Genomic DNA, 115,343 nt, shown 5'->3' with positions numbered 1-115,343 from the left:
TGGCAAAGGGCAGTTTACTATCATCTAAAATTTGGGTAGGTTGTTGATGCCAATAGATTCGCTTGGCTTGCTCGCCCCAGAAGGCTTGTTTGTCGTTGATGGATTGATTGTATAAGTCGGAGAAATTCATTGGCTGTCCTTAGCTAGAATCTTGATGGATGGTGAAAGTCGCTTGCAGGTTTGGTTTTCAGAGGTTGGCAAAACATTTCATTGCTTGAATTCATTCCTTGAATCCATTTTATAAACTCAAATGATACGTTTTGTATCGTTTTTAAATATAACAAATAGACTCACTACCGTCAAGCCTCGCCAAATTAATTTTAACGCTGTTTATATTTCGAATTTTTAACGATGAGTATTTCTTATGGTGATAATAGTTTGTGCTAACATAATTGTCCTGTTACACTTTTTAGACTAAAGCAAATAAGGGAATAGTTATGAGCCAGACCAACGCCAGCCCAGCTGAAAATGAAAAAAGCCTTTCACCACCTCACGTTTTAGGCCTAGACGCGTTAAACTCGCATCCGTCAAATACGGCACTCGTTGAGCTTATCGACAATGATAAAGACTCTCCTTTGCTAGCGGACACCCAGTTACTTAGCCGCGTGCTGATAACGGTCGTTGAGCAGCAAACCTCAGAACCGGTCAAACAAACCATTAATAAACTGTTAAATGGCGAAGACCCCCAAGAGACTATTCAAGCCATTTTGCCAACGCTCAACCATCAACAGCGCAAGAATCTCATTCGGGCTTGTGGCTTATTTGCGCAAGTGTTTAACATCGCCGAAGACATGCACCATGAGCGCCGCCGCCTTGCCCACGAACAAGATGAATCTGCCTCAAAAAGTAGTTTTGCCCATGTGATTGATGAATTAAAAGCCCAAGGGATTGACAGCGATGAGTTGCAAGCACAGCTTGATGATACCTTTATCAGTGCGGTATTGACCGCGCATCCGACCGAAGTGCAGCGTCAAACTATTTTATCACTGCGCCGTCAAATCCGTGCCTTACTTGAGCAATACCACACCGCGATTGGCTACCAACGTCATCGTATCGAGCAGCAACTAGAAGCCACGTTATTGTCGCAGTGGCAAACCAATGAAACCCGCCATTTTAAAATTACGGTCAAAGATGAAATCGACAATGGCATTGCCTATTTTGATTTAAGTTTTTTTGAAGCCCTGCCAAGTTTGTATCGCAAATTAGATTATCAGCTAAAAGAGCGTTTCCCCGACACTGACATGCCAAACTTACTTAATATCGGTGGTTGGATTGGTGGCGACCGTGACGGTAATCCGTTTGTGTCAGCCGATACCCTTCGCTATGCCTTCAAACGCCAAGCGGCGACGGTGTTTTACTTTTATCGTGACCAACTGGGCGAGCTGTACCAAGAGTTGCCGCTATCTATCCGCCATGTCAACGTGAGTGATGCGGTACTGGCACTCTCCGAGCAATCCAAAGAAGATAATATCTCTAGAGAAGAAGAGCCTTATCGCCGCGCCATCGGGTTTATCTCATCACGTTTAGTCGCTACCTCGCATACATTTGATTTGTCTTACGGTTGTCGCTTTGGACTTAGTGAGCCCTACGCTGATTGTGACGAGTTTTTAGATGATTTGTACGTCGTTTATCAGTCATTGGTGGATAATGGCAGTGAGTTACTGGCTAACGAACGACTCACCGATATCATCCGCGCCGTGGAAGTATTTGGTTTTTATTTGATGCCATTAGACTTGCGCCAGTTTTCAGGGATTCATGCCGAAACGGTTCATGATTTGTTCAAACATGCCGATTTAGAAGATTATCTTTCTTTGTCTGAATCCGCACGTCAACGTGTGCTGCTGCGTGAATTGGCAACTGCGCGTCCTTTATACAACCCCTATATCACTTATGAGCCACAAACCCAGCGTGAGTTAGAAATTTTTCAAGCCGCAGCCGATATCAAAAATCGCTTTGGTGACAAAGCGATTACCCAAAGCATTATCTCCAATGCCGAACAAGTGAGTGATTTGTTGGCATTGGCGTTGTTATTGAAAGAATCAGGGCTATTATTGGTCAAAGATGGCGTACCCGTGAGCCGTATCAATATCGTACCTTTGTTTGAAACCATTGAGGCGCTGCAAAACAGTACCCGCATCATGAGTGAGCTACTGGATAAACCTTGGTACAAATCAGTGCTAGCCAGTCGTGACAATCTGCAAGAAATTATGCTCGGTTATTCAGACAGTAATAAAGATGGTGGTTATGTCACCAGTCAATGGTCGCTATACCAAGCTGAAATTCAGTTAGTGGAAATGGCAGAAAAATATGCCATTCAACTGCGTTTATTCCACGGTCGTGGCGGTAGCGTGGGTCGTGGTGGTGGTCCGTCATTTGAGGCGATTTTGGCACAACCAGAAGGCTCAGTGGATGGTCAAATCCGCATTACCGAGCAGGGGGAAGTTATTACCGCAAAATATGCCGATGCGGGCAACGCAGAACGCAACCTTGAGACGCTGATTGCCGCAACGCTCAAAGCGAGCCTATTGCCAAGCCATAGCGAAAGCCCTGATAGCGACCTAATGAATCAATTATCGCATGAAGCCTTTAATTGCTATCGCGCGCTTATCACTCAGCCGTATTTTATTGATTATTTCTTGCAGACAAGTTTGGTCAAAGAAATTGCCAGTTTAAACATTGGCTCACGTCCTGCTAGCCGCAAGTCTTTGGCGCGTATTCAAGATTTGCGCGCGATTCCTTGGGTATTTTCTTGGATGCAAAATCGCTTGATGCTACCAGCGTGGTATGGCTTTGGCACCGCAGTCGAAAAACTGATTGCAGATAACCCAGACAACTTAGCAAAACTGCAACACAACGCCCAACATAGCGCCTTTATGCAAGCCATGTTATCAAATATGGCACAGGTCATGGCAAAAACCGATATCGAAATCGCCCAAGCCTATGTTGAGCTCGCCAACGATACCACTGAAGCCAACGCTATTTTTGCACTCATTACTGCAGAATATCACCGCAGCCTTAAAGCCCTGCTAACCCTGACCAATAAAGAAACGCTACTGGATGATAACCGTACATTGGCACGCTCACTTGCGCTACGCTTGCCGTATTTAAATGCCTTGAACTGGTTGCAAGTGGCATTATTAAAACAACTTCGCGAAGCGACTGCTGATGAAGCGTCTACTAATGAAAGGTCTACCACTGAAACCACCAATGAAGCGACTAGCGATAATGAAGCGTCTTATACCGCAGCGCTTAACTTGGTTCATTTAACTATCAATGGTATTGCCCAAGGCTTAAGAAATACCGGTTAGTAAGCGTTCAACATAGCCTTAAACTACCTATTAAAAAAAATCGCTGGTTATGTACTGGCGATTGTTTTATTGACGGTTTTTTATTGACGATTGTTTTATTGATGATAATTAACCCAAATAAAGCTTATCAAAATCCAAATGGTGTACCCATTCTCGTAATAGCAATACCTTTGCATAAAACGCTAGGTCATTGGGCATAGCTGGCAAATCTCGCAGTGAGCGATAGCCCGCCAGCACCGCAAAAGCTTTTTCTAGTATCTCAGCGGGAATATAGTCGCCATTGGCATCTTGCTCAAACGCTAGTAAGCTTAAATCCTCTGCCCCTATCACCTTTAATAATTCATCTTTGGGCAATCTAGGTTTTAGCGGTGAAATAGCATCTTCTATGCGCATAATTGCCGTTTCCCAAGCCAATTCGGTGGGTGGCAATGCTTGCAATGTCTGTGCAATTACGTTTAGCGTAAGCCCAATGTCCCATAGGTTATCTTGCAACGTTATACTGATGTGGTCAGCATTTACTGTTAACACTAACATAGCACGCCCTTTTGTCATTTTGATTGATTATAACTGGATTGTGATTAAATGTGCTCGTTTAACTAACGGATTTGATTTTATAAAAAAAACCCTTATCTAATAACCATATAAATAAGGGGATAGCCATGTCAGAAATTCAATTTAATGCCAATTTAAAAAAAGCCGAAAGCGCTGAGCCACTGACTGAGCAGCAATTAGAGGCGCTGGCAAAAAAACGCGCCTATTTGCAAGAGCAGGCTGAAGACATCATTGCGATTGCACAATTACAAGATAATTCTGCGCTTAACTGTTTACACAAAATCAATGTCCTAGGTGGTACCTCAGAAAAAGCTTACAGAGCGGTAAATACCCGTATCGTAACCGACCAAGACCCACATGGCGCTTATCATGCGGTGGCAATGGCACAATCAACTTCGGATTTGCCCTTTGATGTGCCTACCCTCGTAGATATTGTCATTGAGCAAGGTGAGCCATCATTACAACTGCGGTTGTTAAAGCTATTTGATAGTCAGCCGATTGCTGCCGAGCCGATTCCAAAAATTCGTGACAGTATCAATCAATTAGGGGATAAAGCGGTGATTGCACAGCTTAATCAGCATTTGTTAAATCGCCAGTGACACAAAGACAATAAAGGTTAGGAGCTCTCCTAACCTTTTTTATGTCTATCCTGCTGTTACCGCTGTCCTTTTTACATTTGTGCTTTTTGCTTGTACTTCTTTGCTTGTATAAAGGGCTTAGGTATAAATTACGGGCATTTAAACATCATGGTATATTCGTAATCATCATCGCGGGCAAGGGTTTTTTTGCTGCCAAACACGCTGCCAATCATACCTATGGCTTGGTCAGCCGCGCGTCCCATGTTTTCATCCAACACGCCGTTATACTGGTAGCTATCGGTCAACACGATGGGCGACTTTCCGCGGCACTGCTCGGTTGCGATATGTAACGCGTTCAATTTGGCGATATTTTTGCTTTTGCCTAACCCAGTGGTTTCTAGGGTGTTGTTCGCGCGCTGTAGCACGGGTAAATTAGTGGGTGTGCTTTGACAAGCAGATAAGCTCATTGCTACTAATAGCGCGATAGTTGTGATTTTTAATAAAGACGGTTTGAGAGATGATTTCATGATCTGCAGGCTGTCCCTTTTCAATAGCGGTGTTAGGTTTCTCATCATGTTAAAGTTCTCATCAATTATCAACAATACAGGCAAACTTACCATTTCAACAATAGAATTTGGTTGATGGCTTGTATTAGTGTGTGGTAAAAAATGAGCCGCCGCAAGTGGTCTTACAAATCATAAAATCCGCGCAACAATTGGCTGCTTTGTTGATTTTCAAACTAGCTATTTTGGGTGAAATTGGTTAGCATGATGGGTGGTTTTTTTAAAGTTTTTTGCTGAGATTAGGACGATTATGCGCTCACCTGCCCATTCACCATTAACCCATTCGCAATTAATTGATGCCCCTTGCGGCAAGCTTGAAGTTGACGCGCTTTGGCAAGCTGACTCAACGGGCGTTGCCAACCCAAACGCCGCGTCGGTTGAGCGTGTTGCCATTCTTTGTCACCCAAACCCATTGCAAGAAGGCACGATGATGAATAAAGTGGTGACCACCATGTATCGTTTTGCCCGCGACCAAAACATGCATGTGGTACGCTTTAATTTTCGCGGTGTGGGACAATCAACGGGCGAGTATGGCAATGTGACAGGTGAAATCGAAGACGCTTTAACCGTGCTGCAATGGATTCATAGCCAAACCGAGGCACGCAAGCTATGGATTGGCGGATTTTCGTTTGGCGGATTTGTCGCCGCCAAGCTTGCCCAGCTTGTCAATGAACAAGGCGCATTTTTGGGAGTCGATGATTTTGACATCACTGATTTGGCATTGATTGCCCCTTCTATTGAAAAAAACGACACCTCAGATTTGCTCCTGCCCACCGCACAAACCTTTATGATTTATGGCGCGAATGATGAAGTGATTGCGCCAAGCTCGCTACAACAATTTGGGGAAAACTTTGGTATTCAAACGCACATCATTGACGATACAGGGCACTTTTTTCATGGTAAATTAGGGCAATTAAAACAGCTGCTTGAAGCGTTAAGTAGCAAATAACGCAGTTTTTATTTTATCCTCGTTCCTGATTGGTGTTTTTGACGGATGTTTTCGATTCGGGTTTTTAGTGTATTTGACATCGTGAGCTATTTGGCACTTTAATGCCGTCTATTTAATCGCATCTATTTATTTAATACCCCTACGTCAAAGCACGTTGAAATGGAATTTTGACAACCTTTTAATTTACGCTGAGAGACAACATGCCCAACTCAAATTTACGACCCTTACAACGCTATGAGCTTGCGCTAAAATCTGGTGAGTTTAGCGAAGACGCACAGCAGCGCGCTGCGATGACTTATTTGGACAATGTCTATGAACAAATCATGGAAAACCGCGCCAAACAACGTGGGCTGTTTAGCTTTTTAAGACGTACTGAGCCGCCCAAAGGGCTATATATGTGGGGCGGCGTGGGTCGTGGTAAGACTTGGATGATGGATATGTTTTTTGAGTCGGTACCCGCCGACAACAAAATGCGCCAACACTTTCACCATTTTATGAAACGAGTGCACGCCGAGCTCAACAAGCTACAAGGTCAACAAGACCCACTACAAAAAGTCGCCGATATCATCCATAATGAAGCGGATGTGATTTGTTTTGATGAATTTTTTGTCTCCAATGTCTCCGATGCGATGATTTTGGGTGATTTGTTTACCATGCTATTTAAAAAAGGCATCACCTTGGTTGCCACATCAAATATCGCACCAAATGGCTTGTATAAAAATGGTATTCACCGTGACCGTTTTTTACCTGCCATTGCCGAAGTTGAAAAAAACTGTACGGTAATGAACATTGACAGTGGTATCGACTACCGTCTGCGCGTGTTGCAGCAAGCCGAACTTTATGTATCTCCGTTGACCAAAGAAAACATCCACTGGCTTGCCAACCGCTTTACCGCGCTAAGTAACAACCAACACATTATCCAAGACCCCATTCATATTAATGGTCGTGATATCGCCATCAAAGGGCGCACCGAAAACACCTTGTACATTGATTTTCGGGCATTATGTATGCAGCCGCGCTCAGCGAGCGATTTTATTGAAATCGCCAATGAGTTTAGCACGGTACTGGTGGATGATGTGCCCATACTCAACGATATTATCGCTGACCCGACAAGGCGCTTTATTTACCTTGTCGATGAGTTTTATGATCGCCGCGTCAAGCTTTTGATACGTGCAGAACAGCCAATTTTACAACTGTATGATGGGCAAAAATTGGCGTTTGAAATTGAGCGCACGCGCTCACGGCTGTTAGAGATGCAATCTGAAGAATATCTCAAAGCGGAACATCGTTTGGATGAGATAAAAAAAGAAGATATGACCATTTAAATAATCCAAAGCCTTAATTGTTATGCAGGCGAGTGGCTTTAACGATGTATATTCCCAAAGACTTTTCCCAAACCGATTTTGAAGCCGTTAAAGATTTTATTGCTGGGTCGCCATTAGCAAATATAGTGGCATCAAACGGCAATTCGGTTGAAATCTGCCCTGCTCCGCTACTTTGGCAAGTAGATGAACAAAATCCGCTTGGCTATTTGATGGGTCATGTGGCAAAAGTAAATCCGATTGTAAAGACTGACGCTAAAAACTGGAAAGTTGTTTTCACCAACCAAGGTCATTATATCAGCCCAAACTGGTATCCTACTAAGGCGATGATCCATAAAGAAGTGCCGACGTGGAATTATCAATCGGTGATTTTTTCGGTGACACCGCAGCTAATTAGAGACGCAAGTCAAATCAAGCAGATTGTCGCGACGATGACGGATTTTTTTGAACATCAACTTAAACAAACTAACCCCAGTCATGAGCCTTGGTCTTTAAGTGATGCGCCAAGTGACTATATCAATGCCATGTGCCGCGCGATTGTGGGGGTTAAGTTGACCATTGATAATTTTGAAGCCAAATTTAAACTTAGCCAAAATAAAACCTTGGATAATCAGCAAGGCGTGATTGACGGTTTAACACAACTGCAATCAGCTTCAGCGGATAATATGGCAACGCTAATCAATAACCTATTTAAGGAATAACAATGACAAATTCAGAAATTTTAGACTTTATCAAATCGCGCCGTTCAATTGGCAACCTTGTCGCCCCTGCCCCCAACCGCGAGCAAGTCGAACAAGCGATTGAAGTGGCGCTATCCGCCCCCGATCACAAGGATTTAAACCCGTACCGTTTTATCGTACTTGAAAACCAAGCGCTCAACACCTTAGGCACGGCGTTAAAAAATGCGGCGATAGCACAAGGTGAAACTGACGAAAAAACCCTCGCCAAAGCGGAAAACATGCCACTGCGTGCGCCAATGATTATCGCGTGTGTGACCGATTTTAAACCCCATGATAAAGTCCCCCATTGGGAACAAATAGCGGCAAGTAGTTGCGCGGTGCAAAATCTCCTCCTTGCCTTAATGGCACAAGGGTTTGCCACCGTATGGCGCACCGGTCCACTTGCCAATGCGCCTGCAATCAAACAACTGTTTAATGTAACCGCTGATAACCAAGTCATTGCCTTTGTGTATGTTGGCACAGCCGTGTCGACCATCCCGCCGCGTTCTAAGATAGACGTCACACCATTTATTGTTTATGATAATGGCACAAACTAAGGGCTAAAGTAGCCGTTTTTATATTTTGCTCATGTAAAGGGTGCCCTGTTGTCAGTATTTGCAGGACAAGTGGATTCAAGGATTTTCAATGAAAAAACCCCAGATAGCAACCAATCTAAGTGAAAATTTAGAAAAGCTGAATGTCAATCGTGAAAAAGCCAGCAAGCTGTTTGCCGACGTCATTGAAAAAGCGGTCAAAAAATCTAAGCCGGACACCACAGCGGTATTAGAGACAGACTTAGACAATCAGCTCGCCAACCAACCTGCGCCCCTTAAAATTGCCGTGCTGGGCGGTGGTAGTTTTGGTACGGCAATGGCAAATTTATCGTCCAAAAATGGCTGCGAAGTCACGCTTTGGGTGCGCGATAAGCGCAGCGTCAAATCGATGCAAAAAACCCATATCAATAAAAAATACTTGCCCGACCATAAGCTTGATGAGCGCCTGCAATTTACCCATGATTTGCAAGCAGCCGTCAAAGGCAAAGATTTGATTTTTGTGGCAGTGCCTAGCACTGCTTTTCGCGAAACCTTACAAAAAATTGCGCCTTTTATCAGCGCTCAAGCCATCGTGTCTTTAACCAAAGGTATGGAAAAAGATACCTTTGCGCTAATGAGTGATGTGATCGCGGATGAATTGCCCAATGTGGCTTTTGGCGTGATGAGCGGCCCCAATCTCGCCAAAGAAATCATGAATAATATGCCGTCTGCCACCGTGATTGCCAGCCAATCTGCAGCGCTACGGCTTGCGGTACAAACAGCTCTACACAGTGCGTTTTTTCGCGTGTTTGCCAGTGATGATTTAATTGGCGTCGAGCTTGGCGGTGCGCTCAAAAATATTTATGCCATCGCCATGGGCATGGCCGCTGCCTATGACATCGGGGAAAACACCAAAGCCATGATATTAACCCGCGCATTGGCGGAGATGAGCCGATTTGGTGTACAAGCGGGGGCTAATCCCCTGACCTTTTTGGGGTTGTCGGGTGTGGGTGATTTGTATGCAACTTGTTCATCGACCTTAAGCCGTAACTACCAGATTGGTAATATGCTCGGGCGTGGCATGAGCCTTGACCAAGCCATCAAAAAACTGGGGCAGACCGCTGAAGGGATTAATACTATCCAGCAGGTGAATGAAAAAGCCATGAAAGAGGGTATTTATATGCCGATTACCCATGCCTTGCACGATATTATCTATGAAGACAAAGCGCCGCTTGGGGTTGCGTTAAACTTGATGGAAGCAGGATTTAGAAGTGATGTGGAATTTGTCATGCCGCATCAAGTGCAGCCAACGCATAACTGACAAACATAACTTTAAATATTTTTAGGTAAATACATGCAATTAATTTTAGTTCGTCATGGCGATGCAGGCGCTTATACCCTGCCAGACCATGAAAGAAATTTATCAGCACTGGGTCAAGCCCAAGCTTCACAGACCGCAGCGTGGCTTGCCGAAAACTTTGAGCCCGATCATTTTATCGTCAGTCCTTACAACCGCGCCCAGCAAACCCTTGCCCAAATCCAGCAATTTTTTCCCCATGTCCCTGTGACCACGTATGAGGGCATCACCCCTGATAATGATGCAGACATAGCCGTGGATGCGCTAGGCGAATTGGTTGGCGACTGCATGGTGGTGGTTTGTCATATGAATATCATTGCCAAAATCGCCCATATTCTCACGGATGATCCCTTAGAGGGTTTTGCGCTGGCTGAAGCGCGCGTATATGATATGGGTATATTGGCACCCAGTCTTGCCGCTGAGATCAAACGCTTTGTTCCCACCTGTTAGGTGATTTAATTTGTCAATTTTGTGTAGGACACTTCTGTGATTCATATTTGGTTGCCAACTCAGCATGCTGCCTTACGTTTATGGCAACAAACCACCCAGACTTGGCAAACGGCTGACGATTGGCAAACGCTTGCGACCCTTGCTAATCTGCAAACCACCCAATCAGCCAAGCTGCAAGCCTGTCTTTATTTTCCTAGTGTCAGTTTATTAACAATCCAACCTACGCTTACAGCAAGCCAGCTTAATGCGTTGGGCGACACCGGCAGGCGCTATTTATTTGAAGATATCAGCATTGGGTCGGTAGAAGATTTACAAGTCAAAATTCAGCCGACCGCCACCAACAGCGAGTTACCCGCGTTATTTGGGCTTCATGCTGCCGATATTCATTCATGGATCAATGCTGCCTCGTTGGCGGGTATTGAGATAGTCGCTTTACTGCCAGATTTTTTATTGCTGCCGACCATAGATGTTAGAATTGATACTAGGGCTATACCTACGACAAGCGCGGTCTACTACCAAGATGCAGATACCCAGTTATTAAAACTCCATACTTATCACGGCATGGCGGTTAGTTTTTTACCGCTGGTACTCACCAAATTACCCATGTTAGAAACGCTATATTTAACGGGTTTTCACGATGAAACCGTTGCCCAGCAATTAGCCAGTATGCCTAATTTATCCATAGAATCGTCTGAGTTGTTGCCTACCCCAATCAAAGACCCTGTCAGACATTTTTTTAACTTTGCGACCGTAAAAGGTAAAACGACGCTTGCGCCTTATGCCAAAGTCATCGCCCTAGTCACTGTTTGTGCGCTGCTGACAGCCTTTGTGGTCGATGCGCTTCGTTGGTATTATTACAACCAAGCACAAAAACAAGCCGCAACTTTACTAGCGCAGCAATACGCCCAGTGGTTTCCCAATGAGCCGCTTAGTAGCAAACTTACCCTGCAGCGACAGTTATCTGGCAAATTAACCACCCAGCAATCAGCCACGCCAAGCGTACTTCAGACATTGTCGTCCATACAGCCGGTATTGCAGCAATACCAACTGACTGCCAAGCAGCTTAATTTTCAAAATAATCACTTACAACTGCAGCTGTTATCATCAAGCGCCGATTCATTAAACAAAGCCGTCAATGACATGGTAAACAAAGGGATAAAAGCCAAGCTAGGGTCTGTCGATGCTGCGATACCCGCTGCGATGTCTTCCAATACTGCCAGTGCGGTTTCCAGTGCCGTGGCGCCAACTTCTGCTGGCAGTGCCCTTGCCATGATAGATATTGAATTGGCAGACTAAATCTACAACTGAGATGAATTTATGAAACCGCACGCCTCACTGAGCCAATCCCTGCAAAAACTAACCACGCCTCTGGGTCATGCCTTTCAAAATTTATCACGTCGTGATCAGATTGCGCTGCTGATATTGGCAATGTTCTTGCTTTTTTTTGTGGTCGGTATCGGTGGTTGGACGCTGCATAGCAAAGCCAACCAAGCACAAAAAAAATACGATGACACCATGGCAGATGTGTTTTGGCTACGCAGTCAAGCAGGCAACATCAATCCCAACCAAACCCAACAAGTCAATCAAGCCGATGCTATCAAACAAATACTTAGCCAATCAGGTATTGTCAATGCGCAAGTAGTCGAGAATGGCAATACTATCCAAGTTGCTTTTAGTCACGCGCAAGCCAGCGTAATCACCAATATATTTAATCAGTTTCAACAACAAGGTATTCGCATCCAGCAACTACAAATCAACCAGCCAGCCGTCGATAAGCTTGAAGTACAGTCTGTCTTATCTATTAACTAATGGTAAAAGTAAATAATGGTAAAAGACCATAAAAAACGATGCACTTGGCATCGTTGTTTTGGCGCATGGGGGCGCATGGGGTGATTATTTTTGCACCCACTGGCGAATTTTATCACGCTCTGCTGGCGTTGCTCTCAACCATAACTGCATAAATTGATCGAGACTATCCGATGAACTGACCGTGGTCGCAACAGGTTGGTTGATAGCGGGAATCGCGCCCCCTGATTGTCCTAAGGCATTGATGGTTTGTTGATTGGCTTCAACCGCTTTTGAGCTACCACCAAACACGCCGCCTAACGCATTACCCAAGCCGCTAAAAATGCTTGAACTACTGCTTGACGTAGCTTGCTGACTTGCAATGATTTGCTTGCCTTGTAGCACCGCTAGTGTGGGTTGTTTGACATATTCTTTAGCGGCATTATAGTCTTCTGGTTGACCTAGCATATCCAACACATACGTTTGATTGTCGGCAAGCTCTACCGGAACGCTAATATTGCTTGAACGTAACACATCGTGATTGTCACCGCGCAGCTCGTACAACCGATTGTACTTGGCAGTAATCACATGTTTGCCGGGCTCAAGTTTGTAGGTTTTTTGCGGCTTTGAAAGCAAGCCGTTTTTGACTTCTTGACCATTAATAGCAGTCACGATGGTATTGTCAGCAACATTCAAGGTGACTTGGGCAAATGTTTGTGTGGTTGCTAACACGCCCGCAGTCAACGCGGCAGCCGTCCATAAGTACTGTTTATTCATAGGATATCCTGTTGTTTTACATCAAACTGTTGATGGATTCTAACCCATTTATCACGCAATTCCTATGACAAACCCGATCAAAAATCTAAAAAATTTTCATTTTCTGCAATTTCATCAAAGTCCGCCAATTCAAAATTCAGCGTTAAATTATCAATGATATTCATCGCATCTTGAATTTTGGCTTTGGTCACTTTGTTTAATGGGGTGCGTTCCATATTGGAAAATAATGGCTGCAATTCGTTTAACACTGCCAACATCGCGCCGATGCGGTGTGGACCTTCGTTGAGCAAATAGTCAATAATGCGCGGGTCAAAGTGCCAATGACGACGGCGTAATACCGATTCCAAAATCAGCTGTCTATCAAGCCTATCACTGCCCGTTGGCAACTGAAAAGTTGCGGCTCGAGCAAGCCTTGATAGCAAATCTCGCAGCTCAAAATTTAACGCCTTTACTGGCAAACGACTGGCAAAAATAATGGTATTGCCGTATTCTTGCGACAAATTAATCAGATGAAAAACCGCTTCTTGCCACTCAGGATGACCTTGAATTTCATCCATATCATCAAGCGCAATCACTGTGGTATTTTCTAGCGATGACAACACCATGGCATCCATATTGGCGTTTATCAGTTCACGCAGCGATAGATAAATAACAGATTGGTTGATATCACGGAAGGATTCGCAGATAGCGTTGAGTAGATGGGTTTTACCTGTATCGCGCTCGCCGTATAGATATAGCTGCGTCAACAGTCCTACATGCATTTGGCGTACCACATCGATGATTGATACCCAGCCTGGACCACTAAAGTCACTGATACTCGCGGACTGCTTGATATTTAAGTTTAGACTTAATTGTTCCGACATTCATGCACTCGCAATCGGTAAGATATCGCTTTTTGAAAATAAATCATAAACCACTGTACATATAACACACTGTATATATAACACATAGTGCTGCCCAGTTAGCCGCCCAATGCTTAAAAGTTTGAAAGTTTAAAAGCAAAAAATTCAAGCGTCTAACTAAATTTTGACTATTATAACCTAAATTTATGAAATAGCTACTCACGCGCCTTTTGCCCCGTGTCGGGTTATTTCAAATTTATTTGCCTTTGTTATTTACCTTTGAAGCCCGTCAAGAAAAAAACAGTCAATACTGTTTTAGCGCTGAATGCGATAATATAACCAAAGATTGTACATATCTTATCATTTTAGTAGTATATTTGATTATCTTTGTAATGGAGACCCCTATGTCTTTTGTGAATCAATGGCGTGATGCGAATTTTTTTAGACCATTACATATCACTATGAGCACCTTGAGCGCTATGGGGCTAGGTTTGGCACTTACCGCCTGCCAGCCCACCGCTGAGACAACTAACCGAGCCAGCGACGCCCCTTCACCGTCTAATGTACCTGAAGTCATCATTGCCCAAACCCCAGCCAGTATCCCACCTGCCACAGTCGGGTTAAAACGCATGGATTTTCCGGTGTACTTGGCAGGTGTGCCAAACCTACTACATCCGATTATTCCGTCAGTGCCTATCAATCGCAAATATGATAGCGACGGCAGCGATGCTAAAAAATCACCCGTCAGCTACTTTCAAGAAGTTGCTGCGTATGAATTTCAAAGCAGTGTTTACAATATTGTGTTTGAAGGGCTAAGAACCGGACAAGTACACCGGCTGTTTCCACACGATAATTTTGTGATAAGAGCGGTGCACACGCCATTGGTAGATTTAACCCAAGATGACAAAACAGCGCAGAAAAAAGCTGCTATCACGCAAACTGCACCAACCCAACCGCAAGCCGCTAAAGAAGCAACCAGCCCATTGGCAGTCAAAGTCGGCAATACCTTACTGCTGGGCTATTTTATCTATGAAGTCAAAGAGATAGCTGATGATGATGACAATAAAACCAATCTTGATCAGCAGCTTACCTTGTATTTAAGTGATTTAAATGGCAAAAATTTATTGAAACTCACGCCCAATAATCAATATTTTAAACATTATAAATGGCTGCCTGAGACCAAGCGTTTTTACTTTTCAACCCAAGCCGATACCAACGGCGATCGGGTGATTGATGAGAATGATAAATACTTCTACTATTTCATCGATTTTGCCAAAAACGCGCAAATAGTCACAGCGTATGATTTTAGTAAGCCAAAAGCATAAACCTTTGGTCAAATAATCCATTAAGCGCGTTTGAGACGTAACGCATTGAGCACTACAAACAGTGAGCTTAATGACATACCAATCGCAGCCAACCAAGGTGGTACATAGCCTAACGCAGCGGGTATCAGTACAATAAAATTATACCCGAGCGCCCATTTGAAGTTTTGGGCAATAATGCGATCGGTCTTGAATGCCACCTCACGCGCTTTTGCCACGGCTTGGATTTGACCATTGAGTACCAAAGAGTCACTGGAGACTTGCGCCAAATCTGCCGCCCCTGCCATGGCGGTTGAGACATTGGCAGCGGCAAGTACCGGCGCATCATTGACCCCATCACCGACCATTTGCACGATATGTCCTTGCTGCTGCAGCGCTTTTAAATGTTGTACTTTATCATTTGGGGTAAGACCTTTATAAACCGTGTCAATACCAAGCTCGCGCGCTACCTCAAACGCCTGAGCACTAGGGTCACCGGTGAGCATCAGCACCTGCGCGCCTTGGTCTTTGAGATGTTTAATGGTAGCTAAGGCGCCTTCACGGACTTTATCATGAAAATAAAAATGCGCCAGTGGTTGCCATCTTTTGCTTAGGCTATCTTGTCTTGACAAGGTTACACTAGTACTAGCTTGGTGTTTGCTCAAATTTGGCAGTAACCCATCGTCTAATCCTGATTGCACTGCAAAACCGTGATGACCTAGACGGTAACTTAGCCCATCAATCGTGGCTTGAAGACCGCCCCCCGGAATGTGTACCAAATCGCTGGTAGTAGGCAAATGCATTTGCCGAGTCATGGTCAATAACGCATGGGCAATGGGGTGACGACTACCCACTTCAAGGCTCGCTGCGATACTTAAAAAATGGTTTTTTATCTGGTCTTCGTTTTTGGTGTCATCTTCGGTAAAATCCACTGACGGATTTTGTTTAACACCATACGGCATATCCAGCGTTTCAATCGCCATCAAATTGGGTTGACCGTACGTCAATGTGCCGGTTTTATCAAACGCCACATGGGTGACTTCAGCGAGTGTGGTAATGGTATGCCCGCGCGTCGCCAAAAACCCCAGGCTCGCTAATCGATTGGTAGAAACGGTTAATGCGATGGGTGTGGCCAATGACAAGGCACAGGGACAAGTAGCGACCAATACGGCAACCGTTGCCCAAATGGCATGACTGGGCTCGATAAAATACCATGCCAAAAACACCATACTGGCAATCACCAGTACCCGCGCGACAAACCAGCGTGCCAGTTTGTCTGCTTTTAAGGCGATTTGCGGCTTTTCACTGAGCGAGCGATTCACTAGCCTATCAATCACGCCCATTTGGCTGTCATTGGGTAATGTGGTGATTTGCATCACAAACGGCTGACTGTCATTTTGGCTACCGCCCACAATGCTATCGCCCAAGCGTTTGATGATTAAATCACTCTCCCCGGTCAATAAACTTTCGGACACCGTGGCACTATCCGACAGCAAAATACCATCACTGATGATACTGCTACCAGCATCAATTCGGACAATATCACCAACTTTTAGCGACTGCGCCGAAACCATTTGCTCGTTATCACCCCTATTGGCAGGGTCTACACTCAGTGACTGATAAAAAAGGTCTTTATATTGACTGGCATAGAGCCTCACTTGTGAGACATCCACATTCTCTAGCGCTAACGGCGATTCATGACCCAGCTTTGCGACCAACACAGGCTCGACGACCACCAAATCATTGGCTAAATTGGCAGCTTTTAGTCTGGCATTGTGCTCTACAAATTTGCCCGCCAATAAGAAAAATATCAGCATACTAACCGAGTCATAATAAGTCTCGCCCGTGTTGGTCAATGTCGCATATAAACTTGCCAAGAAGGTAATGACAATGGCGATACTAATCGGCACATCCATATTGACTTGGCGGGCTTTAATCGCTGACCACGCCGATTGAAAAAATGGCAACCCTGCAATCAAAAACACAGGAATACTAACAAACAGCGATACCCAGCGTAAAAATTGCCGATCGTTGACGCCGATTCCTGAATATTCCCCGAAGTACAGCGCCACTGCGAACATCATCGCTTGCATGGCACCCAATGCCGCAATGCCTAATTGAAACAACATACGGCGATTATCTCGCTTGAGCATCGCTTCATGGGTATCTTGCCGATAGGGTTTGGCATCATACCCAATGGCTTGCACATTTGCCAAAATTTGGCTAATCGGTAGTTTTTTCTCATCCCACACCACGCGCATCCGTTGATTGGTGAGATTGACTTGGCAAGTATCCATGCCATCAAGGCGATACAATTGGGTTTCAATCAGCCAACTACAGGCAGCACAGCGCAAATTGCTGATTGACAGCTCAGCAACGCTGTGCCCTTGCTGATGGTAAATAAATTGCGATTTGATATCATCGTGGTCATACGCTTGCAGCTGATATAACGAATCCGGGAGACTGGCGGTACGATTGATTTCACTGCGGTCAAGATAGTATTGCTCAAGCCCCGCCTCGATGATACTTTGCGAAGCAAGCTGACAGCCCATACAGCACATCGCCCGATCTTCACCCAATATATGGGTAAAAAATGGCGGGCTTGGTAGCGGGTCGGCACAATGAAAACAATGCCCTTCCTCTGGCAACACCAGCTCCACATCTTGATATGTGGTAGTAAATTTGCTATCCGCCTCATTATGCGTACGGCTAGGCGCATCGGTCACAACCGACTGCCCAATATCCGATTGTTTTGCCCCAAATTGGCTATTGTTTGGCATCATCAAATCCCCTAGGGCAAAAACCCTAACTCACCCAAAAATGACTGTTATTGTACTCCAAAACCGTCTATTAAAGTTCAAAAATCCTGTATAAACGTGGCAAAATAGCACGATGTTGACATTGTGTTTTGGCGTGTTTTGGGTCATGATAAAGCACTTTTTTATACCCTTGATCGTGACGCATTTTTGTATGAATTCAACCGTTATCTCTGCCGCTAAAAATCGCCAAAACTCTCCTAAATTCCAGCATAACTCAAACGAACAAGGGATGTTTATCCTAAGCTTCATCTTTGTGGTGGCAGTATTGGGCGGCTTGGTGTTGCTTGGGTTATATTTGATGCGCCAAGATAATATCATCACCCAAAAATTTGAGGGCAAACGCTGGAATATCCCTGCAAAAGTGTACTCGCAACCGTTAACGTTGACGGTGGGTAACCCACTTCGCTCGGATGAATTGGAAAATTGGTTAAACTTACTCACCTATGCCCCTGACCAAAAATATGACAATGCCGGGACTTATACCAAAAAAAATGGCGAGTACTATATTCATACCCGCGAATTTAAATTTGCCGCCAACGATACTGAACCATCGCAAATTATTAAGGTCACACTCAAAGATAACCAAATTGAAAAATTACAAAGCACCCGTCCTAATCCATCGGGCGTGGCACGGGTTGAGCCAATTTTTATCGGCGGTATCTATCCAGACAACAATGAAGATCGCATCGTTTTAACCATCAATGACTATCCACAGCCATTAATTGACGCGCTGGTGGCAACCGAAGACCGCAGTTTTTATCAGCATCATGGCGTGTCTATCCGCGGGATAGGACGTGCGATTTATAGCAATTTTATGGGCGGTTCACGCCAAGGCGGCTCCACCATCACCCAGCAACTGGTTAAAAACTTCTATCTGAACTCAGACCGCACTATCAAACGTAAAGCCAATGAAGCGGTGATGGCGATTTTGCTGGAAATGCATTACACCAAAAGTGAGATTTTGCAAGCCTATATGAATGAGATTAACTTAGGTCAAAATGGCAATCACTCCATTAACGGGTTTGGGCTTGCCTCACAGTTTTACTTTAACCGTCCGCTAAAAGAGCTTCGACTCGACCAAATGGCGATGCTCGTAGGGCTTGCCAAAGGACCTACCCAGTACAATCCACTACGCTACCCCGATGCTGCCCTAAAACGCCGTAACGTGGTACTGAGTAATATGCTGATAACCGGTAAAATCAGCCAGCAGCAATATGATGAAGCGGTGCAACAGCCACTGAGCATTTCTTACAATCCTGTGATTGGTAAAACGCGGTTTCCTGATTATCTAGACGTGGTCAAACGAGAACTCACCCGTACCTATGATGCCAACGATCTCAAAAACGAAGGGTTAAGAATATTTACCAGTTTTGACCCAAATGTTCAAAAAACCGCTACCAATGCGGTCATTCAAAGCGTCAATCAGTTAAAAAAAAGTAATCCCAAACAGCTCACTAATTTGCAAGTCGCCCTAGTCAGCGCCAATCCCAACAACGGTGAACTGCTCGCTGTGGTGGGAAGTAGTCGTGATTTTACCGGTTTTAATCGCGCCGTGGATGCCAAGCGCCAAGTTGGCTCTTTACTCAAACCGATTATTTACTTAACCGCATTTGAGCAGGGTCGTTACAATTTATCAAGTAGTGTCGATGACAGCCCGATTGTGCTAAAAATGACCGATGGTAAGACATGGACACCCAGCAATTACGGTGGCGGCAGTCATGGTATTATTCCCCTCACCAGCGCTTTAGCCAATTCCTATAACCAAGCCGCGGTACGTGTAGGCATGGAAGTCGGTATTCCCAATTTTTTAAATCAATTGTACCGTATGGGTATCAGTAGCCCATTGCCCAATTATCCATCTACCTTGCTTGGCGCGGTGAATCTATCACCCATGGATATGTTGGGGATTTATCAAGTACTGGCAACAGGTGGCTTGCGTCATGAAATTCATACCATTCGCACGATTATTGATGACCAAGGACGAGTGGTTCAGGGCATAGAACAAAAAAATCAGCAAGTCATCAACCCCACAGCTGCCTATCTCACCAATTATGCGATGCAGCAGGTCATCAAGCAAGGTACCGCCAAAGCGGCACTATCGCTCGGTGACAACCTCAATCTTGCCGGTAAAACAGGGACTACCAATGATTATCGTGATGCGTGGTTTGCAGGCTATAGCGGCAATGTGGTCAGCGTTGTTTGGGTTGGTTTAGATGACAATAAACCCACCGGTCTAAGTGGCGGTAATGGCGCTTTGCCGATGTGGATGAATTTTATGAAGCAGCAAAAGCTTACCCCGGTTAATCTCATCGCGCCAGGCAATATCGAATGGCTATGGATGGAAAACGGCAAATCACAATTATCCAATGAAAAATGTCCAAATGCCATCTATGTACCTGTTGATACCGACAATCTACCGCAAGATAGTAGTGAATGTGCGGTACAACTATACCAAAGTGAGCAAGAAGCAAGATTTGCGGCACAGCAACAACAGGCAATGAGTGAGTTTGGACAAAGCCAACAACAGCGGTATGACAATATTGAGCGCAGACAAACCGATGAAGATACCATTGGCAATAACCCACCTGCAGCCAATCCATATCAAAGTGAGGGTGCCAATACGGGGAATACCCAGGCCAACCCCAATAACCCTAACAATAGCGGCGACCCGACCCATACCAACCAACCACTCAATGCGGCGCCGCGCTCGCAGTCTTGGTTAGAAAAATCGGTCAAAGAAATGTTTTAAAGGCAATAACAGGCAAACCTTCTTATTTGTCCTTACCCTTACCGCTAGGTGTTTTGGCTTGGGTGCGCCAAGCAATAACACGGGCGTTTTCATTTTTGAGTCACATCGCATTTTTGGCTGAATGCGTTTATACTACCAAGTCAGTGCGCTCGCCTTTTATTGTTTCATTATTTTATTTTTTCATTATTTTATTTGTTATTTTTAAGGACTGTTTATGCCTTGGCAGCAATTACATATTCGATGCGAAAAATCGCAAGCCGAACTGGCGGAAACCTTGATGCTAGAAGCCGATGCGCTCAGTATCAGTTTAGATGATGCAGGTGACCAACCGCTATTTGAACCATTGCCAGGTGAATCGCCACTGTGGGATGATGTGATTGTGACCGGGCTATTTGATGGCGATTGTAATCTGGAAACTTTGAGTCAAGATATCGCCAATGATGTGGTGGCGACGCGAGTTTGGACTAGTCGAGTGGATGACAAAGATTGGGAACGTGAGTGGATGAAGAACTACCATCCCATTGAATGTGCCAATGGACTTTGGATTGTGCCCAAATGGATGTCACCCCCTAACCCCAATGCGATTAACATCATCATGGATCCAGGCTTGGCATTTGGCACAGGTTACCATGCAACCACCCGTCTTTGTATTGATTGGCTGACAGAACAGCCCCTGCAAGATAAAGTGGTGATTGACTATGGGTGCGGTTCAGGTATTTTGGGCATTGCGGCGCTTCTGTTAGGGGCAAAGCAGGTGTATGCGGTCGATATTGACCCCCAAGCAGTCTTAGCCACCCATCAAAATGCCGAGCGCAACAAGGTAGCAGATCAGCTTCAGGCATTTTTACCTGAGCAATTTAGTGACTATTGTAAAGAACAGGCTATTTTGCCCGTGGACTTGATAACCGCCAATATTTTAGCCAAACCGCTAATGAGCCTTGCCCCTTATTTTGCGACATTATTGAAATCTCAAGGTAGCATTGTGTTAGCCGGTCTGATTGAAAACCAAGTGGAAGACGTAAAAGCTGCCTATCAGCCTTATTTTGAGATGGATGGCGAATTTACCTTTAGCGCGCAGGAAGATAGACATTGGCATCGCCTCTCGGGTTTTCGCCGCGATTAGGACAAGTCGCGATTCATATAAAAAGCCTTACAAGGAAGTAAGGCCGTCTTTTGCCCGTCAAAGTCTAGTAACAGCCTAACAACATCACTAGCAGCCTAGTGAACATAAATTCTAGAAAATTTGTTGACTTTATTTTTTATTCGTCATTAAATGATTTAACACACGACATTATTAAAAATCAAAGACGCAAACTAAAAATGCTAAAAGGGAAGTGATGTTGCGATGAATTTGTACAATGCCAAATGCCCAAACTGCCAACATGCATTTAAAATCAATGATGAACAGTTAGCCATTAGACATGGGTATGTTCGTTGTTCCCATTGCAAAACCATTTTCTCAGCCGCTGAACAGCTAGAACAAAAAAAATTTGCTAACAACAATCCACTATCAAGTCCAAACAATCAGACGCTCTCGGCGCTCATTGATGATAAATCTGAGGGTATTTTATTTGATGATGAGTCAGGTCTTGATGAAGCCGGTAATCCCATTGTCAATGAACCCGTTAAACCCACCTCACCGTACGCCTTGTCAAAATCTTCGACCACATCCACCAAAGCTAAATCAACCAGCAAATTAGATGATTTAGAGATTATAGACAATTTTGAGCAATTGCCAAAAGCCAAAGCTAGCAAGCCTAAAAAGCCAATCATTGACGATAAGGATGCCGCTGAAGCGATAGAACTCGCCCAAGATAAAGATGCTTCAGGCGATGAAAATGCTTGGCTGCAAAGTTTAATGGCGCAAGCGGATGACAACGAGGCAATGGACGACTCATTCGCCACCCACACCAAACCCAAGCGAGGCATGAATGGGGTGTTTAACACAGATATTTTTGACCAAATTGCGATTGATACGGGTAGTGAGCAACAAGCAGATTTATTAGCGTATCAAAAAAAAATTGATGAGCGCTTGTCGCAACAAGTTTCCTCGCAGCAATCGCTGAATGCAAAATTTTTTAATATGGGCATCGTTTGGGGATTAGGCAGTTTAGTATTAATCTTTGTGTTAGCCGCGCAATATATTATTTTTAACATTAACACCTTAATCACTTCAAAAACAAACGCAGCCCTTCTATCAACTATTTGCCATAAAATACCCGCCTGTCAATTGCCTTTGGCTAATACCGAGCTTATTGATGTGCAGATGCTAAAGCTTGCTCATTCATCCAAACAAGCGGGGCAGACTGACGTGGTATTTACCCTGACCAATACCACAGACAATAATATTGTCTACCCGAGTGTTAAGGTTTCGCTGCGCAGTGGCAATACTATACTTGCGCAAACCCTACTCACCCCTAGCCATTATTTGGAAGCCGGTAACAATTATTTGATGCCACATCAAATAAAACCCATCAAATTACGGATTGATTTTCCAAAAACCAAAGTCCAAGCCGCTAATATTGAGCTAGTTTATTAAATTGTTTTAGCTTAATTTCAATTGAGCTTCTTTTTAGCTTCATTCCAATAGTGATAAAACAAGCCTATAGTACCCGCTATTTATCGCACAATTTTACATATTGTAAACAACTTAAGCTTGCTATCAGTCTCATAATTGTTTTAGTATAAGTATCAATAACTTTATTATTCGTCTTTATATTTAAGTTTTATTTAATCTATCACCTAACGAATTATTCAATAAATTTGTCAGCAAATTTAGTTTGAGAATCTGTTATGCCCAATTCTGTTGCTTTACAAAATCGCGCCAAGTATGCCAATATGTCAGATAGCCCATCTAATCCATACACTACCCATACCCCATCGCAAACTTCTCCTAGCGCAAGCCTAGCTCATCACATTGAGCTTGTGGTGCGAGAGTACTTCGATAATTTAAAAGAACAACAACCGACCCAGCTTTATGAGCTTATGTTGTCACAATTTGAAAAACCGCTAATCAGTGTCGTCCTTGAACATACACGCGGCAATCAAACCAAAACCGCCGAGATTTTGGGACTTAATCGCGGTACATTGCGTAAAAAACTCAAAACCCACCAATTATTATAATTGATAAAAATACCCGCTTTTTTATGATAAGATATCCCTATATTTTGGGATTTATAGAGTTGGGTTATGAAAGTCAATCAGTCAGTTCGTCATAACTGACTTTTTGTTTTTTCTGCACCCAGTGTTTTTTTGTCAACGAGTCGAGTCAATTATGAATCAATCTTATGCATTGCTCTCTGTTTCTGATAAATCGGGTATTGTGGATTTTGCCAAAGGTCTAATCACCCATGGTTTTCGTCTACTATCAACAGGCGGCACCTACAAACTACTCAAACAACATGACTTAGCAGTGACTGAAGTCGCAGAATACACAGGTTTTGCAGAGATGATGGATGGTCGGGTAAAAACCCTACATCCAAAAATTCATGGCGGTATTTTAGGTCGCCGCGGCACGGATGATGCCATTATGCAAGAACATGGTATCGACCGCATTGACATGGTCGTTGTCAATTTATATCCATTTGCCCAAACCGTTGCCAACCCCAATGTCACCAAAGAAGACGCCATCGAAAACATTGATATTGGTGGACCTACCATGGTGCGTGCCGCGGCAAAAAATCATGACCATGTCAGCATCGTGACAAGCCCCAACGATTATGCAGCAATCTTGGGTGAGCTAACAGCAAACGGTCGCATCAGTGATACCACCCGTTTTGATTTAGCGGTAAAAGCATTTGAGCATACCGCACATTATGATGGTATGATTGCCAACTTTTTAGGCAACCGCCTGCAAAGCTTTGAATCGGCTGACCAATTCCCGCGTACCTTTAATGTGCAAATGGACAAAGCGCAAGACTTACGCTATGGTGAAAACCCACATCAACAAGCCGCTTTTTATGTCGAAAAAGCGCAGGTAAATGGTGAAAAAGAAGCCAGTATTGCCACCGCCAAGCAATTACAAGGCAAAGAACTATCTTACAATAACATCGCAGATACCGATGCGGCGTTAGAATGCGTGAAATCGTTTGATATGCCTGCGTGTGTCATTGTTAAACACGCCAATCCTTGTGGCGTGGCAGTGGATGCCGACTTAACCAATGCTTATCAAAAAGCCTTTGCCACTGACCCAGAATCTGCGTTTGGCGGTATCATTGCCTTTAACCGTGAATTAGATATCAAAACAGCAAAAGCCATTGTGGATCAGCAATTTGTTGAAGTCATCATCGCCCCAAGCATTGCCGACGGTGTACTCGATGTCACATCTGCCAAGAAAAATGTGCGCGTGTTAGTCTGCGGTGAATTACCAAACCCAAGTGAGCGCCAAGCCCAATTTGACTTTAAACGTGTGACCGGCGGTTTATTGGTGCAAGAACAAGATTTGGGGTTAATTACTTTAGATGATTTAAAAGTGGTGACAAAAGTACAGCCGACTCAGCAACAATTCGATGATTTGCTGTTTACTTGGCAAGTCGCTAAATATGTGAAATCCAACGCCATTGTGTATGCCAAAGATGGGCGTACCATTGGGGTAGGCGCAGGGCAAATGAGCCGTGTCAACTCAGCCCGTATTGCCGCGATTAAAGCTGAGCATGCTGGTCTATCGCCTGTGGGCGCGGTGATGGCATCAGATGCCTTCTTCCCGTTCCGTGATGGTATTGACAATGCCGCAGCGGTGGGGATTAAGGCGATTATCCAGCCCGGTGGCTCCATGCGCGATGACGAAACCATCGCCGCAGCCGATGAACATGGCATTGCTATGGTGTTCACCGGTATGCGTCATTTTAGACATTAATTTTTGTTAGGCATAAAAAAGGCGAAACTGATTAGGTTTCGCCTTTTTTAATTGATAATTTTTTTCTTTTTATAGCTCTGCTAAGGTTTATAGTTTGGCTAAGGTTTGGCAAATATCGAGCATGCGATTGGCGTAGCCCCATTCATTATCATACCAAGCAAACACTTTAAACTGCCGCCCCACGCTCATGGTTTGTAAGCTATCAATTACCAATGAATGCGCATCATGGATAAAGTCACTGGACACCAATGGCTCATCGCTGTAATCCATGATACCCAATAAATCTTGTTCACTGGCATGTTTTAACAGCTGATTGATAGCGGTAACATCCGTGGCTTTATCAAAGGTAAATGTCACATCAATTGCCGCGACATCCATGGTCGGTACGCGAATAGAATACCCATTCACCTTGCCTGCCATATGCGGCATCACCCGATTGACCGCAGCGATACTACTTGATGTGGTTGGGATAATGTTATGCCCAGAAGCCCGTGCACGGCGCAAATCACGGTGCACTTGGTCAAGCACGGTTTGGTCAGCGGTTACCGCATGAATTTCGGTCATCATTGCTGATTCGATGCCATAGGCATGGTGCAATATATACAGTAAAGGCACGAGCGCTTGGGTGGTACACGACACGCTGGATAAAATCTTTTTATCACGGCTAAGCTCATCGTCATTAACGCCCACTACGATACTGGCATCCACATAATCAAACGGAGCAGCCCCAATCATCACCTGCTTAGCGCCTGCGATAATATGCTGTGACGCCTGTTCATAGCTGCGAAAATGACCCGTGCTCTCAAGCACCATATCAATGCCCAGTTTTTCCCAGGGTAATTTGGTGGCAATGGGCTGCTGTATCAATGCAATTTTTTGCCGAAACTCCCCTTGGCTTAATAGTAAGAAATGCTGTTGTTTTTCACCCAAATCCACTGTTTTTAATTCAACATGGATATCACTGACCGCCGATAATCGACCGTGGGTACTGTCATATTTGAGTAGATGTAGCAGGGTTGCTGGCTCAGCAATATCATTGATGGCGACGATATTTAACGGCTGTAATTGTAAAGGATTTTGACAAAATCGTTCGATATAAGCACGTAGCACGTTGCGCCCAATACGACCAAAGCCATTAATAGCGATGTTAAAAGGTTTGATGGTGGAAGCATTCAATCAGGGATATTCCTTACTAGACAAGTGCTCAATTGCCATGTGGTTTTAAAAACAACAAGGCAAGTTTGACATCATTATAAGAATAGGCGTTTCTTAATTCTTCGACAATCGCGCGAATTTTGATCTTGCCATCGTTATCTTTATCGCGTTTGTCATCACGTTTGGCTATTTTTTGATACGCCTTCTCAATCGGCTGTAGCCATTCGTCCTCAGGTCGTAGATGCGCTATGTTGGCGCGGGGGAAATGCTCAGCAATTTTCTCGATATGCCCCATTACGGTTGATTGGGCAAGATTACGGGCTTGCGCAATTTCTGCGATGGTCAAACTTTCCTCCAGCAGGGCTTTGGTTTCCAGCACCGTGGGGGTAATAACGCCTGCCGCATCATCCGCCAAAGATTGCAGCTGCTGTACAGCATGGCGGCGTTTTTCCATCAGTTTTTGCTGTTGTTTGGCGCGATTTTCATACGCGGCTATTTTTTCTTTATCCAGCGTACCCCGGCATTGAATGATAAACTCACGATGAAGGTCATTGAGCTGTTTTTTACTGCGCGTCAAAAATTCACATTCTTGCTCTGCACTGATGGCCTGAAATCGCTGATCGGCGCCGCGCGCTAAGGGATCAAGCTGTAAGCTTAATTCATTGACGCCCAGTAATTGTAGTCCAGATAGCTGCTTTAACCGTGATAAAGCCACATAGCCCTGCCCTTTTTCAAAGGTTTTCGACAAATCTACTTCTGCCGCATCCAGCGTCATGCCTTGGCTTTTGTGAATGGTAATCGCCCACGCCAGCGTCAAGGGGATGTGATAATAGGCAGCCAGTATTTCGCCCTCTTCATCATCAATACGCCATGAATCATATTCGGCGATGACTTTGCGGCCGTCATTGAGCTCAACCAAGGGGTACAGTAACTCCGATAATTTGTCATGATCCGTGTGTGTCGCGGTGGTATCATCCTCATGGTGAGTTTGTTGTGATTGACCGCCATTGACTTCATCCAGCATCTCTGCCATATCGGCTTGTTGTTCTTGTTCAATGGCATCGAGCAAGGCACTTGCATCTGCTGCCAGCGCTTGTTCATCGAGCGGCTCAGATGGGTGATTGTCTGATGGGCTATTGTCTGATGGGCTGTTTTTTGATGGACTATCGTCTGTTTGTTTATTTAGTTGTTTATTTAGGGTGGTGGCAACAAAATCAACTACCTTGCCCATGGTGCCATTTGACACATTAAGCTCGGCGTTGTTTTTGATAAACATCACTTTTGCGCCAAGTTTGAGCACGAGCTCTGGGGTATTGCGTACAGATTTTTTTAGCGTTTCTACGAGCTTTTCATCGCCTTCGCCCCAAGCGCGAAAAGTATGCGCCGCTGTGGTAAGTTTGCCAAGTTCCTGCTCATTGATGGCTTGCACGTTGACATTGTGGGTAAACAGTCGGGTACGGTTGTCGGCTAGCACATGGTCAGCCGTCGCGGTCAAAGCAGGCATGATATGGGGGGTAAACTGCTGGCTACGAATTTGATTTAAAATCGCATTTAAATCCAAGCCATAATAGGTGTTGCCTGCCACCGCTGTTTTGTCAGTTTTTTGACGATGCTGCTCAGATAAATAGCAAATTTGAAAATCTGCATCCAACCAAGCTTGCGCCATAAAGGCAAATTTATCGCGGTTGCTCTCATGGGGCTCACCAATCGGTGGCAACTGAAAAAAATCCCCGGCGACCAATAGCTGTATCCCACCAAACGGCAGTGTGTTTTCTTTGATGGCTTGTAGCACTTGGTTAATGAGCTCAAATTGCTGTCGATGCAGCATCGAAATTTCATCAATCACCAATACTTTGGTGCGCTCAATGCGCTCCACAACCACCGTGCGTTTTTTGATTCGAGCGATGTCTTTGGCAGTTAACTCATTACTGATGCCGATGCCCGCCCAGCTGTGAATGGTCATGCCGTTCATGTGGGTAGCAGCAATACCTGTGCTTGCCGTCACCGCGACCGTCACATCCCTTGCGCGCAGATAATGCAAATACTGATTGATGGTATAGGTCTTGCCCGCCCCTGCTGAGCCTGTTAAAAATACATTTTTACCAGTTTTAAGGATATCAAGGGCGGTGGCTTGTTTCATTGGTTATACAAAGCTTTTGTAGATAAAAAGAAAGGGTTAAAAAAAGCGAGTTAAAAATGAGCCTACTATAAAGGCAAAGCCGAGTAAAGGCAATGATTGACAGCGCCAAAATACGCTATCAAATGCTTCATGGGTTAGTCAATCATGGTTTTGATTTGCTTGAGACTTAAATAACCAATATGCAGCGCATCGTCAGGTAGCTGATTTTTTTCAGGCTCGGTTAATGGCTGAATAGTTAATGCCACGTCATTTGGCAGTAAATCAGCCACACAGTGAATATCATCCAAGTCTAGTTGATGTTTATCATCAACATGACTGGTTGCCACGCCGCTTTTGGCGCTATCAACATTATTAAATGTATAGTCTTGATAAAATGCCGTTTTTTTAACTTGCGCCGTTGCTTTACCTAGCGTCTCGGCTACCACAAGTGTTTTATAATGAAACTCTTCAAATTGACCCGGTAGATAACCGCCTAAATTGACAAAATAAAGTTGTTTTCCCTGACTATCTAATTTGTTATCTACCCTATCATCTGCGAATATATTATCTGTAAGCGCGTTATCTTTTGCCAATCCATCTTTTGACAAGCTATTTTTCGAAAACAAAATTTGATAATCACCTACCCGCTTCACTTCTCGCCATGCGTCTAAGTGCCAGTTGTTTTTGACTGCCGGCCAGTGCTGATTAATACTCTCAATTGTTTCACTTAGGCTATTTGCAATCACAAACATCACATCATGCTGTTCAATCAGTCGTCCTTGGGGACGCGCCCCGATTTTTAACATAAATAATTTCATATTGATAAGCCCAAATGTATCACCATTAAAAAGTTAAAAACCTGCCAAGCCTTATAGGTTTTTGTCACAGGTTTTTATTATTTTACCTTACGGTTATTTTTTGACCATCGGCATTTTAGCGCTTTCTAACTTTGCCAAGGCATCTGGTAGTTTATCAATCGCTGTCGCTACCACCGCTTGTGCCGCTTGCGAGATGCCTAGCTTTTGCGCGATGGTCGGTTTTTGGCGAGATTGAATGGCATACAATTCGTTATCTGTCATCTTCTCTAAGATATAACTGTCCGATGTTTGCAGAGCATCGACCAAATTGCGCGTTATCGCATCTTCACCGTACCAATGCTCACCGGTTGCCACTTGTTCAACATCCAAACTTGGACGGTATTTTTGCACAAAGTCTTTAAATAGTTTGTGCGTTTCTTCCAACTCTTGTTGGAATTTTTGTTTGTCTTCTTCGGTGTTTTCACCAAAAACGGTTACCGTGCGTTTGTATTTACCTGCGGTAAATACTTCGACATCGATGTCATGTTTTTCTAATAAATCATGAAAATTAGGCACTTGTGCCACCACACCAATCGAGCCAACCACCGCAAATGGCGCCGCCAAAATTTTATCAGCCACACACGCCATCATATAGCCACCACTGGCGGCGACTTTATCAATACAGACCGTTAAATTTAGTCCTGCTTCTTTTATACGTGCCAACTGGGCAGCAGCGAGACCATACGCGTGTACCATGCCACCTGAGGATTCAAGGCGCACAATGACTTCATCTTCAGCTTTAGCGACCGTTAATATCGTGCTGATTTCTTCACGCAGTTGCTGTACTTCAGTGGCTTTTATATCGCCATGAAAATCCAGCACAAAACAATTTTTGTTGGCGGGTTTATTTTTAAACAGACCAAATTTTGGGGTTTTTTTGGTATTTTCTTTTTTCGTCAAGTCTGTAAATGCGCGGCTGATGAGTGATGTTAACCCTTTATCATTCACCATTTGCAATTGTAATTGTTGTTTGCGCTGGGCTTTGACTTTATTTAAATGGGTGACTTTCATTTCAAGCGGATGTTTGGCATTTTGAAATAGCATAATAATTCTCTAATTAAGGAAAAATAAATTAAGGAAAAAATTCACACAATGGGTTTTATATAGCGTTTATTTTGCTGTTTTCAATCGCTTATCCACACAATATTCGCGAAATGTCTGTGACAGACATGGCTAGTAGAGATGCATGATAAACCGTGTTTCATATTGTGAAATTTGAGTAAACAAGGCATAATATTCGTTTATAAAAATTTTTGCTACTTCTTACATTACGAAAAATATTGGGATTGCTTCATTATGATGCGTACACACTATTGCGGGCTTGTCACCGAAAACTTAAACGACCAAACCATCACTATTTGCGGTTGGGTGCATCGTCGCCGTGACCACGGTGGGGTTATTTTCTTGGATATGCGTGACCGTGAAGGCCTACTGCAAGTGGTCATCGACCCAGATACGCCAGAAGCATTCGCTACAGCAGATAGCGCGCGTTCTGAATATGTGCTCAAAATTACCGGTCGTGTGCGTCAGCGTTATGCCGGTACTGAAAACAAAAACATGACCAGCGGTCAAGTGGAGTTATTGGCCAAAGACATCGAAACAATCGCCACTTCTGAGACACCACCATTCCCCCTCAATGATGAGTTCACCAACGTTTCTGAAGAACTGCGCCTAAAATATCGCTTTTTAGACATGCGCCGTCCAGAGATGCAAGAGCGTATGAAGTTTCGCGCCAAAGCCACTTCGACCATTCGCCGTTACCTAGATGACCAAGGTTTCTTGGATGTAGAAACCCCCATCTTGACCCGTGCCACCCCAGAAGGCGCGCGTGATTATTTGGTGCCTAGCCGCGTGTCAAACGGTGAGTTTTATGCCCTGCCACAGTCGCCTCAGCTATTTAAACAGCTGCTGATGGTGGCGGGTTTTGACCGCTATTATCAAATTGCTAAGTGTTTTCGTGATGAAGACTTACGTGCTGACCGCCAGCCAGAATTTACCCAAATTGATATCGAAACTTCATTCTTAAGTGATGAAGATATCATGAACATTGCCGAAGGATTAACAAAAGACTTGTTCAAAACCATGATGAACATTGAATTTGATACCTTCCCACGTATGACATACGCTGAAGCCATGCGTGACTATGCGTCTGACAAACCAGACTTGCGTATCCCTATGAAGTTAATTGACGTGGCTGATATCATGCAGTCTGTGGAATTTAAAGTATTCTCAGCCCCTGCCCAAGACCCAAAAGGTCGTGTGGTGGCGCTTCGGGTACCACAGGGTAGCGACCTCACCCGTAAACAAATTGACGAATATACTAAATTTGTCGGCATTTATGGCGCAAAAGGTTTGGCTTATATCAAAGTCAACGATGTGAGCAACATCAACAACGGTGTCGATAAAGAATCAGGTCTACAATCACCGATTATCAAAAACATGACCGATGAGGTATTGGTCGAGCTGATTAAACGTACTGAGGCGCAAACCGGTGATATCATCTTCTTTGGCGCGGATAAAGCCAAAGTCGTCAATGATGCCATGGGTGCGCTGCGTGTCAAATTGGGTCTAGACCTAAATATGCTAACCCAAGAATGGGCGCCGCTTTGGGTGGTGGATTTCCCGATGTTTGAAGAAACCGATGACGGTAAATGGACGTCGGTGCATCACCCCTTCACCAAGCCAAAAGGCACGGTTGAAGCGATGAAAAACAACCCAGAAACCGCGCTGTCTATCGCTTATGACATGGTATTAAACGGTACTGAAATCGGTGGTGGTTCACTGCGTATCAATACTTTGGATATGCAAAAAGCGGTATTTGAAGCATTGGGTATTTCTGAAGCCGAAGCCGAAGAAAAATTCTCATTCTTACTTAATGCGCTAAAATACGGTGCGCCACCGCACGGTGGTTTGGCATTCGGTCTTGACCGGTTAATTATGCTAATGACAGGCTCACAATCGATTCGAGACGTCATCGCCTTCCCAAAAACCAAAACGGCTGAATGTCCGCTTACTGAAGCGCCTGCACCTGTGGATGGCAAACAACTGCGTGAATTGGGTATCCGTATACGCGAAAAAGACAGTAAAGCGCCACAATCTTAATCAAGGTCACACCCTTAATTAGATGAATGCCTTTACTCTTCTTAAATATGTGCCAATGTGGATGCTATATCTATTGGCACATATCGCAAGCTTTATCATTTCACTTCGTCGTGACAAAAGTATCATGAAAACGGTAGATACTAACTTACGACTTGTCTATCCTGAAATTACCGAAACTCAGCGTGACCAGCTTGCCAGAGCCTGTATTGCCAATCAAAGCAAAAATATGGTGGAATCGGCTAAAAGCTGGGCGATGCCACCTGCGTGGTCGGTCAAACAAATCCATACCATACATCATCAACAAGTTTTGATGCAAGGCTTACAAAATCCCAATGGCATGCTTGCAATTGTGCCGCATTTGGGAACATGGGAAATCATGAATGCGTGGCTCAACCAGTTTGGTGCACCGACCATCATGTATAAACCCGTCAAAGGTGAACAAGCCAATCAGTTTGTACTGCAAGGGCGTCAGCGGTTGAACGCAACTTTGGTACCAACCGATGCCACTGGGGTAAAAGCAATTTTTAAAACCCTAAAAGCAGGCGGTTTTAGTATCATATTGCCTGACCATGTCCCTGACCCATCTGGCGGTGAAGTGGTGCCGTTTTTTGGTATTCCGACATTGACCAGTACCCTTGCTAGCAAATTAGCCAGTAAAACAAAGTGTAGCTTGGTAGGTTTGACCTGTGTACGCCGTGACGATGGACAAGGCTTTGATATTTATTGTGATGAGTTAACTGACCCCGCCTTGTATGACAAAAACATGGTGACAGCGACAACCGCGATGAACCACGCCATCGAGCGGATGATTGACCGTTTCCCCAGTCAATACATGTGGGGCTATAAGCGCTTTAAACGTGTGCCAGGATTTCCGGTTATTTATAATGCCGAGCCATCCATCGCATTAGCGGTTCGCCAGCGTTATCCAAAACTTAGCAATCATGATATTATCAATTCACTTACTTAATATGATAATCATTGACTTATGACTTTACCAAATTACACTTCAGCGCCTGCTCTGCCTGATGAAAATCGTTACATTATTTGTATGAAATGGGGCACCAAATATGGTGCTGAGTACGTTAATCGCCTGTACAATATGGTTAACAGACATTTGACGTTGCCCTTTCAAATGGTATGTTTGACCGATGATAGCACAGGCATAGATGCCAACGTCAAATGCTACCCAATTCCTGAGCTTAATTTACCCAGTAATATTCCTGAACGTGGCTGGAAAAAACTGACCACCTTTAGCCCTAAATTATATGATTTAAAAGGCACGGCGTTATTTTTGGACATTGATATTGTGATTGTCGATAATATTGATTGCTTTTTTACGTATGAGGCGCAGCACGATGACAGTGTGGTGATTATCCGTGATTGGAAAAAACCGTGGCGTATGGTGGGTAATTCATCGGTATATCGCTTTAAAGTCGGACAACATACTTATCCGAATTTGTTATCAAATTTTGAGCAAAATTTTGACACGATTCGTAGCCAAGTACGCCATGAGCAAGCTTACCTATCCAATTATTTGCGTGAGCATCACCACCTTGAATATTGGAATGCGTCTTGGTGCGTGAGCTTTAAATACCAATGTGTGCAGCCATTTCCCTTAAGTTTTGTCAAACCGCCTATTCTGCCTAAAGGGGCAAAAATGGTTATTTTTCATGGTGAAGTAAATCCACCTGATGCCATCATGGGTAAAAGCGGTAAATGGTATCGTAAGGTATTACCAACTAACTGGATTAGGGATTATTGGCAATAACGCAACCTTAGATAGTTAATGGGTAGTTAAGCATCGGATAATTAAACTTAAAAGAAATTTCACATAAGCTTGCGGTTTTAGGAATAATAAAAAATGGCAAACTGGTATCGTAAGTTTATTTTATTATTTAAAAGTGAAAAACGCCTTGGCGCGAATCAAATTATTGACCACTATGCCGGGCAAAATATTGAGGCGATGAAAAACCGTGTGATTGATAGTGATACTTGTTCTATCATTGACACCATTATTCAAGCCCACCCTCATTTATTAGATGATACCAAAGTGGATGAACCGATAGACCCGGTTAAGGACTATGAGCCACGGCGTATTCGCAATTTATACACCCATTTAACCACGTTGCAACACGAGTTTATAGGACAATCTGAACTTAGTTTTTATCATGCGATACTGATTGTACTATTACGCCGTCGGTTTCAACCTGAAAAAACTTTTCAAACCTTTACCCATCTTTGGCAAACGCAGACTGACTATTTGATGGATAATTTAAGTTTACGGTGGATTGTCTCTGCCTGTGATACCTTTATTGATTTTGATCCAAAGCCGACTAGAAAGGCAATATTACTCAATATTATTACTTTGATTAATACGGTAAAAGTCTACGAAACCCAGCAGTATCTGTGTCGTTCATCTGCCAGCCTAGATGAGGAAAAATCCGCTATTTTGTACGCGCATCATAAACCGCTGTATGCTGGTTTGACCTATTTTAGGCTAGGTAAGGACGATACACTAAAACATATGCGTGAGCGGTATCAGCATTTTTACGCTGAAGACCCTTTTTCTACCACACTCTTACTCAAGGTATTTGCTAGATTGCATGACCAACCTAGCGCATTCACCACATTAAAACAACTACATAAGGATGAAAAATCAGCATGGTGGTAGCCAATCATTCTTTGATATTTACCCAATCTACTCAGACAATCGCCCTACGTATCGTCAATCCTGCATTTGTGCTACCAAAAGCCTCTGATACGACGGTACATATTTTGGCGTCAGGACCGAGCATCCAGACCAATGCCATTGACCTGCTTGGTTGTGAGTCGGTTATATTTGTAAATGGCAGTATTAGCCTGACCGAACACTATAAATTTGACAAGATTGTGGCTTATGTTATCACCGACCCACGCTTTATTAAGCATAACTGTAGTATTCCGCTGCAGTATTATCGAGGTGGCTATCCACTGTATATCAGTGCGTTAGTAGCAGAACAACTATGGCAAGATGCGCCCGATTTTTTAGTTCAATATGCTGACCATATCTATATCATCTATCCAGTCGATAGGCCGATTGATGATAGTTTGATTGCCCTTCAGCAAACTAGCCTTTTAGGCAAAATAGCTGTCACACTCAATAAACGTACCCGACTAAAACACCTAAAACATAGCCCTTATCATAGCATCAACAAAAAAATTGGGGTGTCTTGGGATATTCGTTACGGCTTTGTTGAAGGGGGAACGGTAGCGTTGGTGGCGCTACAGCTTGCTTATTCTTTAGGATTTCAAATGATACATCTGTATGGCATTGATTTAATCAATAGCCAGCAGCCACGGTTTTATGAAAACCAAGACAATGCTGCCCCGACCAAACTTGATAAAGCTATCACCCACCGTATCGTCCCGTCGTTTGATTGGGTAGCCCACAACTATCAGCAAAAAGGCGTGCAAATTTATAACCACTCGCCCATCTCCAAGGATTTGTTTACATTTATTCCGTATCGGGCAGATTAGAGGTCTCGAATCGCTCAATGTATTGGTTAGCGATATTTTTGGGTAAAAATCGCTCATCAAACGGCACGGCAAACGCCGATGGATTTGCCATTGCTTGTTCTAATAATTGGGCTAAGGCGTCAATATCATCGACAGGGACCAGATTTTGCTTTGGTAACAACTCACTAGGACCATACGGACAGTCGGTGCTTATCACAGGCGTATCCACGGCTAATGCTTCGGCAATCACTCGCCCAAAGCCCTCAAATCGAGAACTTAACACTAAGCATTTAGCGTGTTTGATATACGGATAAGGGTTAGATTTAAAGCCAGTAAATACCACCTTGTCGCTAATGCCTAAATCAACCGCAAGCTGTTTGGTTTCTGCCATCAGCTTGCCTTGACCCACCAAATACAGCGGATAACGTTGCGAGGTTTTGGCATAGGCTTGGAGCAAGGTATCATGCGCTTTTTGGTATTTAAAGCTGCCCACATGCACAATAAACTCCGCAGTCTCTAGCGGATATGCCTCTGCCATCGCCTCAATAAGCTTGTTATCAATCGGGTTATAAATCGTGGTAATATTCGTCAGCCCTAAGGTCGCCTTAAAATCCACCGCCACTCCTTCACTAATCGCCACACAAGGCTGCGCATGATAGGTCGTCTTTAGCTGCGCTATATCCATAGGCTTGTTGCGAGCTTGGGCTAATTTTAGTTCTTGAGAAAGTGTATTACGAATCACATGAATGACATTGGGTAATTGGCTATAGCTTAACACCTTGTCTGCCCGTTCCAAATTTGCAATCGTCAAACATGGCTGACCAATATGCGTTAAAATATAGTTATCTAAATGTTTGGCAAATTGTTGGTAACGCACCCTATCACTGGGGATTAATTTAAACCACTTAAAGTTGACAATATGAAAATTAATATGTGGACTAAGCTCATATTCTGTCGTGGCTTTAAATCGGATGATATGGACTTTATAGCCCAGTTGATAAAAGCCTTCCGCGAGCGTCAATACTGACTTTTCTGCCCCGCCCCCCTGCAAGCAGTTGATAACCAACACAATGATATTTGAGGGGTTGCAGCTCACAAGTGGCTCCTTAGGTTTATTCAAAGGTAAGGTTGGTCATATATAGCGGGCGTGTCGCACGCAGGACTTCACGTTTGATTTTTTGTAGCCCTGTTAAAGGTCGTTTAATTTCTCGGCTTCTGGTTGCCTGTAGACTGCTTGCCAAAGCAACTTGCGGTAATAGATGATGCTCTTGAATCACAATCGCAGGCACAAGCTGATATACAGGCAGGGCTTTGGGGTATTTCCCCACATCAAATAGCATCACATCGACTGCCTCAAGCTGGGGTAAGTTTCTGATATATTGTAATAGATACTGACAAGCGCGATGGGATAGCAGATAACCTGCCCCGCCTAAATGGCGAGACTTTAATTCATAAATCGTCCGTTTACTCTGAGGTAAGACTATCGGATGAGCCAAATGCACCCTTGGGCTTACCTTTTCTAATTTTAAAATATCGATAGCTTGGCTTTGAAAAACATCAATTTGACGAATCAACTGCTCAAACTGCTGACCTAAAAAAATATCATCCTCGTAAATCCCGATATAATCAAGATTTTCATCCACACAGCGTTGCCACAGGCTAGCATGACTTAAAAAACAGGCAATTTCGGTGTCACTAGATACCGACTTTGTGATATCAATCGCCAGTTTCTGAGCGACTTGGGTATTTTCATCCGGGGTGACCGCCGAAAAAAAAGTAAAAGGTATGTGCTGCTTAGCAAACTCTTGTTGGATATGGCTTTGCCGATTGCTATGATGAGCGAGATTAATCACATAATTTTTTAGCATCACTTTTCTCGCTTGGACTTATTCACAATCAACCCCCATAAATGCCAAATACTGACGGGCAACATTTTGCGGCAAAAAAGCTTCGTTAAATGGTACATTAAACTGGCTAGGATGGCTCATTAATTGGTTGATTTTTTCAGTTAACGCAGGGATATCTGCCACTGCCACCAAATTCTGCGGTGGCAAAATTTCACTAGGTCCTGACGGACAATCGGTGCTAATCGCAGGTACGCCCAATGCCAATGACTCCGCCAATACCAATGCAAAGCCCTCAAAATGCGAGGACAACACAAACCCTGTGGCGTGCTTTAGCAATGGGTAAGGATTCTTTTGAAACCCAGTTAAAATCACTTTATCTTGCAAGTTTAACGCGATAATTTTTTGTTCAATTTGCGCTTGCAGACTACCCTTACCCACCAATACCAAGGGCAATGTCTGTGCTGAATTGGCATAAGCTTGCAATAAAATTTCATGCCCTTTTTGGGCTTTAAAACTGCCCACATGGATAAGATAACCCTGTCGGGTAATGGCGGGTAAATCTGGGCTAGCTGCCTCAGCTAATACACGGATTTTATCACGGTCGATGGGGTTATAAATCGTGGTGGTTTTGGTCGGTTCGCCAAATTGATGGACAAAATCTTGCTCTACCCCGCCGCTCACACAAACAGCAGGGTATTTGGTATAAATTCGTTGAAAGTGACAGAGCTGCTTGGGCGGCAAGGTGGCAAGTTTTAATTTTTCACTCAGTTGATTATGGATGACATACGCCACCTTTTTTTGCTTTGAATAATAAAATACCTCATGTTCGCGATACAAGTTCACGAATATTGCCACAGGCTGACCAATATGTTTACTGATATAGCCATCAACCGCCCTAGCAAAAAAGAAATACCGAATTTTACCTTTCGGAAAGCGTCGATAATTGCGAAAAGGAATAAGATGATAGATTAAATTTTCGCTTAATGTGTGTTCGACAATCGGGTCAAATCGGACAATATGCACCTCAAAGCCCATCTGGTAAAGAGCTTCCCCCAAGGTCAAAACAAATTTTTCTGCCCCACCGCCTTGTAGTGAATTAATCACTAATACGATTTTTTGTGACTGAACCAATGCCATTTAATTCTCTATTGACTATTTAAACCAACGACTAAATAAAGAAGGTTTTTTCGCAGGACGAGTGACCGCATTACCCTTGTAACCTTTTTTATAAGTTCTTTTTGGAAACTCGCCAAACGGCGTAGTGCGATAGGTTTCAATACTATAGCCCGCTTGTATCGCCTCTTGATAGTAGGTATCGAAAAGCTCAACCAAATCTTGACGAGGGTGCGGCAAAATCTGCCCATCAAACCAATGCGTTTTGCCCTCGGCTTGTAAGCGCGGTAAGGAATATTTATGGCTAAACTGCGTTCCCATGTCCGAATAATGCAAAATCCGAATATCTTCAATCGCTAAATCTTCGCCATCCACACAATTAAAGCTGTCTTGGTAGAGTTGTATGAGTTGCGGATTGGCTTTAAATTTTGCCATCATTTTGCTATGGCTCTCAGGATCGGCTTGTAGCTGGACTATAGGCTCAAGATAATCCTTGGCTTTTTGGCAATCCCATACGCAGGTGCACAGTCGCATCAAATCGCCATCGCCTTTAGCCGCAAGAATCGCCTCCTCAGATATCGGATGCTGCCACAATTTAGCGATATCGTCCAACACCACCATATCGGCATCCATATAAATCGCCCGTCCGCTAAAGCCACAATATTCAGGGATTGCCCAACGAAAGCCCGAAAACGGGGTCGCCCATTTTTCGGTATGCCAGCCCTCGCCTGTTTGCGGATTGGAATACCATACACTGCTTGGGTCACGGCTTAACTGCATCCAAATAATCTCAACAGGCTCGCTTGTATGTTTGTGCAAACTATAATCTAGCACCATCATCTGCTCAAGGTCACTGTTATTAGGGTCACAGCCGATAAAAAGTTTGATAGGTTGGTCTAAGTTCGCCATAGTTTATCCTCTATTCTCGCCAATGCGTTGCCACCCAATCAGTCGGCAAAATAAAATGGCGTAAATGCGAAATCGGTTTTTTGATTTTGTCAGCGGTGAATAATTGCCCTAAATGTTCTTTAGCATTATCGGCAGAGTTTTTGTTGTATTGTCCTGCAATCGCATTTTGCGGATACAAATCCCCAGGGAAAATAATAATGCGTGCATCATGAGGCAGTTTTGGCGGGATAAAATAATTTAGCGGAAATGGCTGACGGCATTTGCGGCGAAAATGCACCACCCACTCTTTGGGAAAAAGCTTAACCCCACCTGGGGCATTGCGAGTGACAAAACGCTGCTCAAAGCGATATTTATCCGCCACCCCTTGTGGATCGGCACGGAATTTTTCTAGCAAACTAACCAAACTACCGACTTTAAAGCGAAAACACGAGGTTTGACCTAGCTTCTCTAAAGGGTTACTTGGGTTATAAGATAAAACCGTCTGATCGTCATCGCCAAAACTAAAAAAGTCGTCAAGGCTACCCACCACAACCACATCAAGATCTAAAAACAATACCGTTCCTGTGACATTGCCAAGCTGTGCATTCCAAAGCCGTGACTTAGGCCATTTACCAAGGGTATTGGTAGGCATCACAATATCGCTGGGCGGCAAATCCTGACATTCTACTTCAGGACGGATGCCATCGGTATTGTCGGTAAAGCAAACAAAGCGAAACGGCGGGGTGATATTACGGCTTACCATTCCATAGAGTTTATTAACGTAATCTGCGCCATATTTGGTGCCCCATTTGATACAAATAATTTGTTTAAGCGGGGTGGTTGCACTCGATGTTGTCATGTCACTTCCAAAATACCGATAATTCTTCAAAAAATAAGGATAGTCATTTTAACATAACTATCCTTTTATTTTCACTTATCTACTTATTTTCACTTATCTACAATTTTACCGATTATTCATCCACGTAGCTGAGCCAATGCGCGTATTTATCATTTTTGCCTTGCACCACGTCAAAAAATAGACTTTGCAGTTTTTCGGTGATTTCACCACGCGCGCCGCAGCCAATAACGTGATCATCATATTCACGAATTGGGGTAATCTCGGCGGCAGTACCTGTCATAAAGATTTCATCCGCGATATAAAACTCATCACGGGTGATTCTACGCTCATGCACTTTGATGCCCAAGTCCTGTGCAAACTGTATCACCGTACGACGGGTAATGCCGTCCAATGCGCCACCTGACAAATCTGGGGTATGAAGCTCACCGTCTTTGACCAAAAATAAATTTTCCCCTGAGCCTTGACAAACATAGCCTTGAGTATCCATCAATACCGCTTCATCATAGCCATGACGGGTGACTTCTTGGTTTGACATGATAGATACTGGATAGTTGCTGACGGCTTTGGCTTTACACATGGTGACGTTTGGATGGTGATGGGTAAAACTTGAGGTTTTTACACGGATACCTTTTGCCATGCCTTCTTCACCTAGATAAGCACCCCAAACCCAAGCGGCAACGATGGTGTGAATGCTATTATCTTTGGCAGCGATACCCAATTTTTCAGAACCGACCCAAATCAATGGGCGAAGGTATGCCGATTCAAGGTTATTTTCACGTACCACGGCTTTTTGTGCTTGTAATACTTCCTCATACGAATAGGGTACAGCAAGCTGGAAAATTTTAGCTGAATTTAGCAGGCGCTGGGTATGGTCTTCTAGACGAAAAATCGCCGTGCGTCCATCATGGGTTTTGTAGGCTCGAACCCCCTCAAATACGCCCATGCCATAGTGCAGTGTGTGGGTTAATACGTGGATTTTGGCATCACGCCAGTCTACCATGTTGCCATCCATCCAAATAAAACCATCACGGTCTGCCATGCTGGGAATTGTTGCCATTGATTACTCCTAGTGTTTTGTTTGAAATAAAAAGTGTTTTGTTTAAATAAAAAGTTTTAAGTTTGAAATAAAAAGTGATGTTACATCTATTCTGGACGCTGCCCGATTAAACGATGCCATTGCGCATCAACAAAATTCCGTAATTCATGCCACTGGGCTTCATCTACCAGTATCGGCTGCTCTGCCAAAGCCAACCGATGCGTCATACTGCGGATACGAAGATAAGCGTGCGTTAGCTGTTGGCATATTTCGGTTTCGATAATACCTGTTTTGGCAAGCGCTTCAAAGATACGCACATTATCACTCCAAACTGCCAACGCAGGATAACTATTGGCATACGCCAAGACAGCAAACTGGGCAATAAACTCAATATCAACCAATCCGCCTGCATCTTGTTTCAGATGAAATAATCCTTGCTGCTTGGTATGCGGTTTGCTGCCCAAATGGTCTTGCATCTTATGCCGCATGGTGGATACTTCGATACGAACACTGTCTTTATCACGCGGCAGACACAATACTTCTTTTCGAATTTGGTCAAATCGCGTCATCACCCGGCTATCGCCGCAAATGGCACGAGCGCGAACCAACGCTTGGTGTTCCCACGCCCAAGCTTTGTGCATTTGGTAAAGTTCAAACGCATGAGTAGATACCACCATCATACCCGCTTGACCTGAGGGACGCAGGCGCATATCAATCTCATAGACACGGCCATCGCGCGTTTGGGTGGTCAAATAATTCATCAGTTTTTGGGCAAGGCGGGCGGCAAACTTCATACCGCTGATGGGTTTTTCACCGAGCGTCATCGCTTCTTCATCAATGTCATGAATAAACACAAGATCAAGATCTGAGCTATAACTCATCTCAAGCCCGCCAAGCTTACCATAACCGATAATCGCAAAGCCATTATGCGCTTCACTCACAGGCTCGCCTTGGGCATTGACAGGATAGCCATGTTTTTTTACCAATTCACCAAATACCCGTTGCAACGCTTTTTCAAGCACCACTTCAGCGATAAAGGTGAGTGAATCAGAGACTTTCATCAACGGTCTATCGGCCAACACATCACTCGCCGCCACTGCCAAGACTTGGGTTTTTTTGAAAAAACGAAAGGCGTTGAGTAGCCCTTCTTCATCATTAGGCTCTACCCGTAACAACTGCTGACGCAGGATGTCGCTAAGTTCTGCCTTATCAGGTAAATGACGGTATTTTTCACGGATAAATGAATCTAGCAAAACAGGATAACTTACCAACTCGCTCGCAATCCAAGGGCTCGCTGCCAACATGGGAATCAATTTGGCGGCTGCCGTTGGGTTTTCGGCAAACATGACCAAATAAATTGACCGACGACTTACCGCCTCTAGCAGTGTCAACATTCTAGGTAACGCCACATTGATTGCATCATCGCTTAAATCAGAATGTAACAACCCATTGATTAAAATCGGATAGGCGGCATTTAGGCGAGTTTTGGCTTCTTCACTGAGCCCTGTGATGAGTTTACTTTGCCAAAACTGGCTTAATTTATCTTTATTGTCAGCGCTTAATTTTTGCTCAAGCTCAGATAAATTGTGCTGATGATCCACTTGTAGCTGTTCATCAGACTGTTGGCGATCACTGACCAGCTCGTCAAAAGGTATTTTGACCGTTTGGCGGTATTCATTAAGTTTGGCTAACAATGCCGCCCAATCGGCAAACCCCAACACTTGGGCAAGCTGATGTCGCTGCATGGCATCTTGTGGTAGTCGCTGGGTTTGTTCATCATTGATGGCTTGGATACCATGCTCCAATCTGCGTAAAAAACGATAGGCTTGTGCCAATTGCTCATGGGTCACCGCATCGATAAAGCCATGTTTTTCTAATTGGCTCATCGCTTGTAGGCAGTTTTTTACTTTGATATCACTGACACGCCCGCCATAAATCAACTGAAACGACTGCACGATAAACTCTATATCACGGATACCGCCTGCCCCAAGTTTGACGTTGTCAGTATCTTGACGTTGCTCGACTTGGTTTTGAATCAGCGATTTCATCTCACGCAGGGCGGCAAAGGCACTATAATCGACATAATAACGAAATACAAACGGCTTGATAAGGGCTTTTAAGCTATCGCTAAAGGTGACAGGGTTGACGATTCTGGCTTTTAGCCAAGCAAATCGCTCCCACGCTCGTCCATGTTGGGCAAAATATTTTTCCAGTGCCGATAAATGAATTGCCAAATCACTGCCATCGCCCCAAGGACGCAGGCGCATATCAATGCGAAATACAAAACCATCTTGGGTGTTTTTATCAAGCAGATTGATGATACCTTGACCCCATTTGGTAAAAAATTTCTTGTTATCGATGGATTTGGCAGCTTTTGACCCTGGTTGTTTTAACGGGTCAACCACTGTCTCACCTTGCCCCTGATGGACAAAAATCAAATCGATATCGCTTGATAAGTTGAGCTCTTCTGCCCCCATTTTACCCATGGCGATGATAGCTAAATCATCCTTTTGCGGTTTATTTTTTTCATCAAAAAAATACGGCTCGCCATAGCGATTGATTAAATCTTGATACACATAGTCTTTGGCAAAGATGAGACAATAATCAGCAAATTTTGATAGCTCCCATGTCAGCTGTTCTAGACTAATCAGATTTAAGGCATCTTGCCAAATCCAGCGCACCATCAACAAATTGCGTAGATGACGCAGCCCCCGCATCACGCTTGCTTCATCTGCCAATTGGTAATCTTCATCGAGCGTATAATCGCGTATTAAATCTTTGATATGTTGGACATCGAGCGTTTGGGTAAGCGGATAGCTTTTTAAAAAGCTTTGTGCAACGTTTGTTTTAGTCTGCCAATACTGATAGCCAAAATTACTAGCTTGCTGTAATACAGCGATTTGTTCTATCGTCGGTAATAGTTGCGGCATTCTAATTCCCGTGTGGCAAATAAATAAACAGACTAAATAAACAGACCCACCTCATCGTGGTATATAAAAGTACTAAGCATTCACGTTTGCATATCGATACAATCAATCTTTTCCAATCAAGCCAAGTTTGTAACATCAAGCAAGAAATTTAGCAATTAGCCTTGATTAAGCGCGGTTGATACAGGGTATTTTGCTCAACCTTACATTGCTTAAAGTTATCCTTATAGCCTAGCACAAACCGCTATTGTTGCAAATTTTTTTAGCACACAAACCTATAAATACTCGTTTGCGCGTAGCAAAATGTTTGTCATAGAAATAAAAACGTAAAAAATATTGGTAGTTATCAAATTTTCATATATGATGAAAAAAACAAGGAAGTAAAAGTCAATAACTTTATGTGAATATTCGGTCTATAGTTTTTTTTGACCCTGATATCAATCGCGTGTGACTGATTTTTTAGCCGCATGTTCAATTGTAAAAAAACACATTTATCTTATAAACTATCCTAATCATTGAATTTTTTAGTACAACCAACAATCACAACAAACAAGGAGCGTACTGTGATGACAACGGCCAACCCAACTGCAAACAAAAAAATTGCCCTCGTAACAGGTGCGCTAGGTGGTATTGGCACTGCTATTTGTCATGCGCTAATCCAAGCTGGCTATCACATTATTGCAACCTACACCCACAAAGCGGACAGCACTGTCAACCGCGGCGAAGCTTGGTTAAAAGAAGAAGGCATGAATGCCAGCGATTTCACCTTTGTTGAAACCAATCTCACCGACCATGAAGCAGCCACCAAAGCTATTGTTGATGCAATTGAAAAAGCAGGTCACATTGATGTGTTGGTAAATAACGCAGGTATCACCCGTGATACGACTTTCAAAAAAATGACTTATGAGCAATGGTCAGAGGTCATTGATACCAACTTAAAATCCCTATTCACGGTCACCCAACCTGTTTTTAACAAAATGCTTGAGCAAAAATCTGGGCGTATTGTGAGTATTAGCTCAATTAATGGCTTAAAAGGTCAGTTTGGTCAGACCAACTACTCAGCCACCAAGGCGGGTATCATCGGCTTTAGTAAAGCGTTGGCACAAGAAGGCGCTAAATCTGGGGTGACCGTTAACGTGGTTGCACCAGGTTATACAGGTACTAAGATGGTGATGGCGGTGCCGGAAAAAGTAATGGAAAGCATCAAAGCCGGCATCCCAATGGGTCGGATCGCCCAACCGGAAGAGATTGCTGCTGCCGTGATGTATTTGGTCAGCGATGGCGCTGCTTATATCACAGGTGAGACCATCAACGTAAACGGCGGTCAATACATGCACTAGTTAGCCTGTCATTAGCGGTTATAAATTAACTCGGTTATGAACTAAAAAAGACCAGCCATTGTGACTTGGTCTTTTTTGTTGTGTGACAACATTACGAACAAGCGTTAACTTACTAGTTACTTACTTGGCTGTCAATTTTTTCACGCCATCTGCCGTTGCCATCAGCAAGATATCAGCGCGCTGTGCGGTAAATAATCCATTACACACCACTCCAACGATATTGTTTAACTTTGCTTCAAACGCTGCTACCTTTTCAATGTCCAAGCCGATATCTAAGCCATAGACATCCAAAATCAAATTGCCATAATCGGTGACAAATCCTTCACGGTAGACCGGCTCACCGCCAAGCTGCACCAACTCACGCGCCACATACGAGCGCGCTTGCGGCAACACTTCAATCGGTAGTGGAAAGCCAACGCCTAATTGCTGTACCCATTTGCTTTCATCCACCATGCAAATAAACTGCTTAGATGCGGCGGCAACAATTTTTTCACGGGTTAAAGCGCCACCACCGCCTTTGACTAGCTGTAAGTGCTCGTTTACTTCATCGGCCCCATCAATATATAAGTCTAACTCGCCCGTGAAATTTAAATCCATCACCTCAATACCGAGCGCTTTGAGCTTATCTTCGGTGACCTTTGAGCTTGCCACAGCGCCCTTTAGGTTAACTTTTGGCAATAATTCAATGAGGCAGTTGACGGTACTGCCCGTCCCCACGCCCAAAATCATGCCTGATTCGATATATTTTAACGCGTCTGCTGCCACGGCTTGTTTTTGTTGTTGTTGCGTGCTTGCATTCATCGTACTCATAGACCCAGCCTTGTTAGGAATTTATCAAAAAAATAGATAGAAAACTTAATGCTATCAATTACCCAACTTATTTTACCGTAAAAGCACTTGCAAGCTAAACCCTAAAGTCCTAATCTAATCACTTATTTTTTACTTCTCTAACGATTTGCTTTGTTTTGGTTATGAAAGCACATAGAGGGTAAAAATAAATCTTCAAACGTATTTTTCAAACTTAGGTCATTATTATGTTATCAGATTGGGTACGCCTTATCCTTCAAGCGACCGTGTATGATGCTGCTATTCAAACGCCGCTTGAACCCGCCAAAAAACTCAGTGAACGGTTTAACAACGATATTCGTTTTAAACGTGAAGATTTTCAGCCAGTGTTTTCTTTCAAGCTGCGGGGCGCCTACAATCGAATTAGCCAGTTGAGCGAAGTAGACAAAGCCAAAGGCGTGATTTGTGCCTCTGCCGGCAACCACGCGCAAGGCGTCGCCTTCTCGGCTAGCCGCTTGGGACTCAATAACATTATCGTGATGCCGACCACCACCCCCGATATCAAAGTCAGTGCGGTCAAGTCCTTGGGCGGCAATGTGGTGCTATATGGCGATAGTTTTGATGAATCTAACCGCTATGCCATTGAACGCGCCCAGACCGATGGCTTGACCTTTATCCCGCCGTATGACGATGAACTGGTCATTGCAGGTCAAGGCACCATTGCCATGGAGCTGGTACAACAATGGCGTAAAATGGAATATGTGTTTGTTGCCGTTGGTGGCGGTGGCTTAATCTCAGGTGTGGCGGCGTTTTTGGGGGAAGTCGCACCGCATGTCAAAGTCGTGGCGGTCGAGCCAGAAGAAGCAGCCTGTCTCAAAATCGCGCTTGATACCGGTGAACGCAAACGTCTACCCCAAGTAGGGTTGTTCGTCGATGGGGTGGCAGTGGCGCAGCTAGGTGAAATACCGTTTGACGTCTGCCGTATGCCAAAAAGTGATAACTCAGGTCCCGTGGTCGAGCCTGATGTGGTCACTTGTAGCAATGATGAAGTATGTGCGGCGATTAAAGACGTGTATGATGAAACCCGCACCATCGTCGAGCCTGCAGGCGCGTTGGCGGTCGCGGGTATGAAAAAATACATCGAAGATCATAATCTACAGGGCAAAAACTGTGTGGCGATTTTATGTGGTGCCAACATGAATTTTGACCGGTTACGCTATATCGCTGAACGTACCGAAATTGGTGAGAAAAAAGAAGCGATTTTTGGGGTGACCATTCCTGAGCGCACAGGCGCCTTCTTGGATTTTTGCCGCTCACTCAAAGGCCGCAACATCACCGAATTTAACTACCGCATTAACACCAACCCCAACTATGCCCATCACGCTGCCAATATTTTTGTCGGTATCGCCCTCAAAGAAGGGGAAAAAGAGCGCAAAGCAATCCACCAGCTACTTAATGAAGCCGATGATGCCGCGATTGACTTGACCGATGATGAAGTCGCCAAGACCCATATTCGCTATTTAATCGGCGGACATGCGGGATTAAAAGACGAGCAACTATTTCGCATCGAATTTCCCGAGCGTCCTGGCGCGCTGCTTAACTTCCTTGAAAAATTGGGCTCACAGTTTAACATTTCTTTATTCCATTATCGCAATCATGGGGCGGCTGAAGGGCGTATCTTAGCGGGCATTCAAATGGGTGAGCAAACCGCTGAGCAATTACTTGCCAAGCTGCAAGACATTGGCTATGAGTGCGAAAATCTCACCGATAACTTGGGCTATCGCTTATTTTTACAATAATTTTTTAATGGTTTGGATAAAAAAGGTGTCATCGTGGCGCCTTTTTTTGTGCCAAGTTTTTTATGCCAAGCTATACACAAAATTCGCTAAATTTCAGCACGGTACATAGCAAAAATAGCCATTTTCTGCTAATCTCAATACTTAAAACTTGATAATTTACCTGATAGTTTCACTGATAAATTAATTAAAAAATTCTGCTATAAGACAACCACTATGTCATCAAAAAAACGTTTTTTAAAACTTGCGGGTATGACTGCCAGTATCGCAGGGAAAGCAGCTAAAAATTCTATTAAGTCTTTTGCAGGCTCTGAAGAAGATAAACTCACAGCCCGTAGCGAAATGCTGCAAACCGTAGGGCTGCAAATCGCCGACACCTTAGGCGAAATGAAAGGCGCGGTGATGAAAGTGGGTCAAATCGCCTCGCAGTATAAAGATGTGTTCCCCCCTGAAGTCTCAAAAGCGCTGGAGAAATTACAAAAAGACGCGCCGCCCATGCCGTTTGCCGTTATCAAACAGCAGCTTGAAAAAGAATTGGGGCAACCGATTGAGGCGTTGTTTGCCCAGTTTGAGCAATCACCGTTTGCGGCAGCCTCTATCGGTCAAGTCCATAAAGCGGTGTTGCCAACCGGTGAAGCGGTCGTGGTCAAAGTACAATACCCCGACGTTGATACCAGTATCGATAGTGACTTAAAACATGTTCGCTTGGCGCTTAAGATAACGGGCGTGCTCAATATGGATAAAACCTTGCAAGATAAAATCTTTGCAGAAATCCGTGATAGCCTGTATGACGAGCTTGATTACACCAAAGAAGCCCATAATTTGGCAATTTTTGGCAGTTTTCACAGTGAGGATGATGGGCTGATTATTCCCAAAGTTTTTCATAGCCATTCGACCAAACGGATTTTAACCCTATCACAAGAACTGGGTGAAAAGCTCGAAGTGGCTGCCACTTGGGACAATGAAACCAAACAAAAAATCGCCACTCGCTTATTTGAGTTTAGTGCCGGTCAATTGTTCAAACTGTATCGTCTGCATTGCGACCCCCATCCAGGTAACTTTGCGTTTCGCCCTGATGGCTCGGTCATTGCCTACGACTTTGGTGGTATCAAATCTTACAGCCATGACGAAGTTGCGTTATTTAAACGCTTTGCCATCCATTGCCTGAGCGGTGATGTGACAGCGCTTGAGCAAGATTTGGTCAGCATTGGCATCAAAAAAGACAATGATGCGCCATTGCCCACAGACTTTTATAACGATTGGTTGCAGATTGGTTTGACCCCGTATGGTTTTACCCAGTTGTTTGATTTATCCAAACATGCGCCTTATGACTTTGCCACCAGCCAGACCCATTTTCAAGCAATTGCCAAAGCAAAAGAGTCGCTTAAATACTGGCAAAGCTTTCAACCTGCCCCACTTACCATGATGCTTGATCGAACCATTTCTGGACAGTATTGGAACTTGGTCAATTTAAAGGTAAAAATTGATTTAAGTGAGTTGATACACCGCTATATTGATTTGCCGACATTACCACGACCTGATGATTCGCCTCGCCTTTAGGTTTGATTTTAACTTTCAATAACATTTCCTGCGATGACATAGGCGCACCCCCTATCAAAAATCGGGGTTGCTCGTTTATAATAGCGCACGCAAAATTTTGAAAATCAGATTGTTACGTTAGATAGTTAGATAAAGGATACACTCATGGCCGGACATTCCAAGTGGGCAAACATCAAACACCGTAAAGCCAAACAAGATGCGGCAAAAGGTAAAGTCTTTACCAAAATCATTCGCGAGCTGGTCTCCGCTGCCAAACAAGGCGACCCAGACCCAGCAAGTAACCCACGTTTGCGTGCGGCGGTGGAAAAAGCCAACTCAGTTAATATGACCAAAGACACTGTAAAACGGGCGATTGAACGTGGTGCAGGCGGTGGTGATAATGACAACATGCAAGAAATCACTTATGAAGGCTATGGCTTGGGCGGTGTTGCAGTGATTGTCGAGACCATGACGGATAACCTCAACCGTACCGTTGGCGAAGTGCGTCACGCTTTTAGCAAAAATGGTGGCAATTTGGGTACATCAGGCTCAGTGGCTTATATGTTTAGCAAACGCGGTGAAATTACCTTTGATGATGTGTCGCTAGAAGACACCATCATGGAAGTGGCACTTGAAGCTGGGGCAACCGATATTGAAAATAACGGTGATAGTATCACAGTGGTCACTGAGCCAGAGAATTTCGGTGACGTGATGGATGCCTTAGAAAAAGCCGGTTTAAAATCCGACAACGCAGAAGTGACCATGTCCCCTTCAACCATGGCGGATGTCACTGATGTCGAAGACGCTAAAAAAATCATGAAAATGATTGATATGCTAGAAGATTTGGACGATGTACAAGAAGTCTATACCAACGTCAACTTTACTGATGATGTCATGGAACAACTCGATGATTAAATGAAATTTTTCAGCATAAAAAAGGCTAAATGTAGATTTAGCCTTTTTTATTGAGCAATTTGTAGCAGTGTCGTGGTGGGATATAAGGTTAAAAACACGCGATTAAACTCACTACCGTGATGCAATACTTCACTTGTGTCAAAACTTAATACGCCCTTTTCTTGCTGTTCATTAGTATGAATCAATAACCATACTTCATCCAACGCCCTTTTTTTTTGGTACGCTTGGACTTTATGTGCTTTTTTGCTCATCACCGCATCAATATCACTTTGATTGATGTAGGAATCAATCGGTAAATCTTCGTTTTCATCTGCCATATCGGTAAAAAATGCACTGGGTAACCAACGCATGGTCTTGGCAATACCGTTTTGTAATTTACTACTGAGCGTAGGATGTGGCAAATCATGGGGTGGCTCGATAAATTGCTGGGATAAATTCAGAATTTTACGGTTATCAATCTTTTGCCAATCGCCCTTGACACCTAATATCTCACCGTGACAATTAAACTGTGTTGGTGTCAATTTGGTGGACAGTTGTAATAGCGACTGCCAGTACCAACGTTTTAACATTAAATTGTCATTACCGAGTGTATCGCGTAGTCTTGGCAACGTGGTTAATTCGATACCAATTTTATATTCACCTTTGTCACAATAAAAAATACAGGTAAAATCAGGCTCATTACCATCATCCCTACCTGAGATGGTTTTGGCAGGATGTAAATGCAGCATGGCTAAAAAATGCGCCAAATACACCCACTCGCGCTGGCGTTTGAGCTGATTCTGCGACATCCGCATGATGCTTGGCGAATTTTTTTTGCTACTTGCCATTCAGCTACCTGCCATTCATTAATTGCCTGATTAGCTTGTTCAATTGACTCAGTCTAATGTTGCATTGATTAAAATATAGCAAAAAAATTTTACTTACTTCAACAGTTTAGCTTATCAGCTCAATACGTCAAATGCATGACAATAATTTGCACGGTTTTGGGGTCTGTGTGTGTTTTTAGTAATTTACCTAATTATTATGACGTTTAACCTTGTATTTTAAGCTATTAACCTTATATAATTCACAGTTCATTTGGGGATGTTCTGGCTTCGACGCTGGTAATGAAACTCAATGATGCATGTCGAGTGAGTATGTCCACTCGTAAATAAAATATACATTTTAAACTAGTCGCAAACGACGAAACTTACGCTCTAGCAGCCTAAGGGCTGCTTGGGACGGCACAGATTGCCATTGGTCTGGTTGCTCTCCTTGAAGCGAACGCACGATGGATAGCTTAAATTGTTGTCTCGCCAATTTGAGCAAAACTTAAGAGGCTCGTGGTTGGCATCCTGACTGTCGGTTCGCCAACCATTAAAGCCATAGACAGAATCTAAACATGTAGAGTCATGGGCGTAGTGCTGGCGGACGCGGGTTCAACTCCCGCCATCTCCACCATATATAAAAAAGAGAATGCAATAACTTGCATTCTCTTTTTTTTGCGTTTTTTATGTCCAATAAGGTAATCAAGATAGCATTTTTACATAAAATCAACAGGTTAGAAAAACTAGCCGATATAGTTACACAACTTACATGTTTAGCAAAATATACCCGATATTAAAGATTTTGTTTACAATAAATTGTTTGAAATAACATAACTTTGTAATTAGAATACACATCCCTTAAGTGATATTAAACAATATTACTTTGTTTTTAATATGTAAATCACGGGAAATGCCCCTTGATACCTTTAAGTAGTCAGATTATTGACCGCTTTAATTGATAAAAGGAACATCCGATGAAATATATCATTGCCAGTTTGTTTGTTACTACTTTAGTCACCCAGCAAGCCAATGCTGCTGTTGTTTCATGGTATGGTGGCAAGCATCATGGTCGTACCACGGCATCTGGCGAGAAATTCAATCAACATGCACTGACTGCAGCCAGCAACGTGCACAAATTAGGTAGCCTACTTAAAGTCACCAACAAAGCCACTGGTAAAAGTGTGGTAGTACGAGTGACTGACACAGGCGGGTTCGGCAAATACGGCCGTACGCTAGATTTGTCAAAAGGTGCTTTTAGCAGAATTGCTAATCTTTCAAACGGTCTTGCTAAAGTCGATATCGTTAGATTATAGCGTTATTTTTATTAATGTATTTTGCCGTAAAAAAGGGCGCTATTAATTAATAGCGCCCTTCATGTTTTATTAATTAAGAAGTTTAATTCTCTAAAAAATGGGTATCATCCGACCATTGCTGCATTTTGATACTTTCATCCAAATATTGCTCGATAGCCGGCAAGTTAAACCCATCGTTTTCACTGATAAAGCTAATACTCATGCCTTTATTGCCTGCCCTACCCGTACGACCGATACGATGAACGTAATCATCAGGACTGTCTGGCAAGGTATAATTGACCACACAAGCCACATCATCCACATGAATACCTCGCCCTGCGACATCAGTCGCCACTAAAATATTGGCATCGCCTTGACGAAATTGTGCCAAATATTTTTCGCGTTTGGCTTGGATGACATCCCCTGACAATATCACTACTTTATATTGACGATTAAGTTTGTCATACAGGCGTTTGACTTGGTCTTTACGATTGGCAAAGACAATGATTTTATTGGGAGAAATTTTTTCAATAATTTGCTGTAACGCCGCCAGTTTGTCCGATTCCATCAAGGTAAAAAATAACTGCTCAATGTTCTGACTGGTTTTTTGCTCGGGCGCAATCTCTACAAAAATCGGCTGATATAACCAGCGATAAGCTAAATTCATCACATCTTGGTTAAAAGTAGCGGAGAAAAGCAGGGTTTGCCGATGCGTATTGGCAGGCATCATACGAATCAACCGTTTGATATCAGGTATAAACCCCATATCCAGCATTCTATCCGCTTCATCTAATACCAAAATTTCAAGACGATCGAGATACACATGGTGCTGAAAGCAAAAATCAATCAAACGACCTGGGGTGGCGATGATGATATCGACAAACTTTTGATGCAGCTGCTTTGACTGCGTGTCATAGTCTGTGCCACCGAGCAAACAAACAGTATGAAGTTTGGTAAACTTGGTGAGCTCAAGGCAATCTTGATAAATTTGTTGAGCCAGTTCTCGAGTCGGCGCGAGCACCAGCGCACGGGTTTCACCCAAAAAACGGTCGCCATCAACCTCAGGGTTTAGAGGATTATTTAGCAATTCATTGATGATGGTGAGTAAAAACGTTGCTGTTTTACCTGTACCTGTTTGTGCCTGCCCAATGGCGTCTTGCCCAGCGAGTGTATTGGGCAATATCTGCGCTTGGATAGGGGTTAGCGTTTGATAGCCTAGTTGGTCAATCGCTTGTTTAAGCGCTGGATGAAGGGGTAATTGTGAGAAAGTTTGAAACACAGAGATTTAACCTATTTTGACCAATCAATCATTGGCTATGAGAAACAACAAAAACCAAGTTAATGACATCAACTTGGTTTGCAAAAAGGTCAAAAATAACACTTCAACCCCTTTTTGGCTTAACTTATTCGACTTTGGTAACTTCTTCAGCTTGAAGACCTTTTTGACCCTCAACCACGATGAATTCAACTTTTTGACCATCTTGAAGTGAACGGTAGCCGTCACCTTGAATCGCGCGGAAATGAACGAAAATATCTTCACCGCTGTTACGCTGAATAAATCCAAAACCTTTTGAATCATTAAACCATTTTACAATGCCTTGTTCACGAACTGACATATTATAACTTCCTTTAACACTATTAATGGTAGGTTTTTAAAGTAGTTTTTTAACCAAGTACAGTTACGCCTAGTTAAGATGAGCTACCCACTACCTACGCCTGCTAATTAATGTACTAGTTAAGCGTTTGTAATAGTTTGTTAAAACATTTCTCTACAATGTCGCTTACATAGTAAATTGTTCTTATAGCAATCATAGCATGGGTTTTTTACAAAAAAAAGTAATTTCGTAAGAATTGGTTATTTTTTTAAACAGCGATTTTTTAGCCTTATTTAAGACTTTACAATAATAAAACTACACAGTTTGCTACTAAAATTGCCAATTATTTTAGCGTTGGTTTGCACACATTGTATGGGCTTATCTTTAGCATTTATCTCATTGACGCCAATGAGTTGATTGATAACTTCCTCGCCCAATTCATCTAGCACATCATGTTTTAATTCTTTTATTAATTGCTTATTGGCATTTTGATGGGTTTTGATGGTACATTCTTTAAGTCGCCATAGCAGGTTTCGTAAAACTACTTGATTGACTGCAGGCTTTTGATTCAACCATTGATATTCATGGGGTGAAAAAAAGCGTGAAGCAACCTGATGACTAATTGCACTGTCTTCGACATCAATACCGATATTTGTATAGGGCGAAATCAATACTGCGGCATGTTGGCGGCTATGGCTAAAACTGACATACCAAGTGTAACCATCAGCCGTGATAAAATGATAAGGAAAGTTTGCCTCCATTAACTCGCCTGTCAAATTAAGCGCTTGCTGTAGCTTTTTTAGCAGTTGACGACAAGACATCGACCCTGATTTATGGGTTAATCGGGTAGCCTGTTCACCCAAATTATGGTGAATATCAATAGCCACCCAGCTATGGTCTTTGATTGGATAAAGCTGCATCGGTTATGGTAGTGCCTTATGGTATAAGCAAATTTAACGATAGCTTAAAGTATTAAAGTATTTTTTTATACCAAGGTTGATTGGCTTTCTTCTTTTGTGCCTGCGCAATCGCTTTACGTTTTTTTTGGTACAGTACATTATTACTGATGAGAGTGATAGCGCGAGTGTCTTGCGCGATGACTTCCCCTAAGACGTTTTCAACGCTTACAGTAATGGTATACGGGTTAGGATCGAGCGTGGTAGTTGCGATAGTATAGCTAGTGTCTTTTATGGTTGCTAAAGTTTGGTTATTGAGTTGATAGACGACTCTATCCCCTGTTTTTAAACTCGGTGTCAACGCAACGTTAATCTCAATGGGTTGACTACCCCGTCGCAGCGTTTGCCCGGCTTCAGGCGATACAATTTTTATGACATAATCGCCCTGCTGGCTCGCTGAGATGGATTGTGTCGATAAGCGACCAGTTAATCTATCACCTAAACTATCAGGCAAGCGATTGTCAGTAGCCGTACTCGCTGCGTTATCAACTTCATTGTTCAAGTTATTAGATGTCGTTGCCGGTTGAGTCGTCGTCGAAGATACCTGTGATTGGGTGGGTAATTTATCTAATACGCTGATATTTTTGCTGTTTTTATTGTATTGATAAGCGGTATTGATATTATCGGTATATACCACTTGACCCTCTGAGGTGGTCGTCTTATACACTTCAGCATGGCCTAACTGTGACAGCAATAATACTACAGCCGTGAGTGCAAAGTTATAACTATAGCGCAAACCGCTATTATTATCGGTACTATATTTATTATCGGTACTATATTTTTTCAAAATCATATAAGCCTTCCCCTAAAAACCTATTATTGTGCGTATTTTAGCAAGCTTGATAATCAATTCCCTAAATAATTTTGCCTATTAGCCTAAAATTTCACATAAAAAAACCCAACTTAATGTGAAGTTGGGTTTTTTGAAAAGCGAACTTATTAGCAGCTGTAGTACATATCAAATTCGATTGGATGAACTGATACGTTGTAACGCTCTACTTCTTCTTTTTTCAAGGCAATGTAAGCGTCAAGCATTTCTTTGGTAAATACCCCACCTTTGGTTAAGAATTCATGGTCGTCTTCTAACGCTTTAAGCGCAACTTCCAAGTTTTCTGCCACCGTTGGGATCAATGCTTCTTCTTCTGGTGGAAGGTCGTATAAGTTTTTGTCTGCGGCTTCACCTGGATGGATTTTGTTTTGGATACCATCAAGCGCTGCCATCAACAATGCGGCAAAGCAAAGGTAAGGGTTAGCTGCTGGGTCTGGGAAGCGTGCTTCGATACGCTTGCCTTTTGGGCTTGCCACGTATGGAATACGAATTGACGCTGAGCGGTTACGCGCTGAATAAGCCAGTTTAATAGGCGCTTCGTAATGCGGTACTAGGCGTTTGTAGCTGTTGGTTGATGGGTTAGTGATGGCATTTAATGCACGAGCATGTTTGATGATACCACCGATTGCGTATAAAGCAGTTTCTGATAACCCTGCGTATTCATCACCGGCAAAGGTATTTTTGCCATCTTTTTGGATTGACAAGTGAACGTGCATACCTGAACCATTATCACCAACCATCGGTTTTGGCATAAAGGTCGCAGTCTTACCATATTCGTGTGCAACGTTGTGTACTGCATATTTAAACTGTTGTACTTCGTCCGCTTTACGAACTAGGGTATTAAATGATACACCGATTTCTAGCTGGCAAGAGGCAACTTCATGGTGATGGACTTCAACACGACCTTCACCCATAATCGCTTCTACCGCGGCACACATATCAGCGCGCATATCTTGTGAGCTATCAACGGGTGGTACTGGGAAGTAACCGCCTTTGACGCGTGGACGGTGCGCATAGTTACCGCCTTCCATTTCTTTATCAGTTGACCAAGCGGCTTCATCAGCTGAGATGGTGTGACGGGCACCTGACATGTCGATTGACCATTTTACATCATCAAATACGAAGAATTCTGGCTCTGGACCAAAGAATGCAGTATCACCGATACCGGTTGATTTTAGGTATTCTTCAGCACGTCGCGCGATTGAGCGTGGGTCACGGTCATAACCTTGCATGGTTGATGGCTCGATAACGTCACAGGTCACAACAACTGTCGTTTCACGAAAGAAAGGATCGACAAAGGCGGTATCAGAATCTGGCATCAAAATCATATCTGACGCTTCAATGCCTTTCCAACCAGCGATTGATGAACCATCAAACATTTTACCTTCTTCAAAAATGTCTTCGTCCATGCTGTCAGCTGGATAGCTTACATGTTGCTCTTTACCTTTAGTATCGGTAAAACGAAAATCTACCCACTTTGCTTCGCTAGATTTGATTAAATCTAAAAATTTATTCGACATTGCTCGTTTCCTTTTACGCAAAAAATGATTAAAAAAACGTTACGCCACTTTATACTCTTTTTGGTGCTGTGACAAGAGATAAACAAAGTGGTGCTTGTTGAAATTAAACTTTCAAGTTATGTGCCAACTTTTTGCATATCATGATAGAGATTAAATTTTTATATCAAATTCAATGAGTTATTTGAAGGTGGATTTACTGATGAAGTTGGCTGATATGGCTATCTGCCTAGATAACCTTCAAATCGCTATCCGACTGTAGCATTTGCACCATTTTAATTAATATTTTATCAATATTCACTTTTATAGTGCATAAAATATGTGTTTAACTATTTTAGTGAGAATCATTAACATTGCCCCTGCGACTCTGTTTCACTTATTCGGTTTCATTCACTTGCTGTCAGTGACTTGTATAATGGTTATGATAAAATAATTAACTAAAATAACGGTGAAGTTTTTCCATCGGCTAACCATTGTCCAACAATTACAGCATAGGGTTTCTGGATTGCTACTTTTTATTGATAACTACGATAGTTTTACCTACAATTTGGTGCAGTATTTTGAGCAATTGGGACAAGCCGTTAAAGTCTGGCGCAATGATGCTTGCAGCAGTGAAGACATTATTCGTTTACATCCCGATTATTTGGTCATTGGTCCTGGACCTTGCACGCCAAGCGATGCGGGCAATACGTTGAATTTTATCAAAGACTGTGCCGGCATTATTCCTATATTAGGCGTTTGCTTGGGTCATCAAGCGATTGGGCAAGCATTTGGCGCCAATATCATCCGTTGCCCAACGATTATGCATGGGCGGGTGTCGCAAGTTTTTCATCACCACCAAGGGATATTTGCCGGCCTTCCCTCACCTTTTAAAGCCACTCGCTATCATTCTTTAGCGATTGCGGTAGACAGTTTGCCTGCTTGTCTAGAAGTTACCGCATGGTGTGATGATATTCACCCAAATAATTTGCTCACATCCCCCACTGTGATGGGCATTAGGCATCAAACATTGCCGATTGAAGGGGTGCAGTTTCATCCAGAATCTATTTTAAGTGAACATGGGTATGCGATTTTGAAAAATTTTTTAGCTAACTATGAAAACTATCAAAACTATCAAAACTATCAAAACGCTAACCCTTAGACTGGGGTAATTGAGTGTTACGGGTTAAAGTTTGGCTTTAAAACTTGGCTTTAAAATCTGGCTTTGTTATAGTATACTAGTACAATGATATATCAAGTGTAAGCCATAAACACTCATACGAGACTGACATGACCCATACTGTAACGCCCTATCTTGGTGACATTACCACGGCTATAGAGAACAACCAACCGTTAACACCAGAGCAAACCCAACTACTGCTTACCACGGCACTGGATCGCGCCATCAATACCATTGACCTGACCTATGCAGAAATGCGCGGCGTCATGCTAGCCATCATGCAAGGTCAATGCCCCGATGCCATGATGGGCGCGCTGCTCACCGCGCTGCGTATGAAAGGTGAAAGTATCGAAGAAATCACCGCCGCTGCCCAAGTGATGCGGGAGCTTGCGATTAAAGTGGATTTATCGGATGTGCCCAACGTCGTCGATATTGTGGGTACGGGGGGTGATGGCGCAAATTTGTTTAATGTATCTACCGCCGCTACCATGGTCGCAGCGGTTGCCGGCTGCCATGTCGCCAAGCATGGTAATGGCGGCGTTTCCGGCAAATCGGGCAGTTCCGATTTGCTGCAGCAAGCGGGTATTAATTTGGCGTTAAATACCGAGCAGATTACCCAGTCGATTAAGACCCATGGTATCGGTTTTTTGTTTGCGCCCAATCACCATGTGGCAATGAAACACGCGATGCCCATTCGCCGTACCCTAAAAACGCGCACGGTGTTTAATATTTTGGGACCTTTAACCAACCCTGCGGGCGTCAAAAATGCCATGATTGGGGTATTTAATCCTTCGCTGTGCGAACCGCTTGCCAATGTGTTCAAAAACCTTGGCGCGGAGCATGTGCTAGTCGTCGGCTCAGTGGATAACCTTGATGAAATCTCACTGGCGACTTATACCCATGTGGCTGAACTTAAAGACGGCAAAGTCAGCGTGTATGATATCGAACCTGAAGATGTTGGTATCGAATCGCAAACGCTTAAAGGCTTAATCATTGACAGTCCAGCACAAAGCCTAGCGCTCATCCGCGAAGCACTCGCTAACAATCCCAATAAAACCCCCATCGCCAAAAAAGCCGCGGATATGGTCGCCTTAAACGCCGGTGCGACCATCTATGTAGCAGGTAAAGCAGATACCATAAAACAAGGCGTAGCCATGGCACAAGATATCATCAGCAGTGGCAAAGCCTTGCAAAAAATGGCAGCGTTAGCAAGCTTTACTCAGCAATTCACCTCTCATTAAATTTTTGGAAAAACCATGCCTCATCAAGCAGTCCCCTCGGTATTACAAAAAATTGTCGACACCAAACGTCAAGAACTAGTCAAAGCCAAACAACAACAATCTTGGCACGACCTTGAGCAAATTGCCGCAGCGAACCGCGATGACATCCGTGATTTTGCCGGCAGTTTGCGCAAAGCGGGTATCCGTGTCATTGCGGAAGTCAAAAAAGCCTCACCATCCAAAGGCATCATTGCCCCTAATTTCGATGCTGTCGCCACCGCAGTCGGCTATGAACAAGCGGGTGCCGCTTGTCTATCAGTATTGACGGATACGGATTATTTCCAAGGCTCGGATGCGTATTTATTGCAAGTGCGCCAAGCGGTAAGCTTGCCTGTGCTACGCAAAGATTTTATGATTGAGCCGTATCACATTTTGCAATCACGTGCGCTTGGGGCAGATTGTATTTTGCTGATTATGGCGTGTTTATCGGATGCGCAAGTCGCTGAACTGCATGAATTGGCGTTAAAGCTTGGCATGAGTGTACTCATTGAGTGCCATGACGAGACAGAAGTGGAACGTGCGTTACGCTTGCCCGCCCATCGTCAAAACGTGTATGGCGTTAATAATCGCAATCTACATAACTTTGATGTGAGTTTAGACACTACCCTACGCCTAAAAACACTGTTTCCACAAGATAGCTTATTGGTGACAGAAAGCGGGATTCATTCGGCAGAGGATGTAAAATTGATGCTGGGCAATGACATCCATGCGTTTTTGATTGGTGAGCAATTTATGAAAACAGGCGATGCAGGCGCGGCATTAGCAAAGTTATTGGCACAATCGCAACAAAATGCGTAAAATAGCCAAGTTAAATAATTGATGTTAGGGCATTTCATCGATAAACGCCCTATTTTTTATACCGATTTATAGAGTTATTGTATGGCAAATTTATTTTCTAAAGAAATGCAAGACCAGTTAAAGCAGCTTAAAACCGAACTGGGTAAAGGGCGCAGCCAAACCAAAGAGACCGATGAAAACGGCAAACCGACTGAAACCGTGGGTTTATTGAGCAAGCAACAAGTCGCCAAACAAGTTAAAAAATATAATAGCGAACATCTTGATGATGATAAATTGCTATTTATGCAAGCCATGTCAGGCGTGCAGCCAATCAAAGATAAAAACTTGGCGGATAAAAACAACGCTGGCAATAAGCTTGATGCGACGACGCTAGCCAAACGCGCGGCGGCAGTCGGTGGTGACGATGATAGCGGACATGTATTGTCTGATATGCAAGCGCTGCTCAACCCTGTCTCTGGCGATGCTTATTTAAGTTATAAAACCGCAACGCTACAGAACAAAGTGTTTAATGACCTCAAACAAGGCAAGATTCGCTGGTATGATGCTGTAGATTTACATGGTGCCACTATTGAAGAGTCGCGTGAAGCCATGAGTCAGTTGATTTTGCAGGCTCAAAAAAACAATGAAAATTGCGTGAAAATCATTCATGGCAAAGGCATTGATAGTATCTTAAAAACCTGCGTGAATGGCTGGTTGCGTCAGATTCCTGAAGTGCTTGCTTTTTGCTCAGCCCCTGCGGCGCAAGGTGGCAATGGTGCCGTGTTGGTGTTACTCAAAAAACGTGAAAAAGCCAATCGCGATCAATAACTATTGTACGGCTATTTTGACTAGAGGTTAAATTTTACAAAATCATGCATAGAACAATCCATGCATGATTTTTTTAACGAGATTTTTTAATTGTTCATAGTTTATTCTTAGTTTTTGTTTATAATAGGCTCTTTTTTTTCATGGATTAAATGCTCTGCATTAATCTACTCTCAACTGGCTAAAAACAGCGCCCATTTGTCTTTTGATAGCTGACTGTTTTTAACACCACTGGGTATAGGAGAAAGGTAGCTTTGAACAATACCCCCACTGCGACTAATTCGCCCGCTAAATTGCAACGTCATTTAGCCCTTTGGCACATTATCATTATTGGTTTGGCGTATATTCAGCCCATGACCGTATTTGATACCTTCGGCTTGGTTTCTGAAGCCAGTCATCAGCACGTTCCAACATCTTATATTATTGCATTGATTGCTATTTTGCTTACCTCGCTAAGTTACGGTAGCATGATTCGTCGTTATCCTTCGGCGGGTTCGGCATATACCTATGCGCAAAAATCAATTCATCCCAATGTCGGGTTTATGGTGGGTTGGTCTTCTTGGTTGGATTATTTATTGTCACCTTTGGTGAATATTATCCTAGCGGTGATTTATCTTGAAGCGCTGTTCCCTGATGTCAACAAATGGATTTGGGTATTTATTCTGACGGGATTTATGACCTGGATTAATGTGCATGGCTCCAAAGTCGTGGCTTATTTTAATAGTTGGATTGTGTTTATTCAGCTATTGATTATCGGTGTATTTACGTGGTTGGTGTATAGCAAATTGATGGCGGGCACCAATGCGGACGGCACTATCAATGCCGCAGCTTACCAATTATGGAGCTTAAAGCCGTTTTGGAGTGATATTGCCAACATGACGGCACTTATCAGTGGTGCAACGATTTTATGTTTCTCTTTCACAGGCTTTGACTCACTAAGCTCATTGGCAGAAGAAACCAAAGATGTGCAAAAAACCTTACCAAAAGCAATTTTCTTGACCGCATTGATTGCCGGTATTGTGTTTATCATTAGCACTTACTTTATGCAGATTTATTTCCCACAAACCCCTGACAAATATTTCCCAGATGTCGCTGCTACCCAGCCAGATATTTTGATGTTGGTGGGTGGTTCTGCGTTTCAAGCCGCTGTATTGGGCTTTGCAATTGTTACGGTGATGGCGTCAGGTATTTCTGCGCATGCCGGTGTCTCTCGTTTGATGTATGTGATGGGGCGTGATGGGGTCATTAATAAACGTATTTTTGGTCATATTCATCCAAAATACTTGACCCCAACCTACAACATCTATATCGCGGGTGTGATTGCACTAACCGCGGGTTTTATTGAGTTTGATGTCATCGCGCATTTGATTAGTTTTGGGGCATTGACGGCGTTTAGTTTTGTGAATTTATCCGTGATTGCGACCTACATCATCCGTGAAAAACGCTACCACAGTGCCTATGATTTATTTATGTATTTGATTGTGCCGCTGCTTGGCTTTATCAGTGTTGCACTGATGTGGAAAGAAAGTGAGCCTATCGCCATCAAAATGGGCTTAGGCTGGGCAGTAATCGGTATCATCTACTTGGCATTTAAAACGGGTGGTTTTAAGCGTCATCCACCGATGCACAACGAACATGAATAATGGTTAAGGTGGTGAAAAGGTCAGATAAGATTCTGACCTTTTTTATGTCTGTGGCTTTTGGGGAAACACTATGTTAGAAATTTTATATCAAGATGAACACTGTGTGGCCGTCAATAAGCCTGCGGGTATGCTTGTGCATCGAAGCTGGCTTGACCGTCATGAAACCGAGTTTGTGATGCAGACCCTACGCGATCAATTGGGTCAATATGTTTATCCGATTCATCGCTTAGACCGACCGACATCAGGGGTGTTACTGTTTGCTTTATCGAGCGAATCAGCTCGGCAACTGTGTGAGCAATTTGAAAACAGGCAAGTGCAAAAATCTTACTTAGCCATCGTGCGCGGGTATTTGACAGTCAACGAGCAGACATCTGGGCTGATTGATTACCCGCTCACACAAATTTTGGATAAAATTGGCGATAAACCAAGTTTGCAGGCGCTGCAACAAAGAAAGGTTAGTTCGACAGACATGTTTGATGAAGCCCTTAGCAGTCCTGCTGAATTAACCTTACTGCAACCTGCGCAAACGCATTGGCAATGCTTGGCAACAACTGAGCAGCCGTTTCAAGCGCGCGCACGCTATCCCACTTCACGCTTTAGCCTGGCTAGATTGACGCCCATTACCGGACGAAAACACCAACTACGTCGCCACATGAAGCATGTGTTTCATCCGATTATTGGCGATACCAGTTATGGCGATCATCACCAAAATCGCGCCATCCGTCAACATATCGGCGTGCATCGCTTGATGTTACATGCGCATACCTTGGCTTTTAATAGACTGACTGACAACCACCGTCTTGATATCACTGCACCTGTGGATACAGATTGGTTAACGATGTGTGCGCAGTTTGGCTTTCATTTGCCTTGATAGTTAGCGATATCATTATTTGGCGACATCCTTTACGCAACCAAGTAATCACTCACTTTGTTACCGAGGGTCGCAAATGTTGCGCCAATGCCTGCCCCCACCAATACATCGGTGGGATAATGTAACCCTAGCACCAAGCGCGATAATGCCACCAGCATCGTAAATGGCAGCAATACCCATAACATCATCGGCACTTGATGACCTATCATGGTGGTAAACAATACCGCTTGCAGCGTATGCCCTGATGGAAAACTAAATACATCCAAAGGCCGTTCGCCTAAAGTAATGGTCTGGTGTACTTGGTAAGGGCGTGGACGCACTGTGTGTACTTTTAAATACTTATACAGCAAATAACCGCAAAAACTGCTGAGTAACACCGCACACACTTTAACAGCAACGATACTAGCGACCAGTCCTTGCGATAGTAACGCTACTAACATCACTACCGTCGATACCGCCCAAAACCAACCATCGCCTAAGCGGCTGATGGTTTTGAAAAACTGCGCAAAAAACTTCAATTGCGACAGTAAATTTACCCGTAAACATAAGCAAGTATCCCATTGCAGCACCCGCTTTTGCAAATGATATAGTCTAGGTTTACTGTGCAAAAACTGATAATAATTGCGCATTAAATTAGGTAAGTTTTCGACAGAGCTAACAGAGGTACAGGTGAATTCTGAATTGGCAAGTGACAGTTTGGATTTTTTTATGGGTTGATTCATGGATTGATTCATGGCGCCATCCTTTTTTTGCCTATTTGAAACTCACGTTTTGGAGAAAAACGCGGCAGATTCAGCGGGTCTTTAGATTGGGTGACTATTTTGGGTTGAGTGACTATTTTGCGGAGAATGACTATATCGTGGGTGGTTTTTTGTCGCTACAGCTACAGTCGGAGTCGGGTGAACTGACTCAGGTGTGAGGGCGATTGTCAAATCCGCTAGCGGATGTTGAGCGAGTGCTTGAGAAGGCAAAATGGTTGGCGTCACTGTGCTGGCTGTTACGGTATTGGTCTGAATTGATAGTACTTCATAAAACATGGTCAACATTTCTTGGGCAGGTTTTTGCCAAGAAAAAGCGGCCACCTTGTGCCTTGCAGCTAGTCGCATCTGATCAAGCTGTTGTTGTTTGGGTAATTCACTGATCATCTCTACAAAGTTTTGTTCTTGCCCAAGCGGTACGGTTTTACCACAACTATCATCCACCAACAGCGCCGCAGCCGCATCATGATAGGCAAAAATTGGCAAACCCGATGCCATCGCTTCGGTGACGACATTACCGAAAGTTTCCACTTGACTAGCAAAGACAAAAGCATCGGCACTGGCATAATAACTTGCCAGCGCCTCGCCTGTTATAAAGCCTGCAAAAATAATGCTTGTATCATTGGCATACCTTTTAACGAGCGCTTCTTTGTATGGTCCATCACCAACAATCACTAATTTGACATGACGATGCAGCTGCTGTAATTGTAGCGCTTTGAAGCTTTTAATGACGGTATCCATACCTTTTTCAGGGGAAACACGGCTCACACACATTAACACTGTGGTGCCCTCGCCCACGCCCCAACTTTGCCGTAATGCTTGGCTACGTTTGCTCGGTGCATAGCGCGCTGTATCAACGCCACGACCGACTTGGTACAAATGCTTGAAACCAAATTCAGCCAGCTGATGTTGGGTGGTCTGACTTGGAGTACACGTGGCATTGCACTGGTTATGAAAACGCTTCATATACGCAAGCAAAGGCACTGAGACAACTTTCCAACCAAAGTATCGGCTAAAATCATGGAACGCGGTGTGATAACCTGAAGAGACTTTAATGCTTTGCTGTTTGCCAGCAATCAACGCCGCAAGCCCCAAAGGACCTTCCGTCACGATATGCACGATATCAGGACGAAGCTTACGCAGCTGCATAGTTAAAAATCGGTAACAAGGTAGCCCCATGCGCAGATGCGGGTAATAGGGAATGGGCAAACTGGGCACTTGCAAATCAGTGGTAACAGCCGCAGTGTTAAGCCCTGTCGTTAGGGTGTGTTGTTCGACTTCATCGCTTTGTTTGGGGCGAATCAAAGTGATGCGATGCCCCATCAATTTGAGTTCGCGCATGATTTGATAAACGCTTGAGGCTACCCCATTGATATCTGGCAGCCACGTTTCAGTCACCAAAGCGATATGCAATGATGGCCTATTGTCATGAAAAGGCGTGCCTGCAACTTGAGTAGAGGGGCTCTGTTGATTGCCTGACGTCGTCTGAGTGTCAGACGAAGCCTGGTACAAATTAGTGTTTACAGTATTGTCACTCATAGTATGTTATCAACCATTACAACCGACTGCTTTATTTGACTACAAAAGCCGTTTCGGTAAATTAAATCAATCCTTTGTCTGGGTTAAGCTTATAAGCCGCCATTGACAACCTCATGTCAATTTGATAACAGTTTGATGACAATTGCATCGCACCTATTACAACTGTCACACCTACCGCCGCTATTACAAGTATCGCAACTATCGCAAATAGGGGTCGATTTTGCTAAAATGGCGAGCAGATTGCACTTTATAGATTAATGCCTTATAGATGGTTAAATGACTGATTTGATAACTACATCGAATAATACCGCTATGCCAAATACTTCGACGTTGGATACACCGATTGTCATGCTGATGACACATGCGCCTAGTCATCCGCTCACCAAACAAGCGCTTGAATGCGCCCAATCGCTATGTGCAAACGATAGTAAAACAACCGATGATCAGAACCCGTTAACTACTATCGATTTTAAAATTTTCTTATATAGTGATGCGGTGATGTTGGCCAACCGATTAATTTGGCTGCCAGATGATATCGAAAATATGGCAAAAAATTGGCAACACTTTGCTATGAGTCATGATTTAACCATTCAAGTGTGTGTGAGTGCCGCTTTGGCTCGCGGGGTGACAGATGCTGACAATGCGACTAGACATCAGCTACAAGGTGACAATTTGGCAGATGGCTTTGAATTGGTTGGTTTGGGTGAATTAGCCATGCATCTGCACAGTGCAAAAACGGTTTATCAGTTTTAATTGGGATGGGTTTAGCGATAGCGGTTTACTATGAAAATTATAATTAATATTCACGCTGACACGTTTTTGCTTTGTCATGAAGCCTTGTCAATGGCGTTTGCGCTGGCGGCGTTTGACCACCAAATTCAGCTGACTATCGGTGATGGCATGCTAAACTTACTACTTGATGAGCCTACGGGCAAGCTTGCCCATATGCTAGCATCCCTTGACATGTATGATATGGCGCCCGCTTGGCTAGCGCTAGCGGATTTTGATAGATTAAAAGCGTGGCAAGCCAACCAACCAACAACCTTTGATTGGTGTACTCAAGTATCGCTAAAGCCCACCACAGCGCCTAATTTTGATACCACTTTTGACTTATAAATACTATGACCCAACTTCCCGAACTTGACCAAGCCGCCCTTGACCAAGACGGTCATTTGATAGCTCATCAAACCTGGACACCCGATATCGCGCAACAATTGGCGAACACGCTGGATGTCACGTTAACCCCTGAGCACTATCAAATCATAGACGCGGTGCGTCAATATTATGACTTGTATAGCCATCCACCGACGACCCGTCCTTTAATCAAGTTTTTATCCAAGCAATTGCCCTCATTGGCGATTGATAACACCAAACTGCAAGCCATGTTTAACACGGGTCTTGTCGCGCGTCATGTCAACCGCATTGCAGGGTTGCCAAAACCTGCAAATTGCTTATAAATTTTGAGATTATTTTGGGTCATAAGGGACGAGATTGTCATAACCGATACTGTGACCAGTATCACCGCCAAACCCCTGCTGACGCCAAACTTCAAATAAGGTAATTGCCACGCTGTTAGATAAATTCAAACTGCGAGAGGTCGGTAACATAGGCAAACGCAACCAGTTGTCTTGCCCAATTGCCGCGCGAATTGGCTCGGGTAATCCGGCTGTCTCTGACCCAAATACCAAAGCGATATTTGCCACTTGCGCAAAATCTTCATCATATAAAGGCTTGCTAAGCTTGGTGGTCAAGGCAACGATTCTTTGTACCCCGCTCTGGCTTAGACTGTCCTGCGCATCCTGCCAATTGGCATGTACTTTGACATTTGCCCATTCATGATAATCGAGCCCTGCTCGGCGTAATTTTTTATCTTCTAACTCAAACCCTAATGGCTCAACCAAATGTAGCGTTGCACCCGTATTGGCGCATAACCGAATAATATTGCCTGTGTTGCTTGGCATTTTGGGTTCAACTAATACCACATGAATCATGTCGACATCCTTAACCAGATTAAAATAAAACAGATTGAAATAAAAAAGCGCTAAATGCGAAGATTAATTTACAAAAAACCTATACTTATTGCGTAAATTTAAGTTTTTTTTACAACTTGATAGTTTTGGTTACATTAACGCTATAGCGACGTTAGACTAACCTGCATTACCATGACTCTACCAAGCATGTTTTACTTTATTTTAACTTCTATGAATCAATAAAGTCGCATGATTTAACCTGGTAGCTAAAAACTGTTAAAAAATAATGGATATATCTGAGGAAATTTAAAATGAAAAAATTAATCGCTGCATCAATCGCTGTTATGTTTGCTGTTACAGGTTGTAATACAATCAAAGGTTTTGGTAAAGACGTATCAAAAACAGGTGACGCGGTAACCACTACCGCACAAAAAACTGAAAACAAAATCTAATCGTAGATTTTCTGTTTAAGTAAAAAAACCCATCTCGCTGATGGGTTTTTTATTGGCTATCGGTTATAACCCTAGTAGGTTATAAAACTAGCCGTTTTTTGGCAAATTTTCAGGTAGATAACAACGCAGATAAGCAATCACCGCTGTAATCGCTTCTTGGCGATAGGTATCGGTGATTTCTTTTTCTGAGCGATAAGCTAAAATAAAAATACCATTGATAATACCATATGCGACTAACAATTGCTGATGAATGGTTTCTAAAGCCGGCATTTTATAATGCTCAGACAACTTATCATACACCATTTGGGCGAGGCTTTTTTCGATTTCACTGCCAAAGGCATTGCCCTCAAAATCTGGGGTATTGGTCTCATAAATCAAACGAGCAACCGTTAAATCAGATTGAATAATATCAACGCCTGTCTCAATGACTGTGGTGATATAAGCCTGCCAGCGACTAAATTGTTTGGCATCGACTTTTTCAAGCTTGTTAAAGATTTCTATCGCATTTAAAAAACGTAAAGCCAAAAAAATCGCTTCAACGTTTGGGAAGAAGTGATAGGCTGAGGCTCTGGGAATGTCCGCTCGTTCACACACATCAGCCAAACTAATCTCACTGACAGGTCGGGTCGCGCTCAATTCTTTGGCAGCGGCTAATAATTTTTGGCGACGCAAACGACCTTGCTGGCTAGTGAACTTGAATTTGTTAGGGACTAAGCGGCGAGCGAGCTCAGAGTCCACCAACACATCCTCAATTTTTTCATCATAAGCGCTTGACATATTTCCTCTCTATCGACTGATTATGAATAAAGTTTAATTTGTGCCCGCACCAATCCATGATCGGTTGGGCGTTGTTCTACAATAAATTTGAGATGATCGTTAAAATAATCAACTTGTAATACTTCACCGATGTTAAATTTACTATCAGCTAAAAACTGTTCAGATACCAAAATTTGGTCAAGCACTTCTGGCATACCTTGGTGGATATGGGTGTACGCCACATCTTTCAGCCAGTGCATGCGGCTTTGTACCGTAGAGGCATCATACAGCACGATATCCCGCATCGACTTATCATAAAATACTTCGCCCGATTCGCTTAAAAGCTGACAAGTGACACTTTGCATCACATCATTCATATCCCCTAACAAAATCAGCGGATGGTTGTTGTGTGACAGTTTTTCGATGACCACTTGGCGAATGCCTGCCGCTTCCGCTGCCCGCATACAAAGACTGCGCAGCTTGGCGCGGACTCGAATTAGCGGATCATTGCGATCTTCTAACGGCTCGCCTTGCGCGTTTTCTAAAAACTCAGGGCGTTTACTTTTTAGATGCGCCACAATCACAGTGACCACCATGCCATTTGGCAATCTGATGTCGGCAATCAGCGGCGGCCGATTAAATTGCTGATAAAGCCCAACATCAGGAACGTCCAACAACGCAATCGCAGGCATCTGCGTGAGCAATTGCGTGTTAATAATCTCAAAACGCGATACCAAACCTACGCTCGGGGTGCCAACTGCGCCTCGTCCTTGGGTTAATGGACTGTCTGGCTGATTACTGGCTAATGGTACAGTGACATGATAGTCATTGAGACCGGCTGCATGACATAAGTCAATCAGTGCTTGCTCATCCCAAATTTCTTGGCAACCAATGATATCAGCTTGCAATTGCCGAAAAATGGGGGCAAGTGCATTAATCTTTTGTTGATATTGCTGCGGCGTATACGCGTCTTGGTTTCGATAAAAAACCCGATTGGGCAATGCAAAGTTGAGTAAATTTGCCGTAGCGATAACAAATTGATTGTCCACTGTAATATCCTTAATGTTGAGTTACCAGTTATCCCTGCTTGCTTATACCAACATTGTCCAAAAAAATTTCCTGACTTTCATCTTCTTCGTAGCTTTTATCATAGTAACTTTTATCATAGTAACTTTCATCACTATCAACACAGTGTCGAATTTTGAAGCATTATACATTTTTTCATTCAATTTCTACACAAAAAATCACTATTTTTAGCCAAAATTTGCTGATATTTTTAAGCAGGGTTTAAAAATTGGGTACATAGAGTGCTTTTTTTTACTTAATCACCTTATTTGCTAACGAAAATCACTCTCGTGTCGAGTCTTTAAAAAAATTTTTCATATAGTTAAATATTTGTTTTTACATTATTTTTAGTTGTTTAGTGCTATGTTAATGATTTTCTTGCTTTAATTTTGTTCGTTTAATAGTTGATTGATATAAAACTGCCAACGCTCCACGATGGCTTGGCGCTCAGACAATGCCATCTTAGGCTCAAAGATACGGTCTAACTGCCAACTTTCACCAATGCTAGTGTCATCATATAGCCCCACCGCTTGCCCTGCCAATAATGCCACCCCTTTTGCGGTACTCTCAGTGGTCGTTGGTCGCAGCACAGGGACATTGAGTATATCGGCTTGAAATTGCATTAGGATATTGTTATTGGCAGCGCCCCCATCCACGCGCAGTTCGTGCAATGGCACAGGGCTATCTTTTTGCATGGCGATTAACACATCATAAGCTTGCAGCGCAATCGCTTCTAAGGCGGCTCTAGCGATATGCGCTTTGGTAGTACCGCGTGTCAGTCCGATAAGCCTTGCGGTGGCATCTGCTCGCCAGTAAGGTGCGCCAAGCCCGGTAAAGGCAGGAATCAGGATCACTCCTTGGCTATCCGGTACTTGCGCCGCCAAGGTTTCAATGTCTTCACTGCGCGCTATCATACCTAAATTATCGCGTAGCCACTGCACGATGGCACCCGCCATAAATACACTGCCTTCAAGCGCATATTGTGTTTGCGTGACGCTTGTTTTTTTATGTCGTTGTAAATTTTGTAAAGGTTTTAACAAGTTGGGCAATTTACCTGAGGGTTCATGCCGGTTAGATTGACGAGCGTGATTCGCCTCTGTGCTTTGCCAAGCGACGGTGGTGAGTAATTGCTGATGACTGACACAGGGCTTATCGCCGGTGTTCATCAATAAAAAACAGCCCGTGCCATAGGTGGATTTTGCCATGCCTGCCCGGTTACAGCCTTGCCCATACAATGCCGCTTGCTGATCGCCTAGCACTGCCGTGACTGGGATTTGTTTGCCAAACATCCCTTGTTTGGTGACCCCAAAATCGCCATCCGATGGCTTAATGGTAGGTAACATGGTTTTGGGAATATCAAATAAATCCAATAACTCCTCAGACCAGTCACCTGTTCGCAAAGACATCAGCATGGTGCGTGAGGCGTTGGTGATATCAATGCTATGCTCGCCTGTCATGTTAAACAGTAGCCAACTATCCACAGTACCAAAAGCCAACTCACCTGCTAGCGCTTGTTGGCGAAGCTTAGGGTTTTGGTTTAACAGCCATACGATTTTGCTGGCACTAAAATACGGATCTATACGTAATCCGGTAATTTTCTGGATTTTGGCGTCAAAGCCTTTATCACGCCAGTCTCTGCACCACTGATGGGTACGTCTATCTTGCCAGACAATGGCGGGTGCGACAGGCTTACCCGTTTTTTTATGCCAAATTATGGTGGTCTCACGTTGGTTGGTGATACCGATGGCTGAAATATCTGTCGCCAATAATCCTGCTTTGGCAATCACTTCTTGGGCGGTACTAATTTGGGTTTGCCAGATGTCATTGGCATTTTGCTCGATAAACCCGGCTTTTGGGGTGATGATACCCAGCGGCTTTTGGGCGATGGCAATGGGTGTTAATTGGCTATCAAAGATAATACTGCGACTTGAGGTAGTGCCCTGATCCAGCGCTAAAATAAATCCGTTTTCTGTTTTAGCCATGTTGTTGTCTCAAACGATTGTGTTAAGCGTCAATATATTATCTTAGCAAATACTTACCCATCAACTTTTATATTACTGCGGCTGAAACCTTAAGGCAACGATTCGCGAAAAAATAGCCATTGATTTTATCAACAAAAAACCACATCATACGGATACTTTATTACCACTTACCAAAACCTATCTGTTAACTATAAGTGACCCCAGACCTTAGATTTCAGACTTCAAACCTTAGACCCTAAGCACTGTCACTGTCACTCTAACTGTCACTGTCACTGTCACTGTCATTGTTTATCTTTTCCACTACCGCTTTTTAATGCGTTGATGAAACTTGTTTTATGAAAAATACCCTTGCAAAATCTGTTCGTACTACCGCTGTGACCTCAAAATCCGCCGCTATCATTACCGACACCATCAAATCTGACAATTTACAACCTGTTGCAATCTCGCAGTTGCGCCGTTATACCGACCCAGCGACCTTGCCAAAAGATAGCGACCATACCAAAACACTTGAGATTGGCTTTGGTCAAGAGCGCGCCTGTAAAGCGATTGCCACTGCGCTTGATATCAACGCCAATGGTTATCATATCTTTGCTGCAGGTGAAAACGGACTGGGCAAACGCACCTTAATCACTCGCCTGCTACAAGCACACGCCAAACAAAAACCCACACCCAATGACTGGGTGTATGTGCATAATTTTGTTGATGCGCGCACCCCGATTGCGCTTGACCTTCCTGCTGGCATGGGCAAGCAATTAGCGGAAGATGTCAAAACCTTTTGGCTAATCACCAAGCGTCAGCTCAATCAGCGTTTTCGCAGTGAGCACTATCAAAGTAAAGTAGAAGCCATAAAGAATGAAATTAGCCTTCGTGAAGAACAGGTCTATCATGCGCTGCATGAAGAAGGCAAACAGTATTCACTTGCATTGGCGCTGCGACCTTCGGACAACAAACCGATTTTTATCAAATCTGATTTTAGTGACAACCGAGCCGATGGCAATGACAATGACAGTTACAATGATATTGAGCCAAGCGATGGTTATTTATCAATCAAACCTGCTAATAAATTGGGTCGCCAAAAATCCAGTGGCAAAGCGCCAGTTTCACCACTTAAAGCCAATCAAACCTCTAGCACCACAACTAGCACCTCTAATAATACCTCGAGCGCAACCAATCAAGCCAGCTTTGGCTTAACCCCAAAGTCGCCGTATGTTGCCAATTATCAAGATAAGAACCATATGCAAAAACGCTTGAGCCAACTGACCGTTGAGCTTGAGCAAATTGAAGATGAAGCCAATCAGACCCTACAAGCGCTACACCATTCATTGACTCGGCGTACCTTAAAACCATTGATTGAGCCGTTATTTGACAAGTATCAAGCCTTACCAAAGGTTCGTAAGTATTTGCAAGATGTGCATGACGATATCGTCAATCATGTGGAACGAATCATCAATGAAGATGATGAAGAGTTTTTGCCCAGCCATTTTTCGCCATTGCCTGCGCGCTATTTTGTCAATGTGATTGCCAGCCATGCGCCCGATCAAGGCGCACCGATTGTATTTGAAGACTTACCCACCCATTTAAATTTACTCGGTCATGTCGAGCAAATCACCCATTTGGGTACTGTGTCAACGGATGTCAGCCTAATTCGCGCCGGTTCACTACATCGTGCAAATGGCGGTTATTTGGTGCTTGAAGCAACTAATTTGCTTGAATATCCGTATGCGTGGCAAGGTCTCAAACGTGCGCTGCAAAGCCGCCAAATCAAGATGTCGAGCCTTGAGCAAATGCTGACACTGACCGGTAGTATCAGCCTTGAGCCACAACCGATTAAGCTTGATGTCAAAGTTATTTTACTCGGTGAGCCAGACTTGTATTATGACCTGCTAGATTTTGAGCCTGAATTTAATGCCGTATTCAAAATCCGTGCAGATTTTCACGATCGCGTGGTACGCAGTCACGCTAATGAACAAGCGATGACCGCCAAAATTGCCGACATGATAAGTAAATACCAATTGCTAACGTTTGATAACACCGCGTTGGCGTGTTTATTGGATTATCTTAGTGAGCAAGCGGAAGACCAGCATGAGTTAAGCCTACATGGGGACAGATTGGCGCAGCTATTACTCGAAGCCAATCGTCATGCTATCATCAATCAAACAGAGCTTACTCCTGCAAACACAGTGACCGCTAGCCATGTCCGTCAAGCCATTGAGGATATTCGCCATCGCTCGGGTTATTTACGGCAATTGTTCTGGCAAGAGCTAGAGAAAGGGCAACAGCTGATTAGCACCCAAGGCAAAGCGATTGGTCAAATCAATGCGCTGACAGTCATCAGCTACGCAGATAGTGAGTTTGGCATGCCTGCACGATTGACAGCGTCAGTGCATCACAGTGCCGCGCACGCCGATATTGTTGATATCGAGCGCGATGTGGATTTAGGCGGCTCTATCCATGCCAAAGGCGTGCTGATTATGAGCAGTTACCTAAAAGCACTGTTCGCAGAAGACCACACGCTCAACTTTACTGCATCGCTGGCTTTTGAACAAAGTTATGGCGGTATTGATGGCGATAGCGCGACAGTAGCCGAAACCTGCGCGCTGCTGTCTGCCTTATCGCAAACCCCGATTAATCAAAGCTTGGCGGTTACAGGATCGATGAACCAATTTGGTCAAGTCCAAGCGGTTGGCGGCGTCAATGCCAAAATTGCCGGGTTTTATGATGCGTGTGTCGAGCAAGGTTTGACGGGTAAACAAGGGGTGATTGTACCCAAAGCCAATTTGGCGCAATTGATGCTACGTCAAGATATCATCGATAGCGTGACGGCAGGTAAATTTACCATCTATGCCGTAGAGCATGTCAATGAAGCCATGTATCTATTGACGGGTCTGGCGCCGGATGAGATGACCAAAAAAGGCAAGTATCGTAAAAATACCGTTTATGGTCGTATTTATGAACGCTTAGAAACTTGGGAAGAAAAAGATGCAGATGACAAAGAATAACGCCTCATTGGGTTATTGTTTATCGCTGATAACTTGCTTGCTCTATATCAAGCAATGTTTGCTTAATCTCAACCCCGCCGGTATAACCGCCCAATTTGCCATCGCTGGCAATCACGCGATGGCAAGGAATGATGAGGCTTAGTGGGTTGCGGCCATTGGCCTGTGCGACTGCGCGAAAGCCTTTGGGATTATCCACTTGTAGCGCAAGCTGTGCATAGCTGATTGTTTGACCGTAAGGAATTTGTCGTAATGCTTGCCATACTTTTTGCTGAAAGGGTGTGCCTGTGCAAATGGCGATGGGCATATCAAATACTTGTCGCTGACCCGCCTGATACTCTTTTAGCTGGGTGATGGTCTCTACTAGCACTTTTGCATCGGCATCAATCGAGTGGCTTAACGCTACCGAATTCATGACGGCTACCTTTACCTTGAACTTAGCTAACAGCTTAGCTAATAGGTCATGGGTCTTTTGCGTATGCCAATCGAGCGCAATCAAACAGCCTTCATGCGCCACAAGCGTCACGGTTGGCAAATTTTTCGCAAGTTGATAAGAGGTCATTATCATGTTATTCATCTTTTTCAAACAGGGCTTTGACAAAATCATCGGCTTGAAATGGGCGCAAATCATCAATTTTTTCACCCACGCCAATAAAACGAATCGGCACATTGGTGTTTTCAGCGATATTAAATACCACGCCGCCTTTTGCCGTACCATCCAATTTGGTCACGGTCACGCCTGTCAATGGCACTGCTTCATTGAAGATTTCTACTTGATTTAGGGCATTTTGTCCTGTACCCGCGTCGAGCACAATCATGGATTCATGCGGCGCTGTCGGATCGGCTTTTTGCATGACGCGAATCACTTTTTTCAGCTCTTCCATCAAATTGGTTTTATTTTGTAGACGCCCTGCGGTATCGGCAATCAGCACGTCAATGCCACGGGCTTTGGCAGATTGAATGGCATCAAAAATCACCGAGGCACTGTCTGAGCCATGACCTTGGGCGACAACCGGGATATTATTGCGCTCCCCCCAAACTTGCAATTGCTCGGTGGCTGCCGCACGGAACGTATCACCCGCTGCTAACATCACGGATTTGCCTTCACCTTGCAGACGTTTGGCAAGTTTACCGATGGTGGTGGTTTTACCCACGCCATTGACCCCAACGACCAAGATGACAAATGGTTTTGTGCTAGCATCCACCACTAGCGGTGCAACTTTGGGTGTCAAGATATCGGTTAGTTCTTTTTGTAGCGCTTTATACAGTGAATGCGAATAAATCAAATCACCGCGGGCAGTGGCTTCGGTCAAGTTTTTGATAATGCGATTGGTGGCATTCACTCCAATGTCGGCGACCAACAGTTGGTCTTCGACTTCTTCAAGTAGCTCATCATCAATTTCTTTACCACCAATCAAAATATTGGTTAAGCCTTCGGTCAAGTTTTTACGACTTTTTGACAAGCCTTGCTTCATGCGGCTAAACCAGCCACCCTTTTGCTCAGGTTCTGCGCTTGGCGCAGCCGTATTGGCAGATGGCTGCTGTGTGGCTGCAGTCTGCCCTTGGTGTTGGCTTTGCGGCATGGGTGACACAGACGGAGCTATCAAAGGTGTTTGCAGCGTTGACGTTTGGGCGGCTTCAGCGATACGCGGCGTTTCAATAATTGGCACATCTTGCACAGGCAGATTGGGCATCGTAGCATCATCAAAATTAGTCGGTTGGTTATTAAAGTTAATTACCACCTTATTAGAAGCATTGTTATTAAATTGGTTGCTACTCATATCATCGCCTATGGTTAAATTTGTCATTAAAATATTGAGATGTATAAAATTATAACAGTGTTTGTTCGCAGTTTGAAATAAACATGCTGTCAATCCCTTAAACCCATAGGATGTGTGGTATGGGAAAAAACTGTCCGTTTACAGCTTGCTGCGCTAAAAATTTGCAGGTGGTATTTAGCCATACTTAATCGTGCAATGGGCTTTCAAATAGCAATCAATGCCAACATCCGTTATCATGGTTTATCTTTTATAATGCCTGCAAACCCCATTGCACCACAATCAGAAAAACCAGATTAAAGTTAAAAGTTAAAGAGAAACTATGTTAAACCGAAACCCTGTGTCAAAGCCTACATTTTGTAATCTTACCCTCCTTGCTGCCGCCCTGACCTGTACACTCAGTGTATCAGGTTGCAGCACTGCGCAGACCATCGCAGCCAGAACCATGCCGACCAAAACTACCCCGACTGTAGCGAATACGCCTATTAACGCCCACCCAACTGCTAACGCGGTAACCGATGCAACCCAGCAAACGCTCAGCCCCACAGATTTTGACAGCGACAATGCAGCAACGCGCCATGAATATACGCTGGCTAATGGCTTAAAGGTGATAATCAAAGAAGATCACCGCTCCCCTGTGGTAATCAGCCAACTATGGTATCGCGTGGGTGCCGCGGATGAACCCACTCATTTAGGCGGTATGTCGCATTTGCTTGAGCATATGATGTTTAAGGGAACAAAAAACGTGTCCTCAGCGGATTTTGAACGCCTCATCGCCAAATTTGGCGGTAGCAACAATGCTTTTACCAGCTATGACTACACCGCATATTATGAAATTTTCCCTGCCAATCGCTTATCGCTCGCCCTAGAGCTTGAAGCCGATCGGATGACCGATTTACAGCTCAAGGACAGCGACTTTACCGCTGAGCGCCAAGTGGTGATGGAAGAGCGCCGCCAGCGGACCGATGACAACCCAAACGCCCGCGCCTATGAGCAGTTTAGCAAAATGGCTTATCCAAACAGCCCCAAAGGAGAATCGGTCATTGGTCCCATGGCAGAAATAGAATCCATTGGGTTAAACGACCTAACGGAGTGGTATAAAACATGGTATGCGCCCAACAATGCGACCTTAGTAATCGTGGGCGATGTCAATCCGACACAGGCTATCAATGAAGTCAAAAAATACTTTGCCGATAAAAAACCGCAAACCCTGCCAACGCGCCCCAGTGTGATACAGCCAGGCTTTCGTGGTTATCAAGAAAAAACCACCCAATTGCCGGTACAAGTGCCTATGGTCATGATGGCGTTTAACGTGCCTACGCTTACCACAGCAAAAGACCCCAAAACCGCCTATAGTCTATCGCTACTAGCCGACGTGCTCGATGGCGGTCTATCTGCACGCTTAGAAAAACGCCTAGTACGGGAAAAACAGCTACTAGCCTCAGTCGGCAGTGGTTACAGTGCCTTTAGTCGGGGCGATGGGCTATTTTTAATCCAAGCCACCCCGCGAGATGGCGTTACACTTGCCCAAGCTAAACAAGCAATCATTGCTGAGATTGACGCGCTCAAAACCCAACCGATTGCACAAAGTGAACTGACCCGTGCCAAAACCAACACCATGACCAGCTTGATATATAGCCAAGATAGTATCAGCGGACAAGCGCAGATGATTGGCAGTCTAAACAGCATTGGGCTTGATGATCGGATGGTGTTTAACCTACCCAAAACCTTAGATAGCATCACAGAAAGTGACTTACACGCTGCCGCTAGCAAATATTTGGTTAACGACAATCTAACCGTGCTCAATGTGGTAAAAGCAAACAAACCCAATAAATAACTATAAAACCAGTAACTTAATTTATCCTGACTTAAATTGCCCACATTGCTGTCAGACCATCCTTAGAATTTTGAGAAAAAAATGAAACCACGCTTAGCTAAAATCTTATTACTAATGACCACCATTGCCACGCAAGGGGGCCATGCTGAACCTGACACCCATAGCGATGCTCACAGTAGTGGCAATATTGACCCCACTGCACCCATTGCCGCTTTAGACAAATTAACCAGCCTAAAAACCACAGCGCCGTTAAAAGTGACATTACCAAATATCATCCACTTTACCACCGATTCGGGTACCCCAGTGGCTTTGGTACAAACCCACAATTTACCGATTGTGGATGTCAGTGTGTATTTTAATGCAGGCTCAGCTCGTGATGAAGCGATTAAAAAAGGCGGTTTTGGGATTGCCAGTATGACCGCGAGTATGCTGGATCAGGGCACACGCCATAAAAGCGAAGATGAGATTGCTGAGACCAGTGAGCAGCTTGGGATTGATTTATCTGCCCGTGCTTATAAAGATATGTTTATCGTGAGTTTGCGCAGTCTATCCGATGAGGCGCATTTATCCCCTGCGCTTGGTTTAATGAGCGATATGATGACCCAACCTACGTTTCCAAACAAAAATTTTGAACGTACCAAAGCCCAGTATTTAATCAGCCTACAACAAGCCAAAGAAGACCCAGACAGCATCGCAAGCAAAGCCTTTGCTGAGGCGCTTTATGGGAATCATCCCTACGCCCACCCCACCCAAGGCACGGAAGACAGCATTGCCAAAGTCAATGCCACCGATCTCAAAGCTTTTAGCCAGCAGCTTTTGGTAGCGAAGAATGCGAATATTGCCATTACAGGCGATATCAGTATGGCGCGCGCGCGGGCGCTTGCCAATCAGCTAACTGCTCAAATGCCTGTTGGCACAGCTGCCCCAAAGCTTACCGATGCCAAGCCTTTGAACGCCGCTAAAACGATTCATATCCCATTTGACAGCACCCAAACCACCGTCTTGATGGGTCAATTAGGTCAAAAACGCGTGGCGGATAGCTTAGGCTTACAGCATCAAACCAACTTTGCCATTGCCGATGAAATCGTCGGGGGCGGCAATTTTCAAGCCAGATTGATGGAAGACATCCGTAAAAAACGCGGGCTCACCTATGGTATCTATAGCAGCACTACACCGATGCTTGCCCAAGGTAGCTATACCATTAGTTTTTCTACCCGTAACCAAAAGTCGCAAGAAGCAATTGAGGCGACCAAGCAAGTCATCAAAAATACCCTAGAAAAAGGGGTAACGCCAAACGAATTGGCTTTAACCAAAGACAGTCTAATCAACAGTTTCCCCACTAGCTTTGCTAGCAATGCCGCCATGAATGCCACGATTGGTATGATGGGGTTTTATCAGCTGCCAGATAGTTACTTGACCGAGTACGTGACGCGCGTACAACGCGCCGACCTTAACGCTGTCAATCAAAGCTATAAAGACCTCATTGACCCTAACAAGTTTTTGATTGTGACGGTTGGTAACGCCACGCCAAACACAACCGCAACAAGAACCGCTAAATAGCCAATGCTAACAGCTTAACAGTTACGACAGGGTTAAAAACGGCAGGGTGATGAGCTTGAGCTATGGCTTGCGCCCCATTTTCGAAAGCCTTGCGTATCAAGATGCACCGAGCCTGTCGGATACAAGCCGAGTCCAAAATTATAGCTTTGCCCGTTGGACTGCCAAAACTGGCAAAGCCCATCAAAAGTGCTTTCTATCGCCCATTTGTTGGCTTCATTTTCAGGGACCCAAATATCAATTGCGCCATTGGTCATGTGCTTACTCTCGCCTGCACCGCCCGCACAATCATTCAATGCAGGGTTTCGATACACGGAGCGTATCACTGTCGAATACGGCAAATAACCTTGTTTTTGCAGTTGCTGCAGCATTTGCAGGGTGGGCACAATATTTTGCCATAGTGACGCAGGCGGCACTTCATACGGCTCAAAACCGCAGCGGCGCGCATCTCTGGCACTCGTGATTAACTGATCCATCGGCGGAATGGTGCCTAATTGGCTTTGCAAGTAATTTTGATACGCCAACACTTCTGATTGTTGATAACTGTGGCTAGCTAACCAATCCTTAAAATCTGCATCATTGGTATAAACAACGTTACTATTGTATCGTGTGGTATTTTTGAGTGCACGATAGTCTGTTGTAGGTCGGGTTGTGTGTTGACGGTTGAGAATAAGACCGCGCATATTGTCATTCTGCGTGACAGTGGTATTTTTAGGGTTTAGCTGGGTTTGACGAACGATGGTTGTAGTAGGTTTTCGGTTATCGACGGGTGTGACGGGATGATTACAGGCGATAAGCAATGTCATTATCATCCCTGAGCCAACAATGCCTGTTAAAATCTTGGTTTTGGTATTCTGAGTCTTGGTAGTATTGATATTCTGGGTGTTGGCACTCTCGGGCTTGGCATACTTTGCTGTTTGCGCGTTGTCTTCGATAATGGTTGGTTTATTTTTGGTCTTGTTTTGATGTGTCATGGACTGCCTATTCACGTTTCGTCAAAATGGAAAAACACCATGGACTTATGAGCAACTGTCAAAAAAGTAGGCTTGATATGCTTAGGTAATCATGCCTACCTGATAATTATTTTCACTTAACTTAATTTTCACTTACTTAATAGTTATGTTCACTACATAATTAAGGTCAATTAATAGCTCACTTAATATAGTAACTTATTTCTACGAAACAAGTGTTATAAACTATTACATTATTAAGACTACCAAAATCACATTAAGCCATATAAACTATTGAGCCTATTTTTGTGTCTTTTTACAGACTTATTGTCACCGGGTTAATTTGATGTTTGGTGTGTATGGTAGATAAGATTGGACAGTACCGTTTTTCTAGGCAAGCTCATCACTTTGGTAATGACAGTCTACCCTCCTTTTGGCAGCGCGTGCATTTAGACCCTTGGTTATTGATGCTATTGTTCGTCACGGCTTTGTTTGGTTTAGCCATTTTATACAGTGCCTCTACTCAAGACATGGGAATGGTCATCCGTCAAACCATTAGTTTTACCATCGCGTTTGTGGTGATGATTGTCATGGCGCAAATCCCGCCCAGTCTTTACCGTGATTTTACCCCGTTTTTTTATGTGGGTGGTGTGGCGTTACTGATACTGGTCAAAATTATTGGTGAGGTGCGATTGGGTGCGCAGCGCTGGATTGATATTCCTGGGTTTGGTAGTGTGCAGCCGTCAGAGTTTATGAAGCTTGGCATGCCGATGCTCACTGCTTGGTTTTTATCCAAACGCGACTTGCCGCCGAGTTTATCGACAGTGCTTATCACGCTAGTGGCGATTGGTATTCCAGTGCTGCTAATTGCTGAGCAGCCCGACTTGGGTACCTCTTTATTGGTGGCGTCTAGTGGCTTATTTGTGCTGTTTTTATCGGGTTTACCTTGGTGGATGATTGGCTCTGCGGTGGCGCTGTTTATTCCCTTTGTTTTTGTGGCTTGGGAATACCTGCTACACGATTACCAGCGCAAACGTGTGCTAACTTTGCTAGATCCTGAAAGCGATGCCTTGGGGGCTGGATGGAATATCATGCAGTCAAAAACCGCGATTGGCTCAGGGGGACTCACAGGTAAAGGCTACTTGCAAGGCACACAATCTCATCTACACTTTTTACCAGAAGGTCACACCGATTTTATCATTGCGGCTTTTTCTGAAGAGTTTGGCTTAATTGGTGTCAGTTTACTGATGTTTTTGTATTTTTGTATTCTATGCCGCGCCTTATTTATTGCTTACTCTAATACTGCTGTCTATAGCAAATTACTCTCGGGCGCGATTGCTATGTCATTTTTTGTGTATGTGTTTGTAAATGCCGGCATGGTAGCAGGTATTTTACCAGTTGTCGGTGTTCCTTTGCCATTTATCAGCTATGGCGGTACTGCTTTAATTACTTTGATGGCAGGATTTGGTTTAGTGATGTCAATTGCCTCACATAATGTTAAATAATTCTTAGACTATTTTCGAAACTATTTTATTTGTAAATAAGCTATTTATAAACAATTATTTATGTAACTATTTATGTAATTGGGTATTTTTAAATGTAAAAAACGTAAAAGCGTTAGCATAAAAGATATCCTTTTTATGAGTAGTTTTAAACAATTATGATGGTAAAACTTAATAATTTTTACCGTTTATCTATTTTTTTATACCGTTTATCTAAATAAATCGTGATTTTAATCGCGTAATTGCTTATTGTGGGTCATCAAGATTGAACAATTACATACCGAAACAAAGTAAAATTTGTAAACTAATTGTTAAATCTCATAAATTTTCTTGGTGCCCTATAAGCGATTTGTATGCATGACATATCAAGGCTTATACGCTCCCAAATATGAGGCGCTCATTATAAAGAGCGATTGTTCAGAGGTCATTATGTCAAAGCGTCAATCGAATTTAGCTAATGTAGCGACGTTACTTTGCTTTTGTGGCGTAACGGCGCTTAGCTCAACTACCCAAGCAGCCACGAGCAATTTAGATCACGTACTTAATGAGTTAACCCGCCAGCACAACAATGCATCAGACTTAGTCAAATCAGCCCGCCAACCTCGTAACCTTGCCTTAGACAGCCAACTTATCAGCCAAGACACTTCACAAGCTAGCAAAGATTCAGACGTGTTAGAGCGTCTTTCTGCTGTTGCATCAAATACGGTCAATCGCTTTAGCCAAACGGGTGTCGCATCTTGGTATGGTCGTCAATTTCAAGGTCGTAAAACTGCCAGCGGTGATACTTTTGATTCCAATTCATTGACTGCGGCGCATCGCTCATTGCCAATGAACTGTTATATCAAAGTAACCAACAAATCAAATGGCAAAAGCGTTGTGGTAAAAGTCAATGACCGCGGTCCGTTTTCAAGCCATCGCGTATTAGATTTATCGTATGCCGCCGCCAAACAAATTGGTTTAGCAAGCACTGGCACAGGCAACGTTGTTATTGAACGCGTGGGTGGTCCAAACTAATATTAGCTGAATAGCATCTTTTAGCTTAATAGCAGCTTTTAGGTTAACTAGCAGCCTATCAGCACAAAAAAAGCATGAAATTGATTCATGCTTTTTTAATTGCCTTAACAATACTACCGCGCCAAATACTTGGTCATATCTTCAATACCATGCAAGGTCATCGGGTACATATGACCTTGCATGATATCTTTGATTAAGCCGATGGTCTGGGTGTATTGCCAGTAGCTTTGTGTCTCAGGATTGAGCCATGCGACTTTATCAAAGTGGTTAGTGATACGTTTTAGCCACGCCTGCCCCGTATCTTGGCTCATATACTCAACGCTGCCGCCGACAGATAACAACTCATAAGGCGACATTGCGGCATCACCCACAAAAATCACCCGATAATCACTGCCGTATTTGTGTAGCACATCCAATGTGGGCACCGCACTGGCATTACGGCGGGCATTTTCTGTCCAAACGTATTCATAGACACAGTTATGAAAATAAAAAAATTCAAGCGTCTTAAATTCGTTTTTAGCAGCGGCAAATAAGCGTTCACAGGCTTCGATATAGCTGTCCATACTACCACCGATATCAAGGAGCATGAGCACTTTTACACGATTACGGCGTTCGGGACGCATTTGCACATCGAGCATCCCCGTTTGCGCGGTTTTCTTGATGGTTGAGCCAATATCAAGCTCATCAGCCGCCCCATCACGGGCGAATTTACGCAGTTTTCGCAGTGCCATCTGCATCGAGCGCGTCTCTAGCTGGTTATCGGTGTCCAAATCGCGGTATTTGCGCTGCTCCCAAACCTTGACCGCGCTACGTTTTCGGCTTTCGCCGCCTACTCGTACGCCTTCAGGATGGTCGCCATACGCCCCAAATGGCGATGAGCCGCCTGTACCGACCCATTTGCTACCGCCTTGGTGTCGCTCTTTTTGTTCTTTTAGGCGTTCCTCTAGTGCTTGCATGAGTGCTTCAAGCGAGCCATATTTTTTGAGTAGGCGCCGCTGGGCTTCGGTGAGATTGTTGGGGTCAAGTTTAAGTTCCAGCCATTCTTTGGGGATAGCACCCAATTTTGCCATCAGCTCATCAATGTCGAGTGTATCAATACCTTCAAAATAATCCGCCATCGCACGGTCAAATTTATCAAAGTATTTTTCGTCTTTGACCATACATAGGCGAATCAGCTCGTAGAACGCTTCACGGTCGGCAAACACAATGCCTGTTTCTAGTAAGGCATAAAGATCTAGCAACTCACGGGTGGAAACTGGCACGCCATAAGTGCGTAAAGTGTAAAATAAATTAATGAACACTGTTTTCCTCTATTTGTAATTTTTATTCTGCCCAGAATACTACTACAATATCTTCTAAATAACCTTCGCTATCTAAGCCCTGTAACTCAATATGAAGATTTAAGTCTGGAAAATCTGAACGTAATTTCATGCCCCAAATATCAACCAAAATTTTCCCAACACACTCTAATTGTTTACGACTAATTTTATCGTAGCTTTCACCCATCATTCCTACAAAGTAATCTAAAAGATGTTGATGATTAAAAAGATACTGTAATTCAATAGTATCCAAATTTTTCCATTCGCCAGACTCTCTTTGCTTCTTAAGGTTTGGAATTGAATTTGCAAAAAAAACACCATTTTCAAATTTGGCAAACTTTGGAAAATAAATATGTGAAAAACCGATTATTAACTCTGGTGTTAAATGAGCATCTCCCCATTCCTCAACGCTAAAAGAGTCCCCATTTAATTTTTTCCAATCTAGCAATTCTGGAATTAAATCGATATCTTTATAACCGTAATATTCCATTAAATACAATCCTTTTTAAAAATTAGCGGTTTAACCTTAACATAAACCCCAATCTTTCCAGTAAGCTGACATCATTTTCATTCTTTAACAACGCCCCTGCAAACGGTGGTAAACTCTCGGTTGGCTCACTTAACTGCTTCACCGCCATATTTTCGCCCTTACCCAACTCATCTGCCATCAGCAAACTAATCCAATCTACCAATTCAGAGGTGGATGGCGGTTTTTTTAAGCCTTTGACTTCCCGCAGACCGTAGAACACCTTGAGCGCTTCATCCACCAAGTCTGCTTGTAGATTGGGGAAATGCACATCCACAATTTCGCGCATGGTTGCTTGGTCAGGAAAATCAATATAATGAAAAAAGCAACGACGCAAGAAGGCATCAGGCAGTTCTTTTTCATTGTTTGACGTGATAATAACGACGGGACGATGATCGGCGGTAATCGTTTCGCCAGTTTCATACACATAAAACGACATTTTATCAAGCTCATGCAGCAAGTCGTTGGGGAACTCTATATCCGCTTTATCAATCTCATCAATGAGCAGTACCACACGCTCAGGGCTGGTAAATGCTTGCCATAGCTTGCCTGCCTTAATGTAGTTGGCAATATCATACACGCGGTCATCGCCCAATTGGCTATCCCGCAGGCGTGATACCGCATCGTACTCATACAAGCCCTGTTCGGCTTTGGTGGTAGATTTGATGTGCCAAGTTAAAAGTGGCATACCTAAACTTTTTGCCACTTCTTCAGCCAGTAGCGTTTTACCCGTGCCAGGTTCCCCTTTGATGAGTAACGGTTTTTGCAATTTAATCGCAGCGTTGACGGCAAGCTTTAGGTTGTCAGTGGCGATATAACTATCGGTGCTTTTAAAACTGCTTTGGGTCACGCTATTTTGGATGGCAGCATTTGGCTGATGGTCAGACATAAAAAAACCTATGATAATCGTCAAAAATGAGTTTCAGACTATCATAAGTTTTAGGGAAAGTTAAGCTATAAGTAAAAGGTTAAGCTGTAAAACATTAAGCTATAAAAAGTTAAGCCATAACAGCTTGTTGGCTTATCACTATTATAAGTTAGCGGCTAGGCTGGCTCATATTAGCGTTATTTAGCGCATGTTTTTTGTTAGTTTTATCGATACCCATTCGAAGAATTTGCCAAATAAAACCTAAAATACAACCCACTGTAATGACAACCATAATGGGTAGCAACCCATTAAAGATAATTGCTGGATCTTTGAGTAAAATCCCATAAACCACTGAAATACTCGCTGGTGCGATGTCAGGCGGGGTGCCAAGGGAAGTGGTTGGCGTGAGCAAAATCGCAAATAGAATAATCCAACTCAAACCTGCAAGCGTTTTTGGCAAAATCCGTACCACTAAAATCCAAAGCAGTAATACCACAATGGAAAATCCCACATAGGCATATAAGGGTAATTTGTCTGGCGGCACACCTTGAACCAGCTGCGCCCACCAAATGATGATTTCGCCTAGCACATTACCGATTTGGTCGAGTGATAAAAATGCAAACATAATTTTGCCTTGCCAAAAATAGATAGATTATTTTAGCATGATTCAAATCATTTGGTTAAAATTTTGCTACTGCCACTTGTTCTGCTGTGCTTCTGCCATATTCAATTTTGCTTGGCGTAACAGCACATCTTCAGGCGGCATTTGCACAAAATACCCTTGGCTTTGCAGTTTTTCTAACACTTCTGCTTTATTGACCCGTGCAAGCTTTGGCGTATTCGCCAAATCCAAATGCATCACAAAGGTTTCGCGCCCAATCGCTTGACGAAAATCTTTGGGCAACACTGACAACCAGTCACGAATCTCGTCCGTGTCATTGGGATAATCTGGGCGAGCAATGTACACATACAGGTCATCTTTTTTGCTAAATTTATAAATATCGCAATGCATCATACAACCCTATTATTACTGTAAAATTTAAAGTGCCTCTATCATACCATAAAATGGTTTTTCTGAAATTAAACCCCTTTTTCTATTAGCGACTTTTGCTATCAGCCCTGTGTACTATTAATCTAGGCATTTCACCTGTTAGCCCATAAAAAAAGAGCAACTAAGGCAATTGCTCTTTTGGTGATAAAAGCTACTGATAATTTTGCGCTTTATAAAAGCTAATTAATGATGTTCAGTATCTGCAATCTGCGCTTGTGCCAACGCAGACAAGGCGGCTTTTAACATCGCTGATACAGTGCTTGAGCAAGTGCCGATACCTGAATAAATCTCACCTTCAATATTTAACTGTAAGTAAGCAACGGCATTGGCATCACTGTTGTTTTGGGTGAGCGGGCTTTGACTTTCAACCGTTAACGCATGCTCTGCATAGTTGATAACGTGAATATTTTTGTTCAATTTGGCGGAGATGGCATTGATAAAGGCAGACAACGGACCATTACCATTACCGACGACGTCTATGATATCATCCCCCATGCGCACAGAGCCTGTAAAGCTTACTGAGCCAGCCGTGTTTTTGATTTCATAATCTTGCAATGCCAAAGTAGATTGGTTCAAATAGGTGTTTTCAAACACGCTAATAACATCATCTGATGTCAACTCTGTCTGGCGACTTTCGGCTTCTTGCTGAATGACACGGCTAAAGTCAATTTGCGTCCAACGCGGCAAATGAAAACCAAAGTCACGTTGCAAGATATAAGCAACACCGCCTTTCCCTGACTGGCTATTGATACGCACGACATCCTGATAGCCGCGTCCGATATGAGCAGGGTCAATCGGCAAATACGCCACATCCCATAAGCCTTGGGTGGCTTCGGCATTTTGCTCGTTATAATCTAGCGATTTTTTGATGGCATCTTGATGCGAGCCGCTAAAAGCGGTAAATACCAACTCGCCTACATAAGGATGGCGTGGATGAATCGGCAACTGATTACACTCACTCACCACTTGGGCGATTTCGCTCATATTACTAAAATCAAGCTGTGGGTCTACGCCTTGGCTATACATATTCATCGCCATGACCATAATATCCATGTTGCCTGTGCGCTCGCCATTGCCAAAAAGCGTGCCTTCAATACGGTCAGCCCCTGCCATCAAACCCAACTCACTGGCAGCCACAGCACAGCCACGGTCATTGTGGGTGTGAAGACTCACAATCACATGCTCACGCATGGGTAAGTTTTGGCAAAAATATTCAATCTGATCGGCATAAATATTAGGCGTTGAACTCTCTACGGTTGATGGCAAGTTAAAGATTACCTTCTGACCTAAGTCCGGGCGCCAAACTTTACACACCTCATCACAGATTTTGACCGAAAAATCGACCTCGGTTTGTGAGAAACTTTCAGGAGAATATTCAAAAATCCATTCGGTTTCAGGGTATTCTTTTGCCAAATCACGCAACAATGTCGCGCCTTCAACTGCAATCGCAATGATGTCATCATAATCTTTTTGATACACTTTTTCGCGCTGCACTTTTGAGGTTGAGTTATATACGTGGACGATGGCACGTTTGGCACCTTTTAACGACTCAAAGGTACGGCGAATCAAATGTTCGCGTGCCTGCACCAATACTTGCAAGGTCACGTCGTCGGGTACGTGTCCGCCTTCGATTAATTTGCGGGTAAAGTCATACTCAACTTGCGCGGCTGATGGAAAACCAATCTCAATTTCTTTAAAACCCACTTGCACCAACAAGTCAAAGAAGCGCATTTTTTGTTCAATGCTCATCGGCTCAATCAAGGCTTGGTTACCATCTCGCAAATCCACCGACGTCCATATGGGCGCTTTGGTGATGGTTTTATCGGGCCAAGTACGCTGTGTCATCTTTGGTGCAAATGCAAAGGGTTGGTATTTTTTATGATTAAAAGCCGCGTTTTTGGGTTGTATTGACATGCTAATTCTCCAAATTTAATTTTGCTTAAAATTTTATGATGAAATTATATCTATTTTTTTGTAGTTGAAGTAACCAAATTTTGCTATAAAATACCTAGAATTTGATATTTTTGGCTACTACAATTATAGTGTGTAGTTAAAATCACTAATCCTGAGAATTTACTATGGCTTCATTAGATAAAATAGACAGACAAATTTTAGCGCTATTACGAGAAAATGCACGCATGAGTAACCTTGAATTGGCAGAAAGCGTAAACTTAAGTCCTACCCCCTGTGCGCGCAGAGTCAAACAATTAGAGGATTCAGGTGTTATCACGGGTTATAGTATCACCACCGACCCTAGAAAATTAGGTTATCAACTGTCAGTCTATATTGCCATTAGCATGGATAAACATACGGCAGAGCGCTTTAGCAATTTTGAAAAAAAACTACGAGAATTCCCTGAAGTGGTCAGCTGTAGTATTGTGACAGGGCGTAGCGAAGACTATCTTATCAAAGCTTTGGTCAAAGATATGGCGCATTATGAAGAATTTTTATTGCATCGTCTAAACCGTATTGAAGGTATCGCACAAGTGCATACCAGTTTTGAATTACGGCAAGTGTTTGAAAAATCAATCATCTGATTGGGTGTTAAAGGCTGTTTTAAACCCTATAAATAAAGAGAAACACTATTTATTGGTCTCGCTTATGTTACCCAGCCAAACAATAAAAAAGCCATTGATAACCAACGGCTTTTTTTATTGTCTAATCGTTATTTTTCCCAAATTCCCGATGTGATTTTGGCTTTCATGGCGGGGTATTTATTGATGTTAAAAACAGGATGCTTAACACCTGATTTGATTTGAGCGGAATAATCTTTTGCCAAAATAAACACATATTTTGACAACAGCACGATACTGACAAGATTAATGTACGCCATAATCGCCATCATCAAATCACCCATATCCCACACCATAGGCACTTCAGCCACAGAACCAAAATACACAAATGCTAGCACTAAAATACGAAATATATTTAAAATCATTGGATGATTCTTAAGATATTGCACATTGGTTTCGGCATAGGCGTAGTTGCCAATAATACTCGAAAAAGCGAACATAAACAGCACTACCGCTAGGAAAATTTGCGCCCATGAACCCACATGACTTTCTAACGCGGCTTGTGTCAATTGAATCCCTGTCAAATCAGCGGTGGGTAGTTTTGATAATAAAATGATAAACGCGGTACAAGAACAGACAATAATGGTATCCACAAAAACGCCCAAACTTTGAATAAGGCCTTGTGTGGCGGGATGAGGCACATCCGCAGCAGCAGCGGCATTAGGGGCAGAGCCTTGGCCAGCTTCGTTAGAATACAAACCCCGCTTAATTCCAAGCATCATCGACTGCGATACCAAACCGCCTAACGCCCCACCCGCTGCCGCATTAAACGTAAAGGCATCGGTCAAAATCAAATTAAATACCTGCGGAATCATGGTGATATTGGTCACAATAATATACAACGCCATCAGCAGATAAACCCCTGCCATCACAGGCACTAGCATTTCTGAAATGGTGGCAACCCGTTTTATCCCACCAAAAATAATCGGTGCAGAAATGATAACCAACAATAGTGCTACCACATGCTTACCCGTTCCCCATGAAGCACAGGTATTATCGCCCGTACAACCAACCGCCGATTGTACCGCTTGGGCGATGGTATTGGCTTGAATGGCATTATAAACCAAGCCAAAACACAAAATCAGACTTACTGCAAACGCCACACCTAGCCAACCTTGCCCTAAACCCTGACGGATATAGTAAGCAGGTCCACCTCGAAAATGCCCATTGGCATCTCGCACCTTAAATAACTGTGCCAGTGACGACTCAGCAAACGCCGATGCCATCCCAATCAAGGCAATAAACCACATCCAAAATACCGCACCTGGTCCGCCAACACTTACGGCAATAGCAACCCCTGCGATATTCCCTGTGCCGACACGACTCGCCAGCCCTGTCATAAACGCTTGAAACGATGAGATACTCTCACTATGCTCGTGATGTTCGGTGCTTCGGCTAGCCAGCAAATTCTTGACACTATGTCCAAATAAACGAAATTGAACAAACCCTGTCATGACGGTAAAAAACACGCCAATACAAATCAGAATCCACACCAACCAATCCCACATAGGTGAACTAACAATATTGACACTACAATGAATGCTATCCATCACACTTGCTTGCGCCAAGCAAGCTAAATCTTTGTTATACATCAACAAATCCCGCCTCAAAAATTGATAGCGGATAGTATCAATAAAGCAAACTTCTGGCAATGATTCGGCAAAAAAAAACGACACCAAAAGTGTCGTTTTTCCTACAGATTACGCTAACAAATTAGAAACGGTAAGTTGCACCGATTTTAGCGATTGGGTACCATTTTGAATAATTTGAATCATCCAAATCATTTTGTAAGTCAGATTTTAGACGATTATTATCAAATTTTGTAATTTCTTCACCGTTGGTATCTAGAACTCGTGTTTTAGCATCAGTCACTTTTAAGCCACCAGTATAAGCTGCACCGATTTCACCAAATACACCAAAGTTATTAGTGATATTAGGACGGAAACCAATAGTTAAGTATGGGTTCAAAGTGTTTTTATTTTCAGCTGACGCTTCAATGTTACCATAGTAAGTGTTACCATTGATTTTAACTGGTTTGGTTTCAGTTGCTTGTTTTTTCAAAGTGATTTCATTGTCACCAAAAATGGTACCAACACCAACAGTAAACCAATTTCCAGCTGGGCGTAAATTCACACCAAGATACGGATTGCTTGAATCTGTTTCTAAATCATATTCAACATCTTCAATTTCAATGGTGTCTTTTAAATCACCAATGTCGCCGCCAGCCCAACCAGCTACAAGTTCAGTTTTATCGTTTAGTGCCCAACCAATATTAGCACCATAACCTAAAGTACCTACTTCGGCACTGATAGCTGCTGGATGTGTTACGGTATCAAAAAACGTTCTAGTACCAGTAACTAATTGAGTTGTTGTGTTTTTTACTACACCTGCGTTTGGATCGTAGGTAGTAGTAGATACCGCAACAGGCTGTGCAACAACTTGTTGGTCAACAACTACAGTTTCAGCAAAAGCAGAAGTTGCGATTAAAGCAGCAGGAATAGCAGCTAATTTCAAAACTTTCATATAAATCTCCTAAGGACAGGATAAAGTAAATTTACCATTTCTCTTAAAAATCTAAAAGACTTTCAAGCGATGAATGATATATAAAGAAAAAGTAAATTAGTTGACATATTTTGTTACGTTTCTCTTAGGTATATTAAAACGTAATTTTTCAGCAATGTCTTTTAATTTTGTATAACTTTTCTATATGTTTATGTAATTACATAGGATGAAGTGTAATATTTTATCAAAAATGTTGCTTTTTTAAAAGACTTAAGTTGATGTTGCAATTAAGAGAATGACTTTTATGTTAATTTTTTTTACAATACGCCTATCGAGAGATGCTGCAGCTTAAGGTTCGCTTAATTTATATTCGCTTGCCTGCGCTAGGCTCGTTTTTTGTATTTTAACCAAAATGAATACAAAATAAATAACGGCATCTGCGTTTTTACTTTAACTTTTTTTACTGGTTATTAAGGAGTGGACGCAGTGTCCCTGTCTACCAATTCTACCGATTCAAATTTTTCTGATTACAAAGTTGCCGATATTAGCCTTGCCGACTACGGTCGCAAAGAAATCAAACTGGCTGAAACTGAAATGCCTGCTTTGATGGGCTTACGCCAACGCTACCAAGCCGAGCAGCCTTTAAAAGGCGCCAAGATTGTGGGCTGTATCCACATGACCATCCAAACTGCTGTCCTCATTGAAACGCTCGTGGCGCTGGGTGCTGAAGTACGCTGGACTTCTTGTAATATTTTCTCAACCCAAGACCATGCCGCTGCCGCCATCGCAGCAGCCGGTATTCCTGTATTTGCTTGGAAAGGCGAAACTGAGGAAGAATACGAATGGTGTCTACGCCAGCAGATTTTTGAAGGCGGTGAAGCCACGGGCAAGCTGTGGGATGCCAATATTATTCTAGATGATGGCGGCGACTTGACGGCGCTAATTCATAACGACTACCCGCAAATGCTCGACAACATTCACGGTATCTCAGAAGAGACAACAACAGGGGTACATCGTCTAATTGAAATGTTAAATGCGGGCACGTTAAAAGTACCCGCCATTAATGTCAATGATGCAGTGACCAAATCAAAAAATGACAACAAATATGGCTGTCGTCATAGCCTAAACGATGCCATCAAACGTGGTACCGATATGCTGTTAGCGGGTCGTCGTGCACTTGTTATCGGTTATGGCGATGTGGGTAAAGGTTCTGCGCAAAGCCTACGTCAAGAAGGCATGGTAGTACGAGTGACGGAAGCCGATCCGATTTGTGGTATGCAAGCTTGTATGGATGGCTATGAATTGGTCTCGCCATTTGTGGAAGGTGACCCTGCCAAAGGTGTCAACAATACCCTTATGCAAGATACTGACTTGGTGGTCACTACCACTGGTAACTACCATGTCTGTAATAGCGATATGTTAAAAGCCTTAAAAGCCACCGCAGTGGTTTGTAATATTGGTCACTTTGATACTGAGATTGATACCCAGTTTATGCGTGACAACTGGAAATGGGTGGAAGTGAAGCCTCAAGTACACCAAGTATATCGATCAGACGATGAAAACGATTACTTGCTTTTATTGTCGGAAGGTCGTTTGGTCAATTTGGGCAATGCCACAGGTCATCCATCACGTATTATGGATGGTTCTTTTGCCAACCAAGTATTGGCGCAAATGCACTTATTCAAAGAAAAATTTGCTGATTTGCCTGCGGACAAAAAAGCGGACAATCTATATGTCAAAGTGTTGCCAAAAAAACTCGATGAAGAAGTGGCAGCAGCCATGGTAGCAGGCTTTAACGGGGTACTGACTAAATTGACGCAGCAACAAGCCGATTATATCGGTGTGCCAGTTGAAGGTCCATTTAAACCTGATAGCTATAAGTACTAATAACTAGAAATACTATTTGTTAAAGGTTCAATCAAAGTCATGCTAATGGGCATGGCTTTTTTTATGCAGTTTAACTCAATATTTATGCCAAAAAATTCAATTTTTTTACTGTTATACCCGTTATAATGATGGTATTTTTTATCATTTTGGATACTTTGATGACCACCATGACAACGCCGTTTTCTTTTGAGTTTTTCCCCACCAAGACCGATGACGGTCAAACCAAATTATTGGCAACCTTTGATGAATTAAATGCTTTAAAACCTCAATATTTTAGCGTCACGTATGGCGCAGGTGGGTCAACCCGTGAGCGTACCTTAGGTATTGTTAAGGCGCTGAGTGAAAAAAGTGACACGCCCATCACCCCGCATTTATCCTGTATTGGCGATGATAAAGCCAAAATTGGCGAGTTATTGGATTATTATAAATCGTTAGGCATTAATCGCTTGGTGGCGCTACGCGGTGATTTGCCATCGGGTATGGTGGGTCTTGGCGAGCTGCCGTTTGCTGTCGATTTGGTTAAATACATACGCGAGCATAGCGGGGATTATTTTCGTATCAAAGTCGCTGCATATCCAGAAATGCATCCGCAAGCCAAAAGCTTTGACGCCGATATCCAAAACTTACTGAATAAATACCACGCAGGGGCGACTGAAGCGATTACCCAGTTTTTCTACAACGCTGACAGCTATCTATATCTGCGTGATGCTCTTGGCAAAAAAGGGGTGACACAAGATGAGTTCCCGATCATCGCAGGCATTATGCCCATCACCAATGCGTCAAATTTGATTCGATTTGCCGATAGCTGTGGGGCAGATATTCCACGTTTTATCCGCAAACAGCTTGCCGACTATGGCGATGACAAAAAAGCCATTCGTCAATTTGGGTTTGAAGTGGTGGTCAATCTCTGTGAGCGTTTGATTGCCGAAGGCGTGCCGTCAATGCATTTTTACAGCATGAACCAAGTCAGCCCAAATAAACAACTGATTGAAGCGCTTGGATTGGTTTAAGTGCGGATAGAACTTACGCCCTATCTGACAGTAAACAAAAAATGAGCATGTCGATGTTAAACTGTCTGTTCAACATCGTAAAATTGGGGCATCGCAAAATAACGCTTATCTTAAACAGCTTATCTGAAACAGTTTATCTTGAGCAGTTACTGTTCGATAAAATTTTATAGTGCGATTGCCCTGATGGTCGGATACTTACCTAATTATGCTTACTTAGTTAAATATCGTCATGCGTTAGGTTTGCGCCAATATTTTAACTTTGAAGTGTGACCAATCCCCACATTAAAGGTGTTGGTAGGATCTAGCTTTCGATAAAAATTGGCTAATGCTGGCTTAGCAACATATAAATGACCCACATTGTGTTCTGCGGGATATTCTGCTCTACGCTCATCTAGCAGCTGCCACATCTGATGCTCAATATCCAGTGGATTAGTGCCTTTTTTGACAATGTAATCTTGATGAAATACATGACAAAAAAAGTGCCCATAATATAATTTATGTAACATATGTTGTTCTAGATCTGCGGGGATTTTTTCTACCCATTCTCTATCGTTACGTCGTAACGCAATATCCAATGCCACAATATCCTCAACCTCTGCTCGGTGGGTATCACGATATCGTATCGCCGCGCCGGCAACGGCAAAACGGTGTAAGAAAGCTTTGCGACCTTCTTCCTCCGTACAGGCAAAATACGAGCCAGTAAAATGAACGGCAAAATACTCATTTAAAAACTGCTGTGTCTGTTCTGCGCTTTGCTCATCTACTCGTAGAATCAAATGATGCTCAAAACGCTGATGAAACGCTAGCATGCGCTGCGGTAAATGACTGGGTAAGAAAAAGGTAATAGCTTGTAAAATTTGATCAGTTAAACCCCGTATTTTTATTTTCTCCAACCACCCATCAATGCGATCTTTGAGGGCTAATGCTCTAGGTATATTCACCGTGCCAAAACGTTCAATAAACAAGAAAGTATCTTTGCCATACTTTGCACCAATACTAAAAGCATCCCGATGAATATATTCTCCAGCAATCGGCAAGCTGGGTAACGATGTCAGCAAATAACGACGTATGGCTGTTAAGTCATCATGGTCATTTGAGCCGATATAAAAAACCTTACTCTCAACTTTTTCAAAGGTATCGAGTCGCACCGCAAACACACAGACTTTACCCGCTGACCCCGATGCTTCATATAACCGTGTCGGATCGGCATTAAATCTAGCAGGACTGTCTGCATCGACTTGCTTAACGTCATGCGCGTAACGATTGTCTGATGCCAGCTGAGTAGTTTGCGTGGTTATCTGACCCATTTCATAGTCTTGTTTTTGCAGTCTGGTGAGTATTTCTTCGGCGGTGTTGCCTAAATCAATACCTAGATGATTAATCAATTCTAACTCACCCGATTCATTGACACGCGCATACAACGCCATTTCAGTATAAGCAGGTCCACGACGTACCAGCGCGCCGCCTGAGTTGTTGCACACCCCACCTAAAACTGAAGCGCCAATACATGATGACCCAATTACAGAATGCGGTTCACGATTATAGGGTTTCAAAGTACGCTCAAGATTATCCAAAGTTGCGCCTGGTAAACACACCACTTGTTTGCCATCTAAAATCACTTGGATACCTTGTAGACGCCGAGTACTCATAATGATGACTGGACGATCATAGTCATCACCATAAGGTGTAGAGCCGCCTGTCAATCCTGTATTGGCAGCTTGCATAATTACCACACAATCTGCCTCAATAATGGTTTGTAGTGCCTGCCATTGTTCAAGTAAAGTACCTGGACATACCACAGCCAACACTTTTCCCTCACCAAAACGCATGCCTTGTCGGTAATGACGGGTATCTTGTTCATCGATGAGTACATGAGACTTCCCTACGATCTTCGTTAACTTATCGAGTGTCGGCTTATACTGTTTTAACATGATAAATATCCTTATTGATTAAATGGGTCATGAGGTTTTATTGACGATTGTATTGTATTGACTTGTTAATAGGTGAATCGTTTTGGTTTTATCAAAGATAGGATTGTGTTCGATAGTAGGGCTGCGCATGGCGTTAAGATGGTCAAGTGTGCGTCTACCATCGGTGGCTCGCTTGTAGATGCGGTTATCGTTGATTTGTGCTATTAGATTTTTTATTAGGAGATTTTTTGCTACATGAGGCTTGGCATAATGGCTAAGCGGGTAGCTTTCTTGGGTTACCCGTAAGCATTGGCAGTGGTCTAAGCGAGTGATGAGTTTTTGTTTCATCCCTGTATGCTACTATATTTTAATCAATTTACGCAAAAATTTATGCGCTTTGTATCAGCACTCAATGTAAAAGGAGACTATTAAAGTCCCCTTTTTTACTGCTGTGAGTCTGTTTTAGTTTGATGTTAGATTGTTACAATGTTACATGGCAGCTGCGAAGATTGCTACGACCTGTTCATGATTTGCCTTGCGTGGGTTGGTAAGCATACAAGCATCGTTTTGGGCATTGGTTGCCATGATGGCAAGGTCTTCTTGTTTAACACCAAGTTCAGTTAGTCCTGTAGGAATACCTACCGATTGGGATAGCTCACGAATTGCATTGATGCCTGCTTTACCTGCTTCTGATCGAGTCATGTCTTTGATGTCAATGCCCATAAATTCTGCAATATCTGCATAACGCTCCGGTGTTGAGATCAGGTTAAATTCACAGACGTGCGGTAACAAAATCGCATTACAGACACCGTGTGGCAGATTGTAGAACCCACCTAACTGGTGCGCCATTGCATGTACATAACCTAGCGAGGCATTATTAAACGCCATGCCTGCTAAGTATTGAGCATAGCTCATAGCCTCACGCGCTTCAATGTTCTCGCCATTTGCTACTGCTTGACGCAGCCATTGTTGAATCATTCGAATGGCTTTTTCAGCACAAGCATCTGTAATCGGATTTGCAGCAGTCGATACATACGCCTCTACCGCATGGGTTAGCGCATCCATACCTGTTGCCGCAGTTAAAGATGCGGGTTTGGCAGTCATCAGTCGAGGGTCATCAATAGCAATGAGTGGGGTACAACGCCAATCTACAATCGCCATTTTGACGTGGGTATCGGTATTGGTGATAATACAAAAACGTGTCATCTCTGATGCTGTGCCTGCCGTGGTATTGATAGCAATCAATGGTGTCATTGGCACTTTACTTTTATCAATACCTTCATAGTCACGGATATGACCACCGCCTGCCGTTACTAGACCAATCCCTTTTGCACAGTCATGTGACGAACCACCACCCAATGAGATGATAAAATCACAGCCGTTATCCTGATACGCTGTGACGCCATCGTGGACATTTTTGTCAGTTGGATTTGGCTCTGCGCCTGCAAATACGTAGCTATCAATACCTTGTTCGCTTAAATGTTTAATGATAATGTCTGGAACACCTGCTTTGTTCAGCCCTTGGTCAGTTACAATAAGCGCTTTTTTAGCGCCTAGGTCTTTGGCTTTAGAGCCAACTTCTTTGACACAGCCAGGTCCAAATAATGATACGCAGGGAATAAAAAAGCCACTGGTTTGATCGGAGATTTGCTTATAAGCCATGATTAAATTCCTTTTAATCTTTTATGGTTAGGGTATATAGTAATTTTATTCGTACGCCTAGTTTTTTGTCATCATTACAACTAGATAAGATGTACTAATATATTTTTATAAAATATATTCTTATAAAATCACTATGACTTGATTTTAGTTCAGTCATCCAATGCGCTCTACCTACTATTAACCTACCTTAGTCAAAAAGTTATTTTAGTTGATGGCTTTTGAAAAAATACAGCCTTCTACTGGCGCCATGTCCCTCATGGCTTGTGCTGTCAACCATACAGCAAAATACTGGGTAGCTTTCATCACCCACTCTGACCGCAAAAACTTGAAACTTTGCTGACTTCAACACCAAGCTTTTTTGTATCTATCTACACAATAAATCACATTACTACCACAAACTGGTATTACCAAATTACAAAAAACCTAAAAAATATCGCTGTTTTTTTAAAATTTAATTGAATTAAAGCATAATTTTCTTTATTATTTGACCAATTATTGACACTCAGACTATTTTGGTAATACCAATTATTTCATGGAGGAAATGATGCAACATTGGCAACAGATTTACGATCCCATGGGCAATATTTGGCTTTCAAGTGCCATTGCCCTCATCCCGATTATCTTCTTTTTTCTAGCCTTGGCGGTATTTCGTTTAAAAGGTAGTGTCGCAGGCACTATTACCGTTGTTTTGGCGCTGCTTGTTGCGCTATTTTTATATCAAATGCCGGTGACGTTAGCGCTATCATCCGCGATTTATGGATTCTTCTATGGGCTTTGGCCTATCGCCTGGATTATTATCGGGGCAGTATTTTTATACAAAGTGACGGTAAAAACAGGGCAATTTGATATTATCCGCTCCAGTATTTTATCGCTGACCCAAGACCAACGGTTACAAATGTTACTGGTCGGGTTTGCCTTTGGTACTTTTTTGGAGGGCGCAGCAGGTTTTGGTGCACCCGTAGCTATCACGGCAGCGTTATTGGTCGGATTAGGGTTTAAGCCTTTGTATGCCGCTGGACTTTGCCTCATCGTCAATACCGCCCCAGTTGCCTTTGGTGCGATGGGGATTCCTATCATCGTAGCAGGACAAGTCTCTGGGGTAGAAACCCATGCCATCAGCCAAATGGTCGGACGCCAGTTGCCTTTTATTGTGCCCATTGTGTTAGTGTGGATTATGGCGATTATGGACGGATGGCGAGGGGTTCGTGAAACCTTCCCAGCGATTGTGGTCGGTGGTGGGTCATTTGCCATTGCGCAGTTTTTGACTTCAAACTATATTGGACCTGAGTTGCCTGATATTACCGCTGCTATTGCCTCGTTAATTAGTTTGACGTTGCTATTTAAAGTGTGGCAGCCCAAGCATGTGTTCCGTTTTGAAAATCAAGTCGATGGCAAAAATCAGATGGGTGATGACACAAGCGTATCAGCACCGTTGCCAACCACCCATTACTCACCCGCTCAAATCATCAAAGCTTGGATGCCGTTTGCCATTTTGACTGCGATGGTGTCGTTGTGGAGCATTAAGCCGTTTAAAGATTTGTTTGTTAAAGGCAAAGATGGTCACCCTGATGGCGCATTAGTCGATATGGTGATGAGTATCAATGTGCCGTATTTGCACAATGCAGTACAAAAACTACCCCCAGTCGTCACCAAGATTACCGACTATGCGGCCATTTATAAATTTGATTGGTTCTCGGCAACAGGTACTGCCATCGTGCTCGCGGCGATTATCTCTATCGTGATGCTAAAAATGCGTCCTAAAGAAGCGTTATCGACGTTTGGCGAGACCGTCAAAGAACTACGCACCCCGATTTACTCTATTGGTATGGTGTTGGCGTTTGCGTTTATCGCCAATTATTCGGGGTTGTCTGCTACATTAGCATTAGCATTGGCACACACGGGCAAAGCTTTTACCTTCTTTTCACCATTTTTGGGTTGGTTAGGGGTGTTTTTGACAGGCTCAGACACTTCAGCCAATGCGTTGTTTGCCGCCCTTCAAGCCACCACTGCTCAGCAAATTGGTGTGCCTGAGGTGTTGTTAGTGGCAGCCAATACCTCGGGTGGTGTGACTGGTAAAATGATTTCTCCGCAATCCATTGCCATTGCCTGTGCCGCCACAGGTTTGGTCGGTAAAGAGTCAGATTTGTTCAGATTTACCGTCAAACATAGTATTATTTTTACCATTATGATGGGCGTGCTCATCACGCTACAAGCTTATGTCGTGCCTTGGATGATTCCACACGGGTAATGATGGGTAAGGTATGAAGGTTGCAACGCAGGTTATTGAACAATTAATTTCGCTAATAGACCGTGAAGGGTTAAAAAATGGCGATAGATTACCTGCCGAGCGCCATTTGTGTGAGCGACTAGGGGTATCTCGTACCGCACTGCGTGAAGCGATACAGCAGATGAATAGTGTCGGTATTACCGAAAGTCGCATTGGGTCGGGAACGTTTGTCAAAGATGTGCAAAAAATTAAACAGAACCAACCCCTTGTGGCGCTGTCTGATAGTTTGATACTACGAACCTTAACCCCGTTATTAGATGCCGATCCCCTGTATCGACTTGATGTGCAAGAAGCAAGAATTGTACTAGAAGGCGGCACAGCTTGGTACGCTGCCCAAAGAGCCAGCAAACAAGACATTGAAAAAATCCGCTTTCACTATGAGCAGTTAGCAAACAGTCAGGCGCATGGCGATACCGAACAAGCCGCTATTGCCGATGCCAATTTTCATTTAGCGATTGCTGAAGCTTCCCAAAATGCGGTATTGTTGCAGATGATGAAAAATGTTTTTCACCTACTGCGACATAACGTGGTATTAGCTCGGCGAAAAATTTACACCGAGCATTATGGCTTTGAAACTTTACATACGCAGCACATGGCAATGATGAATGCGATTATCGCGCGTGATAGTGAATTAGCTCGCAAAGCCGTGGGTGAGCATATTGAGTTTGTGATAAAACAGGTTGCCAAGATTGATGAGGCAACGGCTCGCCGACAGCGAGTTTCCCGATTGGCCACTGATGTTTTTTAATACTAATGCTTTTTAATACTGATGCTTTTTAATACTGATGCCTGTTAATTCAGGCGCATTTGATAAACGTATTTTAGTGTAAACATTTTTGAATGCACGTGGCTATTTCTACCATTAATAACATAGTTAAGATAGGGATATTATGATTATTTCTTCTGCCAATGATTACCGAGAAGCGGCTCGCCGCCGTTTACCCCCTTTTTTATTCCACTACATTGATGGTGGCGCGTATGCAGAATACACCCTAAAACGTAATGTTGAAGACTTATCGAGTATTGCCTTACGTCAGCGGGTATTAAAAGACATGACGCAGCTTGATTTATCCACTGAGATTTTTGGTGAGCAGCTGTCTTTGCCTGTGGCACTCTCGCCAGTGGGTTTGACAGGTATGTATGCTCGCCGTGGTGAAGTCCAAGCAGCCATGGCTGCTGACAAAAAAGGCATTCCATTTACCATGTCAACGGTATCCGTCTGCCCTATCGAAGAAGTTACTCCAAAAATCAATCGCCCTATGTGGTTTCAGCTGTATGTGTTACGTGACCGTAAATTTATGCAAAATGTGCTGGAGCGTGCCAAAGCGGCAGGCTGCTCAACGCTGGTGTTTACCGTCGATATGCCTGTACCTGGGGCGAGATACCGTGATGCGCACTCCGGTATGAGTGGACCCAATGCCGCCATGCGTCGCTATCTACAAGCGTGCACCCATCCGCACTGGGCAATGAACGTGGGATTGCTGGGTAGACCCCATGATTTGGGTAATGTTTCTAAATATCTTGGTAAAGCGATTGGCTTAGAAGATTATATCGGTTGGCTCGGTAATAACTTTGATCCTTCGATTTCTTGGAAAGACTTAGAATGGATTCGTGACTTTTGGGATGGCGCTATGGTCATCAAAGGTATTCTTGACCCACAAGACGCCAAAGATGCGGTACGTTTTGGCGCTGATGGTATCGTGGTTTCCAATCATGGTGGACGTCAGCTTGATGGCGTGATGTCAACCGCCACTGCCCTACCCAAAATTGCTGATGCTGTTAAAGGTGATATCAAAATCTTAGTGGATTCGGGTATCCGTAATGGCTTAGACGTGGTGAGAATGCTGGCATTGGGGGCAGATTTATGTATGTTAGGACGTGCATTTATCTATGCGTTAGCCGCCGATGGTGAAGCTGGGGTGACCAATTTACTCAACTTGATAGACAAAGAAATGCGCGTGGCAATGACATTGACCAGTGCAAACCGAATTCAAGATATCAATCGAGACTGTTTAGTAGATTTTAGTACTTTGACTTGATAGACTGACAGTAAATAGCCAACCTTAGCATCTTTATGGGATTTTTTTATTCTGGTAAATCCTAAGATTTTATGATTTAGCTAAGTTCACCGCGCCACTAAGTGCATTAAATTTATCAACTTCATGGCGCAATAACCGCTTATGATGAATGGTTGATTGAGCGATGGTAAATGAATTTAATATTGATATTTTTTATTTTCGATAAAAAAACCGCTCTATGAGAGCGGTTTTTGTTGTTTATGACCTATCAAATTCTAGAAGAAGCCCATCGGTTTTTCAGAATAGCTGACCAGTAAATTTTTGGTATTTTGGTAATGCTCTAACATCATTTTGTGGTTTTCACGCCCGATGCCTGATTTCTTGTAACCACCAAATGCGGCATGGGCTGGATAAATGTGGTAACAGTTTGTCCATACTCGCCCAGCTTCAATGCCACGCCCCGCACGGTAAGCAGTATTACCACTACGTGCCCACACGCCAGCACCCAGCCCAAACATAGTATCATTGGCAATACGCATGGCATCATCAAAGTCCTTGAAAGTCGTCACAGACAATACTGGGCCAAAAATCTCTTCTTGGAAGATTTTCATTTGGTTATTGCCTTTAAAAATCGTCGGCTCGATATAATAGCCTTCACCTACCTCATGTCTGGCATTTCCACCGGTTAAAAGCTCGGCGCCTTCTTGTTTGCCTGTAGCAATACAGCCTAAGATTTTGTCTTGTTGTTCCTGAGAGGCTTGCGCACCAATCATCGTTTCCGTATCCAATGGATGACCCGTTTTAATACGTTTTACCCGTTCCACGGCTTTCGCCAAAAAGGCATCGGCGATACTTTCATGCACTAAGGCTCTCGAAGGACAGGTACATATTTCACCTTGATTGAGCGCAAACATAGTAAAACCTTCAAGCGCTTTTTCTAGGTAATCATCTTCTTTATCCATGACATCGGCAAAGAAAATATTGGGTGATTTACCGCCTAATTCTAAAGTAACTGGAATAATATTCTCTGTCGCATACTTCATAATAAGCTGACCGACAGGGGTTGAGCCAGTAAAGGCAATTTTTGAGATGCGTGGGCTTCTAGCTAAATGACTACCCACCTCTTCGCCATACCCATTCACGATATTTAAAATACCTGCTGGTAGCAAATCTTGAATCAATTCAACAAGCACCAATAAGCTCACAGGCGTCTGCTCGGCGGGTTTTAAGACGATGCAGTTACCCGCGGCTAGTGCAGGCGCTATTTTCCAGGTAGCCATTAAAATTGGGAAGTTCCAAGGAATGATTTGTCCAACCACACCTAGAGGTTCATGAAAGTGATAAGCGACGGTGTCATCATCAATGGGTGAAACACCGCCTTCTTGCGCGCGGATTGCACCGGCAAAGTAGCGAAAATGGTCAATGGCAAGTGGTATATCCGCAGCTAAAGTTTCACGGATGGGTTTACCGTTTTCCCATGTTTCAGCTACTGCCAATAACTCAATATTTTGCTCAAGGCGATCTGCGATTTTTAATAATAGATTAGAACGCTCTGTGGGTGAAGCCGCATTCCACTTAGTTTTAGCGGTATGGGCGGCATCAAGTGCAAGTTCAATGTCTTCTGGACTTGATTTGGCGACTTTTGCGAAGGGCTTGCCGTTGACGGGTGAGATGTTATCAAAGTACTCACCTTTAACCGGCGCAACCCATTGGCCGCCAATAAAGTTGTCATACTTTTCTTTAAAATTGATTTTAGCACCGTCAGTATTAGGGTCAGCATAACGCATAATGACATTTCCTTTTGTCAGTTGGTAGATAAACTGCTTCGTGCAGTTGGGGTTTACAAATTCATATTATTACAGAAACGGTAGGTAAAAGGTAGGTGTTTAATTATCCTTTACAATAAGGGATGTACATTATACTATTGAAGATAGCTTATTTTAAAAACCAAGGATTGGTTAGTGCATTAGGATATTTTAAAATATGAATAAAAATAGACTGTTAGAGCAAAGGCATCGGATTGATAAGAGGCGTTTTAACATTACCTTTACCGATAATAATGCAGACCTTATCCAACAAAGTATTGTTCAGTCATGGCATCGCTCAGACAGTGCTAACATTCCAACTGAGCGCCAACAAGCACCCATTAACGCCACCAAAAGCGATCAATCGTATTATCTAAAAAAAGCCTTAGGCTACTGTCAAAATCAATTACAACACATTACTTTGCAATCCTCCATGGTGATGGCTGTGGCTGATATCGGTAGTACGATTATCTGGACGACTGCCAGCAAGTCTATGCAAAAAGCAGCCGAAGCGGTTAACTTCATCGAAGGCGGATGCTGGGGGGAAAGCCAAGTTGGCACAAATGCGCTCGCTTTATCGCTAAAAACGCAGCAATCAACTTGTGTTTTTTCCAATGAACACTATATGCCTTCGGTTCATGAATGGGTCTGTTATGCCACGCCTATTATTGAACCGCATACCAAGCAGGTCATTGGCGTACTGGATTTATCGACCACTTGGCAGAATCACAATAATTTTGGTATATTTGCTGCTGAACGCTGTGCTAGTATTTTACAATCCGCTTTGAATGAGTGCCAAAGACACTATCTGTATATTCAAGGATTTAATGAACCCAGTGTTATATTCAATGGCAAAACCTTGCGGCTGACCCCTCGGCAAGCCGAGATATTGACAGTGTTAGCACTTTGTCCCCAAGGCATGAGCTTAGATGCCTTACACCAAGCGATCTACGGTGAGCGTAAAGTGTCACAAGGTACGCTAAAGACTGAAATGTCGCAGTTACGGGATACACTTACTGGTTTGTTAGGTTCTCGCCCGTACCGGCTGTTAATGCCTATCGATGGTGATTTTTTACGGGTCGAACAATCATTAAATGCAGGTTATTTAGAAGCCGCCATCAAATTATATGCCGGCATATTTTTTAGCAAAACTGAAAGCCCTTTTTTATGCACTTGGCGCACCTGTTTAGAAGCTCGCTTGAGCCAAGCCATTTATCATTCAGATCAGGTTGACTTATTACTCATGCATTTGTCAAATTGCCCCGATGCTAGCGATGCGATAGAAAGGTTGATTGAATTAATGCCAGATAACCTCTCGATTCACCAACATTTAGAGGTATTATCAAATCGGTAACCACCAATTTTGCTTAACCATTAATTTTCCCCTAATCATAAATTTTTCGTTGAAAAAGCCGTTGCCAGGCTTTTTCGATAGGGGTGATACCCCTACCACATCGTTAGTTTTGTGTGTTCTTCACTTCCCGCCCTTGCTACCCTGTCTAGCCGCTGTCCGTGCAAGCATTTCTAAAATACCATCGACCTTTTAAGATAAAAGATAGCATGCCTCTATGCACTTTTGGGTGGTAATGCTTTTGTATTTTTTATCGAAAATTTATAGTACGTAAATTCTGTGATAATTAACGTTCCTATTATTACCATTATCGCTCATAGCATTAGAAGGCTTGCGATTTCAAGCCTTTTTTCTTGGGTCAAAAGTGCTACAATGTGACAAAAAATTTTGAGACCCTTATGAATAACGCATTATGGCTTCCTTGCACCCAGATGCAAGCCCTTGAAAACAATCCCCCACTCCACCTCATCAAAGCTCAAGGCAATCAATTATATGATCAGGACGGTAACGCCTATTACGATATGATTAGCTCATGGTGGGTCAATTTACATGGACATTGCCATCCCTTTATCAACGAAAAAATAAAACAGCAGCTCGATACGCTTGAGCATACTTTAATCGCTAGTGTCACTCACCCACCGATTTTGACGCTTGCAGAAAAACTGGTTGCCATCACGCCCACATCGCTAACCAAAGCTTTTTTTGCCGACAGTGGCTCAGGGGCGGTGGAGGTCGCGCTTAAGATGAGTTTGCAGTACTGGCAGCAATCAGGGCAAACGCAAAAAACCAAATTTATTTCATTGGAACACGGTTATCACGGTGAAACCGTTGGCAGTCTTGCAGTGACAGATATCCCGCTGTTTAGCGAGCAATACAAAGATTTGATTGTCAGTCAAATTCGTATTCCTTCCCCCGCGCATATTTTCAGCCCTGACGCTATGGCAGCGCAGCTGCATGAGCAAAAAAGCTTGGATGCACTAGAACGCATCTTGGCAGAAAAATCTCGCGATATCTGTGCGATTATCCTTGAACCTTTGGTACAAGGGGCGGCGGGCATGGCGATGTATTCTGCTAATTATTTACTTGGCGTTGCCAAACTTGCGCACCATTATCACATCCATGTGATATATGATGAGATTGCCGTGGGTTTTGGTCGTACAGGTACTATGTTTGCGGTAGAGCAAATGCTGGCGTTGGCAGATGCGGATAAACAAGACGATTATTGCCCTGACTTTATCTGTCTGTCAAAAGGTCTAACGGCAGGCTATCTGCCAATGTCTTGCGTCATGACAACCGATGATGTTTATCAAGCATTTTATGATGACAAAGTGGAAAAAGGCTTTTTACATTCGCATAGTTTTACTGGCAACCCATTGGCTTGTAGTGCGGCTTTGGCGTCGCTTGAACTGTTTGAACGCGATAATGTTTTGCTACACAACCAATCCCTTATCCAAGCGATGGCTGATGGCTTACAGCAATTAGCTGATGCCAATTTACCCATAAAGTTTGTACGTCAAACCGGCATGATTGCGGCTTTTACCTTGGATTTTTCTCAAAATTTGGGCAAAGTTTTTGCCAATTTATGCCTTGATCAAGGCGTGATGATTCGTCCGATTGGCAACCATGTTTATCTTATTCCGCCTTATTGCACGACCCCAGCAGAGCTTGGACACATCTTTGGCATATTAAATCATTGTTTGCAAAAGCTTTGTGACAATATCCCAGAAATACCCCAAGGCGCGTCTCAAGCCATTGATTTGCCTTAATGCCTTTACTAACGCCTCATGAAATTTACTGACTAATTAACTAATTAATTGTAAATAGATGTTGGTTATTATCATCCCTTGTCAAAAGTTAGGATTTTTTACAAACGTTCAATTCTTACTTTATTATAAAAAATTGTATTAAAATTCACAGCTTACGCCTACATTGCTAATATTTAACGTATAATCCATGAGATTATCGTCAAAAAATATTTAACTTTTGTAGGTATTCTAATCAACTTAACTTAACTCAATCGTGAAACTTACTTAGATGATTTATGCGTAGATTTTTTCATAACCAACCAAATTCGCTAAAAGTTGGCAGCACTGTGCCTTTGACCGAAGATATTTTTCATCATTGGTGTAAGGTGTTAAGAGCAAGTATGGGCGAGCAAGCATTGTTTTTTGATGGCCAAGGTGGTGAATATACCGTCACTTTAACGGATGTCACTAAAAAACAAGCGCTCGTTACCATCAACGATTTTAATCCGATCAATCGAGATTTGCCATTTACTGTGAACATTGCCTTGGTTATGAGCCGTGGCGAGCGCATGGATTATGCCATTCAAAAAGCCACAGAGCTTGGGGTGTCATCGATTCAACTGCTCACAAGCCAACATAGCGAAGTACGCCTAAAAGCAGACCAAGCCGATAAAAAGCTCGCCCATTGGCAGCAGGTTGCGGTATCGGCTTGTGAGCAATGTGGGCTTAATATTGTGCCAACATTACTGTCGCCAAAAGCTTTTAGCGACTGGATTGACGAGCCAGCAGGCGTGCCCACTTCTAGCACCGTGACCAAATTAATTTTAGCCGTTCCTCCAGATGACAGTGGCGTAGTGCCACCTTATAATCAAATTGAAGGTAACGACATTGAGCATAACGATATTGAACCCATCACGCCCTATACCCCATATCCCAACCCACTAACCCATATAAAAAAGCAGTTTAGAAAGTGTTCTTTAGCCCAATTTTGGTTACTCATTGGCGCCGAAGGTGGGTTTTCAGAGCAAGAAATAACGCAAGCTATCGAGCGAGGTTTTATGCCTTGGCAAATTGGCGAGCGCGTGCTACGAACTGAGACAGCCCCTGTTGTCGCATTGTCATCATTGTTGACGCTACATCAAACTTTGACCCTTGCACAGGAATAATCATGTCATCGAATAACAAATCAGTCATGCCGATAGACCATCGTGATTGCTTTATGGGTGCTAACAAGTTTTGTCATGGTGAGTTAAGTGAGTATGGGTTTATTGTCGATAGCCATTTTTTTGACAAAAAAATTTCGCTTGAACATCAAAATGCGGTGTTTGCCTCGATTTTTTCAAACATCCATGATGGCATTTTTATGCTTGATGAACGGCTACGTTTTATCTGTGTCAATCAGCAATTTTTAAACATTACCGCCTTGCCACGCGATCAGGTGATAGGTAGCCTGTTTTATTTTTATCCGTATAAGACCTATGCCCCATATTTACAGAAAGCGATTGCCGCCATCATTATCAAACTGGATAATCGACAATCAATTTCGACCAATTTAGTGCTTTCTTATCACCATTCACCTGAAGTGGCGGTTTGGCTAGATATCTGCGTGTGTGAAGTCAATGATAATCGGATGGTGTATGTCGGGTTACTCACCAATTTGACCAAAAAAGATGCACAGCTTAGCCACACCTTACAACTCTACAATTACGATGAATTAACGGGTCTGCCCAATTACGATACTTTTTATGACAAATTAAAAAACTGTATTGACTATTACCACACAGCCGATAATCAGCGTGAATGTATGGGGGTATTGCTACGCATCAATATTGATAAATTACAGTCTTTTAACATCAGCCTTGGCATTGAAAATACCAATACGCTGATTCAAGGTTTTGTCAAACGGGTAAAATCCTTAAAAATTTCGGGTACGAGTTTAGTCACTTTTTCGCGGTTTGGGGGTGATAGTTTTGCGGCGATGATTTCGGTACAACACCTTGATGCCGCGCATCACTACGTGGCAGCGCTCAAACAGTTATTTGACTTACCTTTTAGCATTGATGATCAATCAATTTATTTAAGGTTGTCGATTGGCGCCTCGGTTTTCCCAACCCATACCCAAGATGCTCAGACATTGCTATTACAAGCAGACACGGCGTTAAAACATGCGCGGCTCATCAGTGATGAAGATTGTGTTTGGTATGATGACAACCAGCAAAAAGGCAATTTTAAAGACATTCATTTGCTCAGTGCCTTTAAAAATGCATTATTAAAACAGCAAATTTTGCCCTACTTTCAGCCTAAGTTAGCGTTTGCACAGCCCGATTTGCCGATGTTTGAAGCGCTGGTGCGCTGGGAGCACCCCACCCTTGGACTCCTCTACCCCAACGATTTTTTGGCGGAGGTGCTCGATAAATCATCGCAGCAGCTATTTGAAAAAATCGTGTTAGCCTGTATCGAGCAGATTTTGACATGGCGTGAGATGGGCTATAACTGCCTCATCTGTATCAATATTGATACTCGCCAATTGATTAGTGACAAATTTATTGAGTTTATTGAAGCGACGATACAGCAGTATAGTTGGCTTGCCCAATTGATTAGTTTTGAAATCACGGAAGTCTGCAAAATCCATGATGAATTAAAAGCGCAAGCGATGCTAGCAAAACTGCGCCAGTATGGTTTTAGTATATCGATTGATGACTTTGGTACAGGCTTTGCCGCGATGCAATATTTGATTAAATATCCGATTGATGTGCTCAAAATTGACCGCTTATTTATCACGGATATTTTACAGGACACAAAAAAACAAGTGATAGTCAAATCAGTGATTGAGATGGCGCACTCGTTATCCATGCAAGCATTGGCTGAGGGCGTCTCAAACCGTGAAGAAATCGAATATCTGCGTAGCCTCGGCTGTGATTCGATTCAAGGCTTTGGTTTTGGTAAACCCATGTCTAGTCAAGATACCACAGAGTGGCTCAAAGCCAACTATAAACCAAACTATTTGCTATAAGTTTTAATTAGACCAATTAGATTTTTTTATGACCCTATAGTCATGTTAGCACCTTGTCACCCTTGCCAAATTTTCCTATCTTAGAGATATAAAACCTTAGTAATGGGGTAGGTTTTTTTGTCTTTTTAAAACACTAATCAAGGATATCGTATGCAATATAAAGCACCGCTTCGTGATATGAAATTTGTCATGCATGAGTTATTAAAATTTGAAGATCACTACAAAACCATTCCTAGCTATGCCCATACGGATAAAGAAACGATTGATAGTTTCATAGAAGCAGGTGCAAGCTTCTCTGAAGCAGAATTATCACCCCTCAATCGTTCAGGCGATGAAGAAGGCTGTCGTTTTGAAAATGGTAATGTATATACGCCAAAAGGCTTTAAAGAAGCCTATAAACAATACTGTGAATTAGGCTTCCCTTCTTTATGTGCCGATGAAGAATTTGGCGGTCAAGGCATGCCATTGTCATTGGGTTCAGCGGTCAATGAAATGGTAGGTACCGCTAACTGGTCTTTCTCAATGTACCCAGGTCTCTCTGAAGGTGCTATCCGTACGCTAGAACACCACGGTACCGATGAACAAAAACAAAAATATTTATTAAAACTCGTCAGCGGTGAGTGGACAGGTACCATGTGTCTGACCGAAGCGCATGCAGGTTCTGACTTAGGTATTATCCGCAGCAAAGCTGAACCCAATGAAGACGGTTCATACGCTATCACCGGTCAAAAAATCTTTATCTCAGCGGGCGAACACGACATGGCAGACAACATTGTCCATATCGTACTAGCGCGTTTACCCGGTGCACCAGCAGGTACCAAAGGTATCTCATTGTTCATCGTACCAAAATTCAATGTCAACGAAGATGGCTCTATCGGTGAGCGTAACCCTGTTACCTGCGGTTCGATTGAACACAAAATGGGTATCAAAGCCTCTGCAACTGCGGTATTAAACTTTGATAAAGCCAAAGGTTACTTGATTGGACCAGAAAACAAAGGTCTAAACTGTATGTTTACCTTTATGAATACCGCCCGTATTGGTACTGCGATTCAAGGTCTAACTGCGGCAGAACTGGCTTTCCAAGGTGGCTTAAGCTACGCCAAAGAACGTCTTGCGATGCGCGCATTAAGCGGTGCAAAAGCGCCAGAACAAGTTGCTGACCCAATCATCGTCCATCCAGCAGTGCGCAACATGGTATTAACTTGTAAAGCGTTTGCTGAAGGTGGCCGTGCCCTCGTCTACTATCTATCACAATTCTCTGATGTGGTAACTAAAGGTGAAGGCGAATCACAAGCTTACGCTGACCAAATGTTGTCTTTTTTAACCCCAATTGCCAAAGCCTTCTTAACTGAAACAGGTTATGAAGCAGCCAATCACGGTGTGCAAGTATATGGTGGTCACGGCTTTATCCGTGAATGGGGCATGGAACAAAACGTACGTGATACGCGTATTGCTTGTCTATACGAAGGTACCACTGAAATCCAATCACTTGACTTGTTAGGTCGTAAAGTATTGGGTTCACAAGGTAAAATGCTAGCTAACTTTAGCAAAATTATTTATCAATTCTGTGAAGAAAATAAAGACAATGATGCAATGGGTGAATTCATTCGTCCACTAGCACGTTTGAATAAAGAATGGGGCGATTTGACTGCTCGTATTGGTATGCAAGCTACTGAAAACCCTGATGCAGTGGGTGCAGCGGCGGTTGACTACATGTACTATAGTGGCTACATCACCCTAGCTTACCTATGGGCGCGTATGGCGTTAGTTGCTCAACAAGCGCTCCAAGGCGACACCACTGAGACCAAGTTCTATCAAGCGAAAATCAAAACCGCTCAGTTCTACTTTGCAAAACTATTGCCTCGCACCTTAACTTACGTCAAACGTATTGATACAGGTCTTGAGCCATACATGACTATGGAAGTTGACGAATTCCAATTCTAATTTTTTACTAAGCTATCCAGTGTAGTAATAAAATTATGATAGAATCATTGATAGTCTAATTTTTTATTCAATCCTTAGGTAGCAAAAGCTGTCTAAGGATTTGTCTCATTTCGAATTACGAGCTAACCCATAAAAGGAAATAATATGCCTATTTATAATGCGCCAATTCAAGACATGAAATTCATCTTAAATGATGTATTCAATGCAGCCGATTTTTGGCAAAAAAATGAACAGTTAGCCCATGTTGACAGTGACACGGTCAATATGATTTTAGAAGAAATGTCAAAATTTGCTAAAAACACGTTACTGCCCATCAACCGCTCGGGCGATGAAGAAGGGGCACAATATCTGGGTGAAGGCAAAGTAAAAACACCCACTGGCTTTAAAGCAGCATTTGACGAATACGCACAAGGCGGCTGGATTGGTTTGGGCGGTGATCCAAATCATGGCGGTCAAGGCATGCCAAAAATGGTGACTATGCTCGCTGAAGAGATGGTATTTACCGCCAACCAATCATTCGCGCTCTATCCAAACCTATCAGGTGGCGCGTGTATGTGTATCTATAACGCAGGCTCTGAAGAACAAAAACAAACCTACCTAGAAAAAATCTACTCAGGTGAGTGGACAGGTACAATGTGTTTGACCGAACCGCACGCAGGTACGGATTTAGGTATCATCAAAACCAAAGCCGTGCCAAACGAAGACGGTAGCTACAATATTACAGGTACCAAAATCTTTATCACCGCAGGTGAACATGACTTAGCGGACAACATCATCCATTTGGTATTGGCAAAAACCCCCGATGCCCCAGCAGGCTCAAAAGGGATTTCATTGTTTATCGTACCCAAATTCCATGTGAATGCGGATGGCTCATTGGGCGATCGTAACGCGGTAAGCTGTGGCTCTATCGAGCACAAAATGGGTATCAAAGCG

Annotated in this window: 98 protein-coding genes and 1 other RNA gene (2 of these 99 cut by a window edge); 54 read left to right on the top strand and 45 right to left on the bottom strand. The window is 43.3% G+C overall.

What is annotated here, in order from left to right; all coding sequences use genetic code 11:
- Positions 1 to 130, bottom strand: the 5' end (the start) of a protein-coding gene (locus tag RT064_RS00820) for a propionate--CoA ligase (RefSeq protein ID WP_313060259.1). Its footprint begins 1,853 nt before the window's first position; the window shows 130 of its 1,983 coding nt (coding positions 1-130); it begins with the start codon at positions 128 to 130; its stop codon lies beyond the left edge, outside the window.
- Positions 131 to 437: 307 nt separating this feature from the next.
- Between RT064_RS00820 and ppc the strand changes: the two genes are divergently transcribed.
- The gene (gene ppc, locus RT064_RS00815) at positions 438 to 3,308 is read left to right on the top strand and encodes a phosphoenolpyruvate carboxylase (protein ID WP_313060256.1); all 2,871 of its coding nucleotides are present in this window, start codon (positions 438 to 440) and stop codon (positions 3,306 to 3,308) included.
- 108 nt (positions 3,309 to 3,416) lie between these two features.
- On the opposite strand, the gene RT064_RS00810 is transcribed toward ppc, so the two are convergent.
- Positions 3,417 to 3,842, bottom strand: coding sequence for a hypothetical protein (locus tag RT064_RS00810; RefSeq protein ID WP_313060254.1), 426 nt, complete (start codon positions 3,840 to 3,842; stop codon positions 3,417 to 3,419).
- A gap of 125 nt (positions 3,843 to 3,967) precedes the next feature.
- Between RT064_RS00810 and RT064_RS00805 the strand changes: the two genes are divergently transcribed.
- Positions 3,968 to 4,459 (top strand): hypothetical protein, encoded by a 492-nt coding sequence (locus RT064_RS00805; RefSeq protein ID WP_313060252.1) that lies wholly within the window; start codon positions 3,968 to 3,970, stop codon positions 4,457 to 4,459.
- A 128-nt stretch (positions 4,460 to 4,587) separates the two neighbouring features.
- Here the strand turns inward: RT064_RS00805 and RT064_RS00800 are convergent, their stop codons facing one another.
- The gene (locus RT064_RS00800; RefSeq protein WP_313060249.1) at positions 4,588 to 4,965 is read right to left on the bottom strand and encodes a hypothetical protein; all 378 of its coding nucleotides are present in this window, start codon (positions 4,963 to 4,965) and stop codon (positions 4,588 to 4,590) included.
- Between the two features lie 286 nt (positions 4,966 to 5,251).
- On the opposite strand from RT064_RS00800, the gene RT064_RS00795 reads away from it, so the two are divergent.
- From RT064_RS00795 to gspM, 8 genes are all read left to right on the top strand, one after another.
- Entirely contained in the window at positions 5,252 to 5,950 is a 699-nt protein-coding gene (locus tag RT064_RS00795) for an alpha/beta hydrolase (protein WP_313060247.1), read from the top strand.
- A gap of 200 nt (positions 5,951 to 6,150) precedes the next feature.
- Complete coding sequence (gene zapE / locus RT064_RS00790) at positions 6,151 to 7,275, top strand: cell division protein ZapE (RefSeq protein ID WP_313060244.1); 1,125 nt, start codon at positions 6,151 to 6,153, stop codon at positions 7,273 to 7,275.
- Between the two features lie 44 nt (positions 7,276 to 7,319).
- Positions 7,320 to 7,973, top strand: a complete 654-nt coding sequence (locus RT064_RS00785; protein WP_313060240.1) for an FMN-binding negative transcriptional regulator — start codon at positions 7,320 to 7,322, stop codon at positions 7,971 to 7,973.
- A 2-nt stretch (positions 7,974 to 7,975) separates the two neighbouring features.
- A complete protein-coding gene (locus RT064_RS00780; protein ID WP_313060237.1) occupies positions 7,976 to 8,548 on the top strand; it encodes a nitroreductase family protein in 573 nt (190 codons plus the stop codon).
- A gap of 88 nt (positions 8,549 to 8,636) precedes the next feature.
- Positions 8,637 to 9,845, top strand: a complete 1,209-nt coding sequence (locus tag RT064_RS00775) for an NAD(P)H-dependent glycerol-3-phosphate dehydrogenase (protein ID WP_313060233.1) — start codon at positions 8,637 to 8,639, stop codon at positions 9,843 to 9,845.
- A 33-nt stretch (positions 9,846 to 9,878) separates the two neighbouring features.
- Positions 9,879 to 10,331: a phosphohistidine phosphatase SixA gene (gene sixA, locus RT064_RS00770; protein WP_100269838.1), complete on the top strand. Its 453-nt coding sequence runs from the start codon at positions 9,879 to 9,881 to the stop codon at positions 10,329 to 10,331.
- Positions 10,332 to 10,367: 36 nt separating this feature from the next.
- Positions 10,368 to 11,627, top strand: a complete 1,260-nt coding sequence (gene gspL, locus RT064_RS00765; RefSeq protein WP_313060227.1) for a type II secretion system protein GspL — start codon at positions 10,368 to 10,370, stop codon at positions 11,625 to 11,627.
- Between the two features lie 21 nt (positions 11,628 to 11,648).
- Entirely contained in the window at positions 11,649 to 12,140 is a 492-nt protein-coding gene (gene gspM / locus RT064_RS00760) for a type II secretion system protein GspM (protein ID WP_313060226.1), read from the top strand.
- An 84-nt stretch (positions 12,141 to 12,224) separates the two neighbouring features.
- Here the strand turns inward: gspM and RT064_RS00755 are convergent, their stop codons facing one another.
- Both RT064_RS00755 and RT064_RS00750 read right to left on the bottom strand, forming a co-directional pair.
- On the bottom strand, positions 12,225 to 12,893 hold the full coding sequence (locus RT064_RS00755; protein ID WP_313060222.1) for a DUF2057 family protein: 669 nt from the start codon (positions 12,891 to 12,893) through the stop codon (positions 12,225 to 12,227).
- A gap of 77 nt (positions 12,894 to 12,970) precedes the next feature.
- Positions 12,971 to 13,756: a DnaA ATPase domain-containing protein gene (locus RT064_RS00750; protein ID WP_313060219.1), complete on the bottom strand. Its 786-nt coding sequence runs from the start codon at positions 13,754 to 13,756 to the stop codon at positions 12,971 to 12,973.
- Positions 13,757 to 14,139: 383 nt separating this feature from the next.
- Here RT064_RS00750 and RT064_RS00745 point away from each other — a divergent pair, with 383 nt between their 5' ends.
- Complete coding sequence (locus RT064_RS00745; protein WP_313060218.1) at positions 14,140 to 15,060, top strand: hypothetical protein; 921 nt, start codon at positions 14,140 to 14,142, stop codon at positions 15,058 to 15,060.
- Between the two features lie 20 nt (positions 15,061 to 15,080).
- On the opposite strand, the gene RT064_RS00740 is transcribed toward RT064_RS00745, so the two are convergent.
- Positions 15,081 to 17,819, bottom strand: coding sequence for a heavy metal translocating P-type ATPase (locus RT064_RS00740; RefSeq protein WP_313060216.1), 2,739 nt, complete (start codon positions 17,817 to 17,819; stop codon positions 15,081 to 15,083).
- 187 nt (positions 17,820 to 18,006) lie between these two features.
- Between RT064_RS00740 and mrcB the strand changes: the two genes are divergently transcribed.
- The 5 genes from mrcB (at position 18,007) to purH (ending at position 25,459) form a co-directional block, all read left to right on the top strand.
- Complete coding sequence (gene mrcB / locus RT064_RS00735; protein WP_313060214.1) at positions 18,007 to 20,604, top strand: penicillin-binding protein 1B; 2,598 nt, start codon at positions 18,007 to 18,009, stop codon at positions 20,602 to 20,604.
- Between the two features lie 214 nt (positions 20,605 to 20,818).
- Positions 20,819 to 21,727, top strand: coding sequence for a 50S ribosomal protein L11 methyltransferase (prmA, locus tag RT064_RS00730; protein ID WP_224053749.1), 909 nt, complete (start codon positions 20,819 to 20,821; stop codon positions 21,725 to 21,727).
- A 222-nt stretch (positions 21,728 to 21,949) separates the two neighbouring features.
- Entirely contained in the window at positions 21,950 to 23,143 is a 1,194-nt protein-coding gene (locus tag RT064_RS00725) for a DUF3426 domain-containing protein (protein WP_313060210.1), read from the top strand.
- 254 nt (positions 23,144 to 23,397) lie between these two features.
- Positions 23,398 to 23,727, top strand: a complete 330-nt coding sequence (locus tag RT064_RS00720) for a helix-turn-helix domain-containing protein (RefSeq protein ID WP_409519511.1) — start codon at positions 23,398 to 23,400, stop codon at positions 23,725 to 23,727.
- A 151-nt stretch (positions 23,728 to 23,878) separates the two neighbouring features.
- Entirely contained in the window at positions 23,879 to 25,459 is a 1,581-nt protein-coding gene (gene purH, locus RT064_RS00715) for a bifunctional phosphoribosylaminoimidazolecarboxamide formyltransferase/IMP cyclohydrolase (RefSeq protein WP_313060207.1), read from the top strand.
- Between the two features lie 87 nt (positions 25,460 to 25,546).
- Here purH and RT064_RS00710 read toward each other — a convergent pair whose 3' ends face one another.
- The 4 genes from RT064_RS00710 to sohB all read right to left on the bottom strand — a co-directional run bounded on the left by RT064_RS00710 (position 25,547) and on the right by sohB (position 30,634).
- On the bottom strand, positions 25,547 to 26,635 hold the full coding sequence (locus RT064_RS00710; RefSeq protein ID WP_313060204.1) for a type I glyceraldehyde-3-phosphate dehydrogenase: 1,089 nt from the start codon (positions 26,633 to 26,635) through the stop codon (positions 25,547 to 25,549).
- A 28-nt stretch (positions 26,636 to 26,663) separates the two neighbouring features.
- Entirely contained in the window at positions 26,664 to 28,754 is a 2,091-nt protein-coding gene (locus tag RT064_RS00705) for an AAA family ATPase (RefSeq protein WP_313060202.1), read from the bottom strand.
- 134 nt (positions 28,755 to 28,888) lie between these two features.
- A complete protein-coding gene (locus RT064_RS00700; RefSeq protein WP_313060200.1) occupies positions 28,889 to 29,551 on the bottom strand; it encodes a DUF1543 domain-containing protein in 663 nt (220 codons plus the stop codon).
- A gap of 93 nt (positions 29,552 to 29,644) precedes the next feature.
- Positions 29,645 to 30,634, bottom strand: coding sequence for a protease SohB (gene sohB, locus RT064_RS00695; RefSeq protein WP_313060197.1), 990 nt, complete (start codon positions 30,632 to 30,634; stop codon positions 29,645 to 29,647).
- 252 nt (positions 30,635 to 30,886) lie between these two features.
- Between sohB and aspS the strand changes: the two genes are divergently transcribed.
- The 5 genes from aspS to RT064_RS00670 all read left to right on the top strand — a co-directional run bounded on the left by aspS (position 30,887) and on the right by RT064_RS00670 (position 36,208).
- Positions 30,887 to 32,692, top strand: coding sequence for an aspartate--tRNA ligase (gene aspS / locus RT064_RS00690; protein WP_224053742.1), 1,806 nt, complete (start codon positions 30,887 to 30,889; stop codon positions 32,690 to 32,692).
- Between the two features lie 22 nt (positions 32,693 to 32,714).
- The gene (locus RT064_RS00685) at positions 32,715 to 33,659 is read left to right on the top strand and encodes a lysophospholipid acyltransferase family protein (protein ID WP_313060193.1); all 945 of its coding nucleotides are present in this window, start codon (positions 32,715 to 32,717) and stop codon (positions 33,657 to 33,659) included.
- 18 nt (positions 33,660 to 33,677) lie between these two features.
- The gene (locus tag RT064_RS00680) at positions 33,678 to 34,460 is read left to right on the top strand and encodes a glycosyltransferase (RefSeq protein WP_409519510.1); all 783 of its coding nucleotides are present in this window, start codon (positions 33,678 to 33,680) and stop codon (positions 34,458 to 34,460) included.
- Positions 34,461 to 34,553: 93 nt separating this feature from the next.
- On the top strand, positions 34,554 to 35,363 hold the full coding sequence (locus RT064_RS00675) for a hypothetical protein (protein ID WP_313060191.1): 810 nt from the start codon (positions 34,554 to 34,556) through the stop codon (positions 35,361 to 35,363).
- On the top strand, positions 35,354 to 36,208 hold the full coding sequence (locus tag RT064_RS00670) for a hypothetical protein (protein ID WP_313060189.1): 855 nt from the start codon (positions 35,354 to 35,356) through the stop codon (positions 36,206 to 36,208). Before RT064_RS00675 ends, RT064_RS00670 begins: the two co-directional genes overlap by 10 nt.
- Here the strand turns inward: RT064_RS00670 and RT064_RS00665 are convergent.
- The 7 genes from RT064_RS00665 to glnE form a co-directional block, all read right to left on the bottom strand.
- A complete protein-coding gene (locus RT064_RS00665) occupies positions 36,186 to 37,283 on the bottom strand; it encodes a glycosyltransferase (RefSeq protein WP_313060187.1) in 1,098 nt (365 codons plus the stop codon). The genes RT064_RS00670 and RT064_RS00665 overlap by 23 nt on opposite strands.
- Positions 37,284 to 37,299: 16 nt before the next feature.
- Entirely contained in the window at positions 37,300 to 38,055 is a 756-nt protein-coding gene (locus RT064_RS00660; RefSeq protein WP_313060185.1) for a glycosyltransferase family 25 protein, read from the bottom strand.
- Positions 38,056 to 38,073: 18 nt separating this feature from the next.
- Entirely contained in the window at positions 38,074 to 39,171 is a 1,098-nt protein-coding gene (locus tag RT064_RS00655) for a glycosyltransferase (RefSeq protein ID WP_313060183.1), read from the bottom strand.
- A gap of 15 nt (positions 39,172 to 39,186) precedes the next feature.
- A complete protein-coding gene (locus RT064_RS00650; protein ID WP_313060181.1) occupies positions 39,187 to 40,056 on the bottom strand; it encodes a glycosyltransferase in 870 nt (289 codons plus the stop codon).
- 10 nt (positions 40,057 to 40,066) lie between these two features.
- Positions 40,067 to 40,894 carry a glycosyl transferase gene (locus RT064_RS00645; protein ID WP_313060178.1) on the bottom strand — a complete coding sequence of 276 codons (828 nt, stop codon included), beginning with the start codon at positions 40,892 to 40,894 and terminating at the stop codon, positions 40,067 to 40,069.
- A 112-nt stretch (positions 40,895 to 41,006) separates the two neighbouring features.
- A complete protein-coding gene (locus tag RT064_RS00640; RefSeq protein ID WP_007116868.1) occupies positions 41,007 to 41,951 on the bottom strand; it encodes a branched-chain amino acid transaminase in 945 nt (314 codons plus the stop codon).
- A gap of 86 nt (positions 41,952 to 42,037) precedes the next feature.
- Positions 42,038 to 44,860, bottom strand: a complete 2,823-nt coding sequence (gene glnE, locus RT064_RS00635) for a bifunctional [glutamate--ammonia ligase]-adenylyl-L-tyrosine phosphorylase/[glutamate--ammonia-ligase] adenylyltransferase (RefSeq protein ID WP_313060177.1) — start codon at positions 44,858 to 44,860, stop codon at positions 42,038 to 42,040.
- 563 nt (positions 44,861 to 45,423) lie between these two features.
- Between glnE and phbB the strand changes: the two genes are divergently transcribed.
- A complete protein-coding gene (gene phbB / locus RT064_RS00630; RefSeq protein ID WP_313060175.1) occupies positions 45,424 to 46,197 on the top strand; it encodes an acetoacetyl-CoA reductase in 774 nt (257 codons plus the stop codon).
- A gap of 120 nt (positions 46,198 to 46,317) precedes the next feature.
- On the opposite strand, the gene rpiA is transcribed toward phbB, so the two are convergent.
- On the bottom strand, positions 46,318 to 47,007 hold the full coding sequence (gene rpiA / locus RT064_RS00625) for a ribose-5-phosphate isomerase RpiA (protein WP_096488763.1): 690 nt from the start codon (positions 47,005 to 47,007) through the stop codon (positions 46,318 to 46,320).
- A gap of 224 nt (positions 47,008 to 47,231) precedes the next feature.
- Here rpiA and ilvA point away from each other — a divergent pair, with 224 nt between their 5' ends.
- The 3 genes from ilvA (at position 47,232) to RT064_RS00610 (ending at position 51,233) form a co-directional block, all read left to right on the top strand.
- Positions 47,232 to 48,782, top strand: coding sequence for a threonine ammonia-lyase, biosynthetic (ilvA, locus tag RT064_RS00620; RefSeq protein WP_065252514.1), 1,551 nt, complete (start codon positions 47,232 to 47,234; stop codon positions 48,780 to 48,782).
- Positions 48,783 to 48,995: 213 nt separating this feature from the next.
- Positions 48,996 to 50,339 carry an ABC1 kinase family protein gene (locus RT064_RS00615; protein WP_313060170.1) on the top strand — a complete coding sequence of 448 codons (1,344 nt, stop codon included), beginning with the start codon at positions 48,996 to 48,998 and terminating at the stop codon, positions 50,337 to 50,339.
- A gap of 144 nt (positions 50,340 to 50,483) precedes the next feature.
- Complete coding sequence (locus tag RT064_RS00610; protein WP_060994896.1) at positions 50,484 to 51,233, top strand: YebC/PmpR family DNA-binding transcriptional regulator; 750 nt, start codon at positions 50,484 to 50,486, stop codon at positions 51,231 to 51,233.
- A gap of 47 nt (positions 51,234 to 51,280) precedes the next feature.
- Here RT064_RS00610 and RT064_RS00605 read toward each other — a convergent pair whose 3' ends face one another.
- Complete coding sequence (locus tag RT064_RS00605) at positions 51,281 to 52,060, bottom strand: hypothetical protein (RefSeq protein ID WP_313060166.1); 780 nt, start codon at positions 52,058 to 52,060, stop codon at positions 51,281 to 51,283.
- 252 nt (positions 52,061 to 52,312) lie between these two features.
- On the opposite strand from RT064_RS00605, the gene ssrA reads away from it, so the two are divergent.
- Both ssrA and RT064_RS00595 read left to right on the top strand, forming a co-directional pair.
- Positions 52,313 to 52,673: a transfer-messenger RNA gene (ssrA, locus tag RT064_RS00600) on the top strand.
- Positions 52,674 to 53,013: 340 nt separating this feature from the next.
- Positions 53,014 to 53,352 (top strand): septal ring lytic transglycosylase RlpA family protein, encoded by a 339-nt coding sequence (locus RT064_RS00595; protein WP_313060164.1) that lies wholly within the window; start codon positions 53,014 to 53,016, stop codon positions 53,350 to 53,352.
- Between the two features lie 82 nt (positions 53,353 to 53,434).
- Here the strand turns inward: RT064_RS00595 and RT064_RS00590 are convergent, their stop codons facing one another.
- The 5 genes from RT064_RS00590 to glnA form a co-directional block, all read right to left on the bottom strand.
- Positions 53,435 to 54,616: a DEAD/DEAH box helicase gene (locus RT064_RS00590; protein WP_313060614.1), complete on the bottom strand. Its 1,182-nt coding sequence runs from the start codon at positions 54,614 to 54,616 to the stop codon at positions 53,435 to 53,437.
- A gap of 118 nt (positions 54,617 to 54,734) precedes the next feature.
- Positions 54,735 to 54,947 (bottom strand): cold shock domain-containing protein, encoded by a 213-nt coding sequence (locus tag RT064_RS00585; RefSeq protein WP_007116878.1) that lies wholly within the window; start codon positions 54,945 to 54,947, stop codon positions 54,735 to 54,737.
- A gap of 272 nt (positions 54,948 to 55,219) precedes the next feature.
- Positions 55,220 to 55,846, bottom strand: coding sequence for a 4'-phosphopantetheinyl transferase family protein (locus RT064_RS00580; protein WP_313060162.1), 627 nt, complete (start codon positions 55,844 to 55,846; stop codon positions 55,220 to 55,222).
- Positions 55,847 to 55,898: 52 nt separating this feature from the next.
- The gene (locus tag RT064_RS00575; RefSeq protein WP_313060159.1) at positions 55,899 to 56,675 is read right to left on the bottom strand and encodes a DUF4124 domain-containing protein; all 777 of its coding nucleotides are present in this window, start codon (positions 56,673 to 56,675) and stop codon (positions 55,899 to 55,901) included.
- Positions 56,676 to 56,821: 146 nt separating this feature from the next.
- A complete protein-coding gene (glnA, locus tag RT064_RS00570) occupies positions 56,822 to 58,231 on the bottom strand; it encodes a type I glutamate--ammonia ligase (protein WP_036604344.1) in 1,410 nt (469 codons plus the stop codon).
- Between the two features lie 502 nt (positions 58,232 to 58,733).
- Here glnA and RT064_RS00565 point away from each other — a divergent pair.
- The 6 genes from RT064_RS00565 (at position 58,734) to RT064_RS00540 (ending at position 64,783) form a co-directional block, all read left to right on the top strand.
- A complete protein-coding gene (locus RT064_RS00565) occupies positions 58,734 to 59,369 on the top strand; it encodes an anthranilate synthase component II (protein WP_313060157.1) in 636 nt (211 codons plus the stop codon).
- Between the two features lie 128 nt (positions 59,370 to 59,497).
- Positions 59,498 to 60,628, top strand: a complete 1,131-nt coding sequence (gene trpD / locus RT064_RS00560) for an anthranilate phosphoribosyltransferase (protein ID WP_313060154.1) — start codon at positions 59,498 to 59,500, stop codon at positions 60,626 to 60,628.
- Positions 60,629 to 60,643: 15 nt separating this feature from the next.
- Entirely contained in the window at positions 60,644 to 61,465 is an 822-nt protein-coding gene (gene trpC, locus RT064_RS00555; protein ID WP_313060152.1) for an indole-3-glycerol phosphate synthase TrpC, read from the top strand.
- 81 nt (positions 61,466 to 61,546) lie between these two features.
- Positions 61,547 to 62,272, top strand: coding sequence for a Smr/MutS family protein (locus RT064_RS00550; protein WP_144917500.1), 726 nt, complete (start codon positions 61,547 to 61,549; stop codon positions 62,270 to 62,272).
- A 251-nt stretch (positions 62,273 to 62,523) separates the two neighbouring features.
- Positions 62,524 to 63,912 carry an APC family permease gene (locus RT064_RS00545; RefSeq protein ID WP_096488752.1) on the top strand — a complete coding sequence of 463 codons (1,389 nt, stop codon included), beginning with the start codon at positions 62,524 to 62,526 and terminating at the stop codon, positions 63,910 to 63,912.
- Between the two features lie 70 nt (positions 63,913 to 63,982).
- Positions 63,983 to 64,783: a pseudouridine synthase gene (locus RT064_RS00540; protein ID WP_313060147.1), complete on the top strand. Its 801-nt coding sequence runs from the start codon at positions 63,983 to 63,985 to the stop codon at positions 64,781 to 64,783.
- A gap of 32 nt (positions 64,784 to 64,815) precedes the next feature.
- Here RT064_RS00540 and RT064_RS00535 read toward each other — a convergent pair whose 3' ends face one another.
- Both RT064_RS00535 and RT064_RS00530 read right to left on the bottom strand, forming a co-directional pair.
- Positions 64,816 to 65,412: a phosphatase PAP2 family protein gene (locus RT064_RS00535; protein WP_409519512.1), complete on the bottom strand. Its 597-nt coding sequence runs from the start codon at positions 65,410 to 65,412 to the stop codon at positions 64,816 to 64,818.
- Between the two features lie 174 nt (positions 65,413 to 65,586).
- On the bottom strand, positions 65,587 to 67,080 hold the full coding sequence (locus RT064_RS00530) for a glycosyltransferase family 4 protein (RefSeq protein WP_313060143.1): 1,494 nt from the start codon (positions 67,078 to 67,080) through the stop codon (positions 65,587 to 65,589).
- A gap of 276 nt (positions 67,081 to 67,356) precedes the next feature.
- On the opposite strand from RT064_RS00530, the gene tusD reads away from it, so the two are divergent.
- From tusD to RT064_RS00515, 3 genes are read left to right on the top strand one after another with little or no spacing between them, the layout of a single operon-like run.
- On the top strand, positions 67,357 to 67,833 hold the full coding sequence (gene tusD / locus RT064_RS00525) for a sulfurtransferase complex subunit TusD (RefSeq protein ID WP_313060141.1): 477 nt from the start codon (positions 67,357 to 67,359) through the stop codon (positions 67,831 to 67,833).
- 30 nt (positions 67,834 to 67,863) lie between these two features.
- Positions 67,864 to 68,196, top strand: coding sequence for a hypothetical protein (locus RT064_RS00520; RefSeq protein ID WP_313060138.1), 333 nt, complete (start codon positions 67,864 to 67,866; stop codon positions 68,194 to 68,196).
- 5 nt (positions 68,197 to 68,201) lie between these two features.
- Complete coding sequence (locus tag RT064_RS00515) at positions 68,202 to 68,537, top strand: TusE/DsrC/DsvC family sulfur relay protein (RefSeq protein ID WP_309596371.1); 336 nt, start codon at positions 68,202 to 68,204, stop codon at positions 68,535 to 68,537.
- 9 nt (positions 68,538 to 68,546) lie between these two features.
- Here RT064_RS00515 and RT064_RS00510 read toward each other — a convergent pair whose 3' ends face one another.
- On the bottom strand, positions 68,547 to 69,071 hold the full coding sequence (locus RT064_RS00510) for a tRNA (cytidine(34)-2'-O)-methyltransferase (RefSeq protein ID WP_313060135.1): 525 nt from the start codon (positions 69,069 to 69,071) through the stop codon (positions 68,547 to 68,549).
- A gap of 290 nt (positions 69,072 to 69,361) precedes the next feature.
- Here RT064_RS00510 and RT064_RS00505 point away from each other — a divergent pair, with 290 nt between their 5' ends.
- Positions 69,362 to 69,502 (top strand): entericidin A/B family lipoprotein, encoded by a 141-nt coding sequence (locus RT064_RS00505; protein WP_065263488.1) that lies wholly within the window; start codon positions 69,362 to 69,364, stop codon positions 69,500 to 69,502.
- A gap of 87 nt (positions 69,503 to 69,589) precedes the next feature.
- Here the strand turns inward: RT064_RS00505 and RT064_RS00500 are convergent, their stop codons facing one another.
- The 3 genes from RT064_RS00500 to glpK all read right to left on the bottom strand — a co-directional run bounded on the left by RT064_RS00500 (position 69,590) and on the right by glpK (position 73,305).
- On the bottom strand, positions 69,590 to 70,279 hold the full coding sequence (locus RT064_RS00500) for a TetR/AcrR family transcriptional regulator (protein WP_065252496.1): 690 nt from the start codon (positions 70,277 to 70,279) through the stop codon (positions 69,590 to 69,592).
- A gap of 20 nt (positions 70,280 to 70,299) precedes the next feature.
- Positions 70,300 to 71,307 (bottom strand): endonuclease/exonuclease/phosphatase family protein, encoded by a 1,008-nt coding sequence (locus tag RT064_RS00495; RefSeq protein ID WP_313060129.1) that lies wholly within the window; start codon positions 71,305 to 71,307, stop codon positions 70,300 to 70,302.
- A 399-nt stretch (positions 71,308 to 71,706) separates the two neighbouring features.
- Positions 71,707 to 73,305 carry a glycerol kinase GlpK gene (glpK, locus tag RT064_RS00490; protein WP_313060126.1) on the bottom strand — a complete coding sequence of 533 codons (1,599 nt, stop codon included), beginning with the start codon at positions 73,303 to 73,305 and terminating at the stop codon, positions 71,707 to 71,709.
- A 335-nt stretch (positions 73,306 to 73,640) separates the two neighbouring features.
- On the opposite strand from glpK, the gene RT064_RS00485 reads away from it, so the two are divergent.
- A complete protein-coding gene (locus tag RT064_RS00485) occupies positions 73,641 to 76,304 on the top strand; it encodes an AAA family ATPase (RefSeq protein ID WP_313060124.1) in 2,664 nt (887 codons plus the stop codon).
- 19 nt (positions 76,305 to 76,323) lie between these two features.
- On the opposite strand, the gene RT064_RS00480 is transcribed toward RT064_RS00485, so the two are convergent.
- Complete coding sequence (locus RT064_RS00480; RefSeq protein ID WP_313060121.1) at positions 76,324 to 76,869, bottom strand: methylated-DNA--[protein]-cysteine S-methyltransferase; 546 nt, start codon at positions 76,867 to 76,869, stop codon at positions 76,324 to 76,326.
- Position 76,870: 1 nt separating this feature from the next.
- The gene (ftsY, locus tag RT064_RS00475; protein ID WP_409519509.1) at positions 76,871 to 78,082 is read right to left on the bottom strand and encodes a signal recognition particle-docking protein FtsY; all 1,212 of its coding nucleotides are present in this window, start codon (positions 78,080 to 78,082) and stop codon (positions 76,871 to 76,873) included.
- A gap of 319 nt (positions 78,083 to 78,401) precedes the next feature.
- On the opposite strand from ftsY, the gene RT064_RS00470 reads away from it, so the two are divergent.
- Both RT064_RS00470 and RT064_RS00465 read left to right on the top strand, forming a co-directional pair.
- Positions 78,402 to 79,916 carry a M16 family metallopeptidase gene (locus RT064_RS00470; protein ID WP_313060119.1) on the top strand — a complete coding sequence of 505 codons (1,515 nt, stop codon included), beginning with the start codon at positions 78,402 to 78,404 and terminating at the stop codon, positions 79,914 to 79,916.
- An 81-nt stretch (positions 79,917 to 79,997) separates the two neighbouring features.
- Positions 79,998 to 81,476, top strand: coding sequence for a M16 family metallopeptidase (locus tag RT064_RS00465; RefSeq protein WP_313060117.1), 1,479 nt, complete (start codon positions 79,998 to 80,000; stop codon positions 81,474 to 81,476).
- Between the two features lie 32 nt (positions 81,477 to 81,508).
- Here RT064_RS00465 and RT064_RS00460 read toward each other — a convergent pair whose 3' ends face one another.
- Positions 81,509 to 82,447: a D-Ala-D-Ala carboxypeptidase family metallohydrolase gene (locus tag RT064_RS00460; protein ID WP_313060116.1), complete on the bottom strand. Its 939-nt coding sequence runs from the start codon at positions 82,445 to 82,447 to the stop codon at positions 81,509 to 81,511.
- 335 nt (positions 82,448 to 82,782) lie between these two features.
- On the opposite strand from RT064_RS00460, the gene rodA reads away from it, so the two are divergent.
- Together rodA and RT064_RS00450 are read left to right on the top strand one after the other, a co-directional pair.
- Entirely contained in the window at positions 82,783 to 83,928 is a 1,146-nt protein-coding gene (rodA, locus tag RT064_RS00455) for a rod shape-determining protein RodA (protein ID WP_135888146.1), read from the top strand.
- A gap of 426 nt (positions 83,929 to 84,354) precedes the next feature.
- The gene (locus tag RT064_RS00450) at positions 84,355 to 84,939 is read left to right on the top strand and encodes a septal ring lytic transglycosylase RlpA family protein (protein ID WP_160002027.1); all 585 of its coding nucleotides are present in this window, start codon (positions 84,355 to 84,357) and stop codon (positions 84,937 to 84,939) included.
- A gap of 113 nt (positions 84,940 to 85,052) precedes the next feature.
- On the opposite strand, the gene RT064_RS00445 is transcribed toward RT064_RS00450, so the two are convergent.
- The 6 genes from RT064_RS00445 to leuA form a co-directional block, all read right to left on the bottom strand.
- A complete protein-coding gene (locus RT064_RS00445; protein WP_313060109.1) occupies positions 85,053 to 86,240 on the bottom strand; it encodes a vWA domain-containing protein in 1,188 nt (395 codons plus the stop codon).
- 22 nt (positions 86,241 to 86,262) lie between these two features.
- On the bottom strand, positions 86,263 to 86,748 hold the full coding sequence (locus RT064_RS00440) for a hypothetical protein (protein WP_313060108.1): 486 nt from the start codon (positions 86,746 to 86,748) through the stop codon (positions 86,263 to 86,265).
- Positions 86,749 to 86,770: 22 nt separating this feature from the next.
- Positions 86,771 to 87,673, bottom strand: coding sequence for an AAA family ATPase (locus RT064_RS00435; RefSeq protein WP_313060105.1), 903 nt, complete (start codon positions 87,671 to 87,673; stop codon positions 86,771 to 86,773).
- A 148-nt stretch (positions 87,674 to 87,821) separates the two neighbouring features.
- Entirely contained in the window at positions 87,822 to 88,277 is a 456-nt protein-coding gene (locus RT064_RS00430) for a resolvase (protein WP_313060102.1), read from the bottom strand.
- Positions 88,278 to 88,343: 66 nt separating this feature from the next.
- Positions 88,344 to 88,664 (bottom strand): YcgL domain-containing protein, encoded by a 321-nt coding sequence (locus RT064_RS00425; protein ID WP_065263882.1) that lies wholly within the window; start codon positions 88,662 to 88,664, stop codon positions 88,344 to 88,346.
- Between the two features lie 222 nt (positions 88,665 to 88,886).
- The gene (gene leuA, locus RT064_RS00420; protein WP_065252483.1) at positions 88,887 to 90,617 is read right to left on the bottom strand and encodes a 2-isopropylmalate synthase; all 1,731 of its coding nucleotides are present in this window, start codon (positions 90,615 to 90,617) and stop codon (positions 88,887 to 88,889) included.
- 164 nt (positions 90,618 to 90,781) lie between these two features.
- Between leuA and RT064_RS00415 the strand changes: the two genes are divergently transcribed.
- Positions 90,782 to 91,240 carry an Lrp/AsnC family transcriptional regulator gene (locus tag RT064_RS00415; RefSeq protein ID WP_313060100.1) on the top strand — a complete coding sequence of 153 codons (459 nt, stop codon included), beginning with the start codon at positions 90,782 to 90,784 and terminating at the stop codon, positions 91,238 to 91,240.
- Between the two features lie 128 nt (positions 91,241 to 91,368).
- Here the strand turns inward: RT064_RS00415 and RT064_RS00410 are convergent, their stop codons facing one another.
- Together RT064_RS00410 and RT064_RS00405 are read right to left on the bottom strand one after the other, a co-directional pair.
- Positions 91,369 to 92,826, bottom strand: a complete 1,458-nt coding sequence (locus tag RT064_RS00410) for an alanine/glycine:cation symporter family protein (RefSeq protein ID WP_313060607.1) — start codon at positions 92,824 to 92,826, stop codon at positions 91,369 to 91,371.
- Positions 92,827 to 92,989: 163 nt separating this feature from the next.
- The gene (locus RT064_RS00405) at positions 92,990 to 93,799 is read right to left on the bottom strand and encodes a hypothetical protein (RefSeq protein ID WP_313060099.1); all 810 of its coding nucleotides are present in this window, start codon (positions 93,797 to 93,799) and stop codon (positions 92,990 to 92,992) included.
- Positions 93,800 to 94,270: 471 nt separating this feature from the next.
- On the opposite strand from RT064_RS00405, the gene ahcY reads away from it, so the two are divergent.
- The gene (gene ahcY / locus RT064_RS00400; RefSeq protein WP_313060603.1) at positions 94,271 to 95,665 is read left to right on the top strand and encodes an adenosylhomocysteinase; all 1,395 of its coding nucleotides are present in this window, start codon (positions 94,271 to 94,273) and stop codon (positions 95,663 to 95,665) included.
- Positions 95,666 to 95,832: 167 nt separating this feature from the next.
- Positions 95,833 to 96,675: a methylenetetrahydrofolate reductase [NAD(P)H] gene (metF, locus tag RT064_RS00395; RefSeq protein WP_313060600.1), complete on the top strand. Its 843-nt coding sequence runs from the start codon at positions 95,833 to 95,835 to the stop codon at positions 96,673 to 96,675.
- A gap of 227 nt (positions 96,676 to 96,902) precedes the next feature.
- Here the strand turns inward: metF and dld are convergent, their stop codons facing one another.
- The 3 genes from dld to mdh all read right to left on the bottom strand — a co-directional run bounded on the left by dld (position 96,903) and on the right by mdh (position 100,247).
- A complete protein-coding gene (gene dld, locus RT064_RS00390) occupies positions 96,903 to 98,606 on the bottom strand; it encodes a D-lactate dehydrogenase (protein WP_313060097.1) in 1,704 nt (567 codons plus the stop codon).
- 27 nt (positions 98,607 to 98,633) lie between these two features.
- Complete coding sequence (locus RT064_RS00385; RefSeq protein WP_313060096.1) at positions 98,634 to 98,933, bottom strand: hypothetical protein; 300 nt, start codon at positions 98,931 to 98,933, stop codon at positions 98,634 to 98,636.
- A gap of 141 nt (positions 98,934 to 99,074) precedes the next feature.
- Complete coding sequence (mdh, locus tag RT064_RS00380) at positions 99,075 to 100,247, bottom strand: iron-dependent methanol dehydrogenase (RefSeq protein ID WP_313060094.1); 1,173 nt, start codon at positions 100,245 to 100,247, stop codon at positions 99,075 to 99,077.
- Positions 100,248 to 100,788: 541 nt separating this feature from the next.
- Here mdh and lldP point away from each other — a divergent pair.
- The 3 genes from lldP to lldD all read left to right on the top strand — a co-directional run bounded on the left by lldP (position 100,789) and on the right by lldD (position 104,573).
- Positions 100,789 to 102,495: an L-lactate permease gene (gene lldP, locus RT064_RS00375; protein WP_313060092.1), complete on the top strand. Its 1,707-nt coding sequence runs from the start codon at positions 100,789 to 100,791 to the stop codon at positions 102,493 to 102,495.
- A 13-nt stretch (positions 102,496 to 102,508) separates the two neighbouring features.
- The gene (locus RT064_RS00370) at positions 102,509 to 103,282 is read left to right on the top strand and encodes an FCD domain-containing protein (protein ID WP_219331073.1); all 774 of its coding nucleotides are present in this window, start codon (positions 102,509 to 102,511) and stop codon (positions 103,280 to 103,282) included.
- Between the two features lie 142 nt (positions 103,283 to 103,424).
- On the top strand, positions 103,425 to 104,573 hold the full coding sequence (lldD, locus tag RT064_RS00365) for an FMN-dependent L-lactate dehydrogenase LldD (protein WP_138019086.1): 1,149 nt from the start codon (positions 103,425 to 103,427) through the stop codon (positions 104,571 to 104,573).
- Positions 104,574 to 104,827: 254 nt separating this feature from the next.
- On the opposite strand, the gene exaC is transcribed toward lldD, so the two are convergent.
- Entirely contained in the window at positions 104,828 to 106,339 is a 1,512-nt protein-coding gene (gene exaC, locus RT064_RS00360; protein WP_096488733.1) for an acetaldehyde dehydrogenase ExaC, read from the bottom strand.
- 196 nt (positions 106,340 to 106,535) lie between these two features.
- On the opposite strand from exaC, the gene RT064_RS00355 reads away from it, so the two are divergent.
- The 6 genes from RT064_RS00355 to RT064_RS00330 form a co-directional block, all read left to right on the top strand.
- Positions 106,536 to 107,711, top strand: a complete 1,176-nt coding sequence (locus tag RT064_RS00355; RefSeq protein WP_313060085.1) for a sigma-54-dependent transcriptional regulator family protein — start codon at positions 106,536 to 106,538, stop codon at positions 107,709 to 107,711.
- A 371-nt stretch (positions 107,712 to 108,082) separates the two neighbouring features.
- Complete coding sequence (gene bioA / locus RT064_RS00350; RefSeq protein WP_313060081.1) at positions 108,083 to 109,474, top strand: adenosylmethionine--8-amino-7-oxononanoate transaminase; 1,392 nt, start codon at positions 108,083 to 108,085, stop codon at positions 109,472 to 109,474.
- A gap of 275 nt (positions 109,475 to 109,749) precedes the next feature.
- The gene (locus RT064_RS00345) at positions 109,750 to 110,619 is read left to right on the top strand and encodes a 16S rRNA (uracil(1498)-N(3))-methyltransferase (RefSeq protein WP_313060080.1); all 870 of its coding nucleotides are present in this window, start codon (positions 109,750 to 109,752) and stop codon (positions 110,617 to 110,619) included.
- 2 nt (positions 110,620 to 110,621) lie between these two features.
- Entirely contained in the window at positions 110,622 to 112,466 is a 1,845-nt protein-coding gene (locus RT064_RS00340) for a putative bifunctional diguanylate cyclase/phosphodiesterase (RefSeq protein WP_313060077.1), read from the top strand.
- Between the two features lie 150 nt (positions 112,467 to 112,616).
- The gene (locus tag RT064_RS00335) at positions 112,617 to 114,410 is read left to right on the top strand and encodes an acyl-CoA dehydrogenase C-terminal domain-containing protein (RefSeq protein WP_313060074.1); all 1,794 of its coding nucleotides are present in this window, start codon (positions 112,617 to 112,619) and stop codon (positions 114,408 to 114,410) included.
- Between the two features lie 144 nt (positions 114,411 to 114,554).
- A protein-coding gene (locus RT064_RS00330) for an acyl-CoA dehydrogenase C-terminal domain-containing protein (RefSeq protein ID WP_313060073.1) crosses the window boundary here: on the top strand, positions 114,555 to 115,343 show its beginning. It continues 996 nt past the right edge of the window; the window shows 789 of its 1,785 coding nt (coding positions 1-789); its start codon is at positions 114,555 to 114,557; its stop codon lies off the right edge, out of view.

It is taken from the genome of Moraxella sp. CTOTU49097, from assembly GCF_032064105.1.
Taxonomy (GTDB): domain Bacteria; phylum Pseudomonadota; class Gammaproteobacteria; order Pseudomonadales; family Moraxellaceae; genus Faucicola; species Faucicola osloensis_B.
Note: the sequence above shows the minus strand (reverse complement) of the source record. Positions and strands in the feature narration are given on the sequence as shown.

Bases quoted from the DNA above. Each gene is read 5' to 3' on its own strand.
- ppc (WP_313060256.1), top strand. From the start codon at position 438: ATGAGCCAGACCAACGCCAGCCCAGCTGAAAATGAAAAAAGCCTTTCA.
- RT064_RS00810 (WP_313060254.1), bottom strand. From the start codon at position 3,842: ATGTTAGTGTTAACAGTAAATGCTGACCACATCAGTATAACGTTGCAA.
- RT064_RS00805 (WP_313060252.1), top strand. From the start codon at position 3,968: ATGTCAGAAATTCAATTTAATGCCAATTTAAAAAAAGCCGAAAGCGCT.
- RT064_RS00800 (WP_313060249.1), bottom strand. From the start codon at position 4,965: ATGAAATCATCTCTCAAACCGTCTTTATTAAAAATCACAACTATCGCG.
- RT064_RS00795 (WP_313060247.1), top strand. From the start codon at position 5,252: ATGCGCTCACCTGCCCATTCACCATTAACCCATTCGCAATTAATTGAT.
- zapE (WP_313060244.1), top strand. From the start codon at position 6,151: ATGCCCAACTCAAATTTACGACCCTTACAACGCTATGAGCTTGCGCTA.
- RT064_RS00785 (WP_313060240.1), top strand. From the start codon at position 7,320: ATGTATATTCCCAAAGACTTTTCCCAAACCGATTTTGAAGCCGTTAAA.
- RT064_RS00780 (WP_313060237.1), top strand. From the start codon at position 7,976: ATGACAAATTCAGAAATTTTAGACTTTATCAAATCGCGCCGTTCAATT.
- RT064_RS00775 (WP_313060233.1), top strand. From the start codon at position 8,637: ATGAAAAAACCCCAGATAGCAACCAATCTAAGTGAAAATTTAGAAAAG.
- sixA (WP_100269838.1), top strand. From the start codon at position 9,879: ATGCAATTAATTTTAGTTCGTCATGGCGATGCAGGCGCTTATACCCTG.
- gspM (WP_313060226.1), top strand. From the start codon at position 11,649: ATGAAACCGCACGCCTCACTGAGCCAATCCCTGCAAAAACTAACCACG.
- RT064_RS00755 (WP_313060222.1), bottom strand. From the start codon at position 12,893: ATGAATAAACAGTACTTATGGACGGCTGCCGCGTTGACTGCGGGCGTG.
- RT064_RS00750 (WP_313060219.1), bottom strand. From the start codon at position 13,756: ATGTCGGAACAATTAAGTCTAAACTTAAATATCAAGCAGTCCGCGAGT.
- RT064_RS00745 (WP_313060218.1), top strand. From the start codon at position 14,140: ATGTCTTTTGTGAATCAATGGCGTGATGCGAATTTTTTTAGACCATTA.
- RT064_RS00740 (WP_313060216.1), bottom strand. From the start codon at position 17,819: ATGATGCCAAACAATAGCCAATTTGGGGCAAAACAATCGGATATTGGG.
- mrcB (WP_313060214.1), top strand. From the start codon at position 18,007: ATGAATTCAACCGTTATCTCTGCCGCTAAAAATCGCCAAAACTCTCCT.
- prmA (WP_224053749.1), top strand. From the start codon at position 20,819: ATGCCTTGGCAGCAATTACATATTCGATGCGAAAAATCGCAAGCCGAA.
- RT064_RS00725 (WP_313060210.1), top strand. From the start codon at position 21,950: ATGAATTTGTACAATGCCAAATGCCCAAACTGCCAACATGCATTTAAA.
- RT064_RS00720 (WP_409519511.1), top strand. From the start codon at position 23,398: ATGCCCAATTCTGTTGCTTTACAAAATCGCGCCAAGTATGCCAATATG.
- purH (WP_313060207.1), top strand. From the start codon at position 23,879: ATGAATCAATCTTATGCATTGCTCTCTGTTTCTGATAAATCGGGTATT.
- RT064_RS00705 (WP_313060202.1), bottom strand. From the start codon at position 28,754: ATGAAACAAGCCACCGCCCTTGATATCCTTAAAACTGGTAAAAATGTA.
- RT064_RS00700 (WP_313060200.1), bottom strand. From the start codon at position 29,551: ATGAAATTATTTATGTTAAAAATCGGGGCGCGTCCCCAAGGACGACTG.
- sohB (WP_313060197.1), bottom strand. From the start codon at position 30,634: ATGCTATTTCAAAATGCCAAACATCCGCTTGAAATGAAAGTCACCCAT.
- aspS (WP_224053742.1), top strand. From the start codon at position 30,887: ATGATGCGTACACACTATTGCGGGCTTGTCACCGAAAACTTAAACGAC.
- RT064_RS00685 (WP_313060193.1), top strand. From the start codon at position 32,715: ATGAATGCCTTTACTCTTCTTAAATATGTGCCAATGTGGATGCTATAT.
- RT064_RS00680 (WP_409519510.1), top strand. From the start codon at position 33,678: ATGACTTTACCAAATTACACTTCAGCGCCTGCTCTGCCTGATGAAAAT.
- RT064_RS00675 (WP_313060191.1), top strand. From the start codon at position 34,554: ATGGCAAACTGGTATCGTAAGTTTATTTTATTATTTAAAAGTGAAAAA.
- RT064_RS00670 (WP_313060189.1), top strand. From the start codon at position 35,354: ATGGTGGTAGCCAATCATTCTTTGATATTTACCCAATCTACTCAGACA.
- RT064_RS00660 (WP_313060185.1), bottom strand. From the start codon at position 38,055: ATGCTAAAAAATTATGTGATTAATCTCGCTCATCATAGCAATCGGCAA.
- RT064_RS00655 (WP_313060183.1), bottom strand. From the start codon at position 39,171: ATGGCATTGGTTCAGTCACAAAAAATCGTATTAGTGATTAATTCACTA.
- RT064_RS00650 (WP_313060181.1), bottom strand. From the start codon at position 40,056: ATGGCGAACTTAGACCAACCTATCAAACTTTTTATCGGCTGTGACCCT.
- RT064_RS00645 (WP_313060178.1), bottom strand. From the start codon at position 40,894: ATGACAACATCGAGTGCAACCACCCCGCTTAAACAAATTATTTGTATC.
- RT064_RS00640 (WP_007116868.1), bottom strand. From the start codon at position 41,951: ATGGCAACAATTCCCAGCATGGCAGACCGTGATGGTTTTATTTGGATG.
- glnE (WP_313060177.1), bottom strand. From the start codon at position 44,860: ATGCCGCAACTATTACCGACGATAGAACAAATCGCTGTATTACAGCAA.
- phbB (WP_313060175.1), top strand. From the start codon at position 45,424: ATGACAACGGCCAACCCAACTGCAAACAAAAAAATTGCCCTCGTAACA.
- rpiA (WP_096488763.1), bottom strand. From the start codon at position 47,007: ATGAGTACGATGAATGCAAGCACGCAACAACAACAAAAACAAGCCGTG.
- ilvA (WP_065252514.1), top strand. From the start codon at position 47,232: ATGTTATCAGATTGGGTACGCCTTATCCTTCAAGCGACCGTGTATGAT.
- RT064_RS00615 (WP_313060170.1), top strand. From the start codon at position 48,996: ATGTCATCAAAAAAACGTTTTTTAAAACTTGCGGGTATGACTGCCAGT.
- RT064_RS00610 (WP_060994896.1), top strand. From the start codon at position 50,484: ATGGCCGGACATTCCAAGTGGGCAAACATCAAACACCGTAAAGCCAAA.
- RT064_RS00605 (WP_313060166.1), bottom strand. From the start codon at position 52,060: ATGGCAAGTAGCAAAAAAAATTCGCCAAGCATCATGCGGATGTCGCAG.
- RT064_RS00595 (WP_313060164.1), top strand. From the start codon at position 53,014: ATGAAATATATCATTGCCAGTTTGTTTGTTACTACTTTAGTCACCCAG.
- RT064_RS00585 (WP_007116878.1), bottom strand. From the start codon at position 54,947: ATGTCAGTTCGTGAACAAGGCATTGTAAAATGGTTTAATGATTCAAAA.
- RT064_RS00580 (WP_313060162.1), bottom strand. From the start codon at position 55,846: ATGCAGCTTTATCCAATCAAAGACCATAGCTGGGTGGCTATTGATATT.
- RT064_RS00575 (WP_313060159.1), bottom strand. From the start codon at position 56,675: ATGATTTTGAAAAAATATAGTACCGATAATAAATATAGTACCGATAAT.
- glnA (WP_036604344.1), bottom strand. From the start codon at position 58,231: ATGTCGAATAAATTTTTAGATTTAATCAAATCTAGCGAAGCAAAGTGG.
- trpD (WP_313060154.1), top strand. From the start codon at position 59,498: ATGACCCATACTGTAACGCCCTATCTTGGTGACATTACCACGGCTATA.
- trpC (WP_313060152.1), top strand. From the start codon at position 60,644: ATGCCTCATCAAGCAGTCCCCTCGGTATTACAAAAAATTGTCGACACC.
- RT064_RS00550 (WP_144917500.1), top strand. From the start codon at position 61,547: ATGGCAAATTTATTTTCTAAAGAAATGCAAGACCAGTTAAAGCAGCTT.
- RT064_RS00540 (WP_313060147.1), top strand. From the start codon at position 63,983: ATGTTAGAAATTTTATATCAAGATGAACACTGTGTGGCCGTCAATAAG.
- RT064_RS00535 (WP_409519512.1), bottom strand. From the start codon at position 65,412: ATGCGCAATTATTATCAGTTTTTGCACAGTAAACCTAGACTATATCAT.
- RT064_RS00530 (WP_313060143.1), bottom strand. From the start codon at position 67,080: ATGAGTGACAATACTGTAAACACTAATTTGTACCAGGCTTCGTCTGAC.
- tusD (WP_313060141.1), top strand. From the start codon at position 67,357: ATGACTGATTTGATAACTACATCGAATAATACCGCTATGCCAAATACT.
- RT064_RS00520 (WP_313060138.1), top strand. From the start codon at position 67,864: ATGAAAATTATAATTAATATTCACGCTGACACGTTTTTGCTTTGTCAT.
- RT064_RS00515 (WP_309596371.1), top strand. From the start codon at position 68,202: ATGACCCAACTTCCCGAACTTGACCAAGCCGCCCTTGACCAAGACGGT.
- RT064_RS00510 (WP_313060135.1), bottom strand. From the start codon at position 69,071: ATGATTCATGTGGTATTAGTTGAACCCAAAATGCCAAGCAACACAGGC.
- RT064_RS00505 (WP_065263488.1), top strand. From the start codon at position 69,362: ATGAAAAAATTAATCGCTGCATCAATCGCTGTTATGTTTGCTGTTACA.
- RT064_RS00500 (WP_065252496.1), bottom strand. From the start codon at position 70,279: ATGTCAAGCGCTTATGATGAAAAAATTGAGGATGTGTTGGTGGACTCT.
- glpK (WP_313060126.1), bottom strand. From the start codon at position 73,305: ATGGCTAAAACAGAAAACGGATTTATTTTAGCGCTGGATCAGGGCACT.
- RT064_RS00485 (WP_313060124.1), top strand. From the start codon at position 73,641: ATGAAAAATACCCTTGCAAAATCTGTTCGTACTACCGCTGTGACCTCA.
- RT064_RS00480 (WP_313060121.1), bottom strand. From the start codon at position 76,869: ATGATAATGACCTCTTATCAACTTGCGAAAAATTTGCCAACCGTGACG.
- ftsY (WP_409519509.1), bottom strand. From the start codon at position 78,082: ATGAGTAGCAACCAATTTAATAACAATGCTTCTAATAAGGTGGTAATT.
- RT064_RS00470 (WP_313060119.1), top strand. From the start codon at position 78,402: ATGTTAAACCGAAACCCTGTGTCAAAGCCTACATTTTGTAATCTTACC.
- RT064_RS00465 (WP_313060117.1), top strand. From the start codon at position 79,998: ATGAAACCACGCTTAGCTAAAATCTTATTACTAATGACCACCATTGCC.
- RT064_RS00460 (WP_313060116.1), bottom strand. From the start codon at position 82,447: ATGACACATCAAAACAAGACCAAAAATAAACCAACCATTATCGAAGAC.
- rodA (WP_135888146.1), top strand. From the start codon at position 82,783: ATGGTAGATAAGATTGGACAGTACCGTTTTTCTAGGCAAGCTCATCAC.
- RT064_RS00450 (WP_160002027.1), top strand. From the start codon at position 84,355: ATGTCAAAGCGTCAATCGAATTTAGCTAATGTAGCGACGTTACTTTGC.
- RT064_RS00440 (WP_313060108.1), bottom strand. From the start codon at position 86,748: ATGGAATATTACGGTTATAAAGATATCGATTTAATTCCAGAATTGCTA.
- RT064_RS00435 (WP_313060105.1), bottom strand. From the start codon at position 87,673: ATGTCTGACCATCAGCCAAATGCTGCCATCCAAAATAGCGTGACCCAA.
- RT064_RS00430 (WP_313060102.1), bottom strand. From the start codon at position 88,277: ATGTTTGCATTTTTATCACTCGACCAAATCGGTAATGTGCTAGGCGAA.
- RT064_RS00425 (WP_065263882.1), bottom strand. From the start codon at position 88,664: ATGCATTGCGATATTTATAAATTTAGCAAAAAAGATGACCTGTATGTG.
- leuA (WP_065252483.1), bottom strand. From the start codon at position 90,617: ATGTCAATACAACCCAAAAACGCGGCTTTTAATCATAAAAAATACCAA.
- RT064_RS00415 (WP_313060100.1), top strand. From the start codon at position 90,782: ATGGCTTCATTAGATAAAATAGACAGACAAATTTTAGCGCTATTACGA.
- RT064_RS00410 (WP_313060607.1), bottom strand. From the start codon at position 92,826: ATGGATAGCATTCATTGTAGTGTCAATATTGTTAGTTCACCTATGTGG.
- RT064_RS00405 (WP_313060099.1), bottom strand. From the start codon at position 93,799: ATGAAAGTTTTGAAATTAGCTGCTATTCCTGCTGCTTTAATCGCAACT.
- metF (WP_313060600.1), top strand. From the start codon at position 95,833: ATGACAACGCCGTTTTCTTTTGAGTTTTTCCCCACCAAGACCGATGAC.
- dld (WP_313060097.1), bottom strand. From the start codon at position 98,606: ATGTTAAAACAGTATAAGCCGACACTCGATAAGTTAACGAAGATCGTA.
- RT064_RS00385 (WP_313060096.1), bottom strand. From the start codon at position 98,933: ATGAAACAAAAACTCATCACTCGCTTAGACCACTGCCAATGCTTACGG.
- mdh (WP_313060094.1), bottom strand. From the start codon at position 100,247: ATGGCTTATAAGCAAATCTCCGATCAAACCAGTGGCTTTTTTATTCCC.
- lldP (WP_313060092.1), top strand. From the start codon at position 100,789: ATGATGCAACATTGGCAACAGATTTACGATCCCATGGGCAATATTTGG.
- RT064_RS00370 (WP_219331073.1), top strand. From the start codon at position 102,509: ATGAAGGTTGCAACGCAGGTTATTGAACAATTAATTTCGCTAATAGAC.
- lldD (WP_138019086.1), top strand. From the start codon at position 103,425: ATGATTATTTCTTCTGCCAATGATTACCGAGAAGCGGCTCGCCGCCGT.
- exaC (WP_096488733.1), bottom strand. From the start codon at position 106,339: ATGCGTTATGCTGACCCTAATACTGACGGTGCTAAAATCAATTTTAAA.
- RT064_RS00355 (WP_313060085.1), top strand. From the start codon at position 106,536: ATGAATAAAAATAGACTGTTAGAGCAAAGGCATCGGATTGATAAGAGG.
- RT064_RS00345 (WP_313060080.1), top strand. From the start codon at position 109,750: ATGCGTAGATTTTTTCATAACCAACCAAATTCGCTAAAAGTTGGCAGC.
- RT064_RS00340 (WP_313060077.1), top strand. From the start codon at position 110,622: ATGTCATCGAATAACAAATCAGTCATGCCGATAGACCATCGTGATTGC.
- RT064_RS00335 (WP_313060074.1), top strand. From the start codon at position 112,617: ATGCAATATAAAGCACCGCTTCGTGATATGAAATTTGTCATGCATGAG.